The sequence below is a fragment of the Rhodoferax sp. GW821-FHT07F03 genome (assembly GCF_059418745.1).
The window spans coordinates 55,388-168,589 of record NZ_JBWKQM010000003.1; the positions used below are offsets into that span (position 1 = coordinate 55,388).

Below are 113,202 nucleotides of genomic sequence, written 5' to 3' on the forward strand. Positions count from 1 at the left end.
GATACCGAGGCGTGTTCGCGGTTGGGGCGCAGCGGGCCTATGGCGGGGAACAGTGCGCGTACGGTGGCCTCGAAGCCGGGCAACTGGCCGATGGCACGTTCGTTTTCCACGCACGAAACCACGGCTTCGACGGCGGTGTGGCGGCTCCAGAGATTGGGGCCACGCAGGGCCCGAATGCGTGAGACTTCCATCAGTCGGTCTTTCTATCTTCTTGTTCGGTACGGTAGGGCGCTGCTGTGGGCACGGCGGGGAGTACGGTGCGCGCGGTAGGCAGGTCCAGCTCAAATGTTTTCAGGCCGGCGACGATCAGGTCGGGCGAGATGTCCATGGCCCAGGCGGCGGCAATCGCGGCCAGGATGGGTTCCAGCGGCACCTCGCGCTGCCAGACGGCAGACAGGATGTCCAGGCTCACCAATGGTGCTTCGGAGCTGCCGGTGGCCAGCATGATGTAGCCCTTGTTGACCACCACGGCACGGCCTTCGGTGGCGCGGTGGGCTACGGTGGCTTCCAACTGCGGGTCCAGGCCATACAGGATGGAGCTGCCGTCACAGAGTTCGGCCATCTGGGCCACGCGCGCGTTGGCCGCATTCAGCACCGCCACGCCTTCGGGCAAGACGACGTCTACCTGGGTACGCAGCACTTTGTAGAGCTGGTCTTCCTCGGTGATGTCGAATTCAGCCAGCTTGTCTGCACCGCCCATGTCGGTGACGATGCCCACGGCACAGCGGTCGTAGGCCAGGCCGTCGCGCAGGATGCTGGCCGCGCCGTTTTCAATCACCGCGGCTTCCATGGAGCGGTTGATCAGCAGGCGGTGCGATGGTGCCCAGTGGGCGCAGTCGGTGGATTCAATGCGGCGGGTGTCCAGAAACAGGCCGTCGCGGCAAGCCAGGCCCACGCGCAGGCCGCTCAGGTGCAGCAGCCAGGCGACCAGGCGAGAAATGGTGTGTGTGGCCTGGGTGCCGGCTACGCCGACCACCGGGATGCGGCCGGTTTCGTGCTCGGAGAACAGGTGGTCCACGATGGCTCGGCCCACGGGGCGGGGGGCGCCCTCGGCCGGTTTCAGGTGCATCAGCAGGCCGGGGCCGGCATTCACTTCGACGATGGCGCCGCCTTGGGCGCTCAGCGGCTTGGAAATGTCCTCGGCCACCACGTCCACACCAGCAATGTCCAGGCCCACGATACGAGCCGCCAGCGAAACGATGTGGTCCACCTCGGGGTGCATCTGGTCGGTGCAGTCGATCGCCACGTTGCCGTTGCGCTGGATCAGCACCTGGCGGCCAGCGGCGGGTACCGAGTCGGGCGTCAGGCCCTGGCGCTGCAGGTCCAGCAGCACGGCTTCGTCGCCACGGGTGTCGATCAGGCCCAATGGTGCGTCTTCGTGGGTGCCCCGGCGCGGGTCGGTGTTGATATGGGTATCAACCAGCTCCACCACGGTGGAGTGGCCGTTGCCGGTAACCCAGGCCACCGAGCCGCGTGCGGCGGCGACCACGCGGCCACCGACCACCAGCAGGCGGTGCTCGTTGCCGCGCACAAAGCGCTCTACCAGCACTTCGCTACCGTGCTTTTCGGCCACCAGGTAGGCGGCTTCGATGTCGGCCTGGTTGCTCAGGTCCAGGGTGACGCCGCGGCCATGGTTGCCGTCGGATGGCTTCACCACCACGGGCAGTCCGATGTCTTGCGCGGCTTCCCAGGCGGCGGCCGGGCTGTCCACGGCTACTCCCTCGGGCACGGGCACACCGCAGGACTGCAGCAGGGTCTTGGTCAGGTCTTTGTCATGCGCGATGCCTTCGGCGATGGCGCTGGTGAATTCGGTCTCTGCCGTCCAGATACGGCGTTGGCGGGCACCATGGCCGAGTTGCACCAGGTTGCCGTCATTCAGGCGGATGTGCGGAATGCCCCGGTCGGTGGCGGCGGCCACGATGCAGGCGGTGCTGGGGCCCAGGTAGCAGTCATCCACCTCGGCGCGCACGGCGGCCACGGCGGCGGCTACGTCAAACGGAACATCGTTGATGGCCGACATCAGCAGCCGGTGGCCTTGGGCCAGGGCGGTACGGGCAACCTGCTCGTCACGCGCCCGGAACACCATGCGGTAGACGCCGCGCTGGGAGGTGCTGCGGGTTTGGCCAAAGCCGGTGGGCATGCCCGCCAGGTTCAGCAACTCGATCACTGCGTGCTCCAGGATATGGCCGGCCCAGGTGCCTTCCACCAGACGTTGCAGGAAGCCACCGCGTTCGCCAACGCCGCAGTGGTGTTCCACCAGGGCGGGCAGCATGGCGACCAGGCGGTCGGTAAAACCTGGCAGGAGATTGGAGGGGTAGTCTTCGAGTTCCCCCAGGTCTAGCCAGACTTCGAGAGCCGGTCGGTAGGTCCAGATGTTGGGGCCGCGCAGGTAGTTGATGCGCAGAAGTTGGATATCGTCCTTGGGGCTCATGTTCTTCGGGGGGGTTGTGGCCGGGCACCCCGGCTGCGGGTGGCTATTGTGCACTTTGCTATATGGTAGTGAGAAATGAAGGCGCCATCGGCGAGAATCTGAGGCCCCGCTGAGGCGCTGGCCCATCTGGCACCAGGTAAGAGATCGCGGGGTCAAAAAAATGCAAGAACACCATACAGTCGATATTTCCCTTGGGCTGCAAAAGCAGCTCCTTGCCCACGAGAACGTCGTAGCCAGCCTGTCCGTTGACCTGGATACCCAGCTGCGCTTTGTGCCCGGCCTGCTGGCCTTGACCAACCAGCGCCTGCTGGCCTGCCAGGATGGCGTGTGGACCAGCTGGCCGCTGGCTTCAGATCTGGCCCTGCGCCATTTCGACCATGCTGGCGTGGGTACGCTGGAGTTGCACAACAGCCACACCCGTTTGGCCAGCTGGCGCTACACCTTGGCTGCCGACCCGCAGGCGCTGCGCCTGCTCAAGCTGTTCGAGCTACGCTTGGTACCAATCGACCCGCTGGCGGTGGCCGACGACCCTGGCCTGTGCCCCACCTGCCATTCCCCGTTGCCGCCCGATAGCGACGAGTGCAGCGTCTGCCAGCGTGAGCTGCATACGCCGCCATCGACTTGGGTGCTGCTGCGCCTGTGGCGCTTTGCCAAGCCTTACCGCAAGCAGCTGGCGGCCGGCTTCGGTCTGACGCTGGCGTCCACCGCAGCATCCATGATCCCGCCCTACCTGGCGATACCCTTGATGGACGAGATACTGATCCCGTTCCAGAACGGCCAGACCATTGAACCGCATAAGGTGGTGGTGTACCTGGGCGGGCTGCTGGGCGCCGCCTTGCTGGGCTGGGGGCTGAACTGGGCGCGTACCTATATCTTGTCGCTGGTGTCGGAGCGCATTGGCGCCGACCTGCGTACCGCCACCTTTGACCACCTGCTGCAGCTGTCGCTGGACTACTTTGGTGGCAAACGCACTGGCGACCTGATGTCGCGCATCGGCTCGGAAACCGACCGCATCTGCGTCTTTTTGTCGTTACATGCGCTGGATTTCGCCACCGACGTGCTGATGATCTCCATGACGGCGGTGATCCTGTTCTACCAAAACCCGCTGCTGGCGCTGGTGACACTGATCCCCTTGCCCTTCATCGCATGGATGATCCATATCGTGCGTGACAGGCTGCGCACCGGCTTCGAGAAGATCGACCGGGTCTGGTCTGAAGTGACCAATGTCCTGGCTGACACCATCCCCGGCATCCGCGTGGTCAAGGCATTTGCCCAGGAAAAGCGCGAAGCTCAGCGTTTCCGCTCGGCAAACAAGCACAACCTGGAAGCCAATGACAGGTTGAACAAGGTCTGGTCGCTGTTTTCGCCCACGGTGTCGCTGTTGACCGAGGTCGGCCTGCTGGTGGTCTGGGCCTTCGGTATCTGGCTGGTTTCCAAGCAGCAGATCACCGTGGGGGTGTTGACCGCGTTCGTGGCCTATATCGGCCGCTTCTACACCCGGCTGGACTCGATGAGCCGCATTGTGTCGGTCACGCAGAAGGCGGCGGCTGGCGCCAAGCGCATTTTTGACATCCTGGACCATGTATCGAATGTGCCGGAACCCACCCAACCCGTGGTGGTCGGCTCGGGCATGCCCGGCGCGGTGCAGGTGCGCGGCCAGATCGAGATGAAAGGCATTGGCTTCCGCTACGGCAACCGCTCGGTCATCCGTGACATGGATCTGGTGATACGTCCGGGTGAAATGATCGGCCTGGTCGGCCACAGCGGCTCGGGCAAAAGCACCCTGGTGAACCTGATCTGCCGTTTTTACGACGTAACCGACGGTTCCATCCAGGTGGACGGCACCGATATCCGCCGTTTTGCCGTGGCCGACTACCGCCGCCACATCGGCCTGGTGCTGCAAGAGCCCTTTCTGTTCTTTGGCACGATTGCCGAGAACATCGCCTACGGCCGGCCAGACGCCAGCCGCACCGAGATCGTGGCGGCCGCGCGCGCCGCGCATGCGCACGAGTTCATCCTGCGCCTGCCCCAGGGCTATGACTCGCTGGTGGGCGAGCGTGGCCAGGGCCTGTCGGGCGGGGAGCGCCAGCGCATTTCCATCGCCCGGGCCTTGCTGATCGACCCGCGCATCCTGATCCTGGACGAGGCCACCTCCTCGGTGGATACCGAGACCGAGAACGAGATCCAGAAGGCGCTGGACAACCTGGTGCAGGGCCGCACCACCATCGCCATCGCCCACCGCTTGTCCACCTTGCGCAAGGCAGACCGCCTGGTGGTGATGGACCGCGGTCGGGTGGTCGAGGTCGGCCCGCATGAGGAATTGATGGAGCGCCAGGGGGCGTACTGGCGCCTCTACCAGGCCCAGTTGCGCCGCACTGAAGCCGAAGACGAGGGTTTAAGTTTGTCCGCCTCCATGCCGATAGCCCATTCGGCCCACCCTGCAGGTAATCCATGATGGCTGTGTTGACCCCTGATTTCCAACTGGAACGTGACGCTTTTGGGCGTCTGGTGCTGGTGCTTGCCAGCGGTGAGCGCCACGAGGGTGTGCTGCCGGTACGGGCATTTCCCATTACGTCGCCTGAAGAGGGCTTGTCCCTGGTTGGCACCGAAGGCCGCGAGCTGGTGTGGGTAGCGCAAACCAGCAGCCTGCCGCCAGCGGTGTGGGCGCTGTTGTCTGAAGAATTGGCCAACCGCGAGTTTGTGCCCGAGATCCGGCGGCTAAAGACCGTGTCCACCTTTTCCACCCCCAGCGTGTGGACGGTGGAGACCGATCGGGGTGACACCGAGTTCGTGCTCAAGACCGAGGAAGACATCCGCCGTCTGGGCCGGACCGGCCTGCTGATCGCTGGCGGGGCGGGCGTGCAGTTCCGCGTGCGCGACATGCTGACCCTGGACCGGGCCTCGCGCCGCCTGCTGGAGCGCTTCCTTTGAAAACTTGAGGGCCGGGAAAATGTTTCTTTGTAAAGATTTTTATCTTTTTTAAGAAATAGCCCTAAATAAGCCTCCATTTCTGCCGTTAACCAAGATACGTGGTGTGGAAAAAGTATTCCATCGCCCTCTAACCTGGTGAACGCTATGCAACTGCCCTCTGTTGAACGAACCGCTAGCTGGCCGCCGACTGCCGCCGGTACGCATTCGGGCATCGGTGCGGCGGCCCCCAAGGCCGAGTCCGCATTGATTCAGGAAGCGACCGCCAAGGTAGAGGCGGCGTCCAAGCCCGAACCTTCCACGAAAGTGGATATCTCCACCACCCAGCAAGAGATTGCCGCGCTGGAGGCTGCGGCACGCTTGCGAGCGTCCATCCAGCCTGCTGCCAAGGAAAAAGCCGACGAAGCCGGTGGTATCAAAGCAGTGGCTGGTGTGGCCAATACCGCGGTTGGCGCGGCAAATGCTGCAGCTTCGGTAGCCGCTGTCGAGACCAAGAAGACACAAGACCCGGTTCAAAGCGCAGCACCCGAAGATACCGCCAAGACCGCCAAACTTGTCGATGCCGGCAAGGAGCCAGGCCCGAACCAGCCCACGACGACTGAAAACGAGCCGTCCAAAGACTGGACCACCACGCCCCAGGCCTCCGATAAAAAGGTGGAAAACCCGCCGCCCGAACCCCTGTCAAAGAAGTTGCTGGACTTTTTGCAGGCTCTGTGGCGCGCCGGTGGCAATGCGGTGGACGTGACCAACCAGGCGACCAACCAGGTTTTGAATTCTGAAAAGCAATCCGAAGGGCCGCTAACCTACTCCGACCCCACCATCGTGAAAAAGACCAGCAGCAGCGTTTAAATCGTCAAGGTATTTTTAAAGGGCCCCGACGGGGCCCTTGTTGTTTCAGCCCTGGCTTTGCACCAAGTGGTAGCGAGCCGCAGCGCCTTCGGCCTGTGGCTCCAGCGTCCAGCGCGTGCTGTGGAAGGCGCCGATGGCGGGTCTGTGAGCTATTGAAATAATAGCGCCTTGCGCCTGTTGTACCTGCGCTAGCAGCCGTTTGTATATGGCTTCTTCGGTCGGGGCGTCGAGTGCGCTGGTGGCTTCGTCGGCATAAATCCAGCGGGGTTTCTTCAGCAGAACGCGTGCAATTGCCAGCCGCTGCTGCTCGCCACCCGAGAGTTTTTGGCTCCAGGCGGCTTCCACGTCCAGCTGTTCACCCAGGTCAGGCAGCAAGGCATCTGCCAACGCTTGGCGCAGCTGTGCGTCGTCGTATTGGTCGGCTGCCGAGGGGTAGGCCAGGGCATCGCGCAGCTTGCCGTCCGGGAAATAGGGCCGCTGGGGGATGAACATCGCATCTTGCGGCTGCGCGACATGTCCGCTGGAAAATGGCCAAATGCCCGCCAGCGCACGGAATAGCGTGGACTTGCCGCTGCCCGACGGGCCGTTGAGCAGAATGCTGTCGCCAGGCGCTGCATGCAGGTTTTGCCCTTGCAACAAGACTTGTCCGTTCGGCAGGCGCAGGGTCAGCGCATGGACCTCCAGCGTATCAGGTGCTGCAGAATTGATAGCTGCTTGCGCAGACTCTACCTGCGCCAGAGCTTGAATTTGCTCTTCAAACGAGGTCAAACGGTCGGTGGTGGCGCGCCAGGCGGCCAAGCTGCTGTAGTTGTCGACAAACCAGCTCAACGAGTCTTGCACCCGGCCAAAGGCGGATGAAATCTGCATCAGCTGGCCCAGCTGGATGGCGCCACTGAAAAAGCGCGGTGCCGCCACGATGAAGGGAAAGACCACCGCCGCCTGGCCGAAAAAGCTATTGAACCAGATCAGGCTTTTCTGCGCCTTCAGCAGCTTCAGGTAGTTGGCCAGCACGGCCTTGAAGCGCAGGTCCAAATGGGCTTTTTCGGCAGCCTCACCACGGTCCAGTGCGATCGATTCGCTGTATTCACGCACCCGCACCATGTGGTGGCGGAAGTCGGCCTCGACTTTTTGCTGCTGGAAGTTCAGCTTGATCTGCGGGCGGCCAATCCAGTAGGTGATGACGCTGCCGGCCAGGCAGTACAGCACGGCCATCCAGACCATGAAGCCGGGGATAAAGTATTCGCTGCCGCCCAGGCGGAACGAGAAGTTGCCTGACAAGCCCCACAGAATGCCGACAAAGCTGACCAGGGTGACCAGCGCGTTCAGCACGCCCATGCACAGGTCGATGGTCAGGCTGGTGAACTGGTTCAGGTCCTGCTGGATACGCTGGTCGGGGTTGTCCGGGGTGGCGAGTGCATCGGTCTTGGCAAAGCGGGCCAGTTCCATCTTGTAGAACGACTGGTTGCTGAGCCAGCGGGCCAGGTAGTGCTCGGTCATCCAGGCGCGCCAGCGCATTTCCAACAGCTGGGTCAGGTAGAACTTGTAGACCGCCAGGATGATCAGCGCGAAGGCGATGTAGGTGAAGCGGCCCAGTTGCTGCCAGAACACGGCAGCGTTCTTGTTTTGCAGCGCGTCGTAGAACACCTGGTTCCATTCATTCAGCAGCACCAGCAGGTAAACGCCCAGCAGGTTCAGCGCCACGATGGCGGCCAGCAGGGCGCGGGCTTTCCATTTTTCCTCGGATTTGAAGTACGGAATCGACAAAGCCCAGACTTTGACGGTCTGGGCTTTCAGATTGGAAAAGCGCGAAGCAAGACTCATGGGTGTGTGACGTAGGTAGAGTGGACAAGCCCGCAGATGGACTGCTGCGGCGCGGATTAGTTCGCGGGCTTAATGCGATGGGTTAGATACGCCGCTGCTCACATGGCCGGCCGGTACGTGCTGCGCGGCGGAAGTGACATGGCCGGTCTGGTCGTCGAAGAAGAAGTCGGGTTCGAATTCGCGCAGGAACGGGCCTTTCTCCAGCCCGCCCAGGAACATCACCTCGTCCACCGCAATATTCCAGCGCATCAGGGTCAGGATGGCGCGCTCATGCGCCGGTGCGCTGCGGGCCGTGACCAGGGCCGTGCGTATGCGCATATTCGGGGTGCTGGCCTTTTGCAGGCGGTGCAGCGCGGCCAGAAGTGGCTTGAACGGGCCGTCGGGCAGCGGTATGGAGGCATGTTCGACCTCGTGCTGCTGGAAGGCGGGCAGGCCATCGGACTGGTAGATGCGCTCGGCCTCATCGCTGAACAGCACGGCGTCACCGTCGAAGGCGATGCGCACTTCATGCGGGTTGCTGTCGCCGGCCTGGGCCGATTCGGTCAACACCCGTGCTGCGGGAAAGCCCAGGTTCAGCGCCTCGCGCACGTCTTTTTCATTGGCCGACAGGAACAGGTGCGCGCCCAGCGCCCGCAGGTAGCCGAAGGGCGCGCGGCCCTGGGTGAACACACCGCGCTCCAGCTGCAAATTGCTGGCCTGGCTGGAGCGGAAGATACGCATGCCGCTGACCGGGTCGTTGCGCGACAGTATCACCACCTCGACCCGCTTCACGCCATCGGCGTTGAAGGCCAGCAGCTTTTTTACCAGCGAAAACGCCACACCCGGCTTGGCGGTGATGTCCAGCCGCTCGTACTGCAGCTGCATATAGGCTTTGTCGTCGCCCGCGTCGAACAGGCGGTTTTCTTCTTCCAGGTTGAAGAGGGCGCGCGATGAAATCGCCACCACCAATTTGTCGTCAAGGGTCAGAGCCATAAGCGTTCTCGTTAAGCCAGTGCGTATGTTGCCAGGTTCCCCCGGACATCCAAACGAGCCTGTCTCACTCCAGAAATACCGCGGAGCCGGCTTCGCCGGGCCGCTGGTATTGCCCCCTGCAAGGGGGAGGAGGCCACACGCAGTGGGCAAGCCTGGGGGGGGGTCACTATTTCGCGAACTGGTTAAGTTGGATGATGGGCATGAGTACAGCCAGCACGATCAGCATCACCACCAGGCCCATGGCCACGATCAGCAGTGGCTCCAGGATGGTGGCCAGGGCCATGGCGCGGCGCTGTACCTCGGTGCCCAGCTGGCGGGCGGCGCGCTGCAGCATCAGCGGCAGCTGGCCGGTCTGCTCGCCCAGGCGGGCGAACATGGCCAGCAGGCCGGGGAAGCGTTTCTTCTGCGCCAGGGCCGATGCCAGCGGCGCACCTTCGCGCACCAGCACCAGCGCGTCTAGTGCATCGGCGCGCATGGCGGTGTTGTTCAGGGTTTCGGCGGCGGCCTGCAGGGCTTTCAGAATGGGTACGCCGGCTGCGGCCAACATCGCCAAGGTGCTGGCAAAGCGCGCCGCGTTGTAGCCGCGTGCCAGTGTGCCCACCAGCGGCAACTTCAAAAAGGCGGCGTCGAATTTTTGACGAATCAGGGCATTGGCGTAGGCGATACGTGCGCCGATAGCTGCAAAAATAATAGCAATCAACATGGCCCAACCGTAGTTGCGCACCACGTCGCTGATGGCCAGCATGGCCACCGTCAAAAACGGCAGCGCACGCTTGCTGCCGGCAAACACGTTGGCCACCTGCGGCACCACATAGCCGACCAGGAACAGCACGATGGCAATCGCCACCAGGGTCACGATGGCCGGATAGAGTGCTGCGCCGATCAGCTTGGACTGCAGCGCCTGGCGTTCTTCCAGGTCGGTGGCCAGGCTTTCCAGCACCCCGCCCAGCGCACCGCTTTGCTCGCCTGCGCCGATCACGGCGGTGTAGATGCCGGAGAACTCGCGCGGATGCTGGCCCAGCGCCTTGGCAAAGCTGGCGCCGGCATTCACCTCGGCACGCAAGGATGCCAGCAGATTGCGCTGGCGCTCGTCCTCGGCCTCGTCGGTCAGTGCGGTCAGTGCCCGCTCCAGCGGCAGGCCGCTGGACACCAGGCCGGCGACCTGCCGGGTCCAGATGGCCAGGCCGGAGGCATTGAAGACTTTGGTCTCGAACAGCGTGGTGCGCAGGCCGATGCCGGCCGATGCATTGCCGCTACTGGCGTTGACGGGGGTTACCGCCAGCGGCACCAGCGCCTGGGCGCGCAGCAAGGCTCGCGCGGCTTTGGCCGTGTCGGCCTCCATTACCCCTTTGCGGGACTGGCCCTGGGCGTCTACGGCTTCGAAGGAATAGGCGGGCATGGGGTGGGCTTAGGCTTGCAGCATTCGGCGCGACAGCAGGTTGCGCAGATCGCGTCTGCCGTCTGCAATCACATAGACAAACACAATGTCAGCAGACACTTTGTAGATGATGCGGTAGGGTTTGAAATAGGTTTCGCGGTATTCACGGTTGCCTAAGGCCAGCAACTCTTTGGGAAAGGCACCACGTTCGGGGAATGTCTGCAAGGAGGTCAGAACTCCTTCAATTTGCTCCAGAACGTGCAGGGCTTTGAGCGGAGCATCGTGTTGCGCGATGAAGTCCACCAGTTCATTCAAATCCGTCTGCGCGTTCTCGGTCAGCTCCACCCGATAGGTCTGCGTCATGGGGTTTTGGACGATAGGCGTTGGCGTATATCGCCGATGGCTTTGGCGGCTGGTACGGTGCGGCCTTGCTCAATTTGCTGGTTGCCTAGTGCCAGTATTTTAAGCAGGGCCAGGGTTTGCTGGTCTTGTTCGTAGCTGGCAATGTCTTGTAACACGGCCGTGGCTTCGCCATTTTGGGTGATGACCATAGGCTCGCGCTGCTCTGCCAGATCACGCAGCACCTGGGCGGCATTGGCTTTGAGATAGCTGATTGGTTTGATGTGGGAGGCGGTAAGCATGGGCTGAATATAGTCTTTATTTAGTCCCGCGTCACGCGCAGCAGCTCTTCGCGCGAGGTCACACCGGCCAGCACCAGGCGTTCGCCGTCTTCGCGCATCAGTAGCATGCCGGCGGCGCGCGCGGCGGTGCGGATGTCGGCTTCGGCGGCGCGGTTGTGGATTTGGGCGCGGATGGCGTCGTCGGTGACCAGCAGCTCGAAGATGCCGGTGCGGCCGTGGTAGCCGGTGTGGCTGCAGGCTTCACAGTTCTTGCCGTGGCACACGGGGCACATCTTACGCACCAGGCGCTGGGCCAATACGCCCAGCAACGAACTGCTCAGCAGGAACGGCTCCACGCCCATATCGATCAGCCGGTTGACCGCGCTGGCGGCGTCGTTGGTGTGCAGCGTGGCCAGCACGAGGTGGCCGGTCAGGGACGCCTGGATGGCGATCTGCGCGGTCTCGAAGTCGCGGATTTCACCGATCATGATCACGTCCGGGTCTTGCCGCAGGATGGCGCGCAGCGCCTTGGCAAACGTCAGGTCGATCTTGGCGTTGACCTGGGTCTGGCCGACGCCGGGCAGCTCGTATTCGATCGGGTCTTCCACCGTCATGATGTTGCTGCTGCCGGCGTCCAGGCGGCTCAGGGCGGCGTACAGCGTAGTGGTCTTGCCCGAGCCGGTGGGGCCGGTCACCAGAATGATGCCGTGCGGCTGGTTGATCAGGTTTTGCAGCTTGTCCAGCACGTCGCCCTGCATGCCCACCGATTCCAGCGTCAGCTTGGCGCCGCTCTTGTCCAGCAGGCGCAGCACGGCACGTTCGCCATGGGCGCTGGGCAGGGTGCTGACCCGCACGTCCACCGCGCGGGTGCCGATGCGCAAGGAAATGCGGCCGTCCTGCGGCAGGCGTTTTTCGGAAATGTCCAGATCCGCCATGATCTTCAGGCGCGAGATCAGTGCCGCGTGCAGGGCGCGATTGGGCTGCACTACCTCGCGCAGCGTACCGTCCACGCGGAAGCGCACGCTGGAATGGCGCTCATACGGCTCGATATGGATGTCGCTGGCACCGTCGCGTGCGGCCTGGGTCAGCAGCGCGTTGAGCATGCGGATGATGGGTGCGTCGTCGCTCATCTCCAGCAAGTCTTCGACGGCCGGCAGCTCTTGCATCATGCGCGATAGGTCGGCATCGCTTTCGACTTCACTGACCACCGACGCCGCACTGGACTCGCCCTGGGCGTAGGCCGCGCTGATGCGCTGGGCCAGGGCCTCGGCGCTGAGGGTTTCGATCTGGCGCACCGGGTATTTGCGCATCACCTCGCTCAGGGCCGATGGCGTGGACGCCGGGTGCAGCCAGAGCGTGTATTCACCCAGGTTTTCTTCCAGCAGCAGTTGCTGGGCGCGGGCAAAGGCGTAGGGCAGGGGGTGGCGCATCGCTTACGGGGTAGTCGTGGTGTTCGTCGATGCTGGCGCAGCCAGAGATGGCATGGCCAGGGGCAGCGTGGTCAGAGGCTTGGGCACGTCCACTTTTTTGTCGGAGGCCGGCAGGACGGGGATCACCGAGGCATCCGGCACGGCGGACAGGCCGACGCGTGGCACCGGGTTCACGTCCTGCTGCTGGCCGCGCATCAGGTCGTAGCGGTCCACCGCCAACGCATCACTGGTGCCGGCGTCACGTACCACGATGGGCCGTAGGAACACCATCAGATTGGTCTTGTTGCGGGTACGGGTTTCGCTTTTGAAGAAGTTGCCCAGGAAGGGCAGATCGCCCAACCCGGGCACCTTCTCTACGTTGCCCGAATAGTCGTCTTGCAGCAGGCCGCCCAGCACGACGATGGAGCCGTCGTCTACCAGCACATTCGATTCGATGGAGCGTTTGTTGGTGGTGGGGCCATTGGTGTTGCTCTTGGTGGAGGCATCCACGCTGGAGACTTCCTGGTAGATGGCCATCTTCACCGTGCCGTTCTCATTGATCTGTGGGCGTACGCGCAGGGTCAGGCCCACGTCTTTGCGTTCAACGGTCTGGAAGGGGTTGGACGTGCCGGTGGCACTGTTGGTGGTGTAGGTGCCGGTGACGAAGGGCACGTTCTGGCCGATGACGATCTTGGCCTCTTCGTTGTCCAGCGTCAGCAGGTTGGGGGTGGACAGCACGTTGCCGGTGCCGGTCTGGTCCATCAGCCGGGCCAGTGCACCCAGCACATAGGTGCCCCCGATCTTGGTGGCCACGCCCAGGTTCAGTCCCGGGCTGAGGGTAGTACTGGTGCTGCCAGTGGCGATGCTGGTGGCCAGCGTGGCCAGGTTGCTGCTACCGGAGCCGAAGTTGGTGCCCAGGCCCACGCTGCCCAGCACGCCCTGCCACTGGATGCCGAATTCGGCAGCTTTGTTGCTGCTGACCTCGACGATCAGACTCTCCACCAACACCTGGGCGCGCCGGCCGTCGAGCTTGTCGATGACAGCACGGAGCTGGCGGTACTGCGGCTCGGGCGCGGTGATGATCAGCGAGTTGGTCGACGGATCGGCCTGTATCTGGCCGCCGGTGGACGGCTGGTTGCTGGTGGTGCCGCTCAAGGTGCCGCTGCTGCCCGTGCTGCTGGAGTTGGACGAACTGCTGCTTGAGCTGCTATTGCTACTGCTGCCGGAGCTGGTGGGGCTGAGCCCGCTGGACATGCTGGAGCTGTTGCCCGAACTGCCGCTGCCGGAGCTGCTGGAACTACCGCGCGCCTCGCCGCTCATGGCGGCGCGCAGGGTGACGGCCAGCTTGGTGGCGTCGGCATTCTTCAGATAGACCACATAGATGTTGCCGGCCTCGCCGTTGCCGGTGTTGACCGTGGGCTGGTCCAGCTTGGCGATCAGCGAGCGGACCAGGGACACCCGTGCCGGATTCGCTGCGCGCAGGATGATCGCATTGCTGCGCGGCTCGGCCAGCAGCGTGGTTTTGAACGAGCTGTCTGTCTGCCCGGCGGCGGGGGCTGCGCCGGTGGTGCTGCCGGACTCGACCAGCTTGGTCACCAGCGGCACCAGGTCGCTGGCGATGGCGTATTTCAGCGGGATGATTTCCACGTCCGACGCGTTGGACACATCCATGGCCGCCACGATGCGGCCGATGCGGCGTAGGTTGTCGGCATAGTCGGTGATTACCAGCGAGTTGTTGCCGGGGTTCAGGTTGATGGTGTTGTTCGGGCTGATCAGCGGGCGCAGCACTGGCACAAGGTTGGCGGCGTTTTCGTAGTTCAGCTTGAAGATCTGCGTCACGATCTGGCTGCCCACGGCGGCATTGTTTTCGCCAATGGTCACCGGGCCAGGCTGCAGCTTGGCATCGGCCTCGGGCACGATCTTGTCCAGCCCGCTGGACTCGACCACGGTAAAGCCCTGCAGGCGCAGCGCCGCCAGGAACTGGCTGTAGGCCACGGTGGGGTTGACCGGGTGGTCGGTGCTCAGCGTCATGGTGCCCTTGACGCGCGGGTCCACCACCACGTTGCGGCCGGTGATCACGGCCATGGTGCGGGCCACCGATTCAATCTCCGCGTTGGCAAAGTTCAGCGTGATGGGTTCGCCGCGCTTGGCCGTGCTGGCCTTGTCGCTTGCTGGCCCCTGGGCCAGTGCGTTTATAGAAAAAAGGCCGTTGGCGCAGGTGAATCCTGCGGTGATAGCTATTGAAATAATAGCTTTAGGAAAGCGCGAAGACAGCGTGGGTGTGCGGGCTGGGGTCATTCCATTAACCTACTTTGATGATGGCACGCGCGCCGTCGCGCCGACCGATGATGTTGAGAAGATTGGACAAAGCGTCGATACGATCCGGGGCGGCGGTGGCCACCCCGTCGAAATGCAGGCGGGTGCCGACCCACTGGCCGCTGCCGGTCAGTTGCAGGCTGCCCTTCAGGGTTTCCAGCTGCAAGGTGTTCGGATTGCCGCCGGCCAGTGTGACCCGGTAGCTGCCCATGGGCTTGAGGGTGGACAGGCGCGAGGCGATGTCGATAGCCTCCAGCTGGGCCCGGCCGCTGAGTTGCATGCGCCCGCTGTTCAGGTCCACGACCAGGCCCTGGGTGGCCAGCGTTAGCGTGCCCTCGGGCTGCAAGGTATTCCAGGGGGCGCCCAGGCCGGCCAGCCAGGCGGCCGGCCAGTGGGATTGGCTGTCGGCCAGCGTCAGCTCGCCACCGCCCCAGTGCGGCGCGGCCCGCAGCTGCAGCGGCTGGGCCATGCAGCATTCGGCCAGGATGTCGGCGGACACACCGCTGAAGGAGGGGCGCAGGCGCCAACGCAGTCGCTCGGGCAGGGCGGCCTGGTCGCGGCTGTCCTTGCCGCCCGACAGCACCAGTTGGGCCGAACCGTCCCATACCGTGCCCAGCGGGTCTGCCAGTTGCACCTGGCCTTGGCTGGCCTGGTCCAGTGCGGCAGCCAGCCAGCGTGCAGGGGCAAATACCAGCAGGGCCCAGGCCAGGCCCAGGCAGGCGCCCGCCCAGGCCCAGCGCCAGGGCGCGGTGCGAGCGGGGGAAGTTGCAAGTTTCAGAGCCACGTTCTAGCGCTTGGGCAGTGCCAGGACCAGGCTGCCGTCCCAGGCGGGCTGGGGCGCATTGGCTGCGGTGCTGGCGGGGCTGCGTACCAGTTTGGCTTCGGTGGGCAGGGCGCGGGCATTGATGCGTACCTGCGCCAGCCAGCGGGCCAGCGCATCGGCCGGGGTGTTCTTCAGGGTGACGCTGACGCGCTCGCCCAGCACATTGATCTGCGCGGTACCGGACAAATCGGTCTTGGCCGAGGCCTGCACGCTGCGCAGGGCCTCGTCAAAGCCGAGTGCGCTTTGGTTTTTCAGGGCCTGTACTTCGGCCTGCATGCGGTGCATGTTCTGCAGCTGGGCATCAAGTTCGCGGTGCTGCACATCGGCAGCACGCAGGGTTTGCAGGGCGGGGCTCAGGGCCAGCCACCACAGTAGGGCCAGGCCGACCAGGGCTACTGCCGCCAGCACGCTGCGGCGTTCGCGCGGCGCCAGGGCGGCCCAGTGGGGTTGCAACTGCAGCAGGAAGGACGGAGTCTTCATGGTGTGGCTCCGTTGGCGGTTTGCAGTACCAGCAAGTTGCCTTCGCTGCGCAGGCTGTAGCCGCTGCTGCGCAGGCTGGCGATAGCGTCGGGGCCGGGTGCCGGGTCCAGGCCCTTGAGCCGGATTTCGCCGGGGCTGAAGTCCAGCTGGCTGGCAGAAGTTTGCGGCGGCAACACCGCACCGAGCGCGCTGAGCATGGGCTCCAGGTCACGTGCCGAGGTGGCCCCTACGCTTTGGCGCAGCAGGTCCAACTCGCGCGCCATTTGCACCGGTGCATTCACGACCAGCTTTACCTGGGGGAAGGTTTGCGTCAGGCTGTCGCGGATGGCCTTGCGCTTGGCTTCCAGGCTATTGCTTTCCTTCCACGCCCAGGCGTTCAGGCCGATCAGCTGGGCCAGCAGCAGCAAGCCCACACCCCAGCGCGCGGGGCGCCAGGCGGGGGCTTGCAGTATGCGTTCGGCGTGGCCGGCCAGGGTCTTCCAGGCGCGGCTGCTGCCGGAGTTGGTGAGGTCAAATTGCGCCAGGTCCCAGCGGCCATGGGCCGAGGCCAGCCAGCGTTCGGCGCTGTGCTGCAGGGTGACGGGGCGCTGCGCCAGCTCTTCGGCCATGCTGGCGACGGCGGGCTCGGCGACGATCTCCAGCGTATCGGCTGCGCCACCCAGGGCCATGGTCAGCGTGGCGTGGTTCAGCGGCAGCAGGTGGATGCCCTGGGGGCCGGCGTGGACGATCTGCGCAGCCTCGGGCGTGCCCAGGATGTACACCCTGTCGCTGCCCTCGGGCAGGGGACTGAATTCGGGCACGATGCGCGCCACCGCGCGCTGGCTGGCCTCCAGCACCGCCAGGGCGCTGCGTAGCCAGGCGCGGTTGCAGGCGGCAACCCAGACCGGGCCTTCGCTGGGCGCATCGGGTTGGACGGCGAAGTGCAGCTCGGATGGCTCTTCCAGCAGGCGTTCTTCCAGCAGGCCTTCCAGTAGGGCGCGCAGGCGGGGCGTGTCGGCTGCACGGCCCAGAGCGCTGCGCTGCAGGCTGCCCTTGGGCAGCTCGACGCGGTGCCAGGACAGGGCTTGCGCGGGCACCACGGCCACCAGTTCGGTGGCGGTGGCCACGGGCAGCAGGGCGGCGGGGGCGCGGTCGTGCGATCCCACGCTGTGGCCGTCCGGCGTCAGCACGTAGTCCAGCGGGCCTGCGCTGCCGGTAGATTCAAGAGGGAGTAGAACGATCAGGGTACTCATGGGCGTGACAACGTGGAACAACTTGCATGCGCTGGGGCGCCCTGCGTACGGCAGACGAAACTCAGGCCGGCCATTGTATGTAGAGACTGTGACGGTCCCCGCTGGCAAAGACCCTGCTTCACAGCGGAGCCTTGCCGGACGGATCGGCCACCGCACGCTCGCGCCACAGGGTGCTGACATTGATGCCGTCACGCTGCACCAGCGAGCGCTCCAGCACCGTAGTGGCGCCCATGCGCAGCCGGCCCAGCACTTCGAAATAGCGGGTGGCCACGCCGTGCTCGGATTCGCTGAAGCTGATGCCCGGCTGGTTCAGCAGGGTGCTGGCATCGGCCGTGCTGCGAAAGTATTTGCTGGCGCGGGCGCTGACCAGCTTCTGCGCATCGGCCATGGACAGATTGGGCACGCTGGCTACCAACACCTCGGCACTGGCGGTGTTCAGGTTGACGGAGGTATGCACGGGCAGTACCGACACATAAGGTCGCAGCGCGGCCACGCTGCTGGGGCTCAGGCCCAGCCAGCCCAGGTCTTCGGCGCGCCGTGGCACCAGCGGGATGCTTGGGTTGTCGCTGTTGGTCTGCGTGCTGTCCAGCGCCAACTGCAGCTGGCTGCTCATCTGCGTCAGCTCCTGGGGCGATAGCTTGAGTTCTTCGAACAGGCGGCCGAAGGCGGCCAGGCTGACTTCGGAAATCTTGTTGTTCTCCACCAGATTCATGATGTTCATGCGTGACTGCATGTCGGTGATTTGCCCGGACAGAAACGCGTCTACCTCCTCGTCGCTACTCATGCCGCCGGTGTTGTTGCGGTCGGCTGCCAGAAAGGTGGACAGGCGCGACTCCTGCAGTGGCACGGCCCAGGGTTCGGCCAGGTGGTCGGCTCCGCCAGAGCGGGCGTCTTCGCGCAGTATCAACCGCGCCCAGTCCAGTGCGCCAGTGAGTATCCAGGCCGACTGCACGCGCTGGCGCTCCGCCGCTTCCACCTCCACGCTGCGCCACTGTTGCCATAGCGAGGCGGCGGCCAGTGTGGCGACCAGGGTGACGGTCAGCATGGCCAGCAGCAAGGCCGCGCCGCGTTGCTGGTGTTTGCTATTTTTTTGAGAGCTACTTGCGCAGGTATTACCTGCGCTGGAAGCCGATTTCTTATAAATACAAGACTGGGGCGTTCTCATGATTTGCCTCCACCTACGGTGGGCCGTATCCAGTCGCGCGTTAGCACACCGCTCAGTGCCTGGCCGGGCGGCAGGGTCAGCACCAGGCGCACGCCATCGGGGATGCTGGAGTCGGTGGATGCTGCGCTGGATGCCGTGCTGCTGGGGGCCGTCGCCGTGGTGGCGCTGCTGGATTGCGGGTTGCTCCAGGCGCCGTCGCGGTAATAGAACACCTGCCAGTCGCTCAGCGGGGTGAGTGCCACCTCGGCGCGGCGCGCCTCGTCACCCGGGTTCTGCGCCCAGAGTGCGGCATTGTTCCAGGCCTGGGTCAGTGCCGCGTTGTTGCGTACCACGGGCGACTGCCAGCGCAGCCACTGGTCGGTGCCGTCCACATTGCGCAGCGACCAGGCCACGACCAGTGGGCCGGCGGCGTTGGGTTCGGTGCTGCGCCGCACCAGGCGCAGGCTGCGGCCATTCCAGTCGATGGTGCTGATGTTGGGCAATTGCAGCAGGGCGTTGAGGTCGGCGCTCCATTGGCTCAGGCCGGCCTGCAGCGTCAGCACCTCGTCGGCGCGTTGCTGGGTGCGGGTTTGCGCCCGGTGCATGCCGTCCAGCCCGCGCCAGCTCAGCACGGCCAGCAGCGCCATGACCATCAGGGCCACCAGCAGTTCGACCAGGGTGAAGCCACGTTGGCGCTGCATCAGAACCGTCCCACGATGGTGGATAGGCGCAGGATGGGCGCGTTGGCGGCAAACACCTGCGCGTCCACCCGGCGAAAGCTGGGGTTGGGCGTGGGCAGCACGCTGAGCCGTACCTGGTAGCTGTGGCCGGCCTGTTCGCAGTTGATGTCGGAGTCGCCCACGCCGGGCATTTGGGTGGACAGGCGCATTTTGATGAGCTCGTTTTCGGCGCATATATGGGCCAGCAGCACATCGGTCTGGCGTGTGGCGTTGGTGGTCAGCGCCTGGGTGGCTTGCAGCCCGGCGATCAGCGCAATCGACACGATGCCCAGCGCAACCAGCACCTCGATCAGGGTGAAGCCACGGACGATGGATAGACGGGTGCGTGCCTTCACGGTGTGACTGGCTGCACGGTGAAGGGGCGCGCGCCATCGGTGGCAATGCGCAGCAGTTCGTTGGGCTGGCTGATGGACTGCAGCACAACTTCCTGGCGGCCAATCACCGGTTCGGGGCCCAGCACGACCGGGCTGGTGTTGCGCGCCACGGTGTCGTTGCCCAGCCAGCGTTCGGGCAGGGTATGGGGCGGCAGACCGTCGAACTGGAAGCCGTCCGGCGTGCTGCTCCAGCGCACCGGCACACCGGTCGCCCGCGACTGGGCCCGCGCCGATTCAAACAGGGCGGCCAGCCGCGCCGCATCGCGCTCCAGCAAGGTCTGGCTGTTGTCGCGCAGGGCAAAAGCCACGCCCGCACTGGCTATGGCGATGATGGCGACGACGACCAGCAGTTCAAGCAGCGTGAAGCCCCTTGGAGAAGAGGCAAGCTGCCTACTGCCAGCTGCCGATATCGGCATTTTTGCCTTCGCCACCTGGTTGGCCGTCGGCGCCGAAGGACATCACATCGATCTCGCCCTGCACGCCGGGGTTCAGGTACTGGTAGGCGCGGCCCCAGGGGTCGTTGGGGAGCTTTTCCACATACGGCTTCCAGTTGGGTGGCACGGGGTTGGTGTTGGGCTTGGCGACCAGGGCTTGCAGGCCTTGCTCGGCGGTGGGGTAGCGTTGGTTGTCCAGCTTGTAGAGCTTCAGTGCCTGCATCAGGTTGTGGACATCGGTCTTGGCGGCGGTGGCGCGGGCGTCGTCTGCGCGGTCCAGCACGTTGGGCACGATCAGCGCGGCCAGCACGCCGATGATGACGAGCACCACCATCAATTCGATCAGGGTGAAGCCGGCATTACGCATATTGCGCACGCGGTGGTAAAGGGGACTGGAGGAACGAATAGGGCTGTGGAGTGTCATGGGCTGCGATGATAATCAATGCATGTTAATCAATGCATCCGATTCTGTAATGGAACGCTGGGCTCCGCGCTTGGTGGCCTTTGTGGTCTGGGCTCTAGCCCTGGCCAGCGTGGCGTACTGGGGCTTGAAGGCCACGGCCGCACCCAGTGGTCCGCAGGCCGCCGTGGCCGGGCCGGGGGCTGTGCCCGTAGACGCGGCGGCGGTGGCGCATGTGCTGGGCAGTGTAGGGCCCATGCCAGTGGCGGCGGTCAACCCGTCCACGCGCTTTGTGCTGTCGGGCGTGATTGCCGAGCCAGGTCGCCAGGGGGCAGCCCTGATCGCCGTGGACGGCAAGGCGCCCAAGCCCTACCGGGTGGGCAGCTTGGTCGATGGGGCTTTGCTGCTGCAGTCGGTGGGCCCGCGCCGCGCGGAGCTGGCACCCAGCATGGACGGGCCGGCCGCTTTTGCGCTGGAATTGCCCGTCAGAAAGTAGTCCATTCGCCGTAGGCGGGTGCTGCCTGCGGCCATTGGTCGGCGCGGTGTAGCGTGCGGATACCGGCGGACAGCAAGTTGCAGGCCCGCGCTACGCCCGCATGGCTGATCCACAGCATGGGCTGCGGCCCCACATCGTCCCAGGCAGCGCCCACCCGCTGCATGAAGCCATGCACCGATTCGCCACCGCCCGGGCGGTAGTGGGCGAAGTCGGCGGTCCAGGTGTCCAGCGCGGATTGACCGATGGCTTCCCAGGTCTGGCCTTCCCATTGGCCAAAATCCATCTCGCGCAGCCGCGCATCAAATTTCAGCGTCAAATCGGGCCGCAGCGAAGACAGTTCCTGCGCAAGCTGCTCGCATCTTTGTAGCGTGGAACTGCAAACAACCATGTCTGCGGGCAGGGTGGCGGCCAGACGGGCGGCAGCGGTCTGTGTCGCCAAGGTGTCAGCTGCCACATCCAGCGCGCCGTAGCAAACGCCAGGCGCCACCAGCGGGCGGGCATGGCGGGCCAGCCAAAGCTTCATGGCAGGGCCATGGCGGCGCCCAGATAGAAGGCAATCTCGCAGACTTGCTGCGTGGCGCCCAGGCAGTCGCCGGTAAAACCTTGTAGCCGCCGGGCGAACAGGCGCTTCATCCATAAAAACGCCAGACTGCTGGCGGTCAGGCTTGCTATTAAAAATGTAGCTCCTTGCGCAAGTAATACCTGCGCTAGCGGCATAAAACACCATAGCAACGCAACGGCCAGCGCCGCCCCGCTGATCTGGTCCGCCAGGGGTTTGCTTTTGGAGGTGGCCGCGTCGCCCACATGGGGTAGCAGGCGCACCAGCAGCAGCGGGCAAAAGCGCGACCAGACATGGCCGCCGAGCAGGGCTGCCAGCAAGGCGTGGGTGCTGTAGCTGCCGAGCAGGGCCAGCAGAGCGACCTTGGACATCAAGGCCAGCACCAGGGCCATGGCGCCGAATGCGCCGACCCGTGAATCCTTCATGATCTCCAGCGCGCGGGCCCGGTCGGCGCTGCCGCCCAGGCCATCTGCCACGTCGGCCAGGCCGTCTTCATGGAAGCCGCCGGTCAGCAGCACCGTGGCCACGGTGCACAGCACGGCCGCCACCAGCGTGCTGCCCGGGCGTTGCTGCAGCAGTGCCATAGAGGCCGCCGCCACGCCGCAGGCCAGGGCCGCCGCCAGCCAGCCCACGCCGGGCAGGTGCGCCGCACTGGCCCGCAGCATGGCCGGGCTGTAACCCACCCAGGCCGCCAGCCGCCCCGTGATGGGGATGCGGGTGAAGAACTGGACGGCCAGCAGGTAGTGGCGGACGAAGGCCAAGCGCGTCAGCTCTGCAAGAACAGGCGGTAGACCGGGTTATTGGTTTCCTCAACGTAGGGGTAGTCCAGCGTGGCCAGGAATTTGTCGAAAGCCTTGGCATCGGTCTTGGGCACTTGCAGGCCGACCAGGATGCGGCCGTAGTCCGCGCCCTGGTTGCGGTAGTGGAACAGGCTGATGTTCCAGCCCGGACGCACCAGGCTCAGGAACTTCATCAGCGCGCCGGGCCGCTCGGGGAACACAAAGCTGAGTAAGCGTTCATCTTGCGCCAGCGCCGACTGGCCACCCACCATGTGGCGGATGTGCTCCTTGGCCAGTTCGTTGTGGGTCAGGTCCAGCGCCTTGAAGCCGTGCTTGCTGAAGTTGCTGGCGATCTTCTGCGATTCGCCCTTGGCCGTGGTGGTCAGGCCGACAAACACATGGGCAGCGTTGCTCTTGGCCGCGTCGCTGATGCGGTAGTTGAACTCGGTCACATTGCGCGGTCCGCCGGGCAGCTGGCCTATGGCTTCGCAGAAGCGCTTGAAGCTGCCGCGTTCTTCGGGGATGGTGACGGCGAACAGGGCTTCACGTTCCTCGCCCACTTCGGCGCGCTCGGCGACAAAGCGCAGTCGGTCGAAGTTCATGTTCGCGCCGCACAGGATGGCGGCGTAGGTTTCGTCTTTTTTCTTGTGCTTGGCCACGTACTGCTTTATGGCGGCCACGGCCATGGCGCCCGAGGGCTCGACAATGCTGCGCGTGTCCACGAACACGTCCTTGATGGCGGCGCAGACGGCGTCGGTGTCTACGGTGATGTACCCATCGACCAGCTCGCTGGCGATTCGAAAACCCTCTTCTCCTACTAGTTTGACGGCTGTGCCATCTGCGAATAGGCCCACATCGGGAAGTGTGATGCGCTTTTTGGCCGTAACTGACTGCAGCATGGCATCTGAGTCGTTCATCTGCACGCCAATCACCTTGATCTCAGGTCGCACGGCCTTGATGTAGTTGGCTACGCCAGAGATCAGGCCGCCGCCGCCAATGGCGACGAAGATGGCGTCCAGCTTTTGCGAGCCCAGGCCTTGTAGCTGGCGCAGAATTTCCATGGCGATCGTGCCCTGGCCGGCGATGACGTCCGGGTCGTCAAATGGGTGCACAAAGGTTAGCCCCTGCTTTTTTTGCAGTTGGAGTGCGTGGTTGTACGAGTCGAAATAGCTTTCGCCATGCAGCACAACTTCGCCACCCAATGTCTGTACTGCATCCACCTTGATTCTTGGCGTCGTCGTGGGCATGACGATGATGGCGCGCACGCCAAGTTTTCGGGCGCTAATGGCCACGCCCTGGGCGTGGTTGCCCGCGGAGGCACAAATTACGCCCTTTTTGAGCTGCTGCGGCGTCAGGTGCGCCATCTTGTTGTAGGCGCCGCGCAGCTTGAAGCTGAACACGGGCTGTGTGTCTTCTCGCTTGAGCAGAACCGTGTTGCCGAGGCGGCGGCTGAGGTTGCGCGCGGGCTCCAGGGCAGATTCGATAGCGACGTCGTAGACGCGGGCGGTCAGAATCTTTTTCAGATAGTCGGCGGGGGTCAGCGGCTTGGCCGCTTTGGTTGGTTTCTGGGCCTTGGGGGCTTTGGCGGGTGCGGTCGTCATGGGTTCTCCTGGGAGGGAGATCATAAGGGGCCGGCCTGTATGCGCTTGCGTGGCCTGCTAAGGGCATAAAAAAAGCCCCAAGTCTTGCGACTCGGGGCTTAAATCCACCTTTTCAGAGGGTGGAGGAGACAAACGGTGCACACGGGTTAAATGTGTGCGATGGATTTATTGTAGTCGTTTTCCCTAGGTCTTGCTGCGTTGCAGCATCCATGTGTTGCTTAAATCGTGAATTAATCCGCGCTGCTAGGCAAAATCGGTCTTGTTCTCATAATTGGGCTTTGCCTCAGAAAGATACGCAGCATGGAATGCACAGTCAGTTGGACCGGCGCAGCGGGTACCCGCTCCGGCATGGGTTTTGTGGCCGAGACCGGCAGTGGCCACACTTTGACCATGGATGGAGCGCCTGACAGCGCCAAACCCGAGAATGGCGGCCAGAACCTGGCGCCCCGCCCCATGGAAACTTTGCTGGCCGGTACCGGCGGCTGTACTGCCTACGATGTGGTGCTGATTCTGAAGCGTGGCCGCCATGATGTGCGCGGCTGCTCGGTCAAGCTGTCTGCCGACCGCGCCGAGGTCGACCCAAAGGTGTTCACCAAGATCAATATGCATTTCACCGTGACTGGCAAAAGCATTCCCGCGGCTGCCGTTGAGCGTGCGATTGCCATGAGCCATGACAAATACTGCTCCGCCACCATCATGCTGGGCAAGACGGCCGAGATCACCACCAGCTTTGACTTGGTCGAAGCTGCCTAAGATTTAAATCCTGTGGGCCACGGTCGTCATGACCTTGGCTGCCATGCGCATCATGGTTTTGATGGGGGCCGGCAAATCGATCGCTCCCTGGATCTTGGCTTCGTGGGCATGGCGCTCTTCGTCATCCTTCATTTGCACCACGATGGCCTTGGATGCATGGTCGTTGCTCGGTAGGCGTTGCAAGTGACTTTGCAGGTGGGCCGACACCTGGTTTTCGGTTTCCACAACAAAGCCCAGGCTCCAGCGGTCACCGCCCAGCTTGCCAGCCGCCAGCCCCAGGCCGAAGGCACCGGCGTACCACAGTGGATTCAACATGCTGGGCCGGCCTCCTAGCTCGTCCAGCCGTTGGTGCGTCCAGGCCAGGTGGTCGGTTTCCTCGGCGGCGGCATGTTCAAAATGCGCCCGCAGGGCTGGCGTGGGAGTGACCAGCGACTGGGCCGAGTACAAGGCTTGCGCGCAGACTTCGCCCACGTGGTTGACGCGCATGAGTGCGGCGGCGTGGGTTTTCTCCTCAGCGCTCAGTTCATGCGTGTGTTCCGGCACGGTAGGGCAGGCTCGGCTGCCATGTGGGCGGGTAAAGATGGTACGCAGCGCAGAGTCTGCGACACGGCAGATTTGGTCTAAAGAAGGTGGGGTGGGTAGCGACATGCGGTGCGTGTAGTTGGGCAAACAGGGCTTCACTGTAAATCAGTGCTCCGGCCTCATGCCGCCTGGGGTGCAAGCCCCCGTGGACAGAGGGCTTGTTCTGGCGTCAGAAGCGGTGGCGCAGTGCCAGCGCCAAGCTGTTTGAGTCGGTGCCTGCACTGGCGGTGACGCCCCCCAGAAAGCCGTTGCCGCCCGGTGCCAACTGGGATGCACCGCTGTTGTTGAAGCGCGTCAACACGGCGTTCAGGTCGGTGCGCTTGGACAGTGCATAGGTGTAGGCAGCACCGTAGGAGTCGCGGTCGGCATTGTTGGCTGTCCTGTCGTTCATGGTGTTATAGGCCACGGTGAAGGTGTGCGGGCCGCTGCGGATGCGGTAGCCAATATGCAGCAGGCGCGCGTCTTGTTGCACCGCCCGGATAAAGGCGTTTTGCACATCTGCGGCGCTGCTTGCGCTGGCGCCTTTGGAGACCAGCAAGGCCGCCACGCTGGACAGATCGGCGGGATGGTCGTCCTTGATGGTGGCGTACATGGTGCTCAAGCTGCCGGGACCGATATCTACCGAAGCGCCCAGGATGGCGTTCGTCAGCGCTTTTTCGCCCAGTTCGTTGTTCTGCGTGTTGTAGCCTGCGCCCAGGGAGAAGCCTGTGCCCTTGTAAGTGGCCATGGCGCCCAGGAGCCGGTTTGCCGAGTTGTTGCCCCCCACTTCACCGGCTGCCACCATCAGGCTGGCGCTGAGTCCGCCGGCCTGGACGGCGTATTGCAAGGCATTGCTGGTGCGGATGGTGAACGAAGCGGGAACCGACACCAATTGACCCAGGGCCAGGCTGGATTCACCGTGCATGGAATCAAAAGTCGCCGAAACCACATAGCCAGGGGTGTACTGGCGGCCCGCCATGATCGCGCCCACAGGCGTGACCAGTCCCATGAAGGCCTGGCGGTCAAACAGGTTTTTGTCCGCAGTATTGACGCCGAGCCGCGATCCCAGTGCGCCCGCAACCGCATTCACCAAGGGCTGCGCCGTGGCGGGAAGCCCCATCAGCGTGGCTGTGTTCAAACGGTCTGGTACCTGGGCCCCAGATGCAGGAATATTGGAAACCGCACCGGTATCGATTTCAAACCGGCTTTCCAGTGTAAAGAGGGCGCGCATGCCACCACCCAAGTCTTCGTTGCCTTTCAGACCCCAACGTGATCCTTCCATGATGCCGCTGGCTAGCTGTGTGACCGTGCCTTGCTTCAATCCGGTGACGTGGTTGAGACCCACGTCGGCGATGCCGTAAAGTACGACGCTGCTGGTTGGCGCTTCTTGTGCCGCAGCGACGGTCGCCATGCCCGTGAGCAAGATCGTCGTAGCCAGCAAAGTGCTTTTTTTCACATTGTTCCTCAGTTGCTATTGTTAAAGTGGCCTGGGCTTAGCAGCAGAGCCGGCGCTGCCAGTTCCTGGACGGGGCTCAAAAAAGCCGAGCAAAGTTACACATTCCGTGCGGTACTGACTGGTGTAAATTTTTTATGTAGTTTCGTGACTCTTTGTAATTGGGGTATGCGAAACAGCTTGATTCATGTGGAATATACGGATTGCCAAGTGTGGGTGCTGAAGCCCGAGGTATTCTTGCATGCCCAAAACGTTGTTTTTAGTCAACAAATCATATGTTTATTCTGAAAACGTCACTGCTTTGTCCAAGGTGGTCTGCTTTAATCCCATCAGCTTCTGAAACAAGGAGTGGGGTTGAGGTTACAGCCTGACTGTGAACCCGACATCTTTTAATCTTTGGAGAACCTTTCCATGAAAAAATCCCTGATCGCCCTGGCCGTACTCGCCGCTTCCGGCGCCGCCATGGCTCAGTCCACCGTGACCATGTACGGTATCGTTGATATGTATCTCGGCAGCACCAAGACCGACAACGGCACGACCAGCCTGCGTCAATCCAAGCTGGACAGCGGCCTGGTGAACACCTCGCGTTTTGGCCTGAAGGGCTCTGAAGATCTGGGCAACGGCCTCGCTGCTAACTTCGTGCTGGAACAAGGTATTGCTGCTGATGATGGCACCGCCAAGTCCACGACGTTGCTGTCTGGCAAAGTGACCAACACCGCCTTCTCCCGTCAAGCATGGGTTGGTTTGTCTGGTTCCTTTGGTTCCACCCGCTTCGGCTTGACCCCCACGCCTTTCGATGATGTTAGCGGTCAGTACGATGCAGTGTTTGATTCTGCCTTGTCCCCCATGAACAGCGTGTTTGCCTCTGCAAACAGCTACTTGATCCGTCCAGGCAACACGATTGCCTATTACACGCCTAACTTCAGCGGTTTCAGCGCTTCGGCTAGCTACAGCCTGGGTGAAAACAAGTCCGCTACGGTGAACGCTGGTTCCGTTTATAGCTTGGCTCTGGCCTATGCAAATGGTCCTATCGGCGTGAGCTTGGGCTACCAAAATGAAAAGACCGATAGCACTGTTATCGCTCGCAAGTACACCCGTCTGGGCGGTTCCTATGACTTCGGCGTTGCCAAGGCATATGCCAACTACGGCAAGGCTGAGAACTATGAGTTCTCCGCTAAGACCACCGTTGATGGCGCTAAGGCTACCGATTACCAAATCGGTGTTGATGTTCCCGTTGGTGCTGCTCTGACTTTGTCTGCTAGTTATGCTCAGTCCAAGGACAACGCTACCGCTGGTAATGACAAGCGCAAGGGCTACGGCCTGGGCGCCAAGTACGCTTTGTCCAAGCGTACGGCTCTGTACGGTGGCTATGAATTTGACGATAGCAAAGTTACTGGTGCAGCAACCACCAAGCACGACTTGTTCGCTGTTGGTATTCAGCACCGTTTCTAATCTGATGCTGGCGTAAGCCAGTTCAGGTTTTAAACAAAAAACCCGCTGCAGTTATGCAGCGGGTTTTTTTTATGGTTGTCGGTTTATTCGGGTTGCACGTCTTTGGCCAGCCCCTTCTTGTTCTTCCGCGCATCCTTCTTCGCCTGGCGGGCGGCATCCAAGGCCTGGCCGGCGGTCAGCCATTGGGCGAACTCTTCCGGTGTTTCCAGGGTGATGCGGCCTAGCGTGGCGGTGCGGAATTCGGTGAGCACGATTTCGGCGGCTTTTTGCAGATTGACTTTGCCTTTGCCCAGCAGGCCGCCGCGCTTGCGGGCGATTTCGGTCAGCAGGGCCACGTCGGTCAGGCCCAGGATGGGGTCGAGCTTGTAGCGCTCTTCGACCTGGCCGGCATAGTGTTTTTGCAGGATCAGCAGCAATTCCAGTGCTACCTCTTCTTCGTCAAAGGCATTGCGGCCAATTGAGCCGGCGGCGGCCAGGTGGTAGCCGCTTTGTTCGACGATGATGCGCGGCCACAGCATGCCGGGCGTATCGTAGGCGTAGAAGTCGTCGGCCAGTACGATGCGCTGCTCCAGCTTGGTGATGCCGGCCTCGTCGCCGGTTTTGGCGGCGCGCTTGCCTTTCAAAGTGTTGACCAGGGTGGACTTGCCCACGTTGGGTACGCCGCATATCAGCACCCGCATGGGCTTGACCATGCCGCCGCGTAAGGGCGCCAGCAGCCGGCAGACGGGTATCAGGCGCTGGGCCGGCGCGGTTTCGCTGGCGTCCAGGGCGATGGCACGGGTGCCGGGTAGGGCGTTGTAATGGTCCAGCCACAACGCAGTGCGCACCGGGTCGGCAATGTCTTGCTTGTTCAGCACTTTGAGCGTGGGCGTGTTGCCGATCAGCTCGGCCAGCATGGGATTCGCGCTGGAGCCGGGCAGACGCGCGTCCAGCAACTCGATCACCACATCGGTTTCCTTCAGGCGCTCGGTGATGGCCTTCTTGGTCAGATGCATATGACCGGGGAACCATTGGATGGGCATGTTGTTTTCTTCTTTCTAGGTTTTGGATGCGCCAAAGGACACCAGATCCAGCGGCAGCGCCGTGGTGGACTTGATCTGTTCCATGGAAAAGGCGCTGGACACGCCGCTGAGCGGCATGGTCTGGATGAGTTTTTTGTAGAAGCGATCGTAACCGTCGATATCGGTCGTTACGACTTTGAGCAGATAGTCCACGTCACCGCTCATGCGGTGCAGTTCCAGTACTTCGGGTAACGCGGAGGCGGCGGTCGTGAACTGTTTGACCCATTTTTCATCGTGTTGCTGGATGCGCACGCTGACGAATGCCGTGACGGGCAGGCCTACTTTTTTTCCGTGCACCAGCGCCACGCGGTCGGTGATGTAACCCTCGTCTTCCAGGCGCTTGAGGCGTTTCCAGCAGGGCGTGCTCGACAGGCCCACGCGTTCGGCCAGCGCGGCCACAGACAGATCACCATCCAGTTGCAGGGCACCCAGGATAGCGTAGTCCAAGCGATCTAGTGAATTCATGCTGTTATTTTAAGTTATATGCGTGTTTTATTCTTGATTTTGCGATTTATTGCTCGAATTTGAAATGTATGTTTGGAATCTCGTGGGTAGCATGGCGCTCTTTCAGCTAGCTTACTGACCACCATGCCGACTGATATTTACCTGGACTGCAACGCCACCACTCCCGTGCTTCCCGCTGCCTTGGCCGCTGCGCAACATGCCATGGGCGCGCTGTACGGCAACCCCAGCAGCACCCATGTCAGCGGATTGCAGGCGCGCCAAGTGGTGGATGCGGTGCGAGCCCGCGCCACGCGGGTGTTGGGCGCTGGCGCTGGTGACGTGGTGTTTGTTAGCGGCGCGACCGAAGGCATACAGACGGCGGTGTTGTCGGCCCTGTGTGCCGTGCGCGCGCAGCGAGCCCGGGGGGCGGATGTGGGGCCGCTGCTGCTGTATGGCGCCACCGAGCACAAGGCCGTGCCGGAAAGTCTGGCGCACTGGAACCAGGTCCTGGGTTTGCAAATGGAGTTGCGCGCATTGCCGGTGGACAAGCATGGCCGGCACGATCTGGCAGCCCTACGTGCCTGGGCGCCCCGGGCTGCGCTGGTCTGCACCATGGCCGCCAACAACGAAACCGGCGTGGTGTCCGACCTGGCGGGCATAGAGTCCGTGCTGAACGAGGTTGCGCTACAGGCCTACTGGCTGGTGGATTGCGTGCAGGCTCTGGGCAAACTGCCTTTGCAGCTGGCGCAGACGCGTATCGACTACGCACCTTTTTCCGGCCACAAGCTATATGCCCCCAAGGGTATAGGCCTGCTATACGTGCGTGAAGGTGTGCCGTTCACTCCGCTGATGGCAGGCGGTGGACAGGAGCAAGGCTTGCGCTCTGGTACCGAGAACATGGCGGGCATTGCTGCGCTGGGCGCGGTATTGCAGGCGCTGGAAGAGGGCGGCAGTTTTTGTAGCCCCATGCAGATGCTACAGTTTCGAGAGCTGCTGGCACAGAGCCTGCGTGCGGCGTGGCCCGATATTGTCTTCAACGCGGTGGAATACGCACTGCCGACCACCTTGAACTTCTCCGTCCCCGGGGTGCCCAGCAGCGTGCTGGTGGATGTGCTGGATGCTGCCGGTGTGCGTGTCAGCGCGGGCAGTGCCTGTTCGGCGAAAAAGGCGGCGCCCAGCTATGTGTTGCAAGCCATGGGCTTGCCGGAATGGCAGGCTGCATCTGCGGTGCGGTTGTCTTTTGGCGCGCTGGCAGACGCAGCATTTATTGACGCTGCTTGCGCGCGCATTGTTCGCTGCGGCGAAGCGCTGCGGCTACAACGCCCGCCGGTGGAAATGTTGGCGGATGAAACCTTGGAGCCGCTGCGTTTGGGCCCCGCGCTTGCGGAAGACCCGGCGTGCAGTTTGCCGCCTGCAGCGCTGGCGGAATTCTGGCGGCAGCATCCGGATGCCTTGCTGGTCGATGTGCGCGAGGCCCATGAACATGCGGCGGACACGCAGTTGCAACGCTTTGGCCGAGCGGCCAGCAATATTCCTTTGGCTGAGCTGACCTCGTCCTTGGCAGTCTGGCTGCGCCAGCCGCGACCGGTGCTGCTGTTTTGCCGTACCGGCCGGCGCAGCAGCCAGGCTTTGCAGCGCCTGCGCCAGCTGGGCTATGCCCAGGCTTGGCAGGTCGCTGGCGGCGTGGTGGCTGCAGCTGGCGATTTGCTCTAATATTTGTAGCTGCTAGCGCAGGTATTACCTGCGCTAGAGGGCTTTAGAACGGATAGAGCTGGCCGTTTGCCATGCGCACCCGTTCGCCGATGCGCAACTGGCCGGGGTTGGGCACGTCGAACTGGCGAATGGCGCCGTTATCGCCCTGCACGGTGACCCGGTAGCTGATGCGCACCTGGGCTGCCTGGTTATTGCTCTCGATCTGGTTGCCGGCAACGGCGCCGCCCACGGCACCCAGCACGGTGGCCAGGTCTTTACCTGAGCCGCCGCCGATCTGGTGGCCCAGGACCGCACCCGCTACGCCGCCGATCACGGCACCGGCGCCACTGGGGCCCTGGCGTTGCTCGGTCTGCATTTGTTCAATATTCGTCACCCGACCCACTTCGGAGCGCGGTACCGGCTGGGCGACCGGGTAGGGCGCGGGCTGCTGCTGCACGGGGTAGGCCACGGGTTGCGCCTGGTGGTAGGGCGCCACCATGCAGGCCGTGAGGCTGCTGGCCAGCACGACAGCGGAAAGAACATAAGCGGCAGAGGCAATGGAGCGCATGGGAACCTTGTGAAAATGAAACATGGTCATCCTAAGACGCGCTCGGTACCTGCATGGTTGACAGCGCGTCAGTGCCATTGGGCCTGGCTTCACCATTTGTCACACAAAACTTGGACAATAGGGTCTTCCCCCGATCCTGTCCGCCCAGCCTGCTTTTTGCCCTGCAGGCTGTACTTTTTTGTGCGCCCCATCGTGAAACTCAAAGACTTCCTCTCCAGCATTCCTTATCTGGCCTGGGTGGTGATCTACACCGCTTTCTGCGCTGGTATTTTTGCTGCCATTCTTGGCGCGGTGACGCCTGAGTTGCGTGAGGAGCTGGACAACTACCAACAGCTGGGCGTGCTGATGATGGTCTGGTCGGCAGGTGGTGTGCTGGGCGCCTTGCAGGGCGGGCGCATGGCCCAGCGCTATGCGCCGCGGCCGCTGTTTTTGTCGTACACCGGCTTGGCCCTGGTCTCAATTTCGTTGATCGTGCTGTCACCCAACTTCACGGTGTTGATGGCCGGCTTCTTTTGCGTGGCACTGTGCGAGACCGCGCTGTTCACCTTGGCCCACAGCATTCTGGCGAATATCCACCCCCAGGCCGAGGTGCGTGCGCGCATGCTGAGCATGGTGGATGTGGCCTTCAGCCTGGGCAACCTGGTGTCGCCCATGGCGGTGATCGGCATCCAGCAGTTCAGCAGCGCCTGGCGCATGCCCTATGCGCTGTACCTGCTGCCGCTGCTGACGGTGCTGTTCGCCTTCTGGCCGCGCCGCCACTTTGAAAACCTGGCACCCGCCCACCACACCGAGGAGCAGGGTTCCTCCATGTCCTCTCCCATGTCCTATCTGGAGCTGCTGCGCCGCCCGGTGGTGTTCTGGGCCGTGGTGGGCGGTGTGCTCAGCGGTTTTCTGGAGTGGGGGCAGAACTTCTGGTACGTGAGCTACGGCATCAACGCCCAGCAGCTCAGCCCCAACGCGGCGCGGGTGGGCCTGCAGTTCTTTGTGGCGGGCATGGTGGGGGCGCGGCTGTGGCAGGCTTTCTGGCATAGCAACTGGCCGCTGCGGCAAAAGCTGTGGCGCCTGAACCTGCTGGCGCTGGTCGGCATGGCGATGAACGTGGTGCTGGCCGGCCAGGGCGGCTGGCTGGCGGCCGGGCTGGGCAACTTCCTGTTCGGCGTGGGTGTGGGCGTGGTGTTCCCGGTGCTGCTGGCCATCATGATCGACGGCATACCGGCACAGGCGTCCAAGCTGTCGGCCCTGCTGATGATTGGCTACAGCGTGGGCTCGCAGCTGGCGGGCCTGCTGGTGGGTAGCTTGTCGGACGTGGTTGGCGTGCGCTGGGCCTATTCCAGCATGCTGCTGGTGGTGCTGGCCTTTACCGCCGTGGTCTGGCGCATCGTGGAGTTTGGCAAGGCGCGCAGCCTAGCGCCGCAAGGCTGAGTCGCTCAGCAATTTATATAGCCAAATTGGGCTCTGGCGCAGGTAATATCTGCGCAAGCAGCTATTAAAAGCGTAGCGTTACGCGGACTCTACCAAAGCCAGGATGGTGTGGACCAGCGCCTGGGCGCGTGGCACCAGCGTGTCCAGGTGGCAGTATTCCGCGTCGGTATGCGCCTTGCCGCCGACCGGGCCCACGCCACACAGGGTGGGTACGCCCAGCGAGCCGGTCAGGCCCGCGTCCGAGCAGCCGCCGGTGGCCTCGCCGGATACCGTGAAGCCGATGAGGGCGGCGCTGTGCTGGTAGCGCTGCATCAGCTCCTGGCTGGAGTGCAGCTCAAACGGCATGGACTCTGAGGTTTGCGTGATGCGCACCTGGGTGCCGGGCACCTGGGGCGGCTGGGCAACCAGGGCCTGGATTTTGGCAAACACCGCTTCGCGTTCCGTCAGGGTGCGAAAGCGCACATCCAGCTTGGCCTGGGCGCTGGGTGCCACGGTGTTGGTGGACATGCCGCCGCTGACCAGGCCCACATTCGTGGTGATGCCGGTGCTGTAGTCGGTGAGTGCGTGCAGCGCGATGACCAGATGGGCCAGCGCAGCGATGGCGCTAGCACCGTCGGCGTGGTTGACCCCGGCATGCGCGGCACGGCCGGTGACGTCGATGACAAAGGTGGCGCCGCCTTTGCGTTCGGTGACCAGGTTGCCGCTGACGCGGCCGGGCTCGGAGTTGAACACGGCATGCGCGCCGCGCGCATGGGCCTCGATGGCGATGCGCCCGTTTTGCGAGCCGATTTCTTCATCCGCCGTGAACAGGCCTCTCAACGGGAAGGGCAGCGGCGGCAGCTTTTGCAGCGCCATCATCACAAAGCACTGCAGCACCAGGCCGGACTTCATATCGGCCACGCCCGGGCCGTAGCCCAGATCGCCCTCCACCCGCCAGGGCCGTTGCGCCACGGTGCCGGTGGGGAATACGGTGTCGCGGTGGCCCATGAGCACGACCGGTGCGGCCGTGGGGTTGGCGCCGGGCAGATGGGCCAGCAACACGTCGCCGTCGGCCATGGCACTGCGGTGCTCGGTGGCCATGCCCGCAGCGTTCAGCCAGCCCGCCATGGTTTGGGCTACGGCATCGGTGCCGGCCTTGTCATAACTGCCGGAGTCGATATTCACCAGCGTGCCCAGTGCTTCCTGCATCGCAGGGCGCTGGTCTGCGAGCCAGGCGACTGCTGCGTTGGTTGTGTTGGTCATTTGCCCGCTCATACGCATTCCTGCATCACGGCAGCGCCTTGTTCGGCCAGGTCCCAGAACAGGCCGGCCATGACCTGCAGCGATTCACGCGTGGTGTCCACCAGGATGTGTTCATTTGGGGCGTGCTGTGAGCAGGCGGGGTAGGAGTGAGGCACCCACAGCGTGGGCAGGCCCAGTGTCTCGGCGAACACGTCATTGGGCAGCGAGCCGCCCAGGTTGGGCAGCAGTGCCGGGCGGTTGCCGGTGCTGCGCTGGATGGAGGCCATGCTCCAGCGCACCCAGGGGTTGTCGGGGTCCAGCCGCGTAGCCGCCATGAAGGCGTCGCCCAGGGTGGCTTCCACATCGTCAAAGCCATGGGCCAGCAGATGTTCCTGGATATGCGTCAGGAAGTGGGCCACATCGCTGCCCACCACAAAACGGATGTGGCAGTGGGCGCGGGCTGTGTGGGGGATGGCGTGTACGGGCATGGCGGGGTTGCCGGTGGTGAAGGCCAGCACTTCCAGGCTGTTCCAGCCGATCACGCGCTCAGTGCTGCTCAGGCCGGGCTCGCCCCAGTGGGGGTCGATCTCGGGGTCGTTCGGGCCACCGCCGACCTCGATGTCTTGCAGCGCTTTTTTCACGCTCTCGGGGATTTCTTTGGGCAGCAGTCCGGGCACCAGGATGCGCCCATGTGCGTCTATCAGGCTGGCAATGGCATGCGCCAGCCGGATGCCGGGGTTGCGCAGCAGGCCGCCCCAGTTACCCGAGTGGTGGCCGCCGTCGCGCAGATTCAGCGACAGGTTGAAGTTGAAGACACCACGCGAGCCCAGGAACAGGGTGGCGCGCGAGGCCGACACGCGGGGTCCGTCGGAGGCGAGAAACAGGTCGGCGGCCAGGGCGTCGCGGTGCAGTTCGCAGACTTCTTTCAGGCCGGGCGAGCCGTCCTCTTCGCCCATTTCCAGAATGATCTTGACGTTGTAGCCCAGGCGCCCGCCGCGCACGGCCAGCACCTGCTCCAGCGCGGTGAGGTTGATGGTGTGCTGGCCCTTGTTGTCCGCCGTGCCACGGCCGTACCAGCGATTGCCGTCCACCACGATCTTCCAGGGGCTCAGGCCCGCGCGCCACTGCGCATCGTAGCCGCGCACCACGTCGCCATGGCCGTAGGTCAGTACGGTGCAGCTGGCGCCCGGCTCGATGCGTTCGGCGAACAGAAAAGGGCTTTTGCCGGGCAAGGGGTTGGCCACGATGCGGCAGCTGAAGCCCATGCTTTCCAGCGTGGGAGTGATCTCCTCTTGCAGATAGGCGTGCAGGATGGGGCCGCTGGCTGCGTCCTGGCTTTCGGTCTTGTAGGCGACGCGGCGTTCCAGCGTTTTCTGGAAATGTCCATCGTCAAAATAGGCGAGCGTTTGTGCCAGGGCTTGGTTGCGACTCATGGGAAATCTTTCTATCGGGTAAGGTCAAATAAGGTCTTAGGCGATGGCTTCGCGGGCGATGTCGGGAATGCCCAGGCCGGGCTCTGGCGTCAGCGCAGATGCCAGCAGCATGCGGGTGTAGGGGTGTTCGGGTCGGCTGAAGATCTGCTCGCGGCTGCCCAGCTCCACGATGGAGCCCTTGTGCATTACGGCCACGCGGTCTACCAGGTGCTCCACCACGCCCAGGTCGTGGCTGATGAAGAAGTAAGTCAAGCCAAACTCGGCTTTCAGGTCCAGCAGCAGATTCAAAATCTGCGCTTGCACCGATACATCCAGCGCCGACGTAGGTTCGTCGCACACCAGAATATCCGGGCGCAACACCAGTGCCCGCGCAATGGCCACCCGCTGGCGCTGGCCACCAGAGAGCTGGTTGGGGTACTGCTTGTGGGTGCGCTCGGGCATGCCCACCAGGTCCAGCATGTCTCGCACCTTGCGCTCCTGCTCCTGCGTGCTGCCTACCTGGTGCAACGCCAGTGGCACGCGCACGATGTCGGCCACGGTGCGGCGCGGGTTGAGCGACGAATACGGGTCCTGGAAGATGGGCTGGATATGGCGGGCCAGGGCGCGGCGCTGGCTGGGGTCGATTTCGCGGCCGTTGACCAGCACGTTGCCCGAGCTGGGCTCCATCAGCCCCAGCAGCATCTTGGCCAAGGTGCTTTTGCCGCAGCCGGATTCACCCACCAGGCCCAGCGTTTCGCCCTTGCGTATGCGCAGCGATACGTTGTTGACGGCCTTGATTTCACCCGGGGCGCTGAACAACCCGCGCTTGAGTTTGAACACGCGGTTTAGTGCGCACAGCTCCAGCGCAATGTCTTCGCTGCCGGTCACGGGCGGTGTTGGTGTCTTGCGCATCATGCAGCCTCTGCCAGTGTGGGGTAGGGCGTGGCTGCAACGCAGCGCACGGCGTGTTGGCCCGGCAGCAGGGCGTAGGGCACGCTGTGGCTGCAGGCGGCTTGGATCTGGGGGCAACGGTTGGCAAAGGCACAGCCTTGCACCTCGCCCACCAGGCTGGGCACCACGCCAGGAATGGCTTGCAGGTGGCTGCCCGGCAGGGTTTTGCCACGCACGGGTATGCAGTTCAATAGGCCGCGTGTGTAGGGGTGGCTGGGATGGGCAAACAGCTCGGCCACGGGTGCTGTCTCTACCACCTCACCGGCGTACATCACCGCCACGCGGTCGGCAATGCGCGCCACCACACCCAGGTCGTGGGTGATAAAGACCACGGCGGTGCCAAACTCTTTTTGCAGCTCGCGTATCAGGCGCAGGATTTGCGCCTGGATGGTCACGTCCAGCGCGGTGGTGGGTTCGTCCGCAATGATCAGGTCGGGCTCGCACATCAAGGCCATGGCAATCACCACGCGCTGGCGCAGCCCGCCGGACAGTTGGTGCGGGTACTGCCGCAAGCGATCGGCTGCCTGCGGCACGCCTGCCCGCTCCAGCAGGTAGACCGCGCGTTCGCGGGCCTGCGCCACGCTGACCTTGCGGTGCGCCCGCAAGGCCTCGCACAACTGGTCGCCCAGTGTGTAGGAGGGGTTGAGCGCGGTCATCGGCTCCTGGAAGATCATGGACATGCGCGCGCCGCGCAATGCGGCTACCTGCCGCTCTGGCAGGGTTTGCAGGTCGATGCCATCGAAGCGGATGTGGTCGGCGCTGCGCTGGGCTTTGCGGGGCAGCAAGCCCATCAGCGCCAGTGAGGTCATGGATTTGCCGCAGCCTGATTCACCCACCAGGCACAGCATTTCACCGCGCTGCACCTGCAGGTCTATGCCACGCACGGCATGCAGCATGCCGTTGGGGGTGGGCAGGTCCACGCGCAGGTTTTTAACGTCTAACAGAGTTTCCATGATGGCTTTCTTCAGTTGCGACCGTCGGGGGCGGTGAGGTCACGCAGGCCGTCGCCCACCAGGTTGATGGCCAGCACCAGCAGCGCCAGCACCACGCCCGGCACCAGAATCACCCAGGGCTGGAAGAACATATAGGCCTTGCCTTCCGCCACCATCAGGCCCCAGGAGGGTGTGGGTGGCTGCACGCCCAGGCCCAGGAACGACAGGGTGGACTCCAGCAGAATCGCGTGCGCCATCTCCAGGGTGGCCACCACGGTAAGCGGCCCCATCAGGTTGGGTAGCAGCTCGCGCAGCAGGATGTAGGGCGTGGAGGCGCCCAATGACTTGGCGGCGGCGATGAATTCGGCATCGCGCAGCTGCTGTGTGGCCGAGCGCGTGACGATGGCAAAGCGGTCCCACAGCAAGAGCCCCAGCAACACGATGACCACCTGCAGCGAGCCGCCCACCAGCGAGGCTGTTGCCAGTGCCACCAGCACCACAGGCATGGCCAGGCGGGTGGTGATGATGTAGCTCACCACCGCATCCACACGGCCACCGAAGTAGCCGGCCAGCACGCCCATGGTGACACCTATCAGCCCCGCCACCAGGGCGGTGACCACTCCGATGGTGAGCGACACCCGCGCGCCGAACAATAGGCGGCTGAGGTAGTCGCGGCCCAGCTTGTCGGTGCCGAGCACATGTTCCCAGCTGCCTTTGGCATGCCAGAACGGCGGTATCAGGCGTTGGCTGACGTCTTGGGCATAGGGGTCGTGCGGGCTGAGCCAGGGGGCAAACAGGGCGGCAATCACCGCCAGGCCCAGCAGGATGCTGCCCAATGTCAGGCTCCGGTGGCCCAGCACGCGCTGCAGGCTGCGCCGCCAAGCGGGTGTGGGCGGCAAGGGCAGCGCCAGTCCCTTGGCGGGAGCGGAAAGGGTGGAGGATGTCATGCTGTGTTCCTCTGGGGGCTAACGGGTACGCATACGGGGATCGAGCGCGGCGTTGAACACGTCGGCCAGAAACGTCAGGCCGATGTAGAACACGGCAATGATCAGCACCACGGCCTGGACCACCGGGTAGTCGTTGCGCGAGATGGAGTCCCAGGCCAGCTGTCCCAGGCCTTGCATGGAGTACACCGACTCGATGACCACCGAGCCACCCAGCATGAAGCCGAGCTCCACCGCCGCCAGGGCCACCACGGGGATGATGGCGTTGCGCAGCGCGTGCTTGAAGATCACGCGTGCCGGGCTCAGGCCCTTGGCGCGTGCGGTGCGGATGTAGTCCGCGCCCAGCACGTCCAGCATGCCGGCGCGGGTCAGGCGCATCAGCGACGGCATGGCGTAGTAGCCCAGCGCGACTGCAGGCAGCACGAAGTGTTGCCAGGTGGTGTTGCCCGCGACCGGCAGCCAGTGCAGACCCACGGCGAACACCAGGATCAGCGTCAGCGCGAACCAGAAGTTCGGCATGGCCTGGCCCACCACGGCCACCATCAGCGCCAGTCGGTCAATCCATGTGTCGCGGTAGACGGCGGCCAGCACACCCAGCGGTATGGCGACGGACACCGCCAGCAGCAAGGCAATGCCGCCCAGTTTCAGGGTGATGGGCAGGCGCTCGCCTATGAGTTCCATCACGGTGTTCTGGAAGAAAAACGAGCGCCCGAAATCCAGGTGCGCCGCCGACCACAGCCAGTCCACAAATTGCAGGGTGATGGGACGGTTGAGTCCATACTGGATGCGGACTTCTTCAATTGCGGCCGAGTTCGCTTCCGGCCCGGCGATGGCGGCTGCCAGGTCGCCCGACAGATGGAGCAGCATGAAGCTGACGACGGCGACCGTCAGCATGACGCTCATGGCCACCAGCAGGCGGCGAAAGATGTATTGCAGCATGGGTATGCCCGATAAGTGTGAATAGAGGCACAAGACCAGGCCCGCCTCGGCGGCGGCATGCCTGGCTACGGCTTATTTCCAGCTGGCCTGGACGAAACGGGGCAGCTCATCCGCTTGGGCGCTGAACTTCAGGTCCTGCGTGAACACATAGTTGGTCGAGTAGGAGAACAGCGGCGCCATATAGGCCTGCTCGCTGATGCGTTGCAGGGCCTGCGCATACTTTTTCTTGCGCTCGACCTTGTCCATGGAGGCATCGGCGGTTTGCAGCAGTGCAATTACTTGCGGGTCTTTGCTGGTGTCGTCCGGGCCGCCTTCAAAGAAGTTGCCGACAAAGGCCGACGCATCGTTGATGGAGAAGGAGCCCCAGGCCTGGAAGGTCAGTGGTGCGCGGCCCGAATACACCTCGGTGCGCAGCACTGGGTATTGCACAAAATGCAGGCGGGCGCGGATGCCAATCTTGCGCAGGTCACCCACCATCGACTCGGCATATTCGCGCTCGCGGTAGGCCCACAGATCGGTATCAAAGCCGTTGGGGTAGCCGGCCGCGGCCAGCAGGGCCTTGGCCTTGGCGGGGTCGTAGCTGTACTTCACCACTTTCTCGGTATCGCAGCCAAACTGGGTGCGGAAGCAGGGCGCAAACACCGGTTGGCTGCCGCCGCGCACCAGGCTGTCGGCCAGACCCTTGCGGTTGATGGCCAGGTTGACCGCTTGGCGCACACGCACATCTTTGAACGGCAGGGCCTCGGGCGTGGTGCCGTTGGCATTCATGGTCAGAAATCCAATGCGCATGGTTTCGCCGCTCAACACCGAGGTATTGGGCATGGACTTGAGCGACTCAGCCTGGTCCGACGGCACCCGCCAGATCCAGTCCACGGCGCCTGTCATCAGCTGCGCGGCACGCGCTTCGGGGTCGCGTATCACCACAAATTTGATGGTGCCTATCTTGGGCTGGCCGAGCGGGCTGTCCTTGAAGTAGCTGGGGTTCTTGACCATGGTGACGCCCTGGCCGGGGACCACGGCGGAAATTTTGTACGGACCGGTACCGATGGGGGCTTTGCTATAGCCCTCCAGGCCCACCTTTTTCATGTAGGCACCGGGGTAGATGGGCGTGGGGCCGGCCAGGTAGTCCAGTGCAGCGGGGAAGGGCGCCTTCAGATTGATGCGCACCTGGTAGTCGCCCAGCTTGTCTACGTTTTTGATCCAGCCGGTGTTTTGGCGGGTGGCGATTTTGGCTTCCGGGGCGGTCACCACATTGAAGGTGTAGGCCACGTCGTCGGCGCTGAATTTATCGCCGTTGTGAAAGGTCACGCCCTGGCGCAGGGTGAGCAAAATCGCCGTGGGTGATTCCCACTTCCACGCGGTGGCCAGCTGGGGCTTGAACTCGCCCGTGGTTGGGTCGCGATAAATCAGTGTGTCCCACGCCATATTGGCCAGCACCACGCCCTCGCGCATATTGTTGTGGTACGGGCTCACGTTTTCAACCTCGTTGTCTGACGCGTAGACCAAGGTATCGTTGGCCTTGCCCGCATGCGCGGCCGTGCTGGCGATGCCGATGGCGAGGGCCAGGCTTGTGTGATGCACCATGGTGGAGATTAACTGCTTCATTTCAAAGTCTTTCTTGGTGGCGTGGGTTGGTTTTCCCATTCTTGTGCAAGAAGCAGACCGCAGGTGCATTCGAATCCTTATAGATTACGTATGATTCCGTTGCCTAAATGGCAATGGACCAATGCGCATGAACCACCCTCCTTTGATCGCCAAGCAGTTGCAAGACACGGCGCTGCGCTATTTCCTGGAGGTGGTGCGCACCGGCTCGATTGCCGAGGCCTCGCAGCGCCTGAACGTGGCCGGCTCGGCCATCAGCCGCCAGATCACCCATCTGGAAGACTTGTTCGGCATCCCCCTGTTTGACCGCCATCCGCGCGGCATGGTGCCCAGCGCTGCGGGCGAGGTGCTGGCCGTGCATGCCCTCAAGCTGGCCCATGACTCGGAGCGCGTGGTGCACGACATACAGGCCTTGCAGGGCATGCAGCGTGGGCGCGTCAGGCTGGTGAGCAACGAGGGCTTTGCAGCGGAATTCATACCCAAGGTGATCAGCGAATTTCTGCTGCAACACCCGGGCATCCAGTTCCACCTGGGGGTGCACCCTCCAAGTGAATGCACGCGCCGCATCCTGCTGGGCGACGCCGACATTGGCATCACCATGAGCCGCCAGGCCGAAAGTGGCATCCGGGTGGAGCATAGGCAACCCTCGCCCGTGATGGCGGCCGTGCGTTTCGGCCATCCGCTGGCGCAGTTCAAAAGCGTCAGTCTGTCGCAGGTACTGGCCTACCCTTTGGTACTGCCAGAGTCCAACACCACGGTGCGCCAGCTGTTCGACCTGGCCTGCAGCCTGCAAGGTTTGCGGGTGGAGCCGGTGGTGACCAGCAGCTACTTCAGCAGCCTGGAGGGCATTTTGCGGCACCATCCGGACAGCGTCACGATCTCGGGGGAGATATCGGTGCGCTACCAGGCGGTCCGCCAGGAGCTGGCCAGCGTGCGCATCCGGGACCGCAGTCTGGACCTGCGTAATGTGGAGGTGCAAACCGCCGTGGGCCACAGCTTGTCACAGGCGGCCCAGGCATTTTTAAAGCACCTGACGCTGGCCCTGGCGGGCTCGCTTCCGCCAGAGTCGGTGTAATAGTATTGGTGATGAAAATGGCCGCTGGCGCAGATATTGTCTGCGCAGGCAGCTATTTAAAGCATAGCAAGCGCTATGTTGGGCATTTGGCACTGGCGTCTGCATCCAGTGCCGCCAGGGCGGCTGCCATGCTTTGCGCGGCGCGGGCGGTCAGGCGTTGTGCACCTTGTGCCAGGGCCTCGGTGCCCAGGCCCACGGGTTCGGACTGGCTCCACTGGCAGGCCAGGTTGCGGGCATCGTCGGATCGGCGGATGGTCCAGCTGAAGCTGGCCTCAATACGGCTGTTTTCCACCGCCTCCCATTGGCGTAGCTGCACGGCCACGCGGTACACCGGCTGGCCGGCCAGGCGCCCGCCGTTGGATACGTCGATGGCGCCCAGCGGCTGGGTGATGCCGGCGGCCAGCGCGTCGCGCAGCTCGGTGTTGAACGGTGCTGACCAGCGGTGTTGGTCCAGTATCTCCAGCTGCCCGCTGGCGGTGCGCACCACCATCTGCGGTCGCGCCAGGCGTTCAGGCAGGGCCAGTGGTTGCAGCTCGACCAGCAGCGGCTTGCTGCTGGTCGAGGTAGGGGCGGGCAGTGTGCCACTCAGGCTGTAATAGTGCACCGGCGGGGCGCTGGCGCAGCCTGCCAGGGTGGCGGATAGCGCGACTGCCATGGCCATCGGGGCCAGCAGGGTGGTCGTCTTCATTTCTTTTCCTCGGATTTGCCACGCAGCAGCGACTCGGGGTGGCGCTCCAGGTAGTCGGTCAGCACCTTCACGGATGCGGCGGCGCGGTTCACCTCGCGCAGGGTCTGGCGCAGGTCTTGTTGCAGTGGCGCGTCGTCGGACAGCGCGCGGTCGGCCGAGCCCAGCGCCTTGTTGGCGGTGGCCAGGGTGCTGCGCACGTCCTTCATGGCGGCGGTGATTTCGGGGGCTACGTCCTGGTTCAGGTTTTTCACCAGTTGCTCGGCATTGCTTAGCGTGCCGTCCAGGCTGGTCAGGGTTTTGTGCAGGTCATTGCTCAGCTGCTCGAAAGGCACTTTGTTGATCTTGGCGACGATTTCCGCGATCTGGGTCTGCAGTTCGTCCAGGCTGTTGGCTTGGGTCGGTAGTTCCACCGTGCCATCCACCACCCGCAGTCTGGCGGGCGCGGCCTTGGGGAAGAAGTCCAGCGCCACATAGACCTGGCCGGTCAGCAGGTTACCGGTACGCAGCTGGGCGCGCAGGCCCTTGTCCACCAGCTCTTGCAGGCGCTTCTCGGAGTCGACCTGGACGTCGCTGCGCAGCCGGTCGGGGTAGACCTCGACCAATACCGGCATGCTGAATTCACGCTGGGCCTTGTTGAACTCCACGCCTATGGATTTGACCTCGCCCAGCACCACACCGCGGAAGTCCACCGTCGCGCCGGGCGCCAGGCCGCGCAAGGACTGGTTGAAATGCAGCAGCACGGTGCGCGCCGGGCCGTCTGGCGCCTTCATGGCGTGGGTTTCGTCCTCGGCCAGAGCGAAGCTGGTGTTCTCGGTGGCCTGTGGGCCGGGCTGGTCGTCCGGCGCCTGCATGGCAATGCCGCCTGTCACCACCGTGGCCAGCGACTGGGTGCGCACCTTGAAGCCGCTGGAGTTGACTTCCACGTCCACGCCGCTGGCATGCCAGAAGCGGGTGTTGGCACCCACAAACTTTTCATACGGCGTGTTCACAAACACCCGCAGCGTCACGCCCTTGCCGTCGGGGTCCAGCGCGTAAGCCGCCACCTGGCCGACCTTGATGCGCCGAAAGTACAGCGGCGAGCCGACGTCCAGCGAGCCGATATTGCTGGCATGCAGCTCGAACTGCCGGCCCGCCGAGTCGCGGGTCACGATGGGTGCCGCTTCCAACCCCGTGAACTTGCTGCTGGTGTCGTCCGAGGCACCCGCATCTGCGCGGATATAGGCACCCGACAGCAGCGTGCCCAGGCCGCTGACGCCGGCCGCGTCCAGGCGCGGGCGTATCACCCAGAACCGGGTGTCGGTGGCGGTGAAGCTCTTGGCTTCCTTTTGCAGCTGCACGGTGACGAGCACGCGCGAGCGGTCTTCGGCCAAGGTGATGGCGGTGACGGCGCCTATGTCCACCTCTTTGTACTTGACCTTGGTTTTGCCAGCCACCAGACCTTCGGCTGTGGCGAAGCTGATCTGGATTTGCGGCCCGCGGCTCAGCACGGTCTTGACCACAAGGGTCAGGCCGACCAGCGCGGCCACGATGGGGATCAGCCAGATCAGCGAGGGTAGCCATTCGCGGCTGCGGCGCACCACGGGCGTGGGCAGGTCGGGCGGGGTGTCAGGACTGGGAGTGTTGGCCATGCGGTGGATTGTCTGCGGGGATTGGTTCTGAAATGTGTACCGTTGGGGCTGGAGCATCCGCGCCGTCCCAGATCAAGCGGGGGTCGAAACTGAGTGCCGCCAGCATGGTCAGCACCACCACGGCGGCGAATGCAGCAATGCCTATGCCCGCGGTGATTTCGGCAAAGCCTTCGATGCGCACCACACCGGCCATCAGCGTCACCACAAACACGTCCAGCATGGACCAGCGGCCTATCAGCTCGACGATGCGGTACAGCTTGGTGCGCTCGCTGCGCCGCCAACTGCTGCGGCGTTGCGCGGTTATGACCAGCAGCAGCAAGGCCGCCAGCTTGAACAGCGGCACGATGAAACTGGCCACGAAGACCACCACCGCCAGGCCCCAGGCGCCGGTAACCCAAAAGTAGATCACGCCGCTGAGGATGGTGTCGGTCTGGGTTTTGATCAGGCTGCTGCTGACCATTACCGGCAGCATATTCGCCGGGATGTACATCACCAGCGCTGCCAGCAGCAGGGCCCAGGTGCGCTGCAGGCTATGGGCTTTGCGCTGGTGCAGGGCGGTGCCGCAGTGGCTGCAGCGGCTGCCGTTGCTGGCGTCCTTCCACACGGTACCGCAATGGTGGCAGGCGGTCAGGCCCAGGCTGCTGCCGGTGGGGGGCGTGCTGGGTGCGCTCATGCGTCCGGCTCCGCCGCTGCGGCAAAGGCCATATGCCAGAGATTGCGCGGCTGGAACGACAGCAGGGCGGTGAGCAGCACGGTCAGCGCCACAAATGCACCCAGGGCCGGGCCGACGATCACCTCGGCAGAGCTGCTGAGCTTGACGATGGCCACCAGCACCCCGAGCATGAACACTTCGACCATGCCCCAGGGCTGCAGCGACTGCAGCACGCGTACCAGCCAGGCAAAGCCCAGCGGCTTGCGCTGGCCCGCCAGCGGCACCAGCACATAAATCAGGATCAGCAATTGCAGCAGCGGAAACACCATGGTGGTGGCCAGCACCAGCAGGGCCACGCTGGTCATGTCTTCGCCGGTGAGCACCATGACCGCACCCAGCAGGGTGGTTTCGCTGTGTTGGCCGGCCAGCACCATTTCGACGATGGGGAATAGATTGGCCACGGCAAACATCAGCAGCCCGGCGATCGCCAGGGGCAGCAGGCGCTGCGACTGGCTGCCGGTGTGGCGGTCCAGCTCGGTGCCGCAGCGCGGGCACTGGGCGATCTGCTGCGGTTGCAGCCGGGGCTGGGGGTACGCAGCATCGCAGCCTTCGCACAGAACTACGTGGGGAACTTCATGCATGGCCTGTACTTTAGTCGGTTTGATTTGGCCCATCGTGAACACGCTCTTAGAGCAATCCAGGTCTTTGTATATAAGCAATCAAGACTTTGCAAACTGCGATGATCGTCTCTTTTGTATTACTCCCACCTTTCTTCACATCATCATGAATACACCTCGTTGCTCTCGCGCTGCAATGGCGTTCGCATTCCGCCCCTCCTTGCTAGCGCTGTTGCTGGCCGGTGCCGGTGCCGGTGGCGTGGCGGCGGCTGCCGATATCCGGGTCCAGTGCTACCAGGATGGCAACGAGTGCGACGTCACCGCTGAACTCATTAAACGCTTTGAAGCGCAGAACCCCGGCACCAAGGTGAACCTGGACAAAGTGCCCTACAAGACCGTGGTGGAGCAGCTGCCGGTACAGCTGGCCACCGGCCAGGGGCCGGATATTGCGCGCGTGGCGGACCTGGGGGGGCTGTCCAAGTACTACCTGGACATCCGCCCCTACGTTAAAGACCCCGCCTACTGGGAGCGCAACTTTGGCCGCACCCTGCCGTGGATGCGGCCTAACGCCAGCGACAAAGGCATTTACGGCATGGTGACGCAGCTCACCGTGACCGGCCCTTTTGTGAACAAGACGCTGTTCGAGCAGGCCAACATCCCGTTGCCTGGCCCCAAGGCCAGTTGGGACGCCTGGGCCGATGCCGCGCGCAAGGTGGCCAAGGCCACAGAAACCCCGGCCGCCATGGCCTGGGACCGCTCTGGCCACCGCTTTGTGGGCGCGGCCATCAGCAATGGCGCCAAGATTTTCGATGCCAAGGGCCAGCTGGCTCTGGACGATGGCTACAAGACCACGGTGCAGAAGTTTGTCGCCTGGCACAAGGACGGCACCATGCCCAAGGAGGTGTGGGGCGGCGCCGGCGGCTCGACCTACCGCGACGCGTTCGAGGAATTCAAGAACGGCCGCATCGTGGTGTACCTGTCGGGCTCCTGGCAGATCCGCCGCATGGAGGCGCAGATCGGCAAGAGTTTTGACTGGGTGGCCGTGCCCAACCCCTGTGGCGTGGCGGCCTGCACCGGCATCCCCGGCGGGCCGGCTTTTGTGGCCATCAAGGGCACCAAGTCGCCCAAGGAAGTGGGCCAGTTCCTGGACTTTCTGGCCCAGGAGGCCAACTACGCCGAGTTCACCACCAAGACCGAGAACATCCCGGCCCACGCTGGCCTGGCCCAAAAAGGTGTGAGCTACACCGCCTCGCCCGCGGTGAAGGCGGCGCTGGGTGTGTTCACCAGCGAGGTGCCCCGCTTGTCCCCAGCCGCCTACCAGTTCCAGGGCTACAAGTACAACCGCGCCATCATGCTGCCCACCGTGACCCGGGTAACCCAGGCCATCGTGGGTGAAATGAGCGTGGACGAGGCCTTGAACAAGATCTCTATCGACATGGCGGAGTCGGTGAAGCAGGCGGAGAAGTAAGTGGCAGTGGTTTGGCTGTCATGCAGTTTGGGGACTGACCCGAACCAGTGTCAGCCAAGCCGCCGGAATGCGCTGATACGATTTCTGTTTTCACACAGCCTCGGCCAGAAGCGGTCACCTAGGAGCTAAGTCAATTGAGCCAACGTATTCTGTTGCTGAGATATCGAATTTCGTTTGTAGCATGCATGCTCGTTGGTGCAGCGCTTGCCTCGACCGTCTCTGTTCTTGCGGTCAAATCAGCTTCGCCAATGAATATTGGCCTTGCGTTCTCCTGTTGGTTGGGCTGCATCTGGTACTTCAAGACTTTTCGTTGGCAGCTCACATCTTCGGGCGTTGCTGAACAGGGTAGAGATCGGTCTCCTGATGCTGTACCGCGCCCCATGTGTTCGGACGTTGCCGAACAGGGTAGAGAGCGGTCTCCCGATACTGTAACGCGGCCCATGTGGCTAGTGTTGTTTGGTGTGCTTTTCGCCACCTATTGGCTTCTGGACGCTATTGGACTTCTCTCAGGAAAGGGCGGCGTTTTTGTCTTTCTGGTATTTGGGTCGACGACATTGCTATTGGTGGCAGCGGCTATCCTGATAGTTCAAAAAAGTTGGTCATCCGCGAAGTCTTCGGAGTAATTTCCCTGGACAAAACATCAACTAGAGCAACTTGTTCTAGTGACTGCTCAGCAGAAACGGAATGTCTGAAAAGGGTCCACTGAAGGCAACCGGCGTGGGGCAGAATGCGGCCAAGAGCAGTCTTTCGGGTCATGGGGCAATTCCCATCCCCGTTGCCGGCAGAACGTATGTCAAGAGGTGAATTTTCATCTAGCACTCTAGTTTTGGGGTTAGAAAATTCGCCTGATGCATTTGCGAGGGCGCCCCTTCATGATGGGCACTTTCAACCTTGGAGCCATCATGACACCATCTGAAAAGCTGTTATCTACATGGTTTGCTGTATCGCGATCAGCCGGAAAGACCCATGAGGCCGATGTTGTCTATCGACAAGCGGCGCGCGGCGCAAATCGAACTTGGCGCGTACAGCTAATGATTGCATTTGCCCGTGCTCGGCTTGAAAGCCGCAACACTTCGATGAGGTGACCCCATCCCCTTGCCGGGTGGCTGTGCATTCGGGCCGCATCGGTGATACTGAGGTTTTTGGGGCAAATATGCCGCTGGCAGAATTTGAGACAGGGGAGATAGGCGGCTACCGCTGCTCGGTATATGGCGAGAAGATTTCACGCCCAGCAACGCGCGAACTCGTAAAAACAGCGTTGGTCGTGTTCACGTCTCTGTTCGCCTCGGCGAGTGCTTGGTCTTGTGATTGCCCGACTCCAGATCTTCTAGCGTCTGTGGTGGGCGTTGTGTACGAGAGAAATGAACTTATCGTGCTTGCCCGTGTGGAAAGCTTTACACCTAGTGATCACGTTACGTTTAAAGTCTTGGAGTCGTTTAAGGGCTCGAAGAAAGGGACAGTCTTCTCAGCCAAACCTGTCACCACCCAGTGCGGTGTCCCCAACTTCAGGATCGGCGAGCAACGAATCGTCCTGGAATCCCAACAAGTCACTCCCTGCAGCACGCAATTTCCCAGCCCCGCATTGGTCGAGGCCTTGCGCACGAAAGTGCCGGTGCGATTCCCTCCCCCGACCACGAATGGCAAGCAACCCCTCGTTCAACAGACGCCACCTGGCGGGCCGCCGCCAGAGCAACTGCCGACATCACATTTTCCAGACTGCAGCAAGGGATGTAATGCAGCTGATTTTGTCCCCAGGCCCATTGGGCGCAGTACTTCTGCCCCAACATCACCAAACGCCAAGTTTGGGACAACGCCATAGTTCATGCGGCTTTGGCTGTTGCCAAAAGTGAAAACGGGTCTGTTGTATCCCGTTAATCCCATCTCGTGCCGGTGAAGGTGGGGTATATACCCCTGCTAGTAAAAACGAAAGACTGCAACGGGCTCATGGCCGTCCTTCGCCAATCTCGAAAGCGGCAATGCAAATTTCGAAAAACTGGTACCGACGTGCGAGCCAAAACTGCGGCTTGTCAGAAGCATCGCCTTCAGGGAGCGCTTAAGCGCCGCAGCACGACATGCGTGGCTTTCTCCGACGCCACGGATTCAACGCATGCGTATCCCAGGCTCCGCAAGTCCAGCCCTGTGAACAGCGCTTCTCCCTGGCCGAGCAGGACCGGCGTTATGGCGATGTGCAGTTCGTCGATCAGGCCCTCACGCAGATACTGACGAATGGTGTCTGGCCCACCGCCGATCCTCACGTCCTTGCCGGCAGCCGCCTCGCGTGCGCGGGTGAGCGCTTCGTGGATACCGCCGGTGACGAAGTGGAAGGTCGTGCCGCCTTCCATCGTGATGGACGCGCGCGCATGGTGGGTCAGGATGAAGACGGGCACGTGGTATGGCGGGCTGTCTCCCCACCAGCCCTTCCAGTCGTTGTCCGGCCAGGCGCCACGGATGGGGCCGAACATATTCCGTCCCAGAATCCAGGCCCCCACGTTTTGAAAGCCACGGGCGGCGAAGTCCTCGTCCACCCCGGTCGTGCCGTCGTCATTGCCGAACAGGGCGCGCTGGAATGTGCGGGTAGGGAGCAGCCACTGGTGCAGTTCGGTTCCGCCCAACCCCAGTGGGTTGTGGATGTCCTGCTGCGGACCAGAGCCGTATCCGTCTAGCGAGATAGTGAAGCCTTCAACACGAACACGTGTCATCGTTTGTCTCCGTTGGGATGCTTGGCATCCATGTGGTTCGATACTACGGCAATCGCCACAAAAGCCAAGACTGCCCCGAAGAAACGCGTCGGCTCCTTTCACATTTGCCAGAGCGCGACGTATAAGAAAAATGGCTCTAGCGCAGATATTAGCTGCGCTGGCAGCTATTAATTAAATAGCATTTGCGATTGCGCGCTTCAACCCGGTGCCGCCAGACGAGCCAGTACAGGGCGGTGGGCATGGGACTCGCCGCCAAGATGAAACTGGCCCACCATGCGTGTCAGCTGGCGGGCCTGCTCTTGCAGGGACTCGGCCGCCGCTGCGGACTGTTCCACCAGCGCGGCGTTTTGCTGCGTCATCTGGTCCAGCTGAGCCACCGCGCCATTGACGAGTTCAATCCCCGCGGATTGCGCGCTGGACGAGGCTGAAATTTCGCCAATCATGTGAGAGACGCGCTGCACGGAATCAACGATGTCCTGCATGGCGTGACCCGCGTCGCCCACCAGAGTGGTGCCCGTTTGCACCTTCTCCACCGAAGCGGCAATGAGCCCCTTGATCTCTTTGGCTGCTTCCGCCGCGCGTCCCGCAAGATTGCGTACCTCGCTGGCGACCACGGCAAATCCCCGCCCTTGTTCGCCAGCGCGGGCCGCCTCCACAGCCGCATTGAGCGCCAGGATATTCGTTTGAAACGCTATGCCGTCAATCACGCTGGTGATGTCGGATATCTTGCGGGAGCTGGCTTGGATGTCGTCCATGGTGGAGACCACACGCAGCACCGCCGACCCGCCCCGAGCAGCCAGCGTAGCCGCGGAGCTTGCCAACTGATTGGCGCTGTGGGCAGCGTCCACGCTCAGGCGTACCGTGTCGGTCAGCTCGGCCATGGACGCGGCGGCATGCTGCAGGTTGCTGGAGGTCTGCTCGGTCCGGATGCTTAAATCCTGGGTGCCGATGGCCACCTCCGAACTTGCGTTTTGAATGGAGTCTGCGGAGTGCGAGATTTCACTCACCAGCGACTTCATGCGGTCTTGCATCAAACGAATGGCCTCCAGCAAGCGCCCCGTTTCGTCTGCGCTGCTGACATCGATGGAGGATGTCAGATCGCATTGGGCAATCCGCTCGGCTACCACTACTGCACGTTGGATAGGCGCTGTCACGCTGAGCGTGATGCGCCAAGAAATCACGCCGCCCAGAGCCAGCGACACCACTACCAGGGCCAGCATGGTGATCAGCGTATGGCGTTGATGGGTTTTTGCCAGACTGGATGCGTCCAGAGAGAGTTGGTCCTGCAAATCCACCAGCAGGGCCACCTTTTGGCGCCACAGCGTTTCTTCTTGCTGCACCGTGCTGGTCAGGGTGGTGACTGCCGCCGTGCTGTCGCCGCTGCTGCCTTGGCTCACGGCCTGGTCGATCAAGGGGAGTGCTTGCTGGCTGATCTGCACAACTTCTTGCAGGGCGGCTTTTTCCTCGTCTGTGGCCATGGCGGCGACCAGGTGTGACTGCGTCTGCTCATAACGCGACTTGGCCTCGGCGACTTGTTTGACTTCGGAGTCGATCTGCTGCATGTCGGTGAACAAGGTGACATTGCGCACGTGCAAGGCTAGGGCGTTGATGTTGTCCATCAAGTCCCGGGCCAGCCGGATCTTGTTGGCGTTCACTTCGGTGATGCGGTCCAGCTGCTGGGCCATGCTCTGCATGCCCAGGCCGCTGACCACCGCGACCGTCAGTAAAAGTGCCAGAACGGCCGCAAAGCCAAGCCCCAGGCGGCGCGCAATCGAGGAATAAGAGGTGTGTGCAGAGGACATCGCGGTGTTTCCTGGTTGGCAGAGCCTAGGGGTTGATCTGTTTGAGGCGGAGTTCCAGGTGGGAGCCGCGTTCAATGGCCGCGTTGATGCGCTGTTGGCGCTCACCGTTGGACTGTGTCTTGTCGTTTTCAATGGCCTGGCGGGTCTTGAACATTTCCAGGTCCGCGATCGGTACCAGTTGCCGGTTGCTGGAGAGCCTGAATCTGGACAAACCATTGACGGCCAGCAGGATCTGCTTCTCCGCAGGGTTGGCGCCAAAGCCGATCACGAATTTCTGGATGGCTTTTTTCAAGTCCGGCGGCAGATGGCTTTTCCAGAGCAGGGGCGACTGCGGTATGAGCGGGGATTCCCAGACAAGCTTCAGCTTGCGCGCCAAGGCTGGAAAGTCGCGTTGGAAAAAGGCCAGCTCCTCGTTGTTGGCCGTGGCTACATCGACCTCCCCTTGGGCCACTTTCTTCAGGTTTTGCTGGTGGCTGCCGACTTCCACGGAGCGGAAGATCGCCTTGGGGTTGTTGATTCCGCTTTTATGGAACGCGAAGTACAGCGGCACCAGATAGCCGGAGGTGCTTTTGGCATCGCCGTCACCGAAGCGCAGGTTTTTGGCCTGCTGCAGCACCTGTTCCAGCGTCTGCACGGGGCTATCGCGTTGCGCCACCAAGATGGACTTGTAGCCAACGCTTTCGTCTTGCGTGACCATTTGGGCAAATATTTCGCCCACACCACTTTCCACGATCTCCAGCGCCGGGAAATTGCCCATCCAGGCAATGTCGATTTCGCCGGCAATGAAGGCCTGGACGATATCGCTCTGGCTTTCGTAAATCTTGAGCTGTATCGCTTGCTGGACAGCCAGGCCCAGTCGCTTCACGAACGGCTCCCAATGCGTTCGCGTTTCGTCCGAGGCCCTGGGCGATATCAGACCAAACACCAGGCCCGTAGAGGGCTTGGACTGCGCCGGTATCGGCAACAGCAGTGCAGAGAAACAGGCGGCCAAAGCCGCGATGGTGCGCCGGCGTGGATAAAGCATGTTCAGCCGATGTGTGCTGGCGCCGTCAGGCGGGTACGACCGAGATGCCGCGGGCGGGCAGGCTCAGGGACACGGCATCGCCCAACTTCCAGTCCGACACGATGTCCGACGAAACCACAAAGATAGGGCCCAGGCCGGTGTCCACCGTCAGCTCGTAGATGCTGCCCAGATAGGCTTTCTTGGCGATCACGCCTGCCAGCCCGCCGTCGCTGGGCAGTCCAACCGTCCAGGCTTCAGGCCGTATGGCGGCTTTGATGGGCCCCGGCTTCACCGGGTGGAGCGCATTCAGGCGCAACGCGCCTACTTGCACGCTGCCATCTGCAAACGCCTGGCCTGGGAACAGCATGGCTTCGCCCATGAAGCCGGCCACGAATTCGCTGCAGGGGCGTTCGTATAGGTCCGAAGGCGTACCCGCCTGCGCCACCAGGCCCTGGTCCATGACGATGATCTGGTCGCTGACCGCCAGGGCCTCGCTCTGGTCGTGCGTCACATAGGCCACGGTCAGGCCCAGGCGCTGCTGCAGTCCGCGGATTTCTTCCCGCATGGAGCGCCGCAGCCGTGCATCCAGATTGGACAAGGGCTCGTCAAACAGCAGCACCGAGGGCTCGAGCACCAGGGCCCGGGCTACCGCCACCCGTTGCTGTTGCCCACCCGACAGCTCGCTGGGCAGGCGGTCGTCGTAGCCATTGAGCCCCACGGCGGACATGGCTGCGTGGGCACGCTCCAGAATTTCGGCGGGTTTGATGCCGCTGACGCTCAGGCCGTAGCCCACGTTCTCCAGCACGCTCATGTGGGGGAACAGCGCATAGCTCTGGAACACCATGCTGACATTGCGCTCGGCCGGGCCGAGGTGGGTTACATCGCGGCCATCGATGAAGATCTGGCCGGAGCTGGGCGTTTCCAGGCCGGCGATCATGCGCAGCGTGGTGGTTTTGCCGCAGCCGGAGGGGCCCAGTATCGTGGTCAACGTGCCCTTGGGTACCGTGAAGCTGATGCCTTTGACGACCAGTGGCGAGCGCTCGCCGCCATAGCGTTTGCCTACGTTCTTGAATTCAATGCCTGCTTGGGTCATGGGTAAATTTCCTGGATTCGGATGTGTCAATGGGATGGGAGGGCGGTGCCGATGGACTACTTGTTGGCGCCGACGGTGCGGCGGCCGAGCTTGCGTTCACCGACAAAAAACTGGATCAAGGCCGTGACCAGGGACATCAGCAGAATCAGCACCGTGCAGTAGGCCAGCGCGACCCCGTAGTCGCCATTGCCAACCCGGCCGATGATGTAGGTGGTGGCCAGTTCGTACTCGGCCGTCACCAGGAAGATCACCGCCGACACGGTGGTCATGGAGCGCACAAAGCTGTAGACCAGCGCGGCCACCAGGGCCGGCTTCAGCAGCGGCAGCACCACCCTGCGCAGGGTCGTCATGCTGCTGGCGCGCAGCATCACCGAGGCTTCGTCCAGCGACTTGTCCAGCTGCTTGAAGGACGCGGTGCCAGCCCGCACACCCACCGGCAGGTTGCGGAACACAAAGCACAGTACGATCACCAGGCCGGTGCCGGTGAGCTCGACCGGCGGCACGTTGAAGGCCAGGATGTAGCTGACGCCCAGCACCGTGCCGGGGATCGCAAAGGTCAGCAGTGCAGAGAACTCAAACAATCCCTTGCCCCGGAACTCGGTGCGGGCCAGCAGCCAGGCAATCAGCAAGCCAATGCTGGCGCAGATCGGCGCCGCGATGGCCGCCAGCGTGATGGTGGTGAACAGCGAACTCCAGGCCGTGCCGGCCCAGACCAGGCCATGTTCGCCCATCTGCACATCGAATGCGGTCTTGAAATGCATCAGGGTCAGGCTGTAGTCGCGCCCCCAGATCTTGACGAAGCCGCCCGCAAAGGCGAACAGATACACCACCACCGTGAAGGCCAGCCAGGGGCCGGCCACCCAGGTGCAGACGCGGCGCACCAGGGTGGGCAACTCCATGGGCACGCCCGCATCGCCCTTGCCAGACACCGTGGTGAAGCTGGTGCTGCCCAGAATGCGCCGCTGGACGAAGAACACGGTCAATGCAAACACCGTCAGCACCAGTGCCAGTGCGGCTGCCATGCCCTGGTCCAATGAGGCGCCGACGATGGCAAAGAAGATGTCGGTGGACAGCACCGCATAGTCGCCGCCCAGCAGGATGGGGTTGCCGAAGTCGGCAATGCTTTCAATGAAGCCCACCAGAAAGGCATTCGCCAGGCCCGGCGCCAGCAGCGGCAGGGTCACGGTGGTGAAGGTCTTCATGCGGCTGGCCCGCAGTGTTTGCGCGGCTTCTTCCAGCGACGGGCTGATGCCTTGCACCACGCCGCGCATGATCATGTAGGCAATCGGGGTGAAGGCGAACAACTGGGCCAGCCACACGCCAAACACACCGTAGAACCAGCGCGAAGGCACAACGCCCATCGACCATTCCAGCAACTGGTTGACGATGCCCGCACGGCCAAACAGCAGTATCAGACCCAGGCCGACCACAAAGGGAGGCGTGATGATGGGCAGCATGGCCAGAGCGCCTAGCGGTTTCTGGATGCGCTTGTCGGTGCCGCGCTCGGAGATCAGCGCAATCATGGTGCCCAGCGCCGTAGTGCCGGCTGCCGTCAGCAAAGCCAGATACAAGGTGTTCCAGGCCACGCCGCAATGGCTGCTGCTGTGCAGGCAGGCCAGGCCCCATACACGTTCGGTGCCGATGCGGTCCCATACGGCCGCCAAGGCAAAGTTGCCCTCTTCGGTATAAAAGGCCGCGGCCAGCGACTTGGCTACAGGAAACACCACGAACAAGCACAACAGTGCGGTGCAGCCCACCACCGTGGCAGCTACAAACACATCGCCACGGAAATAGCCCAGGCGTGCAATGCCCGAGCCCAGCAACATCACCAGGCAGACCAAGACCAGGAACGCGCCCCAGCCCATACCAAACTGCCCTTGCGGCAAGCTGCCCAGCGCACCATTCAGCCACTCAAACGACCAGCCCACGGCACCGATGGTGAAGCCGCTGATGCCCAGCCCCAGCAGGCCGACCAGGGCACCGGCAATCAGTACGCCACCCTGGCGCCGGCTTGCGGGCAGCACGGCGCCGATGCCGGCGATCAGCAGGCCGACAAAGCCGGTCCAGAGCCAGGCGCGGCCATGGATGGCGGCCTGCGTCACACCGTTGGCGCTGACCTGTTCGGAGAAGAGCCCGGGCAGGGCCGAGAGCAGTGATCCGCTTTGCAAGAAGTACCACGGCAAGACTAGGTAGGCGGCAAGGCCTATGAGCACCCAGGCGTATATCGCACGCTGGGTTCGTTCTGTAAATTGGACTGGCATAGAGGGAGATCTGTGGAGATGGATGGGCTGCGCTACAGGGCGGTATCGGCGGCCCCCGGGTGGGGCTCGCCGATACGGGCTTACTTGGCCTGGTTGAAGACCTTGCGCTCCCAGTTCAGGATCAACTGGCGCCGCACTGCCGCCTGGCCGTACTTGGCGTAGTCGTAGTCAATCAGCTTGATCTTCTTGAAATCGGGGATGCGCGGGTCGGGTGGCGTGCTCTTGTTGGACGGCAGCTGGAACTGCTTGGAAGCCACGCCGAATTGCTGCGCGCCCGGCGTCAAGGCCCACTCGTAGAGCTTCTTGGCGTTGTCCAGATTGCGCGCGCCCTTGATCAAGGACATGGAGCCGATCTCGGCCCCCGTGCCGTCCGCTGGTGTGATGGCCTCGACCGGGAAGCCCTGGGCCTTTTCGCCAGGGGCATCGTGCACAAAGCTGATGGATACGGCGGCTTCGCCACGTGCAACAGCCTTGATCGGCCCTACGCCGGAGCGCGGATAGGTGCTGACGTTCTTGTGCAGCGCCGCCAGGTATTCAAAAGCCTTGTCTTCACCCATGAGTTGCACCAGGGTGGCAATCATGGTGTAGGCCGTGCCACTGGCGCGCGGGTCGGACACCTGGATTTCACCCTTGTACTCGGGCTTCAGCAGATCGGCCCATACCTTGGGGATGGGCAGTTTTTTCTTGGCCAGCAGCTCGGTGTTGTAGGCAAAGCCCAAGGGGCCGGAGTACACACCCACGGTCTTGTAGCCGGCCTGCTCAGCCTGCTTTTGCGCCCAGGTATGGAGCTGGGGCAGGGAGGCGGATTTGTATTCCAGGGTGAGGTTCTGCTCTGCGGCCAACAAATGCGGGTCGCCGGTGCCGCCAAACCACAGATCGGTTTTCGGGTTGGCACGTTCTGCCGTGATCTGGGCCAGAGCCTCACCCGAGCCCTTGAGCGTCATATTGACTTTGATACCGCTGGTTTTGCCGAAGGTGATCTGGATCAGATTGCACCAGTCTGCCTGGGCCGAGCAAATGACATTGACTTCACCGCCATCGGCAAAGGCTGGCATGCCCAAGGCCAGCAGCAAGGGTGCAATCAAGAACTTGTTTTTTTTCATGTGGATCTCCTGGTATGTGGACCTCCTGGGTCCGATTGAAAACATTGAAATAGCCAAGACGGCGGGGCCCATGGCCCCCACGTCAGGGATCGTTGGTGGCATCCTGGCCCGAGGGTATGACCACACTGACGCCTTGGGTGTCCAGACGCACGCTGACGGGCGAGTCCACCTGGCGCGGCTGTACCTCGCCCTGCACCAGCACCAGCAACGTGCCCAAGGCGGTGAGTACCTGGTATTCGGTATTGCGGCCCAGAAAGGCACGCGACAGCACCCTGCCGGCCAGGCCGGTGCCGCTGGCGGGCTCCAGCCGCCAGGCGTGTGGCCGCACGACCAGGCGCACCTTGCCTTGGCGCCGCGTCAGGCCCGAGCCCACGCGCAACGGGCCCAGATGCACCGTGCCGATGGCGTCGGCCTCGGCATCGAACAGCACGGCATCGCCCATGAAGCCCGCCACGAATTCGCAGTGCGGTGTCTCGTACACCTGCTGTGGCGTGCCTATCTGCATGATCTGGCCGTCGCGCATGACGACCACCGTATCGCTGACCGCCATGGCTTCGTTGTGGTCGTGGGTGACGTAGACCACCGTCAGCCCCAGGCGCTGCTGCAGCGCTCGGATGTCCTCGCGGATGTGGCGCCGCAAGCCCGCATCCAGGTTGGACAGCGGCTCATCCAGCAATAGCACCTGGGGGCGCAGGGCCAGGGCTCGGGCCAAGGCCACGCGTTGTTGCTGGCCGCCGGACAGCATGCTGGTGTTGCTACCAGCAATGGCTTGCAAACCGACCGCCTCCAGCGCCTCCATGGCATGGTGGTCGCATTCCTGCGTGGGCAGGTTTTGCATGCGCAGCCCATAGCCCACGTTGTCCAGCACATTCAGGTGGGGGAACAAGGCGTAGCTTTGAAACACCATGCTGATCGGGCGCTGTGCCGAGTCCAGTTCGGTCACGTCTACATCGCCTATGTGTATCCGGCCTGTGGTGGGCCGCTCCAGCCCCGCCACCATGCGCAGCAAGGTGGTTTTGCCGCAGCCGGATGGGCCGAGCAATGTGGTCAGCTGGCGCGGAGGGATGCGCAGCTGCACATTGTTCAGTGCCCGCACGCCGTTCGGAAACACCTTGTCCACCGCCTGGAACTGCACCGCGCTAGCCATGCGACAGCTCCTGCGGCCAGCGCACCACGGCGTCCACCCCCACGATGCGGTCGCCTTGCACGCGGTTGAACAAGTCCACCGTGGCATCCATGGACACCGCGATCTGGCGGCAGATCGACAAGCCCAAACCCACGCCGGTGGCGCCGGACGAGGATTGGAAGGGCTCGAACAGGCGGGATTGCACAGCCTCGTCCATGCCGCCACCGTTGTCCCACACCAGCAGCTCGGTGCCGCTGGGCAGCACGCGTATCACCAGCCCCAGTGCACCGCCCTTGGGGGTGTGGTGGATGGCATTCGACAGCAGGTTGCGCACCATTTCGCCCAGTAACCAGGGGTCGGTCAGCAGGCGCACGGGAATCGCCTGCAGCGCGAAGTCCAGCTTCTTGCGGGCCAGCAGCGGGGCAAATTCCAGCACCACGTCGCGGGCCACGGCCATCAGGTCGACTTCGGTCCAGTGGGCGCGGCGCACCAGTTGCTCCACCTTGGCCATGGCCAGCAGCTGGCGTACCAATGCGCTGGACCGGTCCACGGTAGCCAGCATTTTGGGCAGGGTCTCGCGGGTTTCCAGTTGTCCGGACATCACGCCCTGCAGCTGGGTACGCAGTACCGCAAACGGCGTGCGCAGCTGGTGCGAGGCATCGGCCAGAAATTTCTTTTGCTGGTCCAGCGAGGCTTGCTGCTGTTGCATCAGCCCATTGACGGCGGCGGCCAGCTGTTCCAGCTCCATGGGCTGCGTGCCGGACACCTGGCGCAGGTCATCGGCGCGGCGATGGGCCAGGTCTTGCCCTAGCAGCACAGCCGGTCGGAAGGCCTGGTCAACCACCCACCACAGCGCGGCGGCAAACAAGCCGGTTTTCAACGCCCACCATTCCCCGGCAGACAGCCCCAGCGGCCATAGGCTGCTGGCAGCATCCAGGGCCAGCAGCAGGCCGACTGCCCAGACAAATACAAACCAGCGGATGGAGCGGCCTACCAGCCAGGGCCGCCAGGCTGCCAGGCGCCGCCAGAAAGCGGGTGGGCCGGCATTCATGGCGCGTCCTGCTTGTCGGCAAGCGCGTCGTCCATCAGGTAGTAGCCCACGCCGCGCAAGGTGACCAGGCTGGCGCCCGAGCCCTGGATGCGCTTGCGCAGGCGGTGCACCAGCACCTCGATCGCGTCCGAGCCGGCCTGGCCTTCGTCGCCGAACACGGTCTGGTGCAGGTCTTCCTTGGCCACGGCCTGGCCGGGGTGCAGCATCAAGGCCTTGAGCAGGGCTAGCTCGCGCCCCGGCATCTCCAGCGGCAGCGCGCCGCGGAAGACCCGGCCTTTGTCCAGGTCCAGGCGCAAGGCACCGCAGCGGAAATCCTCCACACCCAGGCTGCGGCGCACCAGGGCCTTGAGCCGGGCCACCAGCTCTTCCACGTCGAAGGGTTTGCTCAGGTAGTCGTCGGCACCCGAGTTCAGGCCCAGCACCCGGTCTTCCACCGCGGTGCGGGCGGTCATCACCAGCACCGGCAGGCGCGAGCCTTCGTCGCGCAGGCGCTGCAGCACCTCCAGGCCATCCAGGCCGGGCAAGGTCAAATCCAGCAGGGCCGCATCAAACTGCCGCTGCCGCAGCATCACCAAGGCCTCCAGGCCATCGGCACAGCAAACGACTTGAAAGCCGCGCGCCACCAACATGCGGCTGAGGGCATCCACCAGGTTCAAGTCGTCTTCCACCAACAAAATATTCATGGGTGGATGATGCCTGCCAGCACCTAGGCTTTGTTACAGAGAAAACGCCGACACTTGGTGATAGCTAGCTGAAAGCTTGGCGGGCGCTGCCTCCGGTCGATGGCCGTCCCCTGCGATGAAAATTTAAGCCAAATAGGCCTCTAGCGCAGGTAATACCTGCACAGGCAGCTATTGATTCGGTAGCAAGATATCAGGGCCAGCGTGCGCAGTAACGTGCCCGCTGCGGGTGTACCCAGGTGCGCGACACCTCTTCCACTACCTGGCTGTTCGACCAGGCTTGGCGTTCAATGTAAGTGCAGGGCGCGCCGGCTTCCAGGCCCAGGGCGGCGGGGGCCCAGGCGGGCAGGGCGTCCACCGAGAGTTGGTCTTGCACCCGGGCGATCCAGAAGCCGAGTTGCTCTTTGTAGAACTGGTACAGCGCGTCGCTCAATGCGGGGCTGAGTGCGTGGCGCTGGTCTATCCAGATTTCTTCCAGCGCCACCGGCGTGCCGTTCAGCGCGCGCAGGCGGCGTATGCGCCAGCCGTTGTGCCAGGCCGGTTGCTCGCGTGCGATGAGCGCCGTGGGCAGCGGGGCCGCGTCCACAGCCAGTATCTGCGCCGTGGGCAGGCCGCCGCCTTGCAGTAGTTCCAGCCGGAAGAATTCATAGATGTTCTTCACCCGGCCGGCCCGTGCCCGCACATAGGTGCCCGAGCCTTGGCGCCGCTCCAGCATGCCGCGCTGCTCCAGCTCGGCCACGGCCTTGCGCAGCGTGCCCACCGCCACGCCCAGCGATGCGGCCAGCACCGGCTCGGTGGGGATGCGCTCGCCCGCGCGCCAGTGGCCGGCCAGGATTTCGCGGCCCAGCATCTCGCTGACCTGCAGATAGCGCGGCAGCGGCTGGGACGTAGGCAAAAGGGTTTCCGGGCTGCTGGTGCTCACGTGGAAAAGGCTAAAGTCATATACTATTCATTCATTATGCAGTCCATTTGATGAAGCGCAATACATGGAGGTTCGTATGGCGGTAGTGCCGGTGAAAAGTGAGGCTGTGGACGCAGCCGAGGTATCGTGGTTCGCGCCACTGTGTTCGGACGACTATCGCTACCTGGGCGTACCCGATGGCAGTCTGCGCAGCAGCTGGGAACACACCCGCGACATCCTGCTGACGGCGGACCGCCTGGGCTACCGCAACATCCTCTGCCCCTCGTCCTACCAGGTGGGGCAGGACACGCTGACCTTTGCCTCGGCTGTGGCGCCGATGACGCGCAACATCAACCTGCTGGCCGCCATACGCTGCGGCGAGCTGCACCCGGCCATGCTGGCGCGTACCGTGGCCACGCTGGACCACATGCTCCAGGGCCGGCTGACGCTGAATGTGATCTCCTCCAACTTCCCCGGAGAGGATGCCAGCAACGAGTACCGCTACCAGCGCTCGTGGGAGGTGGTCGAGATTTTGAAGCAGGCCTGGACGCAGGACGAGATCAACTATGAGGGCCAGATCTACCAGCTCAAAGGCCTGTCCTGCGACCCGGTGCGGCCGTACCAGCAAAACGGCGGCCCGCTGCTGTATTTCGGTGGCTATAGCCCGCTGGCGGTGGAGCTGTGCGCCGCGCATTGCGACGTGTACCTGATGTGGCCCGAGCCCGAGGAAATGCTGGCTCAGCGCATGCGTGCCGTGCACGAGCGCGCCCAGCACTACGGCCGCGTGATTGACTACGGCCTGCGCGTGCACATGGTGGTGCGCGACACCGAGCAGGAGGCGCGCGAATACGCGCAAGAGCTGGTGTCCCGCCTGGACGATGAAAAAGGCGCCGAGATCCGCGCCCGCGCGCTGGACGCGAAGAGCTTTGGCGTGTCGCTGCAGGCGCAGAATCGCGAAAAATCCGATGCCGAGGGTTTTGTCGAGCCGCAGCTGTGGACCGGCATTGGCCGGGCCCGCTCCGGCTGCGGCGCGGCGGTGGTCGGCAGTGTGGACCAGGTTCTCAGTAAACTAGAGCGTTACCGCAAGATGGGTATCCGGGCGTTTATTTTCTCGGGCTACCCGCACCAGGACGAATGCGAAATCTTCGGCCAGAAGGTCTTGCCCCACCTGAAAACGCTTTCGCTGCCGCAACACTACGGGCGCATTCCACCATCCACACCGAACACGCCCCTGGGGCTCGGAGAACGTCGTTAATGCAACGCATTGCCTTGGGGGCTTCGGGCCTCGAACTTAGCCGCTTGGTCTATGGCGTATGGCGCCTGGCCGACAGCGCCGATACCTCGGTGCAGGCCACCTTGCGCAAGGTCCACGCCTGCCTGGACCAGGGCATTACCAGCTTTGACCACGCTGACATCTATGGCGACTACCAGTGTGAAGCCCTGTTTGGCGCCGCGCTGAAGACCGCGCCCGAGCTGAAAGTCCGGCTGCAGACCGTGACCAAGTGCGGCATCATGCTGACATCCGCCAAGTACCCGCAGCGCCGGGTGAAGCACTACGACACATCGGCCGCACACATCCGCGCTTCGGTTGAAGCGTCCTTGGGCCACATTGGCGTGGACGTGATCGACCTGCTGTTGCTGCACCGCCCCGACCCCTTCATGGACGCGGCTGAAACCGGCGCCTGCCTGGACCAGCTGGTGCAGTCCGGCAAGGTGCGCGCGGTGGGCGTGTCCAACTTCCAGCCCTGGGACTGCGAGCTGCTGCAGTCGGCCATGCAGACCCCGCTGGCCACAAACCAGATCGAACTCAGCCTGTTGGCACAAAGCCCGTTCACCAACGGCCAGTTGGCCTACCACCAGCAAAGGCAGCAGCCGGTCATGGCCTGGTCGCCGCTGGCGGGTGGTGCCCTGTTTGGTGACGGTGCAGCCGCCCAGCGCGTGCGCCCGCTGCTGCAAAGCCTGGCCAGCCAGTACGGCGTAGGCCTGGACGCGGTGGCCGTGGCCTGGCTGCTGGCCCACCCGGCGCGCATCGTGCCGGTGCTGGGCACCAACGACCTGGGCCGTGTGCAGGCCCTGGGTGATGCGTTCAAGGTCCACATGGACCGCGAGACTTGGTACCAGCTGTACAGCCTGGCCGCCGGTGTGGAGGTGCCATGAAGGCCGCGACCGACCGCGCATTGCGCGATGCATTTGGCTGCTTTGCCACCGGTGTGACCCTGGTCACCACCCACTGGAACGGGCAGGACTGGGGCATGACCTGCAGCTCGTTCAACGCGGTATCGCTGGACCCGGCCCTGGTGCTGTGGAATATCCGGCACAACGCCGCCAGCCACGAGGCTTTTGTGCGCAGCAGCGGCTACACCGTCAGCGTGCTGGGCAGCGAGCACCAGGAATTGGCCCAGGCCTTTGCGCGTGGTACCCAGGCCGAGCGTTTTGCGGCGGGTGAATTTGTGCGGCTGGACAGCCAGCGCCTGAAGCTGGTGCCGGCCCTGGCCTGGTTCGACTGCAAGCTGTACCAGACGGTGCAGGCCGGTGACCACGACATCTTGCTGGGTCAGATCGAGCACTACGGCTCGCGGCCCGGCAAGGGCCTGGTGTTTGAGCGTGGCCAGTTCGCGGTGGACACGCTGGAGACCGGCGCGGCCTCCACCTCGCCTTTTTAATCCAGAGCGCTGATGGCGTAAGGCCCGCTGCGCAGGTCTATGGCCTGCCCGGTGCGCGCCGATTCCTGCGCGGCCAGGCCCATCACCACGGCCTTCAGGCCGTCAGTCAGGCCGACTTCCACCGGGCCTTGGCCGCGTACCGCGCGGTAGAACTTCTCGTGCTGGTAGAAGGTCGATCCGTTGTGGTCGCCGGCCTCCAGCAGGCGCGGGTCGATGGGGATGTCCAGCTCCTGCGGGCCAGGCGTATGGCGCGGGCTGATGACCACCTTGGGCGTGGGCGCTGGGCCTAGCGCGGCGGGCCAGAAGCGTGTGGGGCCGGGCACAAAGCATTCGAGCTTGCCGTCGCGGCCGACCACGCACAGCTCCTCCTGGTAGCGCGAGCCCTCGGCGAACATGCACAGCTCCAGCAGGCCACGCTGGCCGTTGGCAAAGTCCACCGTCACAAAGGCGTTGTCCAGGATGTCGGGCACGCCGTCGGCATACACCTCATCCAGGTGGTTGTGCGCCTGCGAGGCCGAGGCATAGATGCGCACCGGCTCGCTGCGGGTCAGCAGGCGCATCAGGTCGAAGAAATGGCAGCACTTTTCTACCAGCGTGCCGCCGGTGTTCTTGTTGAAGCGGTTCCAGTCGCCCACCTTTTCCAGAAACGGGAAGCGGTGCTCGCGCAGACTGAACAGGGTCACCGGGCCGGTATGCGTTTGCGCATGGGTGTGGGCCAGCGTGGTGGCGATGGGCGGCATGTAGCGGTATTCCATGGCCACCCAGATCGGCGCGGGGTAGCTCTGGCGCAGGGCGTGCAGCGCGGCCACATCGGCCAGGTTGGTACAAACGGGCTTTTCCACCAGCAAGGGTAGGGGGCGGCGCGCGGCAATTGTCTGCAGCTGGCCGGCATGGGTGAAGTTGGGGCTGGTGATGACCAGGCAGTCCAGATCGTCCGACGCCAGCAGGGCGTCCAGCGAATCCACCTGCCGGGCCTGCGGTACCAGGGCGGCGCTGCGCGCGCGCATTGTGGCGTCGGGCTCAAAAATGACGGTCACTACGGCGTTGGGCAGAAGCTGGATATTGCGCAGATGCTCCTGGCCCATCATGCCGCAGCCCAGGAATCCATAGCGTAAAGGTGTGTGCATAAAAGTGAGAATAAAGTGCCTCTGGCGTACATAATACCTGCGCTGGCAGCTATTGAAAAAATAGCAATGCAGGGTGCGAAAACTGGATTGAGGGCGGCTGCAATGTATGCTTGCCAGCAACTTAGTTCACAGCACACGATCTTGAAACTTGAGACCCTTCCCAGCGACTGGCTGCGGCCCGACTGGCCCGCCCCCCGTTCCGTGCACGCGGTGTTCACCAGCCGCGCGGGCGGCGTGTCGGCCGCGCCTTTCGACGCCATGAACCTGGGCGACCACGTGGGCGATGTGTTGGCCGACGTGCAGCGCAACCGGGCCTTGTTGGGTGAGTGGCTACAGGCCGAACCCACGTTCTTGCAGCAGGTGCATGGCCGGGCCGTGGTGCGGCTTCCTGCGAAGGAGCCAGCGCCCATCGTGGCCGACGCTAGCGTGAGCAACCAGCCCGGCCAGGCCTGTACGGTAATGGTGGCCGACTGCCTGCCGGTGCTGTTCACCGACACCCAGGGCCGGGCGGTGGCCGCAGCCCATGCGGGTTGGCGCGGTTTGCTGGGCCAGGACGGGCAGGGCGTGCTGGAGGCGGCTTATGAAGAAATACATGCTCTGGCGCAGGCAGCATCTGCGTCAGGAGCTACAGAAATAATAGCGTGGCTGGGCCCGTGCATTGGCCCGCAGAAGTTTGAAGTGGGACCCGAGGTACCGGCCGCCTTCATGGCCCACCAGCCCGAGGCGGCCGCCTGCTTTGTGCCCCATGGGCCGGGTAAATGGCTGGCAGATCTGCCTGGACTGGCGCGTTTGCGGTTGCAGGCACTGGGTGTGCGCGGCATATATGGCAACGACGGCAGCCCGGCGTGGTGCACTGTTAGCAATTCGTTACGATTTTTCTCCTACCGGCGTAGTCCTATTTGTGGACGAATGGCTGCCAGTATCTGGCTCGGCGATTGACGTCTGCGCAGAGGCTGCCGCCTGCTGCGCAGCCAGCTCCGACGCGGCTTGCGCCTTGATGGCGCGGCGCCTGGCCGGAGCCCCCATTAGGTAAACCACCAAGGCGACCGGCACCGCTCCATAGAGTACAAACGTGAACACGGCACCGAGTACAGTGCCATTAGTATTGGTGGCCTCTGCCACTGCCATCATGAGGGCCACGTAAAGCCAGCCAATCGGAACGATGTACATAAAGATAGTGCTCTGTAGAGGGCGAGTTTTAGCCAATTGTTATTGATCCAATAACAAGCTTTGTGAGGAAGCACTATGCATTCTGAACCGGACTGGGCGCAAGCCGCCCGGCAATTCCAGCAATCCCTGGGCGACGGCTGGACGCGTGCCTGGGCCGATGCGATCAAGCCACTGCAAGGTCTGGACATGGGCCAGGTCAACGGCGCCGCTACCCCCCCCAAGATCGCGTTTTCCCCCGACAAGCTGCAAGAGTTGCAGCAGCAGTATCTACAAGATGCCGCTGCCCTGTGGAACCAGAGCCTGGACGCGGCCTCCATCCGCAAGGACAGGCGTTTTGCCTCCGAGGCCTGGACCGAAAACCCCTTCACCACCTATTCCGCCGCTGCCTATTTGCTGACCAGCCGCACCCTGATGGGTCTGGCCGACGCGGTGGACACCGACGAGAAAACCCGTGCCCGCATCCGTTTCGCGGTCGAGCAGTGGATGGCCGCGTCGGCGCCCAGCAACTTCCTGGCGCTGAATGCCGAAGCCCAGAAGCGCGCGCTGGAAACCCAGGGCGAAAGCATCGCCAAGGGCCTGAAGAACCTGGTGCACGACATGCAGCAGGGCCATGTGTCCATGACCGACGAGAGCCTGTTCGAAGTCGGCAAGAACGTGGCCACCACCGAAGGCGCGGTGGTGTTCGAGAACGAGCTGTTCCAACTGATCGAATACAAGCCGCTGACGGCCAAGGTCTACGAGCGCCCGTTCCTGCTGGTGCCGCCCTGCATCAACAAGTACTACATCCTGGACCTGCAGCCCGAGAACTCGCTGATCCGCTACGCGGTAGAGCAGGGCCACCGCACCTTTGTGGTCAGCTGGCGCAACCCGGATGCGTCCCTGGGCCACAAGACCTGGGACGATTACATCGAAGAAGCTGCTATCAAAGCCATAGCGGTAACCCAAGAAATCACGGGCGCCAAGCAGATCAATGCCCTGGGCTTTTGTGTGGGTGGCACGATTCTCAGCACGGCGCTGGCGGTGCTGGCCGCGCGCGGTGAAAAGCCGGTGGCCAGCCTGACCCTGCTGACCACGCTGCTGGACTTTGCCGACACCGGCATCATCGACATCTTCGTGGACGAGGCCATGGTCAAGTACCGCGAATTGCAACTGGGCAAGGGCGGACTGTTGCCGGGCGGCGACCTGTCCAGCACCTTCAGCTTTCTGCGGCCGAACGACCTGGTGTGGAACTACGTGGTGGGCAACTACCTCAAGGGTGAAACCCCGCCGCCGTTCGACCTGCTGTACTGGAACAGCGACTCCACCAACCTGCCCGGCCCGTTCTATTGCTGGTATCTGCGCAACACCTATCTTGAAAACAAGCTGGTGAAGCCGGGCAAGGCCGTGGTCTGCGGCCAGAAGATCGACCTGGGCAAGCTGGATATGCCGGCCTACATCTACGGCTCGCGTGAAGACCATATCGTGCCGATTGGCGGGGCTTATGCATCCACCCAGGTACTGCCGGGCAAGAAGCGCTTCGTGATGGGGGCTTCCGGCCACATCGCCGGCGTGATCAATCCACCGGCCAAGAAAAAGCGCAGCTACTGGACCAGCGAGTCCAGCCAGTTCCCGGCTAAGCCGGCGGACTGGATCGCCGGTGCCACCGAGCAGCCAGGCAGTTGGTGGACCGACTGGTCGGTCTGGCTCAAGGGCCACGCCGGTAAGCAGGTGGCGGCACCCCCCGCCTATGGCAAAGGCGGGTACAAGGCCACCGAGCCAGCGCCAGGCCGCTACGTGAAAACCCGCGCCTCGTAGTTTTGCGTATGCGGAACTGCCATAAGCAACCTCTACACTGACATTCACCCCGTAACAGATCAATAAACTAGGAGCTCAAAATGGAAGACATCGTCATCGTTTCCGCCGCACGTACGGCTGTTGGCAAGTTTGGCGGCAGCCTTGCCAAAATCCCTGCGACCGAACTGGGCGCGCACGTCATCAAGGAAGTGCTGGCGCGCAGCGGCCTGAGCGCCGAGCAGGTCGGCGAAGTCATCATGGGCCAGGTGCTGGCCGCAGGTGCGGGCCAGAACCCGGCCCGCCAGTCCGTCATCAAGGGCGGCTTCAACCAGGGCACGCCTGGCCTGACCATCAACGCCGTGTGCGGCTCCGGCCTGAAGGCCGTGATGCTGGCGGCCCAGGCCGTGGCCTATGGTGATAGCGAGATCGTGATCGCCGGCGGCCAGGAAAACATGAGCGCATCGCCCCACGTGCTGCTGGGCAGCCGCGACGGCCAGCGCATGGGTGACTGGAAGATGACCGACACCATGATCGTCGACGGCCTGTGGGACGTGTACAACCAGTACCACATGGGCATCACCGCCGAAAACGTGGCCAAGAAATACGGCATCAGCCGCGAGATGCAGGATGCCCTGGCCCTGGCCAGCCAGCAAAAGGCTGCCGCCGCCCAGGAAGCTGGCAAGTTCAAGGATGAAATCACCCCTTTCACCATTCCGCAAAAGAAGGGTGACCCCATCGTCTTCGCCAACGATGAATTCATCAACAAGAAGACCAACGCCGAAGCCCTGGCCGGCTTGCGCCCCGCCTTCGACAAGGCCGGTGGCGTGACCGCAGGCAATGCCTCGGGCATCAACGACGGCGCTGCTGCCGTGATGGTGATGACGGCCAAGAAGGCCGCCGCCCTGGGCCTGAAGCCCCTGGGCCGTATCGCCAGCTTCGCCACCAGCGGCCTGGACCCCGCCTACATGGGCATGGGCCCTGTGCCCGCATCGCAAAAAGCCCTGGCCCGCGCTGGCTGGAAAGCGCAGGATCTGGACCTGCTGGAAATCAACGAAGCCTTCGCGGCCCAGGCCTGCGCGGTAAACAACGAAATGGGCTGGGACACCAGCAAGGTCAACGTGAATGGCGGCGCAATTGCCATCGGCCACCCCATCGGCGCGTCCGGCTGCCGCATTCTGGTGACCCTGCTGCACGAGATGGCCCGCCGCGATGCGAAGAAGGGCATTGCATCGCTGTGCATTGGTGGTGGCATGGGAGTTGCACTCACCATCGAACGCTAATTACTAGCGTATTTTTTAACAAGCAAACTATTCACCTCTCGGCATCAGCAAGAACGAAACGATCCCAAAGCATCCGTGGAACTGGCTTTGCCAGGCCACTGGATGCGCCCCCTGCAAGGGGGTTGGCGAAAAGCGCTTGCGCTGTAGCTTGGGGGTGTACCCATAATTCAGGAGATAAAAATGAGTCAAAAAGTAGCGTACGTCACCGGCGGCATGGGTGGCATCGGGACCGCCATCTGCCAACGTCTGCACACCGAGGGCTTCAAGGTCATCGCCGGTTGCGGCCCTACGCGCGACCACGCCAAATGGCTGGCTGAGCAGGCTGCACTGGGCTTCACCTTCTACGCGTCGGTGGGCAATGTAGGTTCGTGGGATTCCACGGTCGAAGCCTTCACCAAGACCAAGGCCGAGCACGGCACTATCGACGTGCTGGTGAACAACGCCGGCATCACCAAGGACCGTATGTTCCTGAAGATGTCGCGTGAAGACTGGGATTCGGTGATCGAAACCAACCTGAACAGCATGTTCAACGTCACCAAACAAGTGGTGGCCGACATGGTGGAAAAGGGCTGGGGCCGCATCATCAACATCTCTTCGGTGAACGGCGAAAAAGGCCAGGCCGGTCAGACCAACTATTCGGCTGCCAAGGCCGGCATGCATGGTTTCTCCATGGCGCTGGCGCAAGAGCTGGCCACCAAGGGCGTGACGGTCAACACCGTCAGCCCTGGCTACATCGGCACCGACATGGTCAACGCCATCCGTGAAGACGTGCTGGCCAAGATCGTGGCTACCGTGCCGGTCAAGCGTCTGGGCAAGCCGGCAGAAATCGCCTCCATCATCGCCTGGCTGGCATCGGAAGAAGGTGGCTACGCTACCGGCGCCGACTTCTCGGTCAATGGCGGCCTGCACATGGGTTAATGGGCTAATACCCGGGTGCTCCAGAAAAGCCCGCTTCGGCGGGCTTTTTTGCGCCCTCATGCCGGGTGCTGGCGGTTGACAATGCCCGGCATGCAGATACCCGCTCTACGCCCGCCCTTACTTTTCTCCGTGTTTCTAGCCATGGCCTTGGCGGCTGTCGCATGCAGCAGCCTGGCCCAAAGCGCGGCCGATGCCGGCCCCGCGGCCGGCCCGGTCTTGGCCAAGCGTTTGCGTGTGGGCCTGGTGCTGGGCGGCGGCGGAGCCCGAGGTGCGGCGCATGTGGGCGTGCTGGAGGTGCTGAACGAGCTGCGGGTGCCGGTGGACTGCATAGCCGGCACCAGCATGGGTGCGCTGGTGGCCGGCGCCTTCGCTGCTGGCCTGCCGCCCGACGCGATGCGGCGCGCCCTGGCCAAGGCCGACTGGAACGACCTGTTCCAGGACGACACGGCCTACCCCGAAACCAATTACCGCAACAAGATGCTGGTGCAACGCTACCTGCCCGGTCTGGAGCTGGGCTTGGGGGCGTCTGGCGTGGTGGCTCCGCCGGGTGTTCTGGCGGGGCAGAAGATCAAGCTGTTCTTCAACCAACTGGTGCGCGCCGACCTGTCGGAGCGCCTGATCGAAAGCCTGCCGCTGCCGGTATCCATCATCGCCACCGACATTGGTACCGGCGAACGCGTGGTGCTGCGCGACGGCAGCCTGACCCAGGCCATGCGCGCCAGCATGTCGGTACCGGCCCTGATGGCGCCAGTGCTCTACCGCGACCGCAAGCTGGTGGACGGCGGTTTGGTGGACAACTTGCCGGTGCGCGAGGTGCGCGCCCTGTGCCACCCCGACGTGGTGATTGCCGTGAACGTGGGTTCACCCCTGCTGGCGCCGGAGCAGATTGGCTCGGCGCTGAGCGTGTCGGCTCAGATGATCAACATCCTGACCGAGCAGAACGTCAGCCAGTCCATGGCCGAACTCACACCGGCCGACATCTATATCCGCCCTGCGCTGGAAGGCATCACCGCTGGCGACTTCGACCGCAATGCCGATGCGGTGGAGCGTGGCTACCAGGCCGCTGCGGCTTTGACGGCCCAGCTGCAGACGCTGTCCATGCAGCCGGATGCCTACGCCGCCTGGGCCCAGGCCTTGGCCGGCGCGCAGCGTAAAACCGCCATCGTCGATGCCATCGACATCGTGGGCCCCAAGCTGACCGATCCGCAAATGGTGGCCCAGCACATCAGCCAGCGCACCGGCAGTTTGCTGGATGCGGATGCGCTGTACCGCGACCTGGAGCGGGTCTATGGCGACGGCTACTACCAGAGCGTGGACTACACCCTGCTGAGCGAGCGTGGCCGCAACATCCTGCGCGTGACCCCGGTGGAAAAGCCCTGGGGCCCAGACTATCTGCGCTTCGCCGTGGTGCTGGAGAGCGACCGCAAGAACGGCTCTGACTTCAGCCTGCGCGCCGCCTACCAGCGCACGGCGCTGAACCGGATGGGCGGGCAGCTGCTGGTGAATGGGCAGATTGGCAGCGAACCCGGCGTGGATGCCGAGTACTACCAGCCGCTGGACCCACGGCAGAACTGGTTCATCGAGCCCAGCGTGCACTACGCCTCGCGTTCGGCCCCGGCCTACCAGGACAACCGCAAGGTGGCGGAATACGACGTCAGCACCGTGCGTCTGGAGCTGGCCGGCGGCGTCAACCTGGGCAGCCTGGGGCAGATGCGCCTGGGCGTGTCCAACACTCTGGGGCGGGCGACATTGCAGACCGGTGTTGCCGTGCTCGCCGACCAGTCGCAGCAAGTGCAGGGCAGCTTTGCCAGCCTGGACCTGGACCAGCTGGACCGGCTGTACTTTCCCACCCACGGCTGGGCGCTGCACAGCCGCTACTTCACCTCTCCCGAGCGCCGTTACGACAAGCTGGACACCCAGCTGCAGGGCAGCTTTTCGCTGGGCAGCTATGTCTTTACCAGTCAGCTCGCCTACACCGGTTCGACCCGGGGTGCGCTGCCGGTGTTCGACGCGGCCTCACTGGGCGGCTTTCTCAAGCTATCGGGCTATGCGCGCGGCCAGTTGTTGGGCGACGATATGCGCTACGGGCGTGTCGGCTTGGAGCGCATTCTGGGCAGCCTGCCTCTGGGCCTGCGCGGCGATATGCGCGCCGGCCTGGCGCTGGAAGCCGCGCGCATGGGCACGCGTTACACCGAAACGCAGCGTACCGGCACGCTGGAGTCGGTCACGGTCTACCTGGGCGGCGAGACACCGCTGGGCCCGGTCTACATCGGCTACGGCCTGGCCAGCGGGCACAGCAGCAATGTGTATCTGTTCCTGGGTGTGCCCTGATGCTATTGATTTGAGAGCTGCTAGCGCAGGTACTATCTGCGCCGGCGGCCTTTTTTATCTGTAAGCTGGTATGGGAGCCGTGCTACAGTAAATCATGCCCTCCCTATCTGCTTTCGCCTTCCGCTTGCGCGCATTGCCGCAACTGGGGCCGCTGCACTCCACCTGAGCACCGCCATGGGTATCAAAAGCCTGGCCCAGGACCTGGGCCTGTCCATTGCCACGGTGTCGCGGGCGCTGAACAACCACCCCGAAGTCAGCGCCCAGACCCGCTTGCGCGTGCAAGTCGCCGCCCAGGCCCGCGCCTATGCGCCCAACCAGTCGGGCCGCAGCCTGCGCAAGGGTCGGCACAACACCATCGGCCTGATGTTGCCGCCCAAAAGCAGCCATGAAAACTACACCTGGTCATTGTTCCTGACCCTGGCCGAAGGCATACAGACCCGCATTGCCTCCGAAGACCTGGAGCTGGTGTTGTTCCAGAACCGTGACGACGCGGACGAGCTGGCGCGCCTCAAGCGCGTGGTCGAGCGGCGCCTGGTGGACGGCCTGGTGCTGGCCGGCACGCGCCGCAAGGACGAGCGCCTGGACTACATCGCTGCGCAAGGCTTCCCGTACGTGGCGCTGGGCCGCAGCAACTCGGGCGGTGAACATGCCTGGATGGACCTGGACTTTGAACTGGGCGTGGCCCAGGTGGTGGGCAGCCTGGTGGCGCGGGGCCACCAGCGCATTGCGCTGTGCACGCCGCAAGACGATGCCATGCAAGGCCATTTGATGCGCAAGGGCTACCGCAGCGCCATGCGCCGCCACGGCCTGGTGGTGGCCAACGGCCTGGTTGGCCGTGAAGAGCTTTCCGAACGCGGTGGCCACCGCGAAATACACCGCCTACTGGCCTTGCCCGAGCCGCCCACCGCCGTGATTCTGCAAAGCGACTGCATGGCCATCGGTGCCTACGGCGGCCTGCACGAGCGCGGCTTGCAGCCGGGCCGGGACATGGCGATTTTTGGCGGTGTGCTGACGGGTGAGCTAGCGCAGTATCTGTCGCCCCGGCTCAGCGGCTTCTCGGTAGACCTGCGCCCCTTGGGTGCGCGCCTAGCCGAGGCGCTGCTGGTGCGCATGGCGGCGGCCGATGCGGATACGCCGGCGGCCGGTTTCCAGCAGCTGTGGCCGCTGAACATCCTGCAGGGCGGCAGCGACGTTGCTGGCTAATACCGTGGCTTAGGCGATGGCAGGGTAGCTGCCGTAGCCTTCGGGCCAGGGCGTCAAGACTTCGAAGCCGGTTTCGGTCACCGCGACCATATGCTCCCACTGGGCGGACAGCGAGTGGTCTTTGGTGACCACCGTCCAGCCGTCGGGCAGCTCCTTGGTTTCGCGCCGCCCGGCGTTGACCATGGGCTCGATGGTGAAGATCATGCCGGCCTCCAGTTTCAGCCCTTCGCCACGCCGGCCGTAGTGCAGCACCTGGGGCGTGTCGTGGTAGATCTGGCCTATGCCATGGCCGCAGTATTCCCGCACCACGCTGAAGTTCTCGCGGTGGGCGACGGTCTGGATCGCATGGCCGACATCGCCCAAGGTGGCGCCGGGCTTGACCTGCAGAATGCCGGCGCGCATGGCCTCATAGGTGGTGTCCACCAGGCGCTTTGCCAGCGGGCTGGGTTCGCCTACAAAGTACATGCGGCTGCAGTCGCCAAACCAGCCGTCCTTGATGATGGCCACGTCGATATTGATGATGTCACCGCGTTTGAGCACCTTGGGCCCAGGGATGCCGTGGCAGATCACGTGGTTGATCGAGGTGCATAGCGTCTTGGGGTAGCCGTGGTAGCCGATGTTGGCGGGTATGGCCTCCAGCACATTCACGATGTATTCATGGCATAGCTTGTCCAGCGCGTCGGTGGTCACGCCGGCCTGCACGTGCTCGCCAATCATGCGCAGCACCTCGGCGGCCAGATGGCCAGCGCGGCGGGCGAGGGCAACTTCCGCTGGCGGGCGGATGGTGACGGTTTCGCCCTTCATGCCTGGGCCTTTCGGGGGAGCTCCATTACCTGCGCATCGGCGCGGATTTCGTCCTGGATCAGCAGCCGGCACAGCTCGCCGTATTTCAGCTCGGGGTTCAGTTCGCCCATCATGCCGATGCGCATCCAGTGTTCCGCCTGCGCGTTGATGGAACGGCCCAAGGCGGCGCTGGCAACCCGCAGGTTGTCGTGCATAGGTTCCGAGATTTTGACGAGGCCCACGTTGCTGTACTCCGATATATGAAACGACTATGTTACGTATATCTCGATAACCTGGCGTAGTGCTGGGGTTTGCTGCCGCGCTGCTTTGCGTGTCGTGCATGGCAGACCAAGGGTTTTCATGGGATTTCCCAGCTTGACGTACTTAGTTCGAGCATTGAATAATATGTTTCCGTAAACGTTTCCGGTGATGCAAGTCAAAGTATTGAAGGAAACAACGGGCGATAAGAACGACGTGGTGCAAGGACGCGGGCGCTGGGCGCCCAGCCGCTGTGCCACCGCAGGCCGGGCAACCCGCCTGGATGTGCCAACTACAAGGAGACAAAACCATGCATCGACGATTTGCCCTGCAATGGGCTACCGCGGCCATAGCCGCACTCAGCATCGGCATCAGCGCCGCCCAGGCCGAGACCCTGAAGATATGGAGCTTTGGCGAGCAGGACAACTACACCGAAGCCATGGTGAAGGAGTTCCAGGCCAAGAACCCGGACCTGACCATCGAGGTGCGCCGCGTCGCGTTCTCTGATGTGAACGACGAGGCCTTGCGCGCCATCCGCTCCGGCACCGGGCCGGACATCATGCCCATAGACAACCCGAACGTCGCCTTCTTCGCAGCCAAGAAGGCGCTGCTGGAGCTGGACGACATGGTCAAGCAGTCCAAGGTCATCAACGCCGACAAGATCTTCCCCGGCCCCCGGCTGAACTCCAGCTGGAAGGGCAAGCTGGTCGGCATACCGCGCGGCGCCAACACCATTGCGCTGTACATCAACGACGATATGTTCCGCGAAGCCGGCCTGGACCCCGACAAGCCACCGCGCACCTGGGCCGAGCTGCATGACGCTGCAGCCAAGCTGAACAACCCGGCCAAAAACATCTACGGCTTTGCCTTCTCGGCGCGCGGCAACGAGGAGGGCACCTTCCAGTTCCTGCCCTATATCCAGAGCACCGGCGCCGACTGGGACAAGCTGAACAGCCCCGGCGCCATCCGCGCGGTAGAGTTCTGGCAAAAGCTGCTGGACGAAAAGTTGGCCTCGCGCGACACGCTGAATCGCGGCCAGTCCGACTCCACCGCCACCTTTGTCAACGGCAACGCGGCGATGGTGGTGTCCGGTCCCTGGGAGATTCCGGGCATCGACAAGAACGCCAAGTTCAAGTGGCGCGTGGCCTTGCTGCCGGGCGAGAAGGCCGACAGCCCACGCACCTCCGCCCTGGGCGAGCAAAGCTATGTGATCCCCAAGACGGCGGCCAACCCCAAGGCGGCCTTCCGATTCCTGGAATACGTGATCTCGCAGCAGGGGCGCAACTGGAATGACTTCGGCATCCTGCCCGCCACCTCGGATGCGGTGTCCAAAGACCCGAAATGGCCGCAGGCCTACCAGGCTTTTGCCGAGCAGATGAAGTACGCCCGCCCGCGCGGCCCCAACCCCGAATGGCCGCAGATTTCCAAGGCGATTTCGGGCGCCATGCAACAGGTGTTGACCCACCAGTCCGATGCCAAGACCGCGATGGCGGCGGCCGCCGCCCAGGTGCAGCGTGTCAGCAAAAACTAAGAGCGTGATGGCCCTGCCATTCCTGCGGCCTGGCCGCGGGGATGGCGCCCTGCACCGGACCCCGCGCAGCTACGGCAGCTTCGAGCAATGGCTGCTGGTGCTGGGCCTAGCCTATCTGCTGGTGTTTGCCGGCATTCCACTGTTCTACAACCTGCTGATGTCTTTCCAGGAGGTGGATGCCATGGCGCCGGGTGCTTGGTGGTCGCGGCCCTGGGTGGGGCTGGACAACTACATAGACGTGCTGCAGCGCCCAGAGGCGCGCGGCGTGTGGCTGAACACGGGGCTGTTCATCGCGCTGTCGCTGTTGTTCCAGGTGGTGCTGGGCTTTGGCCTGGCCCTGCTGTTCCAGGAGGCGTTTCTGGGCGCCACGGTGATGCGCGGTCTGTTCCTGGCCGGCTGGATCATGCCCGGCCTGGTGGCCGGCGTGGTCTGGAAGCTGCTGTTCGCGGGCGACTACGGCGTGCTCAACCACGTGCTGCTGCAGCTGGGCCTGGTGCATGAATCCATTTACTGGCTATCGGACGCGCGCTATGCGCTGTACGCCATCATCATCGCCAATGTGTGGCTGGGCGTGCCCTTCAATATGCTGCTGCTGTCGGCCGGGCTGGCGCAGATTCCGCGCGACCTGTACGAGGCCGCCGAGCTGGACGGCGCGAATGCCTGGCAGCGTTTTACCTCCATCACCTTGCCGATGATGGCCTCCACACTGGGCGCGGTGATTGCGCTGGGTGTGATCATGACCATCCAGCAGTTTGACCTGGTGGCGGCCCTGACCCAGGGCGGCCCGGCGAATGCGTCGCAGCTGGCGCAGCACTGGTCGTGGCAGCTGTCGTTCCAGACCTTCGAGGTCGCATCGGGCAGTGCCATTGCTTCGCTGATGCTGGTTGTGGTGGTGGCCACGGCGGTGGTCTATGTACGCGCCACCCGCCGCGAGCGGCTGGTGTAAGAGGTGGCGATGCGACGCAAGCTGCTGTTCTGCCTGGCGCTGGCACTGACCGCGCTGTACCTGTTTCCGCTGTACTGGATGTTCATCACGGCGTTCAAGAGCAACCCCGAGCTGTTCCGCCTGCCGCCGACCTTCTGGCCGGAGGCCGCGCAGTCGAATATTGCCCGCGTGTTCCACGACTACGCCATGGGCCGCAACCTGTGGAATTCGCTGGTGATCGCCAGCGGCGTGACGGCGGCCACGGTGCTGCTGGGCACCGGCGCGGCCTATGCGCTGGCCCAGGCGCGCAGCCGCTGGATAGAGACGGCGCTGTTCAGCGTGCTGGTGCTGCAGGCCCTGCCGCCGGCGCTGATGGTGACGCCCATCTTCGCGGCCTTCCAGGAGCTGGGCCTGCTGGGCTTTCCGCGCCTGTCGGTCACGCTGGCGCAGATCAGCAAGACCCTGCCTTTCTACATGGTGCTGATGCGCTCGGCCTTTGTACAGGTGCCGCGCGAGCTGCGGGAGGCTGCGCTGGTAGACGGCGCCACGCCGCGCCAGGCCTTCATCCACGTGGTGCTGCCGCTGGTACGCAACAGCGTGCTGGTCACCGGCATCCTGGTCTTCTTGCAGACCCTGGGCGAATATGTGTTTTCGCGCTCGCTGATCCTGGACGACAAGTACACCACTACCACCGTGGCGCTGGCGGCTTTTGTGGGTGATACCAAGACCGACTGGGTCGGCATCATGACCTACGCGGCCATCTACACCACGCCGATTCTCATCACCTTCATGCTGCTGCAGCGGCGCATTGTCAGCGGCCTGACGGCTGGCGCACTCAAGTAGGTTCCCCATGAATACCATCGAAATCCAGGGCCTGGTGAAGGCCTTTGGCAGTACCGCCATCCTGCGCGAGATTGACCTCAACATTGCACGCGGCAGCTTTGTGGCGCTGGTGGGGCCCTCGGGCTGCGGCAAGTCCACACTGCTGCGCACCATTGCCGGGCTGGAGGACATTACCGCTGGCACGTTGCGCATCGATGGCGCGGTGGTCAACCACAAGCCACCGCGCGAACGCGACGTGGCTATGGTGTTCCAGTCGTATGCGCTGTACCCGCATATGGACGTGGCGCGCAATATGAGCTATTCGCTGCGCCTGAAAAAGGCCACAGCCGAGACGATAGGCAAGGCCTTGGACGGCGTGGCCAGCACCCTGGGCCTGCAGACCCTGCTGCAGCGCATGCCGCGCGAGCTGTCGGGCGGCCAGCGCCAGCGCGTGGCCATGGGCCGGGCCATCGTGCGTCAGCCCAAGGTGTTTTTGTTTGACGAGCCTCTGTCCAACCTGGACGCGGCCTTGCGCGTGCATATGCGCAGCGAGATCCGCAAGCTGCACCAGCGCCTGCAAGCCACCTCGGTGTATGTGACGCACGACCAGATCGAGGCCATGACCATGGCCGACCAGGTGGTGGTGATGCGCGCCGGCCGTATCGAGCAGGTGGGCACGCCGCTGGAGCTGTATGACAAGCCCAGCAACCGCTTCGTGGCGGGTTTCATTGGCTCACCAGCTATGAACTTTGTAGCGGGTGTAGTGGGCGGAGATGGCCTGCAGGTGGCCATCACCGGCGCCTCGGGCAGCGTGCTGGCGCTGGACCGCAAACGCCCTGCAGGCCGTGCGGTGTGGGTGGGCCTGCGCCCCGAGCATCTGCACATCCAGCAGGGCAGCAGCTTGCTGGGCCGGGTGGATGCGGTGGAGTCCACCGGCAGCATGACCTTCATCACTTTCGACTTGGCAGGTTGCAGCGTCACGCTGGCCCAGACCGGCCGGGTTTCTTTTGTTCCGGGCGACTGGGTGCCGCTGGGTATAGACCCGGCCCAGGTCCATGTTTTTGACCACTCCACCGAAGCCGCGCTGTGACGGCAAGGCCGTATTTCTGAACCAACTTTATGAAGATCAACGACGGTAACTGGCTCATCCGCAAGGGCCTGCAAGTAATGTACCCGGTGCATGTGCACGAGGTGCAGCAGCGCGGCAATGAACTGCTGGTGCACGCTGCGCCCAAGGACGTGTCGCAGCGCGCCTACCAGCTGGACACGGCGCTGTTCACCCTGCGCCTGTTTGCGCCGCGCCCCGGCATCATCGGCGTGCGCATGGAGCACTTCCAGGGCGGAGGCCCGGCCAAGCCGGCATTCACTCTGTATGCCGATCAGGGCAGCGCGGCCAAGGTGGAGATGGGGCCTGAACACGCCACGCTCAGCAGCGGCACGCTGTCGGTCCGCATTCCGCGCAGCGGCCCCTGGGCGCTGGACTTCTTCCACGGCGCGCAGCGCCTGACCGGCAGCGGCCTGCGCAGCGGCGGCCAGGCGCTGGAGGAGGCTACGGGCCGTGTCCACATGTTCGAACGCCTGGACCTGGGTGTGGGCGAAAACATCTACGGCCTGGGCGAGCGCTTCACACCGTTTGTGCGCAATGGCCAGGTGGTGGACATCTGGAACCAGGACGGCGGTACCTGCTCCGAGCAGTCGTACAAGAACATTCCGTTCTACCTCAGCTCGCGCGGCTACGGCGTGTTCGTCAACACGCCGCGCCTGGTGTCTTTCGAAGTGGGTTCGGAGAAGGTCGCCAAGGTGCAGTTCAGCACCGAGGGCGAGGCGCTGGAGTACTTCGTCATCGACGGGCCCGGCCCCAAGGACGTGCTGGACCGCTACACCCAGCTCACCGGCCGCCCGCCGCTGCCGCCGCAGTGGTCGTTTGGCCTGTGGCTGACGACATCCTTCACCACCGACTACAACGAAGAGACCGTCAACCACTTCATCGACGGCATGGCCGAGCGCGGTCTGCCGCTGCACGTGTTCCATTTCGACTGCTTCTGGATGAAGGCCTTCCACTGGTGCGACTTTGCGTGGAACCGCGAGAACTTCCCCGACCCGGTGGGCATGCTGGCCCGGCTGAAGGAGCGCGGTTTGAAGATCTGCCTCTGGATCAACCCCTACATCGCCCAGCCCTCGCCCTTGTTCCAGGAGGGCATGGCCAAAGGCTACCTGCTGCGCCGGCCGGATGGCAGCGTCTGGCAATGGGACCGCTGGCAGCCCGGCCAGGCCCTGGTGGACTTTACTAACCCCGCCGCCTGCGACTGGTATGTCGACCACCTGCGCCGCCTGATCGACATGGGTGTGGACTGCTTCAAGACCGACTTTGGCGAGCGCATCCCTACCGACGTGGTCTACCACGATGGTTCCGACCCGCAGGGCATGCACAACTACTACAGCTTCGTCTACAACCAACTGGTCTACCGCGTGCTGCAAGAGAAGCTGGGCGAGACAGAGGCCGTGCTGTTTGCCCGCGCCGCTACGGTGGGCGGCCAGCAGTTCCCGGTGCACTGGGGCGGCGACTGCAGCTCCAACTACGAGTCCATGGCCGAGAGCTTGCGTGGCGGTTTGTCGCTGGGCTTGTCAGGCTTTGGCTACTGGAGCCATGACATCGGCGGCTTCGAGAACACCGCGCCGGCCGACGTGTACAAGCGCTGGTGCGCATTTGGCCTGTTGTCCAGCCACAGCCGGCTGCACGGCAGCAAGTCCTACCGCGTGCCATGGCTGTTTGACGAAGAGGCGGTGGACGTGCTGCGCCACTTCACGCAGTGGAAGTGCCGCCTCATGCCCTATCTGTGGGACGCCGCCGTGCAGGCCCGCGACCACGGCACGCCCATGGTGCGGCCGCTGCTGCTGGAGTTTCCGCAGGACCTGAACACCCACAGCCTGGACCGCCAGTACCTGCTGGGCAGCCAGCTGCTGGTGGCGCCCGTGCTGCGCAGTGATTCCGAGGTGGACGTGTACCTGCCTGAGGGCCGCTGGACCCACTTGTTCACCGGCGAGGTGGTGGACGGCGGCCGCTGGCGCCATGAGAGGCACGGCATGCTGAGCCTGCCGCTGTACGTACGCCCCGGCAGCCTGCTGGCCCTGGGTGCGCGCAACGACCGGCCCGACTATGACTACCGCGATGGCCTGGAACTGCACCTGTTCGAGCTGGCCGACGGCCAGACCAGCAGCGTGCGGGTGCCCGATGCCCAAGGCAACGCCGCATTGCAGATGTATGTGCGCCGCGACGGCCAGCACCTGCACCTGCGCTGGCAGGGCCAGCTCTGGTCGGCCGTGCTGGTGCTGCGCGGTCTGCATGCCTTGCAGCAGGTGCCGGAGCATCTGCGGGCAGAGGCCAGCGCGCAAGGTCTGCGGGTGCATCTGCCGGAAGACGGGCAGACCCTGGACCTGCGGCTGGCATAGCGCTGATTGCTATTAAATAAGTAGCTTCTTGCGCAGGTATTACCTGCGCTGGCGGCCTATTTCTTATAAATGTCTTGCGCGCGTGCCAGCGCACCCAGCGTGGCCATGGCGGCTTCCATGCGCGCATCCCAGGGGTGGCCGTAGTTCAGCCGTATGCAGTGGCGCAGGCCCTGGCGTGCGGAGAAGATCGGCCCTGGCGCGATGCCTATGCCCTTGGCCAGCGCCTGCTGGTGCAGCGCCAGGGTGTCGAAGCCGGGTGCAAAAGTGAGCCACACAAAATACCCACCGTCCGGCTGCGATAGCTGCACATCCGCGGGGAAGTGGCGGGCTATTGCCGCGACCAGGCTGGCGTGCTGCGACTCCAGCGTGTGGCGCAGCCGGCGCAGGTGCTTGTCGTAGCCGCCGCGCTGCAGATAGTCGGCCAGCGCGGCCTGGGCCGGCAGGCTGGCGCCCAGCGTGGTCATCAGCTTCAGCCGCTGTATGCGCTGGCCGAAGCGGCCGGGTGCCACCCAGCCCACGCGGTAGCCGGGCGCCAGGGTTTTGCTGAACGAGCTGCAGTGCATCACCAGGCCCTGTTGGTCATAGGCCTTGGCGGGCAGCGGTGCCTGGTGGCCGAAGTACAGCTCGCCGTACACATCGTCCTCTATAAGCGGGATCTGGCGGCTGGCCAGCAGCGCCACCAGGCGCTGCTTGTTCGCCGCAGACAGGCTGGCACCGGTGGGATTCTGGAAGCTGGTCATGAACCAGCAGGCCTTCACCGGGTGGCGCTTTAAGGCCTGCTCCAGTGCGTCCAGGTCTAGGCCGTGCTGCGGGTGTACCGGGATTTCTAGCGCGCGCATTTTCAGCCGCTCCAGCGCCTGCAGGCTGGCGTAGAAGCCGGGCGACTCCACCGCCACGAGGTCGCCGGGCTGGGCCACGGCGCTCAGGCATAGGTTCAGCGCCTCCAGCGCGCCGCTGGTCACGATGAGCTCTTCGGCCGGCCGCACCATGCCCAGGGCCAGGTAGCGCTGCGCAATCTGCTGGCGCAGGTGGGCGCTGCCCTGCGGCAGGTGCTGCACGGTTTGCCAGGGTTGCGTCTGGCGGTTGCCGGCGGTCAAGGACTGGGCCAGGCGTTGGAGCGGAAACAGCTCGGGCGAGGGGAAGGCCGAACCCAGCGGCACGATGTCGCGCTGCTGCGCCGCGTCCAACACCGCAAATACCAGCTCGCTGATGTCCACCTTGGCTGCAACCCGCGCGGGCGACGGGACGGTGCGGGCCGTGGGTGCGGGCGGCAGGCTGGTGGCGGCCGTCACAAAGTAGCCGGAGCGCTCACGCGCCCGCACCAGGCCTTTTTCTTCCAGGCGGTAATAGGCCTGGAAGGCGGTAGACGGGCTGATGCCGTGCTGCGCCGTCAGAGTGCGGATGGACGGCATGCGGCTGCCCGGCGCGCGCAGGCCAGAGCGAATGTCGGCGGCCAGCAGCTCGGCCAGCTGTTCGTAACGTTTCATGTTGATTCCAACTGATCCGTAGATTTTTGCATTTTTGGCATCTGGTATGGTTTTTTAAACGCCAACTGCTGCTGTCCCTGGCGTGGCAAGTCCGGCATGATTCCGCCACTGTGAAAACTATTCTGCGCACCCTTGTCTTGCCCTTGCTGTGGGCCGCTGGCACCTGCCTGGCCGCGCCGCCCGTGTTTGAGGACAGCATGGCCCAGCGCACCCTGGCCTGCGTGGCCTGCCATGGCAAAGAGGGCCGGGCAGCCAGCGACGGCTACTACCCGCGCATCGCCGGCAAGCCGGCCGGCTATCTGTACCACCAGCTGCTGAACTTTCGCGACAACCGGCGCCACTACGGCCTGATGACGCAAATGGTGGACCCGCTGAGCGATGCCTATCTGATGGAAATTGCCCAGTACTTTGCAGCCTTGGACTTGCCATACCCCGCGCCCCAGCCCAGCAGTGCCCCTGCTGAGCAACTGCGCCGAGGCCAACAACTAGTCAGTCAAGGCGACCCCGCCCGGCAGATACCCGCCTGTGCCCAATGCCACGGCGCTGCGCTGACCGGCGTGGCGCCCAATATCCCCGGTCTGCTGGGTCTGCCGCGCGACTACCTGAATGCCCAGCTGGGCGCCTGGCGCACCGGCCAGCGCCGCGCCCATGCGCCCGACTGCATGGGCGACGTGGCGCGCAAGCTGCCGCCGGAAGATGTGTCCGCCGTCACCGCCTGGCTGGCCGCGCAGCCGCTGCCCGCCAATACCCACGCGGTGGCCGCTTTGCCTGCACTCTTGCCAGGCGTCAAGACCATCGTTTGCGGAAGTGCACCCGCGCCATGAAGAAGATCACCTTCGGACTGCTGGCTGCCCTGGCTCTGTGCGCCCTGGTGTGGGCCTTGAACGTGCGCGATGAATCTGACGATGCATCCGCCGCACCCACGGTCACGCCCGAGTTGCTGCAGCGTGGCGCCTACCTGGCGCGCCTGAGCAATTGCGCGACCTGCCACACCACGCGTGGCGGCACGCCCTATGCCGGTGGGCGCGGCATAGACACGCCGTTTGGCACGGTCTACAGCAGCAACCTCACGCCGGATGCTGCAACCGGCATAGGCCGCTGGTCGGCTAGCGACTTCTGGCGTGCACTGCACAACGGTCGATCCAAGGACGGGCGGCTGCTGTACCCGGCCTTTCCGTACACCAGCTACACGGCGGTGACACGCGCCGACTCCGACGCGCTGTACACCTATCTGCAGAGTTTGCCGGCCACCGCACAGGCCACCACGCCGCATGCGCTGCGCTGGCCCTTCAGCACCCAGCCAGCGCTGGCGGTGTGGCGGGCGCTGTACTTTCAGCCGGGTGTGCAGCAGCCCGAGCCGCAGCAGTCGGCCGAATGGAACCGGGGTGCCTATCTGGTGCGCGGCCTGGGCCACTGTGGCGCTTGCCACACGGCGCGTAATGCGCTGGGCGCCAGCAGCGGCGAGCTGGACCTGGCCGGCGGCTTGATCCCCATGCAGAATTGGTACGCACCCGCACTGACCTCGGCACATGAGGCCGGCGTGGCTGGCTGGCCGCGCGAAGACGTGGTGCGCCTGCTGCAGACCGGAATGGCCCCGGGCGCACTGGTGCAAGGCCCCATGGCCGAGGTGGTGCTGCAGAGCACGCAGTACTGGTCGGTAGCCGACCTGGGTGCGGTCGCCACCTATTTGCAGGCCCTGCCGCAGACCACGGCCGCGCCGCCACTGCGCGACCTGTCGCCCACCCCTGGCCGCATGCTGGAGCGCGGCGCGCAGCTGTACGACAAGCACTGCGCCCAATGCCATGGTGCGCAAGGCCAGGGTGTGGCCGGCGCGTATCCGGCACTGGCGGGCAACCGCGCTGTCACCATGGCCAGCACGGCGAATCTGGTGCAGACCGTGCTGAACGGCGGCTTTGCCCCCGCCACTGCCGGCAACCCGCGTCCCTTCGGCATGCCGCCCTTTGTGCTGGTGCTGGACGACAGCGACATTGCCGCTGTGCTGACGCATATCCGCAGCGCCTGGGGTAACCAGGCGCAGGGCGTGACCGAACTGGATGTGAACCGCATGCGCGCCAGCCCGGGGCATTGAAGCACTGGGTCCATCCCGCAAATAAGGGATGTTCTTTGCGCTGTGGCGGGTTCACAATGCATGCCCGACACACCCTCTGTCGAGAGGAGCACACCATGGGCATGCTTTGGGTTCGGGGTTACCAGGGGCCGGAGATTCCGGCCTTGCGCAAGGCGCTGGTTGCGGTGTTGGGCAGCGATGCGCTGGCTTTTCCCAGTCTGGCCAAGGGGGCTCCGTCCGACTTGGTGGATGCCGACGTGGAGGCTGCGGCCCGGCGCTGGCAGTCGGGTGTGGGCCTGGTGGCCGATGGTGTGGTGGGGCCGTACTGCCAGCTACAGCTGGGTCTGGCCAAGGCCCCGGCGATGGAGTTGGCACTGACACCGGACGCCGTACGCCAGCTCTTTCCAGCGACCAAGCCCGCCAATATCGCCCGCTACCTGCCCTATGTGGTGGCGGCCTTGGGCGCGCTGGGCCTGACGGACCGGCCCATCATCTGTGCTGCACTGGGCACCATCCGTGCAGAGACCGAGGGCTTTCTGCCGATTTCCGAGTTCGTGTCGCAGTTCAATACCGCGCCCGGCGGCATGCCGTTTGGCCTGTACGACGGACGCAAGGCGCTGGGCAATACCCAGCCCGGCGATGGCGCGCGCTTCAAGGGCCGCGGTTTTGTGCAGCTGACTGGGCGCAGCAATTACCAAAACTACGGCAAGGCCCTGGGCTTTGACTTGGCTGCCAACCCGGACCTGGCGAATGCGTCCGAGGTGGCGGCCCTGTTGCTGGCCCGTTTCATTGCCGACAAGGCCGACGCCATGCGCCAGACCCTGGCCACGGGCGGCTACGCGGTGGCGCGCAAGCTGGTCAACGGCGGAGCGCACGGTCTGGACCGGTTCAAGGATGTGTTCGTGCTGGCCGACAAGGTCTGGCCTGTGGAGGCTGTGGCGGCCAAGGCGGGCGCGCCGGTTAAACGGAGCAAGAGCACCAAGGCCAAGGCAGCACCGGTGCCGCGCCAGCTGACCGTACGCAAGGACCCGCCGGACCTGTGTGACCGACCTTACCAACCGCCGCCGCTGGGCTTGGACGATGCGTACCCCAGCGACGACGCCATACGCCGCTTTTTACCTGCCTACACCCAGGCCGGCCTGATCCTGGACCAGGGCGGCGAGGGCTCCTGCACCGGTTTCGGCCTGGCCTGCGTGGTCAATTATCTGCGCTGGCGCAAGGCCAATAGCCCGGCCCAGATGGCGTCGGTCAGCCCGCGCATGCTGTACAACTTTGCGCGGCGATACGACGAATATGCTGGCGAAAACTATAGCGGCTCCAGCTGCCGCGGCGCGTTGAAGGGCTGGTTCAACCACGGCGTATGCATGGCCGAGGACTGGCCCTACACGCAGGAGCAGCCGCGCTACGGCTATGCGAAGAAGGCGGTGCAGACCACGCTGGGCGTGTACTACCGCATCGACCTGAAGTCCATCACCGACTTGCAGGCGGCGATCCAGGCGGTGGGGGCGGTGTATGTATCGGCTTTCACCCACGAAGGCTGGCACAGCCTGCCGGCACGCAAAAAGAACCCCAAGGGCCATGCCGATATTCCGCTGATTCCGTTCAACGGACGGCCGTCGGAAGACAACGGCCATGCCTTCGCGCTGGTGGGCTTCAACAACCAGGGTTTTGTGGTGCAGAACTCCTGGGGTAAGGGCTGGGGTATGGGCGGCTTCGGGGTGATCGGCTATGCCGACTGGCTGGCCAATGGTATGGATGCCTGGGTGGTGGCCATGGGTGTGCCGGGTGTGGTGGTGGGGCGTGTCAGCGTGGTGGCCTCGCAGGCCAGCGCCGCGGTGGGTGATGCCAATACCAGCCAGTGGTGGAGCGAAGACCAGGCCTACCAGCACAGCGTGGTGCTGGGCAATGATGGCCGCGTCAAGCGCTACCTGACCGAAGACGAACTCAGCCGCACCCTGGGCCACCAGGTATGTGATCTGCCGGACCAATGGTTTCGCAGCCCGGCCAGTGGCGATGTCAAGCGCCTGGTGCTCTACGCCCACGGCGGCCTGAACAGCGAGGGCGACGCTATTCAACGCGCTCGCGCCATGGGGCGGCACTTTGTGGGTAACGGCTGCTACCCGTTGTTTCTGGTGTGGAAGACGGGGCTGCGCGAATCGATTGGCGGCATCGTCAGCGATGCGTTTCACAAGCAGCCCACATTGGCCGGCGGCCTGGCCGAGTGGATTACCGACAAGACCGATCTGGCGATCGAGAAGACCATAGGCCGGCCCCTGGCCCGGCCCATCTGGAGCGAGATGAAGGAAAACGCCGAGCTGGCCTTTGGCGCCGGGCGCGGTGGCGAGTTGCTGATCAAAGCGCTGCAGAAGTTGATGGCCACCTGGGGCGACAAACTGGAGATCCACCTCATGGGTCATTCAGCCGGCTCCATCATCCTGGGCCATATGCTCACGGCCTTGGCCGGCCGAGGCGTGCCCACGCCCGCCATCAGTTCCATCCATCTGTACGCCCCGGCGTGCACCGTGGCCTTTGCCAACAAGCATTACGCCATGGACCCGGCAGTGATGGCCCGGCTGCACCTGAGCGTGTTGTCCGATAGGGTGGAGCGCAACGACAACGTGGCGTCCATCTATCGCAAGTCCCTCTTGTACTTTGTGTCGAACGCGCTGGAGGTGGATTTGCGCACGCCCATCCTGGGCATGGAGAACGTCTACCAGGAGGACTACAACGGCTGGGATGGCAGCGCCAGCACCGGCGATGCGCTCAAGGACTGGCGGCGCGCGGTGGTCCAGGCGGGTCTGCAGCGGGATGGTCGTTTGCAGATACTGGACCGCGACAAGGTCACCACGGCTTTGCAAGCCGACGGCAAGACGCCTTTACAGCAGGTGCCGGCCAGCCATGGCGGCTTTGACAACGATGTGGACGTCGTTGGTCAAACTTTGGGTTTGATACGGCGGGGCCCGCTGTTGCAAGCAGTGGACGATCTGCGCGGCTTTTGACACACAAGGGCGAAGGGTTGGGGCAAAGCTTGTACAGTTCTAAGAACGTTCTTGCAGAACACTGTTTCACGCCGCATATGCCCACCTCTTTGCTCCAAGCCAATGGCCGCGCTTTTGCGCACATCACCCAGTTTCACCCCGAGCTCACGGCCTTGCGCCGCGACCTGCATGCCCACCCCGAGCTGGGTTTTGAAGAGGTCTACACGGCGGCCCGGGTCCAGCAGGCTTTGGAGTTGTGCGGTGTGGACGAGGTGCATACCGGCATAGGCAAGACCGGCGTGGTGGGCGTCATCCACGGGCGCAACGGCAAGGCCGGCAGCGACAAAATTGTGGGCCTGCGGGCCGACATGGACGCGCTGCCCATGACCGAAACGAGCGATCTGGCCTGGAAGTCGGCCAAGACCGGCCTGATGCATGGTTGCGGCCATGACGGCCACACCACCATGCTGGTGGGGGCGGCGCGTTACCTGGCGGAAACGCGCAATTTCGATGGCACGGTGGCGCTGATCTTCCAGCCTGGTGAAGAGGGTTACGCGGGCGCCAAGGCCATGATCCAGGACGGTTTGTTCGACCGCTTCCCGGTCCAGGCGGTATTTGGCATGCACAACTGGCCGCATATGCGACCTGGCTCCATCGGCCTGAATCCGGGCCCGATGATGGCGGCCTCGGACCGGGTGACAATTGAGATCACCGGCCGTGGCGGTCACGGCGCCCATCCCTACCAGAATATCGACCCGGTGCTAGTGGCTGCGCACACCATCACCGCGCTGCAAAGCGTGGTGTCGCGCAATATCCGGGCGATAGACAGTGGCGTGGTCAGCATCTGTGCGGTGCAGGCCGGCGACCTGGGCGCCATGAGCGTGGTGCCTGGCAAGGCCACGCTGGTAGGCACGGTGCGCACCTTCAACCCGGCCGTGCAGGACCTGATAGAGCGGCGCATCACTGAGCTGTGCAGCGCTGTCGCCCTGGGTTTTGGCGCAACCGCCTCGGTGCACTATGAGCGGCTGTACCCGCCCACGGTGAATTCGCGCAGTGAAGCGTTGTTTGCAATGCGGGTTGCCGAGGACTTGGTGGGCGCTGCCCAACTGGTGCGCGATCTGGACCCCAGCATGGGTTCGGAGGATTTCTCGTTCATGCTGCAGGTCAAGCCCGGTGCCTATATGCGCATAGGCCAGGGCACGGAAAACGGGCCGGGTAGCTGCGCGCTACATAACAGCCGCTATGACTTCAACGACGCCATCTTGCCGTTGGGCGGCGCCTTGTACGCCAGCCTGGCCGAGCAGTACATGCCGCTGGCCTGATCTGCCCCCCCCCCATTTTTCGCTAGAGATTGGATAGCTGCCTGCGCAGGCGCAACCTGTACTAGAGGCTCATTTTCTGTGCGTATTTTGGGCGTCGGGCTCAGGCCACGTAGAGGTCGTCAATGTCGGTTTGCGCCGTTTTGCTGCGCCGGGCATTGGCCCTTTGCAACAAGATGGTGATCAGCACCGCTGCGGCGGCGGAGCCGGTTACGACAGGTGAAGTTTTCAGCAGATGGGCCAGGCTGTCCACCGCCTCCACGCTGACTTGCTGCACATGGTCCACCAGCGCGACAACATCACTGGTGTGCACTTGTTGTACGTCTTCCAGCCGTGGCTGTATGTCTTGCCAACCATCGCGAAAGCGTAGCTTGGCGAAGATGCCATTGGCCACTGCTACCAGTGACAGCAAGCCCAGCGGGCGTATCAAGTGTGCCAGCAAGCGGCGCTTTTCAGGTGTGGGTGCAGCCTCGAATACCTGGCCGACGAGCTCGGCGATGACGGCGTCCGAAGCGGCAAGCTGGGCGGCAGTAGTCAGAGCGGTAGGCTCTGTAGCGGATGTCTGTGGATGCATGGTGTTTGTCCCCATATTGGTCACTGTTTTCCTGGTGCGGGCCGCGCTTTTAACGCAGAGCACAAGCAGCACATTCATGTGGCTGTATCACATGGAAAATCGTAATTGGGCGGTATGTCTGCATGATGAACCGGTGGGTTGAGCGCGTAAAGGCGACTTAACCATTTGTTACGAATTAACCCTGTTTTTGCACTGCAACATGAGCCTGTGGGTTGTGCATCGCCATGCTGGTGGCGGTAGATATTCAGCTTCGCAGCGCGTGGCACAGTTGCAGGTTGAATGCGTCGCCTGGCCGTAGCGTCAACGTATAGCCGCGGCAGACCTCACCCAAGATGGCCGTCACCTGGTAGGTGCCGGCGGGAAGGTCCAGCACCAGTTGCGGGCCGGCGTCGGCCACGGTGGCCACCCGCTTGCCTTGCAGGTCGTCTACATGCAGCCGCAGCGTTGGCTTGGTTGGCGCATGGCCTGTGCCCGGCAGGCGCCACCAATCGCGCAGGCGTTGCAAGGCATTGTGGTACTTGTCTGTTGCGGAGTTACAGACGATCAATTGGGCATCGGTGCCAGGGCGGGTGTCCAGGGGGTGCTCGGTGTTCTGCATTACGCTGTGCTTTCAGGTGGTCCGTGGAATGCGGGCGGTGCTAGTCGCGCGACGAGAAGACGCGGATGCGGCTATACACATTGCCCACACCCGCGACCTGGCTGGCGATGGCACGGGCCTTTGCCTCCTGCTGCGGGCGTTGGGTCCAACCATGCAGCGTGACATCGCTGTTGTGCACCGTTGCGCTGAGATCCTTGGCTTCGTTGCCCATCCTGGCGGACAGGGCCGACTCCACGGCGCAGCCCAGTGCTGTGTCGGTGGTGCCTGCGGCTGCAGGCAGGCTGGTCATCAAGAGCAGCGGACCCGCAACGAGGGCGAGCACTGCGATTCGGCGATGGAGTAGGGTGGTCATGGTGGTTCCTTGGCTGCAGTCACAGGTTGAGGTGCTTCTGCAGTTCCATGATCTTCTCGCCACGCCCCTACGACTTGATGACGTGACCCGCTGGCTCTATGACAGATGTAATCTTCACTGTGCTTCATCTGGTGTTTATCTGGGCTTAACCCAGGGCTAACACCTACTTACAGAAGCGATTGCATCTGTCACGCGCAAATGGATGTGCTGTCATGCGTGTGCGAAAGCATGCTTGCACCATGGCGTTGCAGGCACGTTGTTCCAGGGCTGGAATGGCGTGAGACCCGCATAGCTTCCCATCCGTATAAGAGGTAGACCATCATGCAACGCACATTCAATTCCTGGACATCCCGCACACTTTTGGCCGCAGGTTTGCTGTTCGGCGTGGCAGCCGCTCAGGCCGCCACGGGTTTCACGGTGGGCCAGCAGGACGAAACCCAGATCAAGGTCGGCATGGACGCCGCGTCGGTGCAGCAGGCCCTGGGCCAACCCGAACGCGTAATGCGCTATGGCAATGAGCCGGGCCCCACATGGGAGTACCGAGTGCAGGGCTCAAATGCGACCTTGTTTGAGGTGGACTTCAGTGCTGACGGCAAGGTTGCGTCGGTAGACCAACGTGATATCAATTTCAATTCCAACTGAGCCAACTGAGCCAACTGAGCGCTATTCATGAGGGCTTGTCGATCAGCCGGCATGGCTGATCGACAAGCCCTTTTTCGTTAGCGCACCAGCTCCGACAAGGCGCGGGCCAGATCGGCGCGTTGCAGCGGTTTGGTCAACAGCCGGGATACACCGGCCTCGGTGGCTCTCTGGGCCAGCAGTGCACCGCCGTAGCCGCTGACCATCAGGATGGGCAGCTGGGGCGCGAATTGGCGCACAGCATCGGTGAGCTGGATGCCGGTCAGCGTTGGCATGACTTCGTCGGTCATCACGGCCGAGAAACGTTCCGGCCCGTCGCGCAGGGCTTGCAGCGCGGCCATCGGGTCGGTAAACCCTACCGTGCGGTAGCCCAGGTTCCCGAGTATTTCTTCGGCCATGGCAACCAGGCCTGGCTCGTCGTCCACCACCAGCAGCGTCTGCCCTGCACCGCAGGGGGCGGACGGCAGTAAGGGCGTGGCGCTGGCCAGCACATCGGTGCATTCCGGAAGGTACAGCGTGAAGCGGGCGCCCTGCAGGGGTTTGCTTTTCACGTCGATAGCACCGTTGAATTCCGCCACGACGCCATGCACCACGGCTAGCCCCAGGCCGGTGCCGGAGTCTGCGCTGCGGGTGGTGAAGAAGGGTTCGAACAGGCGCTCCATCACCTCTGGACTGATGCCCTTACCCTGGTCGGACACCGTCAAAGCCAAGTAGTTGCCAGCAGGCAGCTGGGTATGGGACAGCACCTGGGGCAGAGTGACGGTCTTGCGCACCAGCTGCACACTGACCATGCCGCCGTGGGGCATGGCCTGGATGGCGTTGGTGCACAGGTTCATCACGGCCTCGAAGGCCTGGGTCGGGTCACCGCGCAGCAGGGCACCATGTGCCTCCAGGCCGCGCTGCAGCACAACGCCCGGGCGCAGCGTAGCGGCCAGCAGGGTCAGCACTTCTTCAATGATGGGTTCGAGTTCGAACACGGTGGAGGTGCAGCCGCCCCCGCGACCAAATGACAGGATGCGTTCTACCAGCGACTTGCCGCGCAAAGCGGCTTGCAACACCTTGTCGATGTGACGGGCCTGGGCGCTGCCGGGCGCGGCCGCGTCCTGCGCCATTTCGCCGAAGCCGACAATGGCCGCCAGCGCATTGTTGAAGTCGTGCGCTACGCTGCCGGCCATCACGCCTAGCGACTCCAGCTTGCTGGCACGCGACACCTGGGCCTGCAAAGCCTGCTGGGCGGCAATGCGGCGTTGGTCGGCGCGCTCCACCAGAAACACCGCGATGCCCATGATGGCAAGCAGCAGCACAATACTGGCCAGGGTGATTTTCACGGTGTCGCGCCATGGGGCCAATATGACGTCCAGATCCCGGGTGATAACCACGTCCAGCCCATAGTTGGGCAGGCGCCGCAAGGCCACCAGATACTTGCGCCCGTCCGGGAATTCGTGGACGGCTGTGCGTTGGTGGTTGGCCAGGCGCTGGGCAATCTCTTGCTCACTCAATGACGATTGCCGTACATAGGATGCAGCCAGCAGCACGCCATCCTGGCGGAACACGGACATATGGGCGTCTGGCGCCTGGGACGCCACGGTGAAAGCGCCCAGCAGGGCATTCGATGGCAGGGCTGCATAAATCCAGCCATGGTGCTGCGGAGTGGTGAACTGCGCGGCCAGCGTGACGGCCGTGGTGGTGCGGTTCTGCTCGGGATGAGAGCGGCCGATTGCGGTCGTCTCGGTATCCAGTTTGTTCAAGGGCGGAGAAAAATCGGGCTGCTCCGGCAGCGGCATATCGGTGGACGCCGCCAGCACCCGTCCATCGTGGCTGACCAGCCAGAGCGAGCGCACCATGGTCATTAGCTCGGTGCGGGTGCGCAGCGCCTCTTCGGCATCGGCGCCGGTAAGCGGTATGCGGTTGTAGCGCAATTCGTCCTGCATGGCATGCATGCCGCTTTGGATGCCTTGCAGCGTGCGGTGCATTTCGTCGCTCAGGGCTAGCGACAAGGTGTTCAACTCCCGCGTCTGGCTGTCTATGGTTTCGCTGCGCAAATGCCATAGCGCGACGCCCGCCACCAGTAGTAGCGGCAAGCCCAGGCCCAGTGCCCAGGCCCAGATACGCGGCGCTATGGCTTTGCGGGTGGTGTCGGTCTCTTGCATCTGATGGAAACTCCTGTGGGCGGTGCTGGCCATAATCCCGGATACTCTGTAAAGATTTCCATCTACTGATTTATGCAAACATCGACTGCCCCGCACATTCTAGTGATCGACGACGATCCCAACATCCGTGAGCTGGTGGTGGAATACCTGGGGGACAACGATTTGCGCGTCAGTGCCGGTGCCTCGGGTCGGGAGCTGTTCGAGATGGTGGACCGCGAAGCCATCGACCTGGTGCTGCTGGACCTGAAGCTGCCAGGCGAAGACGGCATGCAGCTGGCCCGCACCCTGCGCGAGCGCGCCACCATTCCCATCATCCTGCTGACCGGCCGCGCCGAGGAGGCCGACCGCGTCATGGGGCTGGAGCTGGGGGCCGACGACTACGTGACCAAGCCCTTCAGCCCGCGCGAGCTGCTGGCGCGGGTGCGTGCGGTGCTGCGCCGCTACCAGGTGCAAGCCACTTTGCCGGAACGCGACAACAGCCGCCGCGCATTCCGCTTTGCCGGCTGGGAGCTGAACCTGCGCACCCGGCGCCTGGTGGCACCGGGCGGGGATTCGGTGGAGCTGTCGAATGGCGAATTCAGCCTGCTGTCCGCGCTGTGCCGTGCACCGCAACGTGTGCTGTCGCGCGACCAACTGCTGTCCATGTCGCGCCTGCACGAGGCCGAGGTGTATGACCGGACCATCGATGTGCAAATCCGCCGCCTGCGCATCAAGGTGGAGCTGGACGCCGCCAACCCGCAGCTCATCGTGACGGAGCGGGGTGCGGGCTATCTGCTGGCCAGCGAGGTCGAGACCCTGTACTGAAGCCGCTGTGCTGCCGGGGAAGGTGTTACAGGGTGTATTAGTTTGCTACCTGTAACGGGTAATTCTTGGTGCTATTTGCTATTGAATAGATAGCTGTATGTGCAGGAATTTATTGCGTTAGTGCTTGTTTTTGTGCTTGGTGTTTCAGGCTGTTGGATGCGATGGGGTAGGCGGCGGCTAAGGGTTACTATCTAGTGCTTGCCAGCTTTACTTTACACAGTGCAGAGAGCATCGCCATACCCATGAATACTTCTACACGTACCGTTTCCATCGAACGTACCGAGCGCCCCTGGGGCTGGTATGAAAACATGCACGAGGCTCCTGGCCACAAGGTCAAACGCATTGGCGTGCACCCCGGCCAGCAGCTGAGCCTGCAAAAGCACCATCAGCGCGCCGAGCACTGGGTGGTGGTGGTGGGTACCGCCATCGTCACGGTGGGCGACAAGGTGGTCGAGTTGCAGCCTGGCCAGCATGTGGACATTGCCATCGGTGAAGTGCACCGCCTGGCGAACAAGACCACAGGCCCGGTGGAAATCATGGAAGTGCAGTACGGCAGCTACCTGGGTGAGGACGACATCGTGCGCTTGCAGGACGATTACGGAAGGGACTAGGCTCACCCCCAGGCTGCGCGCACTTCGTGTCGCTACGCCAACCCCCTTGCAGGGGGCGAACCCAGCGGCCCGGCGAAGCCGGTTCCGCGGGTTCTCTGGAGGGGGCTTCGCTGCGCTTGCCTTGAGAATGCAGGGTTAAGTTAACGGCGTTCAGCCAGCGGCCGCAGGTTTTTCAGCATGTCCTGCACCATCGCATCCAGATCGTATTCCGCCTTCCAACTCCAGTCGCTACGTGCGGCCTGGTCGTTGATGGAACGCGGCCAGCTGTCGGCTATCGCTTGGCGGTAGTCGGGTACGCAGTCCAGGCTGAAGCCGGGCACGTAGCGGGCAATCGCCTCGGCGATCTGGGCGGGGGTGAAGCTGATGCCGCCCAGGTTGTAGGAGCCGCGCTCACGTATTTTTTCCGCCGGAGCTTCCATCAGTTCCAGCGTGGCGCGGATGGCGTCGGGCATGTACATCATGGGCAGGGCGGTGTCGGCGGCCAGGAAGCTGGTGTAGCGACCGTGCTTCAAAGCAGCGTGGAAGATCTCCACCGCATAGTCGGTGGTGCCGCCGCCTGGTGCGGTCTTCCAGCTGATCAGGCCCGGGTAGCGCAGGCTGCGCACGTCCACACCGTGGTTGCGGTAGTACCAGTTGCACCAGCCTTCACCTGCCAGCTTGGAGATGCCGTAGACCGTGCTCGGGTCCATCACCGTGTGCTGTGGCGTGTTGTCACGCGGGGTGCTGGGGCCGAAAGCGGCGATCGAGCTGGGCCAGAACACCTTGTGCAGCTTGTGCGTGCGCGCCAGCTCCAGCACGTTCAGCAGGCTTTTCATGTTCAGGTCCCAGGCCCATTGGGGGTGCTGCTCACCGCGTGCCGACAGGGCGGCGGCCAGCAGGTAGACCTGGGTGATGTGGTTGCGCTCCACCACTTCGGTGAGGGCGCCGTTCTCGGTGGCGTCCAGCGTTTCGTGGTGTACGCTGGGCAGGCGGCCCAGTGGTGCCAGATCGCTGGTCACCACGGCCTCCTTGCCGTGGCGTTGCACCAGAGCCTGGGCCAGTTCGGTGCCGATTTGTCCGTTGGCGCCGACGATGAGAATCCGGGTATCCATCAAGTTCCTTTTATTGAATCAGAGTTAATTCGCGCCCGGCCTGGATGAAGGCTGCTACGGCGCGTTCCAGGTCGGCCCGGGTGTGTGCCGCACTGAGCTGTACGCGAATGCGCGCCTGCTCCCGGGGGACCACGGGAAAGAAAAAGCCCACCACGTACACGCCTAGCTCCAGCAGCCGCGCGGCCAGCTTTTGCGCCACCACGGCGTCATAGACCATGATGGGCACGATGGGGTGTTCACCTGGCTTGATGTCGAACCCGGCCTGGGCTATTGCGCTGCGGAAGTAGGCGGTATTGTCAGCCAGGGTGTCACGCAAATCGGTGGAGGCCTCGAGTAAATCCAGCACCGCGATCGATGCGCCCACGATGCTGGGCGCCACGGTGTTGGAGAACAGATACGGCCGCGAGCGCTGGCGCAGCAGCTCAATGACTTCGCGCCGCGCGCTGGTGAAGCCGCCGGAGGCTCCGCCCAGCGCCTTGCCCAGGGTGCCGGTAATGATGTCCACTTTACCGAACACGCCGCGGTACTCGTGCGTGCCCCGTCCGGTTGCGCCGATGAAGCCGCTGGCATGGCATTCGTCCACGCCCAGCAGCGCACCGTACTGGTCACACAGTTTTCGCATCACATTCAGCTGGGCGATGGTGCCGTCCATGGAAAACACTCCGTCGGTGAACACCAGCACATGCCGCGCGCCGTCGGCGCGGGCTTGCTGCAGCTGCAGCTCCAGGTCGGCCATATCGTTGTGCGCATAGCGGTAGCGCTTGGCCTTGCACAGGCGGATGCCGTCGATGATGGAGGCGTGGTTCAGCGCGTCGCTGATGATGGCGTCCTGCTCGCCCAGCAGGGGTTCGAACAGGCCGCCGTTGGCGTCAAAGGCCGCCGCGTAGAGGATGGTGTCCTCGGTGCCCAGGAATTTGGACAGCCGCGCTTCCAGCGTCTTGTGCAGGTCTTGCGTGCCGCAGATGAAGCGCACCGAGCTCAGGCCGTAACCCCGGTTTTGCAGCGCCTCTGCCGCCGCGGCCACCACCGCCGGGTGGCTGGACAGGCCCAGATAGTTGTTGGCACACAGGTTCAGCACCTCGCGCGCGGAGCCATCGGCCGCGAGGGTTTTCACGCGCGCGCCCTGGGCGCTGGCGATGACCCGCTCGGACTTGTATAAACCGGCAGCACGGATGCCGTCCAGCTCTTGTTGCAGATGGGCATAAAACGGGGCGGTGGTGGTGCTCATGGCGATCCTTCCGGGTGGGTAGGGTGTGTGTCGGGCACAATGGTGTGTGCAGTAAATTGAAATTGTGCTGTATATCGAACAAAAAATCAATATAGTGGATTAATCTTCTTCCAAAACCATGGTGCAACGTTCTTCCAAAACCACCCCGGCACCGGCAGTTGCGGCCAGCGCCGAGCCGCCCCGCGTAGGCGAGACCCTGGCCGCGCTGCGCCAGGCCCAGGCCTTGTCGCTGGATGCCTTGTCGCGCAAGGCCGGGGTGTCCAAGTCCATGCTGTCGCAAATCGAGCGCGCCCAGGCCAACCCCACGGTGGCCGTGGTCTGGCGCCTGGCGAATGCGCTGGGCGTGCCCCTGGGCGACTTGCTGGGGGCCGCGCCGCCTCCGCCCGAGCCGGCCATCACCGTGGTGCCGGCGCATGCCACGCCATCGCTGCGCAATCCGGATGGGGCGTGTGAGCTGCGCATCCTGGGTCCTATCGAGTTGGCAGGCCAGTTTGAGTGGTATGCGCTGTCTTTACAAGCCGGGGGCGTGTTGGAGTCGCAGGCGCACGAGGCTGGCACGCGCGAGCATCTCACCGTGCTGACGGGGGCTTTGGAGGTCGTGTCGGGCGACGAGCGCCAGCGCCTGAAGCCTGGGGAAACCGCCCGCTATGCGGTGGACCGGCCGCATGCCATCCGCAACCTGGGCAAGGGCGAGGCCACCGCCTGGCTGGTGGTGGTGCATGCCGGATAAGCTATTAAAAGAGTAGCTGCTTGCGCATGTAATACCTGCGCTGGAGGCTATTTTTATGCATAAGGCCGTGCTGCCTAAACGCCCAGTTCCTTGAAAACTTCCTTGGCGGTGCGGAAGCTGTCTATGGCCGCAGGCGCACCGCAGTAGACGGCGGTTTGCAGAAACACCTCCTTGATCTCGTCCTTGCTGACGCCATTGGTCAGCGCGCCGCGCAGGTGCAGCTTGAGCTCGTGCGGGCGGTTCAGCGCGGTCAGCATGGCCAGGTTCAGCAGGCTGCGGGTCTTGCGGTCCAGGCCCGGGCGGTTCCAGATGTCGCCCCAGGCGTACTGGGTGACCAGCTCCTGCATGTCGCGGTTGAAGTCGTCGGCGTTCTGGATGGCGGCGTCCACATACTCGGCGCCCAGCACCTCGCGGCGGGTTTTCAGACCTTGGTCAAACAGCTCTTGGTTCATGGGGGCTCCCGTCATAGAAGGATGCACTACTCTACGCGATGTGTTGCTGCAGCCCCTCGACTAGCGCGTCGAAGGTGACGCGGCAACGCGGGCTGTGGCGCAGGTTCTCGTGCATGGTGATCCAGGTCTCCAGCGGCAGGCTGGCTTGCTTGGGCAATAGCCGCACCAGCTCTGGCTTGCGCCGCGCCAGTGCCACTTGGCAGATGCCGATGCCGGCGCCGGCCTGGATCAGTGCCCAGTGCGCCAGATCGCTGTCGCTGCGCAGCGCGAAGTTGTCGCGCTGGAATACGCCTTGCAAGGACTTGCCGACGCTGCGGATGAATGGGGTTTCGGTGTCGAAGCCGATCAGCGCGTGCTGCGCTAGCTCGGGCAGGCTGTGCGGAGTGCCGTGCTGCTCCAGGTAGCTTTGGTGGGCGTGCAGGCCTAGCTCGACCTCGCCGATGCGGCGCGCCACCAGCAGCTCTTGCTGGGGCCGCAGCATGCGCACGGCGATGTCGGCCTCGCGGTGCAGCAGGTCTTGGACTCGGTTGCTCAGCAGCAGCTCGATCTTCAGCCCGGGGTACTGTGCGCGCAGGCGGGTCAGGATGGGCGGCAGCACCTCCACACCGATGATCTCGCTGGCCGTGACGCGCACCGTGCCGCGCACGCCTGCACCCTGGCTGGCCGCGGTGCGCTGCAGGGCGGCCGCCGTGCTGGCCATGGCTTCGGCGTCGCTGCGCAAGGCCAGCGCGGCCTCGGTGGGCAGCAGGCCGGCCTGCGAGCGGGTGAACAAGGGCAGCTTCAAGGCCTTTTCCAGCGCGGCGATGTGCCGACCCACCGTCGGCTGGGCCACGCCCAGCGCACGGGCGGCGCCGGACAGCGAGCCTTCCTGCAATACGCCTAAAAACGAGCGGTAGAGTTCCCAGCCAATATCGGTTGCCATGCATAAATGTATAGCCGCTGGTATGTGTTAGGCAATTCCATTTGAATGCCGCTGCTTCCAGAATCGCCCCATCCCTACTTTTTTGGAGCATCTAATGGATAACAAGCAGACGGTTTTGGTCCTCGGCGCAACCGGTGGCATCGGCGGCGAAATGGCCCGCCAATTGCGCGACGCCGGCTGGACGGTACGCGCCATGCAGCGCAGCGTGCCGGCGGCCGGCGAGACAAAGGACGGCATCCACTGGCTGCGTGGCGACGCCATGCAGCAGGCCGATGTGCTGGCCGCGGCCCAGGGCTGCAGCGTCATCGTGCATGCGGTGAATCCACCCGGCTACCGCCGTTGGGTCGAACTGGTGCTGCCCATGCTGGACAACACCATCGCCGCAGCCAAGGCTGAGCGCGCCACCATCGTGCTGCCCGGCACGGTCTACAACTACGGGCCGGATACGTTTCCGCTGCTGGCCGAGACCGCACCCCAGCAGCCGCTGACGCGCAAGGGCGCGATCCGGGTGGCGCTGGAGCAGCGCTTGCAGGCCGCCAGCCAGCAGGGTGCGCGGGTGCTGGTCGTGCGGGCCGGCGACTTCTTTGGTCCGCAGGCCGGTAACAACTGGTTTGCCCAGGGGCTGGTCAAGCCGGGGCGGGCGGTGCGCAGCGTCAGCAACCCAGGCCGCGTCGGCGTGGGCCACCAGTGGGCGTATCTGCCGGATGTGGCCCGCACCATGGTTGCCTTGCTGGCACGGCGAGACAGCCTGGACGCGTTTGCCAGCTTCCATTTCGGCGGCCACTGGGATGCAGATGGCAGCCAGATGGCCCAGGTGATTTGTCGTGTGGTGGCCCGGCGCAGTGGTGCCACTCCCCGTGTGGCGGCTTTCCCGTGGTGGTTGATGCGGCTGGCCGCCCCCTTCGTGGTGACGCTGCGCGAGTTGCAAGAGATGCGCTACCTGTGGCAGCAGCCTGTGCGCTTGGACAATGCCAAGCTGGTGGCGGCGCTGGGGCGCGAGCCGCATACCGCGCTGGACGCGGCGGTGGAGGCCACCTTGGAGGGCTTGGGCTGTCTGCCAGCGCCGCAGGTTCAGCCAGGTTTGCTATTGAATCAGTAGCTGCTCGCGCAGGTAGATTCTGCGCTAGAGCCTGATTTCCTATAAATTTCTGAAAGGCTAGGTATAGCGTTTGTTGCGCAGATTGTTCTTGATCTCCTGCAGCTTGGGCTGCAGGTGCTCGCTGCCTATGCGCAGGGCGACGCAGGTGGCCAGGATGTCGATGATCATCAGGTGCAGCAGGCGTGACACCATGGGGCTGTAGCGCTCGAAGCCTTCGGGGTGGTTGGCGGCCAGGTGCACGTGGCCGGCCGATGCCAGCGGCGAGCCGCTGGTAGTGATGACGATGGTGGTGGCGCCGTTCTTGCGCGCGATGTCGCAGGCGTCCATCAGGTCGCGGGTGCGGCCCGAGTTGGAGATGATCACCACGCAGTCGCCCGTGCCCAGCATGGACGCGCTCATCACCTGCATATGGCCGTCGCTGTAGGCGATGGCGTTCACGCCCAGGCGGAAGAACTTGTGCTGCGCGTCCTGCGCCACGATGCCAGAGTTGCCCGCGCCGTAGAACTCTATGCGCCTACCGGTTTGGTAGGTGGCGGCCAGGATCTCGGCGGCCTTTTCCAATGCGCTGGTACTGGCTTCGTTGCGGTACTTCAGAAAGGCGGCGACGGTGTTGTCGATGACCTTGACCATCACGTCGCTGGTCTTGTCGTCTGTGTCCACGCTGCGGTGGATGAAGGGCACGCCTTCGCTTACGCTGCCGGCCAGCTTCAGCTTGAAGTCGCTGAGCCCGTCATAGCCCATGCTGCGGCAAAACCGCACCACGGTGGGCTTGCTGACGTGCGCCCGATCGGACAGCTCGCTTACCGGCAGGTTGGCGAATGCGCGTGGGTCGGTCAGCACCAGCTTGCCCACGCGCTGCTCGGCGGGGGCAAGAGAGGACAACGAGGCTCTGATTCTGTCTAGCATAGGTTGGCGGTCGGGGCGGACCTTAGGTGAGATACCGTGGAACCGGCTTTGCCGGACCACTGGTATCGCCCCCTGTAGGGGGTTGGCGAAAGCGACTTGCGTCCTCGGCCCTTTGGGCCGATTCCAGGGGAGTGCGCGAAGCCTGGGGGGGAATCACGATTCTTCGCTCCAGCAGAAGCCGTCGCGTGCGATCATGGCGCTGGAGGCGCTGGGGCCCCAGGTGCCGGCGTTGTAGGGGCGCGGGCCGGCGGCGTCGTTCTTCCAGTGTTCGATGATGGGCTCGACCCAGCGCCAGGCTTCTTCCTGCTCGTCGCTGCGGACGAACAGGTTCAGGCGGCCATCCAGCACGTCCAGCAGCAGGCGTTCGTAGGCGCCCACGCGCTCCGAGCCGAAACGTTTGTCAAAGTCCAGGTCCAGCTGTACCGGCGCCAGCGACTGGCTGGCGGCGCGGCTGCGGTTGCCCTGGGCCTGAGCCAGCAGGTGCAGCTCCAGCCCGTCCTTGGGTTGCAGATTGATCACCAGGCGGTTGGCGGCGCCCACCGGGGCGTTGAAGATCGGGTGCGGCGTGGGCTGGAAGTTGACCACGATGTGCGCATCACGGCCATGCAGGCGCTTGCCGGTGCGGATATAGAAGGGCACGCCGGCCCAGCGCCAGTTGGCGATCTCGGTGCGCAGGGCGACAAAGGTTTCGGTCTGGCTGTCGGGGCTGACGCCGACTTCTTCGCGGTAGCCCGGCACGTTCATGCCGCCTGCCGAGCCCGCGGCATATTGGCCGCGGATGACATGTTGCGACAGGGTTTCGGGCGTCCAGGGCTTGAGCGAGCGCAGCACCTTGAGCTTTTCATCACGGATGGCGTCGGCACCAGAGTTGATGGGCGGCTCCATGCCGATCGCGCACAGCAGCTGCAGCGCGTGGTTTTGCACCATGTCGCGCAGGGCGCCGGTGTTCTCGTAGAAGGCGCCGCGCTTTTCCACGCCCAGGTCTTCGGCAATGGTGATCTGGATGTTGGCGATGTGCGCGCGCTTCCACAGCGGTTCGAACAAGGCATTGCCAAAACGCATGGCAAACAGGTTCTGCACCGAAGGTTTGCCCAGGTAGTGGTCGATGCGGAAAACCTGGTTTTCCTTGAAGCAGCGGCCCACGGTTTCGTTGATGGCGCGGTTCGAGGCCAGGTCGTGGCCCAGCGGCTTTTCCAGCACGATGCGGGTCTTGTCGCTGTTCAGCCCGGCGGCGGCCAGTTGTTCGCAGACGGTGGTGAACAAGGCTGGCGCGGTCGCGACATACATCACCACCGAGTCGGCATTGCGGTCATGCAGCACTTGGGCCAGGGTGGCGTAGTCGTTGGGCTTGGACAGATCCATGCGCTGGAATTCCAGCAGCGCGGCAAAGCGGTCGAACTCCTCGGCGTTCGGGCGCTTGGCGCCTTCCACGCTATTGAAACGGGACTGGATCAGCTCGCGGTACTGGGCGTGGCTCAAGTCGTCGCGGCCTACGCCAATGATGCGGCCGCCTTCGGGCAGGGTGCCGTGGCGGAAGGACTGGAACAGGGCGGGCATCAGTTTGCGCCAGGCAAGGTCGCCGGTGCCGCCAAAAAGGACTAGGTCAAAGCTCATGGGGTTGCATCCAAAATGATTTCCGCAATGTAACTTAGTTTCATGTTTCTGCAAATGCGGCGCTGAAAAATACTTTTACTGGTGTTGCAGCTTGGTACTTTCCCGGTTGTGCAGCAGATAAACTGGGGTCTAAGCTGGGTTGGTAACCTTGTTACTCCGCCTGGGGCTGTACTTGCCGACCTTGTGGGTAAGGTTTCGTAACCTAAAAGATGCCCCTGGTGGGAGCTAGGGACGGTTTTGTTTGTACCATTCGTCTGTTGGCGTCGGCTGCGGCGCCCGCTGGTTCAGCGAATAGAGCCTGTTATCCGCAGGCATTGGCAATCGACGCGCATGCCTGGCCGGTACGCGTGCATTTCACCTTTAACGGCAACACACTCCTATGTCCCAACTCGATTCCCTCAAGCAGTTCACCACCGTGGTGGCCGATACCGGCGACTTCAAGCAGCTCGGCGTATTCCTGCCTACCGACGCCACCACCAACCCATCGCTGATCCTCAAGGCAGTGCAAAAGGCCGACTACCAGCCGCTGCTGGCCGAGGCCGTGGCCAAGTACCGTGGCCGCCCGCTGGACGAGATCACCGACCGCCTGATCGTGCGCTTTGGCTGCGAAATTCTGTCCATCGTGCCTGGCCGCGTGTCTACCGAAGTCGATGCGCGCCTGAGCTTCGATACGGCCGCCACCGTGGCCCGCGGCAAGCGCCTGATCGAGATGTATGCGTCCGAGGGCATTGCCAAGGAACGTATCCTGATCAAGGTCGCGTCCACCTGGGAGGGCATCCAGGCCGCAGCCGAGCTGGAAAAAGCCGGTATCCGCACCAACCTCACGCTGCTGTTCAGCTTTGCCCAGGCCGTGGCCTGCGGCCAGGCCAAGGTGCAGCTGATCTCTCCCTTTGTCGGTCGCATTTACGACTGGTACAAGAAGACAGCTGGCGCGGCCTGGGTGGAGGCCGACAACGCTGAGGCCAAAGACCCTGGTGTGATCTCGGTGCGCAATATCTACAACTACTACAAGCACTTCGGTATCAAAACCGAGGTCATGGGTGCGAGCTTCCGCAACGTCGGCCAGATTACGGCGCTGGCCGGTTGCGACCTGCTGACCATCAGCCCAGACCTGCTGGCCCAACTGGCCCAGGCAGATGCGCCGTTGAGCCGCGCGCTGGACGTCAAAGCCGCCCAGGCTATGGAACTGCAGGAAGTTAAGCTGGACGAGGCGGCTTTCCGTTTCGCCCTGAACCAGGACGCCATGGCTACCGAAAAGCTGGCCGAAGGTATCCGCGGTTTTGTGGCCGACGCCATCAAGCTTGACCAACTGCTGCAAGCCGCTTGAGCCTAGAAAGCCCCTGACATGGACGCATTGAACCGCCCCCGTTGTGACGCCGTGCCCGCCTGGACCCAGCTCCAGGCCCAGTTTGAAAAGTCTGGTGCCGCGCTGGACCTGCGCCAGGCATTTGCCGCCGACCCGCAACGCTTCGAGGCATTCAGCCAGGACGCGCCCTATGTGTTTGCGGATCTGTCGAAGAACCGCATCGACGCCGTGACGGAGAACCTGCTGTTCAACCTGGCTCGCCAGTGCGGGGTGGAGCAGTACCGCGACGCCATGTTTGCGGGCGAAAAGATCAACACCACCGAAGGCCGGGCGGTGATGCATTTTTTATTAAGAAAAAGTGCTCTGGCGCAGGGGGAATCTGCGTCAGCTGCTATCAAAAATGAACTAGCCGAGGTGCATGCCACGCTGGATGCTATGCTGGGCTTTGCCGAAAAAGTGCGGGCCGACACGGCCATCACCGACGTGGTCAACATCGGCATTGGCGGCTCCGACCTGGGCCCGCTGATGGCCACGCTGGCACTGGATGCGTTTGCCACGCCGACCAAGCGCATGCATTTTGTGTCCAACGTGGATGGCCACGAACTGGCCGCGCTGCTGCCCCGTTTGAAGGTGGAGAGCACGCTGTTTCTCATCGCCTCCAAGACCTTCACCACCACCGAGACCATGACCAACGCCCGTTCGGCCAAGGCCTGGTTCGAGGCGCAGGGCGGGACCGACACGGCGCGCCACTTCGCAGCGTTGACCACCAATGTGACGGCGGCCAACAGCTTTGGCATCAGCACCACCTTTGGCTTCTGGGACTGGGTGGGCGGCCGCTATTCCATGTGGTCGGCGATCGGACTGCCGATCGCCATCGCCATTGGTGCGGGCAATTTCCGCGACTTTCTGGCCGGTGCACAGGCCATGGACGAACATTTCCGCACCGCCCCCATGGAGCAAAACCTACCCATACGCCTGGGTTTGCTGGACGTGTGGTATCGCAACTTTCACGGCTTTACCAGCCGCAGTATCGCGCCGTACCATAGTGCGCTGCGCCGTCTGCCGGCCTATCTGCAGCAGCTGGAGATGGAGAGCAACGGCAAGCAGGTTGACCAGCAGGGCCGCAAGCTGCCGTTCGATACCTGCCCAGTGCTGTGGGGCGAGCCTGGCACCAATGGTCAGCATGCTTACTTCCAGATGTTGCACCAGGGCACGGATGTGGTGCCGGTCGAATTTGTCGCCGTGAAAAAACCGCGCCACAGCCTGCCGGGCCACCACAGCACCTTGCTTGCCAATGTGGTTGCGCAGGCACAGGCCTTGATGGTGGGCAAGGAAGATGCCGGCGGCCACCGCAACTTCCCGGGCAACCGGCCCAGCACCTTCTTGCTGCTGGACGACCTGACCCCGGCCAGCTTTGGCGCGCTGATTGTGCTGCAGGAGCATCGTGTGTTCGTCAGCGGCGCGCTGTGGGGCATCAACAGTTTCGACCAGTGGGGCGTGGAGCTGGGCAAGGTGCTTGCCAAGGACATCGAGCCCCGGCTGCAGTCGGGCGACGTGGCGGGGCTGGACAGCTCTACCGCCGGTTTGCTGAACCGGCTGCGCTGAATCTCTTTCCCGGTTACAGCGCGGCGCAGAGCTGCTGGAACCGGGCTTCCAGATTGCGGGTGAACAGTGCAGTGTCGAACAGCACGCCGTGTTCGCGCTCGCCTTGCAAATGCGTGCGCAGGGCGGCGCAGGCCTCGGGACTTTTGGCCAGCGCGACCGCCTTTTCTTCGTAATCCTGCAGGTTGTAAGTGACCAACTGTTCCAGCTTGGCGGCGGTCAGTAGTGCGCCAGCCATGCGCGAGGCAAAGGCGCGGCCGCAGTAGGTCAGCACTGGCAGGCCCATCCACAGCGCGTCATTGGCCGTAGTGCCAGCGTTGAACGGAAAGGTGTCTAAAAACAGATCCGCCACGGTGTAGCGTGCCAGGTAGTTTTCGGGGGAGACGCGGGGGGCAAAGTACAGCCGGTCCGGCGCGATGCCCCGGGCCTGCGCTTCACGCCGTAGATTGGCCTCGGCCCAGGGGTTGTCCGATAGCAGCCACAGCAGGCTGCCGGGCGTGCGCTGCAGGATGCGCATCCAGGTATCGAACACCTCGGGTGTGTATTTGTAATTGTTGTTCAGCGAGCAAAACACAAAGCCCTGTGCGGGCAGGCCGCAGGCCTCGCGGCTGGGCAGCGGGCCGACGCCGCGCTTGCGGTCGCTGACCTGGTAGACGTCCGGCATGTACAGCGGCTTTTCCGAGTAGTACGGGGCGATGTTTTCCGGGATCAGGAAACGGTCGGCAATCACATAGTCTATGGACGGCAGGCCGGTGCTTGCTGGCAAGCCCAGGTAGGTAACTTGTATGGGCGCCGGGCGGTAGGCCAGCATATTGGCCCGTGCGCCGGATGTCTGGCCCTGCAGGTCTACCAGGATGTCGATTTCATGGCTGCGTATCAGCTGGGCAGCGGCTTCGTCGCTGAGCTTGTCTATGCGGATGAAGTGGTCCATGGCGCTGATCACCCGCTGGCGCATGGCCGAGCCGTCTTCTGGGCTCCAGCAGAAGCCATAGACCTCGAAATGGGTGCGGTCGTGCAGCTCGAACAGCTCGGCGGTGAGCAGTGACACGGGGTGCATGCAAAAGTCTGAAGATACGTAGGCAATACGCAGCTTGCCGTGGCCGTAGCGGGTGCTGGGCGCCAGCTTGGGTACGTCGGATATGACCTTTTTGCTGACGAAGCGGCGCGCGGCCTGCAGCTGAACCACCGGGTCGTCGGTCACGCTCAGCATGGCCAGGGTGGAGGTCGATTCCTGCATGAGGGCAGTGCTTATGCCTTTCAGCGGGGCATAGACCGGCCACAGGCATTGCTTCTGGCGTAGATGCACCCAGTGGTGTACTGCGTCTGGCTGGTTCGGGTCGAGCTCCAGGCTGCGCTCCAGGAACTGCATAGCCTCCTGGAATTGCTTCTGGGTGTCCAGCACCCGCCCCAGGTTGTTCAGCGCCATGATGAGGTAGGGACGGTTGTCGGTGGAGCTGGGCGGCACGTTCTGCGCCACCCAGCGCCATTCCAGCAAGGCCTTGTCCACCTGGCCCATGCGCTCCAATAGCATGCCCAGGTTCAAGCGGGGTGGCACGAAGGGTGGGGCGAGTTCAATGGCCCGCTGGTAGGCGGCTTGTGCGCCGGGCAGGTCGTTTTCGTTGGACAGCGACACGCCCAGATTGAAGTTGACTGCATGGGCGTAGGGCGAGTCGTTGCGGCTGAGCCAGGTTTGGTAGAGCACGATGGCAAGGGGTGCGTGTTTCTGTGCCTCCAGCTGCGAGGTGCAATCTATCAGCTCCGGAAACGTCAGTTCACGTTTCCAGGCGCGTAAAACCGCAGACGCAAATTTCTCTTCCATCGTCATTCCATGCAGCCCTCAAATACCAATTAAAAATCATAGTACCTTAGGGGCAAATCGAGACTTGACTCCTGGCAAATGCACCTGTTTTGAGGTTCACTTCGCCCGTAACGACGGCCCAAGCTGCCGTAATAATCTGGAAACTTCCAGCGACTCCCACGCGTATTGCCACCATGTTCAGGGTCACCCTATTGTTTGCTGCCGCACTTTTGGCGGCATGCTCGCAAACGTCGGAATTCCACCGGCCGACCTTGCCCGTGCCCAACGCCTGGCCCGGGGCGACCGGCGATGACAGCCCGCATGCGGCAGCCAAGACGCATTGGCGTGCATTCTTTTCGGACCCCGAGTTACAGGCTCTGATAGAGACGGCGCTACAGAACAACCGCGATTTACGCATTGCTGCCGCGCGAGTGGCAGAAGCCCGCGCGCAGTACGGCGTTGTCAAGGCAGACCAGTTGCCCACGGTGAATTTGCTGGGGTCGGGTAATGACACCCGTACGCCAGCCGAGTTGACCGGTGACGGTGTAAAGGCGAATGGGCGGCGTTTTGACCTGTCTCTGTCCAGCGTGTCTTATGAATTGGACTTTTGGGGGCGGTTGGCGAATCTGTCCGAAGCGGCCCGGACCAGCTATTTGGCCACCGAGGAGGCGCAGCGGGCGGTGCAGCTGTCTTTGATCTCCGATATCGCGACATCGTATTTCATGCTTTTGCATACCAAAGAGTTGATGGAGCTGACGCGCTCTACGCTGGATTTGCGCGAACAATCCCTGGCTTTGATCTCCAAAGGCAAAGACCTGGGGAGTATGGATGACTACGTCTTCCAGCAAGCCGAGGGCGTGGTGCAGACTACGCGTTCCTCATTGGCGGAGATAGAGCACCAGCACACGCTGGCGGCAAACCGCCTGAATCTGCTGTTGGGCAAGGTGGTGGACCCCTTGCCGGAAACGGGGTCGCTGCAAACACAGGGCCTGGACACCGCGCTGGCTCCAGGTTTGCCGGCGGACGTGTTGTTGCTGCGGCCCGACGTGATGTCGGCCGAACAACGGTTGCTGGCGGCCCATGCGAACATCGACGCAGCGAGAGCGGCATTTCTGCCCAAGATTACGCTGACGGCGAGTCTGGGGGTGGCCAGCCAGGGGCTGTTCAGCCTGTTCAGCGGCGGGGCTTGGGCGTTTCAGCCCTTGATGTCGTTGCCCATTTTTGACGGCGGGCGTACGGCTGCAGGCCTGGATATAGCGCAGGCGCGCAAGGTGATTGCGGTGGCGGAGTATGAAAAGACCATACAACAAGCGTTTCGTGAGGTGGCCGATCTGCTATCGGCCCGTGCCGCCCTGTCTCGGCAACTGCAGGCCTCCCTGGCCAATATGAAAGCCCAGAGTCAGAGGCTTCATATCGCTGAAGCCCGCTTCAATGCTGGCGTGGTCGGGTATTTGGAGGTGCTGGATGCGCAACGCGATATTGTCGCGGCGCAGCAGGCGACTGCACTGGTGCGCCGCCAGCAGTTGGAGTCGGCGGCCCAGTTGTACAAAGCCCTGGGCGGTGGAGCTGCGGCATGAGGTTCTCGATCTATTTGCACCCAGGGCGTGGAGGCGTATGGCGCTGAGAAGCCCTGCCTATGAGAAGCGTACTTTCATCAACACGCTCAAGTCTGCACGGTTCGGACTGCGGGAGGCGCAGTACGAAGTAGGACTGATGTATGCCAATGGCATTGGGGTGGAGCAGGATTTTGAGCAGGCCATCCACTGGATCATGCAGTCGTCAGAGCGCGGCTATGCGGCGGCGCAATATCTGCTGGCAACCCGTTATGCCAGCGGAGTGGGTATAGGCCAGGACAACTACAAGGCGGCGGTCTGGTTTCAAAAGGCGGGTGAGCAAGGGCACGCCAAAGCCCTTTACCGCTTGGCCAGACTGTATGCGGCAGGCTCCCAGGAGCTATCGCACCAAAGCATGGCCAGGGCCGCAGAGCAGGGTCTGGCGGAAGCCCAATACGCACTGGGTGTGCAGTTCGCTTCCGGCAGGGGAACCAGGAAAGATGAAAAACAGGCGGCGTACTGGCATGGCCTGGCGGCCGAGCAAGGGCTGGCGTCTGCCCAGTGCGCGCTGGCAGATCTGTTGGCCAGCGCCACGGATGGTTCCCAGGATATGGAGGCGGCGCTGTTTTGGTACCGCCGTGCGGTTCAGCAAAGCTCTCCTGTTGCACAAGTTGCGCTGGAATACTTGGATGCCAATGGCCTGGGCCGTACCAAAACGCGTGGTCGAGGGCGGCCCAAACCTCCTGGGCCGGAGCGCAGGCAAGCGGGCGGCCAGTGGGTAGAGGCGGCGGAGGCTGGCGATGCCAATGTGCAGTACCACCTGGGGCTGATGTATGACCTGGGCCTTGGCATACAGAAAGATCTGGGGCAGGCTGAGGTGTGGTATCTCTCCGCCGCAAGACAGGACGATGTTCGCGCGCAATTGGCGCTGGCTAAGCTGTATGAACACAACGAGGACAAGCAGGCCCTGCCCTGGTACCACAAGGCCGCCGAGCATGGCGATACGGAGGCGCAGTTTGCCCTGGGGCGTCGCTATTCTTCCGGGCAGGACGTAGAACAAGATTTTTTTGCTGGCGTCTCCTGGTACACCCAGGCAGCGCAGGCCGGACACGCACATGCATTGTTGACCTTGGGTAGTTTGTTCAGCAATGGTTTGGAGCATGTGGCTGCCGCCTGTTTTAAGCGGGTTGCGGAGCAAGGCTATGCCGAAGCCCAGTTCCAGCTGGGACAGCAATATGCATCCGGCAAGGGGGTTGAGCAGGATGTGCATAAGGCGTTTTTCTGGTGCAGGCGGTCCGCGGAGCAAGGCCATGCGCAGGCCCAGTGCGCATTGGGCAGCATGTATCTAAAGGGGCTTGGCGCTGAAAAAGACTTTGAACTGGCTTTTTCCTGGTACCAGAAAGCGGCTGAACAGGGGGATGCTAAGGCGCAATGGAATCTGGGTTCCTTGTATGCCAGCGGCGGGGGCGAAGTCAAACGCAACCTGCGGCAAGCTTTTATTTGGTGTCAAAAGGCGGCGGACCAGGGCTTTGCGGCGGCGCAGTCGACCTTGGGTGTGCTGTATGCGTTGACCAAGAAGCCTGAGCAGGCAGTGCTCTGGTGGAGTAAGGCAGCAGAGCAGCAAGATCCCGAAGCCCAGTACAACCTGGCGTTGATGTACAGCAAGGGTGAGGGTGTGGAAAAAAATGCCGAGCAGGCGTTTTACTGGTTGCATGAGGCAGCGCAGCAAGGCGTACCTAGTGCGCAATCTCGGCTGGGGCTTTTGTATGCAATCGGTGAGGGGGTTGCTGCGGACCCGATAGAGGCCCACAAATGGTTCGTGGTCGCGGCGTCTGGTGGGGATGCTGCTGCGCTTGCAAATCAGAAGCGTTCAGAGTCGCAATTGAGTCCGGCCCAGGCTCAAGAAGGCCAACGGCGTGCAAAAGAGCACACAAAACGAGGCATATCAAATTGCATTTCTGTATCGTAAAGTTACATAATGTTGCGAATCGTGAAGTTCGGCGTGAGGCGGGCTCGCCGAGAGGGTAACCACCAAGTTTTTTGTCTTTGGCTGGCTATTTTTATGTTTCCAAAGGTTAAATTTTTTTATTCAACCCGGGCTAAAGTTGCCAGGAAACATGTCGAAAAGAAAAGATATGTGTCAAAGCGCAACTTGTGTTCCATGGCTTTTAGGGCCTGAAAACACCTGGTTGAGTTGCTTGAGAGACGGGGTGGGCGCTTGGTTGGGGTGCCACTCTTCAAAATCATTGTGCTGACATCCCGGTGTCGAAGGGTTGAAAAATGAGTATTGTTACTGGTCTAACCACGGCGCAAATTGCAGCCTTAACGACGTTCCAGATCCAATCGCTGGGAACCAGTGACATCGTTGCGCTAACCACGGCACAAGTCGGAGCCCTTACGACCGACCAGATCGTGGCGTTGAAAACTTCTCAGATTTCGGTGTTGACGACTGCAGATATCGCGGCCTTGACGACGACCCAGGTGGCGGCAATCGAAACGATTGACATCGCTGCTCTGAAGACGTCCCAAATTGCCGCGTTGACTACTGCGGCAGTGGTGGCGCTGACTACCAATCAGATCCAGGCAGTGACCACGGCCAGCATTGCGGCACTGACCACAAGCCAAGTAACGGCGCTGACCACCAACCAGATCGTGGCTTTGACGACTGGCCAAGTGTCTTCCCTGACCACTTCTAGCGTTGCGGCGCTCACGACCAATCAGGTCGTGGCGATCGAAACGGCCGACGTTGCAGTTCTGAAGACGGCTCAGATCGCTGCGTTGAGCACCAACAGCGTTGCTGCGCTGACGACCAACCAGATCCAGGCCGTAGCTACGTCGGGCATAGCCGCCTTGAGTACCGCTCAGGTTGTTGCCTTGACCACCAATCAGGTCGTTGCTTTGACGACTGGCCAAGTATCCTCGTTGACAACGACCGGGGTTGCTGCTCTCACGACGAATCAGATCGTAGCGATAGAGACAGTGGACATTGCTGCTCTGAAGACCAGCCAGATCGCTGCATTGAGCACGAATAGCGTTGCTGCACTGACGACCAATCAAATCCAGGCTGTAAGCACCGCAAGTGTGGCTGCCTTGAGCACGGCGCAGGTGGTTGCATTGACCACCAACCAAGTGGTCGCCTTGACGACAGGTCAAGTAACTTCACTGAGTACAGGGCAAGTTGCGGCTTTGACTACCAACCAGGTTGTAGCCATTGAGACCGTCGATCTTGCTGCGCTCAAGACCAGCCAGATCGTGGCGCTGACGACCGGTCAAGTGTCATCTTTGACGACCAATCAGATCGTAGCGTTGACGACAGGCCAGGTTGCATCATTGACCACCTCGGGTATTGCCGCATTAACGACTAACCAGGTCGCCGCGATTGAAACTGTCGATATTGCTGCATTGGGTACCGGCCAGATCGTAGCCCTGAATACATCGCAAGTTACCGCGCTGACGACCAATCAGATTGTTGCGTTGACGACCAGCCAGGTATCTTCCCTGACGACGTCCAGTGTGGCAGCACTTACCACGAATCAGGTTGTGGCGATTGAGACGGCGGACATTGCTGCACTGAAGACCAGTCAGATCGTTGCGTTGAGCACTAACAGCGTTGCCGCGTTGACGACTAATCAGGTGCAAGCTGTAACTACAGCGGGTGTGGCTGCCTTGAACACGGCACAAGTGGTCGCGTTGACCACTAATCAGATTGTCGCCTTGACTACGGGTCAAGTGTCCTCGTTGACAACAAGCAGTGTTGCCGCGCTGACGACCAACCAAGTGGTTGCGATTGAGACGGTGGATGTGGCTGCGCTAAAAACGAGCCAAATTGCGGCGCTGAGCACCAACAGCATTGCCGCGTTGACCACCAACCAGATCCAGGCCGTGACCACGGCCGGAATCGCTGCTTTGACCACCGGTCAAACGGTGGCGTTGACGACCAACCAAGTAGTCGCTTTGACGACAGCCCAGGTCCCTGCTTTAACCTCTACGAATGTGGCGGTCTTGACTACGTCGCAGGCAGTTGCGATAGAGACAGTGGATGTAGCG

At 63.3% G+C, this 113,202-nt stretch carries 100 protein-coding genes (2 of these 100 only partly in view); 39 read left to right on the forward strand and 61 right to left on the reverse strand.

What is annotated here, in order from left to right; all coding sequences use genetic code 11:
* Together cphA and AC07R0_RS04885 are read right to left on the reverse strand one after the other, a co-directional pair.
* On the reverse strand, nt 1-191 hold the start of the coding sequence (gene cphA, locus AC07R0_RS04880) for a cyanophycin synthetase (RefSeq protein ID WP_495076056.1). It extends 2,377 nt beyond the left edge of the window; 191 of the gene's 2,568 nt are visible here — the first part of the coding sequence; its start codon is at nt 189-191; the stop codon falls past the left edge of the window.
* Nucleotides 191-2,431 carry a cyanophycin synthetase gene (locus AC07R0_RS04885; RefSeq protein WP_495098378.1) on the reverse strand — a complete coding sequence of 747 codons (2,241 nt, stop codon included), beginning with the start codon at nt 2,429-2,431 and terminating at the stop codon, nt 191-193. The genes cphA and AC07R0_RS04885 overlap by 1 nt, the downstream gene beginning before the upstream one ends.
* 160 nt (nt 2,432-2,591) lie before the next feature.
* Here AC07R0_RS04885 and AC07R0_RS04890 point away from each other — a divergent pair, with 160 nt between their 5' ends.
* The 3 genes from AC07R0_RS04890 (at nt 2,592) to AC07R0_RS04900 (ending at nt 6,208) form a co-directional block, all read left to right on the forward strand.
* Nucleotides 2,592-4,886, forward strand: coding sequence for a cyanophycin metabolism-associated ABC transporter (locus AC07R0_RS04890; RefSeq protein ID WP_495104010.1), 2,295 nt, complete (start codon nt 2,592-2,594; stop codon nt 4,884-4,886).
* On the forward strand, nt 4,883-5,362 hold the full coding sequence (locus tag AC07R0_RS04895) for a cyanophycin metabolism-associated DUF1854 family protein (protein WP_495104011.1): 480 nt from the start codon (nt 4,883-4,885) through the stop codon (nt 5,360-5,362). Before AC07R0_RS04890 ends, AC07R0_RS04895 begins: the two co-directional genes overlap by 4 nt.
* A gap of 144 nt (nt 5,363-5,506) precedes the next feature.
* Entirely contained in the window at nt 5,507-6,208 is a 702-nt protein-coding gene (locus AC07R0_RS04900; RefSeq protein WP_495104012.1) for a hypothetical protein, read from the forward strand.
* A gap of 45 nt (nt 6,209-6,253) precedes the next feature.
* Here AC07R0_RS04900 and AC07R0_RS04905 read toward each other — a convergent pair whose 3' ends face one another.
* The 15 genes from AC07R0_RS04905 to gspG all read right to left on the reverse strand — a co-directional run bounded on the left by AC07R0_RS04905 (nt 6,254) and on the right by gspG (nt 20,318).
* The gene (locus AC07R0_RS04905; RefSeq protein WP_495104013.1) at nt 6,254-8,029 is read right to left on the reverse strand and encodes an ABC transporter ATP-binding protein/permease; all 1,776 of its coding nucleotides are present in this window, start codon (nt 8,027-8,029) and stop codon (nt 6,254-6,256) included.
* 69 nt (nt 8,030-8,098) lie between these two features.
* Nucleotides 8,099-9,001 carry a 5'-nucleotidase gene (locus AC07R0_RS04910; RefSeq protein ID WP_495076050.1) on the reverse strand — a complete coding sequence of 301 codons (903 nt, stop codon included), beginning with the start codon at nt 8,999-9,001 and terminating at the stop codon, nt 8,099-8,101.
* Between the two features lie 166 nt (nt 9,002-9,167).
* A complete protein-coding gene (gspF, locus tag AC07R0_RS04915) occupies nt 9,168-10,400 on the reverse strand; it encodes a type II secretion system inner membrane protein GspF (protein ID WP_495104014.1) in 1,233 nt (410 codons plus the stop codon).
* A gap of 9 nt (nt 10,401-10,409) precedes the next feature.
* Nucleotides 10,410-10,742 carry a type II toxin-antitoxin system RelE/ParE family toxin gene (locus tag AC07R0_RS04920; RefSeq protein ID WP_495104015.1) on the reverse strand — a complete coding sequence of 111 codons (333 nt, stop codon included), beginning with the start codon at nt 10,740-10,742 and terminating at the stop codon, nt 10,410-10,412.
* Nucleotides 10,739-11,020 (reverse strand): type II toxin-antitoxin system Phd/YefM family antitoxin, encoded by a 282-nt coding sequence (locus AC07R0_RS04925; protein WP_495098386.1) that lies wholly within the window; start codon nt 11,018-11,020, stop codon nt 10,739-10,741. Before AC07R0_RS04925 ends, AC07R0_RS04920 begins: the two co-directional genes overlap by 4 nt.
* A gap of 20 nt (nt 11,021-11,040) precedes the next feature.
* Complete coding sequence (locus AC07R0_RS04930; RefSeq protein WP_495076047.1) at nt 11,041-12,429, reverse strand: GspE/PulE family protein; 1,389 nt, start codon at nt 12,427-12,429, stop codon at nt 11,041-11,043.
* Between the two features lie 3 nt (nt 12,430-12,432).
* Nucleotides 12,433-14,706 carry a type II secretion system secretin GspD gene (gspD, locus tag AC07R0_RS04935; protein WP_495104016.1) on the reverse strand — a complete coding sequence of 758 codons (2,274 nt, stop codon included), beginning with the start codon at nt 14,704-14,706 and terminating at the stop codon, nt 12,433-12,435.
* 4 nt (nt 14,707-14,710) lie between these two features.
* Nucleotides 14,711-15,508: a type II secretion system protein N gene (gspN, locus tag AC07R0_RS04940; RefSeq protein ID WP_495104017.1), complete on the reverse strand. Its 798-nt coding sequence runs from the start codon at nt 15,506-15,508 to the stop codon at nt 14,711-14,713.
* A 3-nt stretch (nt 15,509-15,511) separates the two neighbouring features.
* Entirely contained in the window at nt 15,512-16,027 is a 516-nt protein-coding gene (locus AC07R0_RS04945; RefSeq protein WP_495104018.1) for a type II secretion system protein M, read from the reverse strand.
* Entirely contained in the window at nt 16,024-17,259 is a 1,236-nt protein-coding gene (gene gspL, locus AC07R0_RS04950; protein ID WP_495104019.1) for a type II secretion system protein GspL, read from the reverse strand. Before gspL ends, AC07R0_RS04945 begins: the two co-directional genes overlap by 4 nt.
* A 118-nt stretch (nt 17,260-17,377) precedes the next feature.
* Nucleotides 17,378-18,424, reverse strand: coding sequence for a type II secretion system minor pseudopilin GspK (gene gspK / locus AC07R0_RS04955; protein ID WP_495104020.1), 1,047 nt, complete (start codon nt 18,422-18,424; stop codon nt 17,378-17,380).
* Nucleotides 18,421-19,104 carry a PulJ/GspJ family protein gene (locus AC07R0_RS04960; RefSeq protein WP_495104021.1) on the reverse strand — a complete coding sequence of 228 codons (684 nt, stop codon included), beginning with the start codon at nt 19,102-19,104 and terminating at the stop codon, nt 18,421-18,423. The genes gspK and AC07R0_RS04960 overlap by 4 nt, the downstream gene beginning before the upstream one ends.
* Nucleotides 19,104-19,478: a type II secretion system minor pseudopilin GspI gene (gspI, locus tag AC07R0_RS04965; protein WP_495104022.1), complete on the reverse strand. Its 375-nt coding sequence runs from the start codon at nt 19,476-19,478 to the stop codon at nt 19,104-19,106. Before gspI ends, AC07R0_RS04960 begins: the two co-directional genes overlap by 1 nt.
* Nucleotides 19,475-19,933 (reverse strand): prepilin-type N-terminal cleavage/methylation domain-containing protein, encoded by a 459-nt coding sequence (locus AC07R0_RS04970; RefSeq protein WP_495104023.1) that lies wholly within the window; start codon nt 19,931-19,933, stop codon nt 19,475-19,477. The genes gspI and AC07R0_RS04970 overlap by 4 nt, the downstream gene beginning before the upstream one ends.
* Entirely contained in the window at nt 19,908-20,318 is a 411-nt protein-coding gene (gspG, locus tag AC07R0_RS04975) for a type II secretion system major pseudopilin GspG (protein ID WP_495104249.1), read from the reverse strand. The genes AC07R0_RS04970 and gspG overlap by 26 nt, the downstream gene beginning before the upstream one ends.
* A gap of 106 nt (nt 20,319-20,424) precedes the next feature.
* Between gspG and AC07R0_RS04980 the strand changes: the two genes are divergently transcribed.
* Entirely contained in the window at nt 20,425-20,847 is a 423-nt protein-coding gene (locus AC07R0_RS04980; RefSeq protein WP_495076037.1) for a type II secretion system protein N, read from the forward strand.
* Here the strand turns inward: AC07R0_RS04980 and AC07R0_RS04985 are convergent.
* From AC07R0_RS04985 to ilvA, 3 genes are read right to left on the reverse strand one after another with little or no spacing between them, the layout of a single operon-like run.
* A complete protein-coding gene (locus AC07R0_RS04985) occupies nt 20,837-21,370 on the reverse strand; it encodes a histidine phosphatase family protein (protein ID WP_495104024.1) in 534 nt (177 codons plus the stop codon). The two genes, AC07R0_RS04980 and AC07R0_RS04985, sit on opposite strands and share 11 nt — an antisense overlap.
* Complete coding sequence (locus tag AC07R0_RS04990) at nt 21,367-22,167, reverse strand: adenosylcobinamide-GDP ribazoletransferase (RefSeq protein ID WP_495104025.1); 801 nt, start codon at nt 22,165-22,167, stop codon at nt 21,367-21,369. The genes AC07R0_RS04985 and AC07R0_RS04990 overlap by 4 nt, the downstream gene beginning before the upstream one ends.
* Before the next feature lie 5 nt (nt 22,168-22,172).
* Nucleotides 22,173-23,786, reverse strand: a complete 1,614-nt coding sequence (gene ilvA, locus AC07R0_RS04995) for a threonine ammonia-lyase, biosynthetic (RefSeq protein ID WP_495076034.1) — start codon at nt 23,784-23,786, stop codon at nt 22,173-22,175.
* A gap of 300 nt (nt 23,787-24,086) precedes the next feature.
* On the opposite strand from ilvA, the gene AC07R0_RS05000 reads away from it, so the two are divergent.
* On the forward strand, nt 24,087-24,539 hold the full coding sequence (locus tag AC07R0_RS05000) for an OsmC family protein (protein ID WP_495076033.1): 453 nt from the start codon (nt 24,087-24,089) through the stop codon (nt 24,537-24,539).
* 3 nt (nt 24,540-24,542) lie between these two features.
* Here AC07R0_RS05000 and coq7 read toward each other — a convergent pair whose 3' ends face one another.
* Both coq7 and AC07R0_RS05010 read right to left on the reverse strand, forming a co-directional pair.
* Nucleotides 24,543-25,187, reverse strand: coding sequence for a 2-polyprenyl-3-methyl-6-methoxy-1,4-benzoquinone monooxygenase (coq7, locus tag AC07R0_RS05005; protein WP_495104026.1), 645 nt, complete (start codon nt 25,185-25,187; stop codon nt 24,543-24,545).
* 103 nt (nt 25,188-25,290) lie between these two features.
* Entirely contained in the window at nt 25,291-26,556 is a 1,266-nt protein-coding gene (locus tag AC07R0_RS05010) for a porin (protein WP_495104027.1), read from the reverse strand.
* A gap of 408 nt (nt 26,557-26,964) precedes the next feature.
* Between AC07R0_RS05010 and AC07R0_RS05015 the strand changes: the two genes are divergently transcribed.
* Nucleotides 26,965-28,005 carry a porin gene (locus AC07R0_RS05015; RefSeq protein WP_495104028.1) on the forward strand — a complete coding sequence of 347 codons (1,041 nt, stop codon included), beginning with the start codon at nt 26,965-26,967 and terminating at the stop codon, nt 28,003-28,005.
* Nucleotides 28,006-28,088: 83 nt separating this feature from the next.
* Here AC07R0_RS05015 and ylqF read toward each other — a convergent pair whose 3' ends face one another.
* Nucleotides 28,089-29,027, reverse strand: coding sequence for a ribosome biogenesis GTPase YlqF (ylqF, locus tag AC07R0_RS05020; protein WP_495104029.1), 939 nt, complete (start codon nt 29,025-29,027; stop codon nt 28,089-28,091).
* Between the two features lie 15 nt (nt 29,028-29,042).
* Nucleotides 29,043-29,531 carry an Lrp/AsnC family transcriptional regulator gene (locus AC07R0_RS05025; protein WP_495076028.1) on the reverse strand — a complete coding sequence of 163 codons (489 nt, stop codon included), beginning with the start codon at nt 29,529-29,531 and terminating at the stop codon, nt 29,043-29,045.
* Nucleotides 29,532-29,654: 123 nt separating this feature from the next.
* Between AC07R0_RS05025 and AC07R0_RS05030 the strand changes: the two genes are divergently transcribed.
* Nucleotides 29,655-31,223, forward strand: coding sequence for an aminotransferase class V-fold PLP-dependent enzyme (locus tag AC07R0_RS05030; protein WP_495104030.1), 1,569 nt, complete (start codon nt 29,655-29,657; stop codon nt 31,221-31,223).
* A gap of 43 nt (nt 31,224-31,266) precedes the next feature.
* On the opposite strand, the gene AC07R0_RS05035 is transcribed toward AC07R0_RS05030, so the two are convergent.
* Complete coding sequence (locus AC07R0_RS05035) at nt 31,267-31,770, reverse strand: outer membrane lipoprotein (RefSeq protein WP_495076026.1); 504 nt, start codon at nt 31,768-31,770, stop codon at nt 31,267-31,269.
* A 192-nt stretch (nt 31,771-31,962) separates the two neighbouring features.
* On the opposite strand from AC07R0_RS05035, the gene AC07R0_RS05040 reads away from it, so the two are divergent.
* A complete protein-coding gene (locus AC07R0_RS05040; protein ID WP_495104031.1) occupies nt 31,963-33,192 on the forward strand; it encodes an MFS transporter in 1,230 nt (409 codons plus the stop codon).
* A 78-nt stretch (nt 33,193-33,270) separates the two neighbouring features.
* Here the strand turns inward: AC07R0_RS05040 and AC07R0_RS05045 are convergent, their stop codons facing one another.
* The 7 genes from AC07R0_RS05045 to AC07R0_RS05075 form a co-directional block, all read right to left on the reverse strand.
* Complete coding sequence (locus AC07R0_RS05045; protein WP_495104032.1) at nt 33,271-34,434, reverse strand: M20 family metallopeptidase; 1,164 nt, start codon at nt 34,432-34,434, stop codon at nt 33,271-33,273.
* An 8-nt stretch (nt 34,435-34,442) separates the two neighbouring features.
* On the reverse strand, nt 34,443-35,846 hold the full coding sequence (locus AC07R0_RS05050) for a M20 family metallopeptidase (RefSeq protein ID WP_495104033.1): 1,404 nt from the start codon (nt 35,844-35,846) through the stop codon (nt 34,443-34,445).
* A gap of 36 nt (nt 35,847-35,882) precedes the next feature.
* Nucleotides 35,883-36,737, reverse strand: coding sequence for an ATP-binding cassette domain-containing protein (locus AC07R0_RS05055; protein WP_495076022.1), 855 nt, complete (start codon nt 36,735-36,737; stop codon nt 35,883-35,885).
* Nucleotides 36,737-37,729, reverse strand: a complete 993-nt coding sequence (locus AC07R0_RS05060) for an ABC transporter ATP-binding protein (RefSeq protein ID WP_495104034.1) — start codon at nt 37,727-37,729, stop codon at nt 36,737-36,739. Before AC07R0_RS05060 ends, AC07R0_RS05055 begins: the two co-directional genes overlap by 1 nt.
* A gap of 11 nt (nt 37,730-37,740) precedes the next feature.
* Nucleotides 37,741-38,655: an ABC transporter permease gene (locus AC07R0_RS05065; RefSeq protein ID WP_495104035.1), complete on the reverse strand. Its 915-nt coding sequence runs from the start codon at nt 38,653-38,655 to the stop codon at nt 37,741-37,743.
* 18 nt (nt 38,656-38,673) lie between these two features.
* Nucleotides 38,674-39,591 (reverse strand): ABC transporter permease, encoded by a 918-nt coding sequence (locus AC07R0_RS05070; RefSeq protein ID WP_495104036.1) that lies wholly within the window; start codon nt 39,589-39,591, stop codon nt 38,674-38,676.
* 72 nt (nt 39,592-39,663) lie between these two features.
* Nucleotides 39,664-41,196, reverse strand: a complete 1,533-nt coding sequence (locus AC07R0_RS05075) for an ABC transporter substrate-binding protein (protein WP_495104037.1) — start codon at nt 41,194-41,196, stop codon at nt 39,664-39,666.
* A 127-nt stretch (nt 41,197-41,323) separates the two neighbouring features.
* Here AC07R0_RS05075 and AC07R0_RS05080 point away from each other — a divergent pair, with 127 nt between their 5' ends.
* Complete coding sequence (locus tag AC07R0_RS05080; RefSeq protein ID WP_495104038.1) at nt 41,324-42,268, forward strand: LysR family transcriptional regulator; 945 nt, start codon at nt 41,324-41,326, stop codon at nt 42,266-42,268.
* A gap of 73 nt (nt 42,269-42,341) precedes the next feature.
* Here AC07R0_RS05080 and AC07R0_RS05085 read toward each other — a convergent pair whose 3' ends face one another.
* From AC07R0_RS05085 to AC07R0_RS05100, 4 genes are read right to left on the reverse strand one after another with little or no spacing between them, the layout of a single operon-like run.
* Nucleotides 42,342-42,956 (reverse strand): PqiC family protein, encoded by a 615-nt coding sequence (locus AC07R0_RS05085; protein WP_495104039.1) that lies wholly within the window; start codon nt 42,954-42,956, stop codon nt 42,342-42,344.
* On the reverse strand, nt 42,953-44,584 hold the full coding sequence (locus AC07R0_RS05090; RefSeq protein WP_495076015.1) for a PqiB family protein: 1,632 nt from the start codon (nt 44,582-44,584) through the stop codon (nt 42,953-42,955). The genes AC07R0_RS05085 and AC07R0_RS05090 overlap by 4 nt, the downstream gene beginning before the upstream one ends.
* Nucleotides 44,562-45,257, reverse strand: a complete 696-nt coding sequence (locus tag AC07R0_RS05095; protein ID WP_495104040.1) for a paraquat-inducible protein A — start codon at nt 45,255-45,257, stop codon at nt 44,562-44,564. The genes AC07R0_RS05090 and AC07R0_RS05095 overlap by 23 nt, the downstream gene beginning before the upstream one ends.
* On the reverse strand, nt 45,254-45,877 hold the full coding sequence (locus AC07R0_RS05100; protein WP_495076013.1) for a paraquat-inducible protein A: 624 nt from the start codon (nt 45,875-45,877) through the stop codon (nt 45,254-45,256). Before AC07R0_RS05100 ends, AC07R0_RS05095 begins: the two co-directional genes overlap by 4 nt.
* A gap of 172 nt (nt 45,878-46,049) precedes the next feature.
* On the opposite strand from AC07R0_RS05100, the gene AC07R0_RS05105 reads away from it, so the two are divergent.
* Both AC07R0_RS05105 and AC07R0_RS05110 read left to right on the forward strand, forming a co-directional pair.
* Nucleotides 46,050-47,321: an ABC transporter substrate-binding protein gene (locus tag AC07R0_RS05105; RefSeq protein WP_495104041.1), complete on the forward strand. Its 1,272-nt coding sequence runs from the start codon at nt 46,050-46,052 to the stop codon at nt 47,319-47,321.
* Nucleotides 47,322-48,223: 902 nt separating this feature from the next.
* Nucleotides 48,224-48,406, forward strand: coding sequence for a hypothetical protein (locus AC07R0_RS05110; protein ID WP_495104042.1), 183 nt, complete (start codon nt 48,224-48,226; stop codon nt 48,404-48,406).
* A 957-nt stretch (nt 48,407-49,363) separates the two neighbouring features.
* Here the strand turns inward: AC07R0_RS05110 and AC07R0_RS05115 are convergent.
* From AC07R0_RS05115 to AC07R0_RS05160, 10 genes are all read right to left on the reverse strand, one after another.
* Nucleotides 49,364-50,020 (reverse strand): dihydrofolate reductase family protein, encoded by a 657-nt coding sequence (locus AC07R0_RS05115; protein WP_495104043.1) that lies wholly within the window; start codon nt 50,018-50,020, stop codon nt 49,364-49,366.
* A 197-nt stretch (nt 50,021-50,217) separates the two neighbouring features.
* Entirely contained in the window at nt 50,218-51,822 is a 1,605-nt protein-coding gene (locus AC07R0_RS05120) for a methyl-accepting chemotaxis protein (protein ID WP_495104044.1), read from the reverse strand.
* Nucleotides 51,823-51,847: 25 nt separating this feature from the next.
* Nucleotides 51,848-52,846, reverse strand: coding sequence for a phosphate/phosphite/phosphonate ABC transporter substrate-binding protein (gene phnD / locus AC07R0_RS05125; protein ID WP_495104045.1), 999 nt, complete (start codon nt 52,844-52,846; stop codon nt 51,848-51,850).
* Nucleotides 52,847-52,871: 25 nt separating this feature from the next.
* Nucleotides 52,872-53,918, reverse strand: a complete 1,047-nt coding sequence (locus AC07R0_RS05130) for an ABC transporter ATP-binding protein (protein WP_495104046.1) — start codon at nt 53,916-53,918, stop codon at nt 52,872-52,874.
* Nucleotides 53,919-53,974: 56 nt separating this feature from the next.
* A complete protein-coding gene (locus tag AC07R0_RS05135; protein WP_495104047.1) occupies nt 53,975-56,179 on the reverse strand; it encodes an ABC transporter permease in 2,205 nt (734 codons plus the stop codon).
* An 80-nt stretch (nt 56,180-56,259) separates the two neighbouring features.
* On the reverse strand, nt 56,260-57,282 hold the full coding sequence (locus AC07R0_RS05140) for an ABC transporter substrate-binding protein (RefSeq protein WP_495104048.1): 1,023 nt from the start codon (nt 57,280-57,282) through the stop codon (nt 56,260-56,262).
* 82 nt (nt 57,283-57,364) lie between these two features.
* The gene (locus AC07R0_RS05145; RefSeq protein WP_495104049.1) at nt 57,365-58,429 is read right to left on the reverse strand and encodes an ABC transporter ATP-binding protein; all 1,065 of its coding nucleotides are present in this window, start codon (nt 58,427-58,429) and stop codon (nt 57,365-57,367) included.
* Nucleotides 58,422-59,459: a sensor histidine kinase gene (locus AC07R0_RS05150; RefSeq protein WP_495104050.1), complete on the reverse strand. Its 1,038-nt coding sequence runs from the start codon at nt 59,457-59,459 to the stop codon at nt 58,422-58,424. The genes AC07R0_RS05145 and AC07R0_RS05150 overlap by 8 nt, the downstream gene beginning before the upstream one ends.
* A complete protein-coding gene (locus AC07R0_RS05155; RefSeq protein ID WP_310376146.1) occupies nt 59,456-60,142 on the reverse strand; it encodes a response regulator transcription factor in 687 nt (228 codons plus the stop codon). Before AC07R0_RS05155 ends, AC07R0_RS05150 begins: the two co-directional genes overlap by 4 nt.
* A 190-nt stretch (nt 60,143-60,332) precedes the next feature.
* Nucleotides 60,333-61,034, reverse strand: coding sequence for a GntR family transcriptional regulator (locus tag AC07R0_RS05160; protein ID WP_495104051.1), 702 nt, complete (start codon nt 61,032-61,034; stop codon nt 60,333-60,335).
* A 91-nt stretch (nt 61,035-61,125) separates the two neighbouring features.
* Between AC07R0_RS05160 and AC07R0_RS05165 the strand changes: the two genes are divergently transcribed.
* From AC07R0_RS05165 to AC07R0_RS05175, 3 genes are read left to right on the forward strand one after another with little or no spacing between them, the layout of a single operon-like run.
* Nucleotides 61,126-62,295, forward strand: a complete 1,170-nt coding sequence (locus AC07R0_RS05165) for an LLM class flavin-dependent oxidoreductase (protein ID WP_495075999.1) — start codon at nt 61,126-61,128, stop codon at nt 62,293-62,295.
* On the forward strand, nt 62,295-63,197 hold the full coding sequence (locus AC07R0_RS05170) for an aldo/keto reductase (protein ID WP_495104052.1): 903 nt from the start codon (nt 62,295-62,297) through the stop codon (nt 63,195-63,197). The genes AC07R0_RS05165 and AC07R0_RS05170 overlap by 1 nt, the downstream gene beginning before the upstream one ends.
* A complete protein-coding gene (locus tag AC07R0_RS05175) occupies nt 63,194-63,703 on the forward strand; it encodes a flavin reductase family protein (protein WP_495075997.1) in 510 nt (169 codons plus the stop codon). The genes AC07R0_RS05170 and AC07R0_RS05175 overlap by 4 nt, the downstream gene beginning before the upstream one ends.
* Here AC07R0_RS05175 and AC07R0_RS05180 read toward each other — a convergent pair.
* Entirely contained in the window at nt 63,700-64,830 is a 1,131-nt protein-coding gene (locus tag AC07R0_RS05180; protein WP_495075996.1) for a Gfo/Idh/MocA family protein, read from the reverse strand. The genes AC07R0_RS05175 and AC07R0_RS05180 overlap by 4 nt on opposite strands.
* A 141-nt stretch (nt 64,831-64,971) precedes the next feature.
* Between AC07R0_RS05180 and pgeF the strand changes: the two genes are divergently transcribed.
* The 6 genes from pgeF (at nt 64,972) to AC07R0_RS05210 (ending at nt 73,505) form a co-directional block, all read left to right on the forward strand.
* Nucleotides 64,972-65,769, forward strand: a complete 798-nt coding sequence (pgeF, locus tag AC07R0_RS05185; protein WP_495075995.1) for a peptidoglycan editing factor PgeF — start codon at nt 64,972-64,974, stop codon at nt 65,767-65,769.
* A gap of 306 nt (nt 65,770-66,075) precedes the next feature.
* The gene (gene phaC / locus AC07R0_RS05190; RefSeq protein ID WP_495104053.1) at nt 66,076-67,794 is read left to right on the forward strand and encodes a class I poly(R)-hydroxyalkanoic acid synthase; all 1,719 of its coding nucleotides are present in this window, start codon (nt 66,076-66,078) and stop codon (nt 67,792-67,794) included.
* A gap of 80 nt (nt 67,795-67,874) precedes the next feature.
* Nucleotides 67,875-69,053 (forward strand): acetyl-CoA C-acetyltransferase, encoded by a 1,179-nt coding sequence (locus AC07R0_RS05195; RefSeq protein WP_495075993.1) that lies wholly within the window; start codon nt 67,875-67,877, stop codon nt 69,051-69,053.
* A 180-nt stretch (nt 69,054-69,233) separates the two neighbouring features.
* A complete protein-coding gene (phbB, locus tag AC07R0_RS05200) occupies nt 69,234-69,971 on the forward strand; it encodes an acetoacetyl-CoA reductase (protein WP_495075992.1) in 738 nt (245 codons plus the stop codon).
* A gap of 129 nt (nt 69,972-70,100) precedes the next feature.
* A complete protein-coding gene (locus tag AC07R0_RS05205) occupies nt 70,101-72,302 on the forward strand; it encodes a patatin-like phospholipase family protein (RefSeq protein ID WP_495104054.1) in 2,202 nt (733 codons plus the stop codon).
* A 174-nt stretch (nt 72,303-72,476) separates the two neighbouring features.
* Entirely contained in the window at nt 72,477-73,505 is a 1,029-nt protein-coding gene (locus AC07R0_RS05210) for a LacI family DNA-binding transcriptional regulator (protein ID WP_495104055.1), read from the forward strand.
* A 9-nt stretch (nt 73,506-73,514) separates the two neighbouring features.
* Here the strand turns inward: AC07R0_RS05210 and map are convergent, their stop codons facing one another.
* A complete protein-coding gene (gene map / locus AC07R0_RS05215; protein WP_495104056.1) occupies nt 73,515-74,309 on the reverse strand; it encodes a type I methionyl aminopeptidase in 795 nt (264 codons plus the stop codon).
* Complete coding sequence (locus AC07R0_RS05220; protein ID WP_495075988.1) at nt 74,306-74,530, reverse strand: ParD-like family protein; 225 nt, start codon at nt 74,528-74,530, stop codon at nt 74,306-74,308. The genes map and AC07R0_RS05220 overlap by 4 nt, the downstream gene beginning before the upstream one ends.
* A 326-nt stretch (nt 74,531-74,856) precedes the next feature.
* On the opposite strand from AC07R0_RS05220, the gene AC07R0_RS05225 reads away from it, so the two are divergent.
* The 5 genes from AC07R0_RS05225 to yicI are packed head-to-tail and all read left to right on the forward strand — an operon-like array spanning nt 74,857 to nt 81,274.
* Entirely contained in the window at nt 74,857-76,077 is a 1,221-nt protein-coding gene (locus AC07R0_RS05225; protein ID WP_495104057.1) for an ABC transporter substrate-binding protein, read from the forward strand.
* Nucleotides 76,078-76,084: 7 nt separating this feature from the next.
* Complete coding sequence (locus tag AC07R0_RS05230) at nt 76,085-77,023, forward strand: carbohydrate ABC transporter permease (RefSeq protein ID WP_495104058.1); 939 nt, start codon at nt 76,085-76,087, stop codon at nt 77,021-77,023.
* A 9-nt stretch (nt 77,024-77,032) separates the two neighbouring features.
* Nucleotides 77,033-77,845, forward strand: a complete 813-nt coding sequence (locus tag AC07R0_RS05235; protein WP_495104059.1) for a carbohydrate ABC transporter permease — start codon at nt 77,033-77,035, stop codon at nt 77,843-77,845.
* 7 nt (nt 77,846-77,852) lie between these two features.
* Nucleotides 77,853-78,914 (forward strand): ABC transporter ATP-binding protein, encoded by a 1,062-nt coding sequence (locus AC07R0_RS05240; protein ID WP_495104060.1) that lies wholly within the window; start codon nt 77,853-77,855, stop codon nt 78,912-78,914.
* Between the two features lie 29 nt (nt 78,915-78,943).
* Entirely contained in the window at nt 78,944-81,274 is a 2,331-nt protein-coding gene (gene yicI / locus AC07R0_RS05245; RefSeq protein ID WP_495104061.1) for an alpha-xylosidase, read from the forward strand.
* Nucleotides 81,275-81,330: 56 nt separating this feature from the next.
* Here the strand turns inward: yicI and AC07R0_RS05250 are convergent, their stop codons facing one another.
* Nucleotides 81,331-82,761 carry an aminotransferase-like domain-containing protein gene (locus AC07R0_RS05250; RefSeq protein WP_495104062.1) on the reverse strand — a complete coding sequence of 477 codons (1,431 nt, stop codon included), beginning with the start codon at nt 82,759-82,761 and terminating at the stop codon, nt 81,331-81,333.
* Between the two features lie 110 nt (nt 82,762-82,871).
* Between AC07R0_RS05250 and AC07R0_RS05255 the strand changes: the two genes are divergently transcribed.
* From AC07R0_RS05255 to AC07R0_RS05270, 4 genes are all read left to right on the forward strand, one after another.
* Nucleotides 82,872-83,585, forward strand: a complete 714-nt coding sequence (locus AC07R0_RS05255) for a c-type cytochrome (RefSeq protein WP_495104063.1) — start codon at nt 82,872-82,874, stop codon at nt 83,583-83,585.
* Nucleotides 83,582-84,850, forward strand: a complete 1,269-nt coding sequence (locus AC07R0_RS05260) for a c-type cytochrome (RefSeq protein ID WP_495104064.1) — start codon at nt 83,582-83,584, stop codon at nt 84,848-84,850. Before AC07R0_RS05255 ends, AC07R0_RS05260 begins: the two co-directional genes overlap by 4 nt.
* Nucleotides 84,851-84,945: 95 nt before the next feature.
* Complete coding sequence (locus AC07R0_RS05265) at nt 84,946-87,828, forward strand: C1 family peptidase (RefSeq protein WP_495104065.1); 2,883 nt, start codon at nt 84,946-84,948, stop codon at nt 87,826-87,828.
* Between the two features lie 77 nt (nt 87,829-87,905).
* Nucleotides 87,906-89,129, forward strand: coding sequence for a M20 aminoacylase family protein (locus AC07R0_RS05270; protein WP_495075978.1), 1,224 nt, complete (start codon nt 87,906-87,908; stop codon nt 89,127-89,129).
* A gap of 100 nt (nt 89,130-89,229) precedes the next feature.
* On the opposite strand, the gene AC07R0_RS05275 is transcribed toward AC07R0_RS05270, so the two are convergent.
* The 3 genes from AC07R0_RS05275 to AC07R0_RS05285 form a co-directional block, all read right to left on the reverse strand.
* Nucleotides 89,230-89,700, reverse strand: a complete 471-nt coding sequence (locus AC07R0_RS05275) for a hypothetical protein (RefSeq protein WP_495104066.1) — start codon at nt 89,698-89,700, stop codon at nt 89,230-89,232.
* A 244-nt stretch (nt 89,701-89,944) separates the two neighbouring features.
* A complete protein-coding gene (locus AC07R0_RS05280; protein WP_495104067.1) occupies nt 89,945-90,298 on the reverse strand; it encodes a hypothetical protein in 354 nt (117 codons plus the stop codon).
* Between the two features lie 40 nt (nt 90,299-90,338).
* Entirely contained in the window at nt 90,339-90,650 is a 312-nt protein-coding gene (locus AC07R0_RS05285) for a BON domain-containing protein (protein WP_495104068.1), read from the reverse strand.
* A 321-nt stretch (nt 90,651-90,971) separates the two neighbouring features.
* Between AC07R0_RS05285 and AC07R0_RS05290 the strand changes: the two genes are divergently transcribed.
* Nucleotides 90,972-91,292 carry a hypothetical protein gene (locus AC07R0_RS05290; RefSeq protein WP_495104069.1) on the forward strand — a complete coding sequence of 107 codons (321 nt, stop codon included), beginning with the start codon at nt 90,972-90,974 and terminating at the stop codon, nt 91,290-91,292.
* 77 nt (nt 91,293-91,369) lie between these two features.
* Here AC07R0_RS05290 and AC07R0_RS05295 read toward each other — a convergent pair whose 3' ends face one another.
* A complete protein-coding gene (locus AC07R0_RS05295) occupies nt 91,370-93,439 on the reverse strand; it encodes an ATP-binding protein (protein WP_495104070.1) in 2,070 nt (689 codons plus the stop codon).
* A 72-nt stretch (nt 93,440-93,511) separates the two neighbouring features.
* Here AC07R0_RS05295 and AC07R0_RS05300 point away from each other — a divergent pair, with 72 nt between their 5' ends.
* Both AC07R0_RS05300 and AC07R0_RS05305 read left to right on the forward strand, forming a co-directional pair.
* Nucleotides 93,512-94,243 carry a response regulator gene (locus AC07R0_RS05300; RefSeq protein WP_495075972.1) on the forward strand — a complete coding sequence of 244 codons (732 nt, stop codon included), beginning with the start codon at nt 93,512-93,514 and terminating at the stop codon, nt 94,241-94,243.
* A 242-nt stretch (nt 94,244-94,485) separates the two neighbouring features.
* Complete coding sequence (locus tag AC07R0_RS05305) at nt 94,486-94,854, forward strand: phosphomannose isomerase type II C-terminal cupin domain (RefSeq protein WP_495104071.1); 369 nt, start codon at nt 94,486-94,488, stop codon at nt 94,852-94,854.
* A 140-nt stretch (nt 94,855-94,994) separates the two neighbouring features.
* Here the strand turns inward: AC07R0_RS05305 and AC07R0_RS05310 are convergent, their stop codons facing one another.
* Nucleotides 94,995-95,945, reverse strand: a complete 951-nt coding sequence (locus AC07R0_RS05310) for an NAD-dependent epimerase/dehydratase family protein (RefSeq protein ID WP_495104072.1) — start codon at nt 95,943-95,945, stop codon at nt 94,995-94,997.
* 10 nt (nt 95,946-95,955) lie between these two features.
* Entirely contained in the window at nt 95,956-97,173 is a 1,218-nt protein-coding gene (kbl, locus tag AC07R0_RS05315) for a glycine C-acetyltransferase (RefSeq protein WP_495104073.1), read from the reverse strand.
* Nucleotides 97,174-97,291: 118 nt separating this feature from the next.
* Between kbl and AC07R0_RS05320 the strand changes: the two genes are divergently transcribed.
* Nucleotides 97,292-97,903 (forward strand): helix-turn-helix domain-containing protein, encoded by a 612-nt coding sequence (locus AC07R0_RS05320; protein ID WP_495075968.1) that lies wholly within the window; start codon nt 97,292-97,294, stop codon nt 97,901-97,903.
* Nucleotides 97,904-97,977: 74 nt separating this feature from the next.
* On the opposite strand, the gene pcaC is transcribed toward AC07R0_RS05320, so the two are convergent.
* Nucleotides 97,978-98,355: a 4-carboxymuconolactone decarboxylase gene (pcaC, locus tag AC07R0_RS05325; protein ID WP_116604149.1), complete on the reverse strand. Its 378-nt coding sequence runs from the start codon at nt 98,353-98,355 to the stop codon at nt 97,978-97,980.
* Between the two features lie 31 nt (nt 98,356-98,386).
* Entirely contained in the window at nt 98,387-99,277 is an 891-nt protein-coding gene (locus AC07R0_RS05330; RefSeq protein WP_495104074.1) for a LysR family transcriptional regulator, read from the reverse strand.
* Between the two features lie 94 nt (nt 99,278-99,371).
* On the opposite strand from AC07R0_RS05330, the gene AC07R0_RS05335 reads away from it, so the two are divergent.
* Nucleotides 99,372-100,376: an NAD-dependent epimerase/dehydratase family protein gene (locus AC07R0_RS05335; RefSeq protein ID WP_495104075.1), complete on the forward strand. Its 1,005-nt coding sequence runs from the start codon at nt 99,372-99,374 to the stop codon at nt 100,374-100,376.
* Between the two features lie 57 nt (nt 100,377-100,433).
* On the opposite strand, the gene AC07R0_RS05340 is transcribed toward AC07R0_RS05335, so the two are convergent.
* Entirely contained in the window at nt 100,434-101,282 is an 849-nt protein-coding gene (locus AC07R0_RS05340; RefSeq protein ID WP_495104076.1) for a MurR/RpiR family transcriptional regulator, read from the reverse strand.
* Nucleotides 101,283-101,435: 153 nt separating this feature from the next.
* Complete coding sequence (zwf, locus tag AC07R0_RS05345; RefSeq protein WP_495097911.1) at nt 101,436-102,896, reverse strand: glucose-6-phosphate dehydrogenase; 1,461 nt, start codon at nt 102,894-102,896, stop codon at nt 101,436-101,438.
* A gap of 379 nt (nt 102,897-103,275) precedes the next feature.
* On the opposite strand from zwf, the gene tal reads away from it, so the two are divergent.
* Both tal and pgi read left to right on the forward strand, forming a co-directional pair.
* Nucleotides 103,276-104,223 carry a transaldolase gene (gene tal / locus AC07R0_RS05350; protein ID WP_495104077.1) on the forward strand — a complete coding sequence of 316 codons (948 nt, stop codon included), beginning with the start codon at nt 103,276-103,278 and terminating at the stop codon, nt 104,221-104,223.
* Between the two features lie 18 nt (nt 104,224-104,241).
* Nucleotides 104,242-105,807, forward strand: coding sequence for a glucose-6-phosphate isomerase (gene pgi / locus AC07R0_RS05355; RefSeq protein ID WP_495104078.1), 1,566 nt, complete (start codon nt 104,242-104,244; stop codon nt 105,805-105,807).
* Between the two features lie 13 nt (nt 105,808-105,820).
* On the opposite strand, the gene AC07R0_RS05360 is transcribed toward pgi, so the two are convergent.
* Nucleotides 105,821-107,623 carry an O-linked N-acetylglucosamine transferase, SPINDLY family protein gene (locus AC07R0_RS05360; protein WP_495104079.1) on the reverse strand — a complete coding sequence of 601 codons (1,803 nt, stop codon included), beginning with the start codon at nt 107,621-107,623 and terminating at the stop codon, nt 105,821-105,823.
* A gap of 173 nt (nt 107,624-107,796) precedes the next feature.
* Between AC07R0_RS05360 and AC07R0_RS05365 the strand changes: the two genes are divergently transcribed.
* The 3 genes from AC07R0_RS05365 to AC07R0_RS05375 all read left to right on the forward strand — a co-directional run.
* Entirely contained in the window at nt 107,797-109,179 is a 1,383-nt protein-coding gene (locus AC07R0_RS05365; RefSeq protein ID WP_495104080.1) for an efflux transporter outer membrane subunit, read from the forward strand.
* Nucleotides 109,180-109,216: 37 nt separating this feature from the next.
* Nucleotides 109,217-111,124 (forward strand): SEL1-like repeat protein, encoded by a 1,908-nt coding sequence (locus AC07R0_RS05370; RefSeq protein ID WP_495104081.1) that lies wholly within the window; start codon nt 109,217-109,219, stop codon nt 111,122-111,124.
* Between the two features lie 311 nt (nt 111,125-111,435).
* The coding region annotated (locus AC07R0_RS05375; RefSeq protein ID WP_495104082.1) for a beta strand repeat-containing protein crosses the window boundary (this coding region is incomplete at its 3' end): on the forward strand, nt 111,436-113,202 show 1,767 of its 2,871 nt. 1,104 nt of the annotated region lie beyond the right edge of the window.

Excerpts from the sequence above, each read along its gene's own strand:
- AC07R0_RS04885 (WP_495098378.1), bottom strand. The coding sequence starts at position 2,431 with ATGAGCCCCAAGGACGATATCCAACTTCTGCGCATCAACTACCTGCGC.
- AC07R0_RS04890 (WP_495104010.1), top strand. The coding sequence starts at position 2,592 with ATGCAAGAACACCATACAGTCGATATTTCCCTTGGGCTGCAAAAGCAG.
- AC07R0_RS04895 (WP_495104011.1), top strand. The coding sequence starts at position 4,883 with ATGATGGCTGTGTTGACCCCTGATTTCCAACTGGAACGTGACGCTTTT.
- AC07R0_RS04900 (WP_495104012.1), top strand. The coding sequence starts at position 5,507 with ATGCAACTGCCCTCTGTTGAACGAACCGCTAGCTGGCCGCCGACTGCC.
- AC07R0_RS04905 (WP_495104013.1), bottom strand. The coding sequence starts at position 8,029 with ATGAGTCTTGCTTCGCGCTTTTCCAATCTGAAAGCCCAGACCGTCAAA.
- AC07R0_RS04910 (WP_495076050.1), bottom strand. The coding sequence starts at position 9,001 with ATGGCTCTGACCCTTGACGACAAATTGGTGGTGGCGATTTCATCGCGC.
- gspF (WP_495104014.1), bottom strand. The coding sequence starts at position 10,400 with ATGCCCGCCTATTCCTTCGAAGCCGTAGACGCCCAGGGCCAGTCCCGC.
- AC07R0_RS04920 (WP_495104015.1), bottom strand. The coding sequence starts at position 10,742 with ATGACGCAGACCTATCGGGTGGAGCTGACCGAGAACGCGCAGACGGAT.
- AC07R0_RS04925 (WP_495098386.1), bottom strand. The coding sequence starts at position 11,020 with ATGCTTACCGCCTCCCACATCAAACCAATCAGCTATCTCAAAGCCAAT.
- AC07R0_RS04930 (WP_495076047.1), bottom strand. The coding sequence starts at position 12,429 with ATGCGCCACCCCCTGCCCTACGCCTTTGCCCGCGCCCAGCAACTGCTG.
- gspD (WP_495104016.1), bottom strand. The coding sequence starts at position 14,706 with ATGACCCCAGCCCGCACACCCACGCTGTCTTCGCGCTTTCCTAAAGCT.
- AC07R0_RS04945 (WP_495104018.1), bottom strand. The coding sequence starts at position 16,027 with ATGAAGACTCCGTCCTTCCTGCTGCAGTTGCAACCCCACTGGGCCGCC.
- gspL (WP_495104019.1), bottom strand. The coding sequence starts at position 17,259 with ATGAGTACCCTGATCGTTCTACTCCCTCTTGAATCTACCGGCAGCGCA.
- gspK (WP_495104020.1), bottom strand. The coding sequence starts at position 18,424 with ATGAGAACGCCCCAGTCTTGTATTTATAAGAAATCGGCTTCCAGCGCA.
- AC07R0_RS04960 (WP_495104021.1), bottom strand. The coding sequence starts at position 19,104 with ATGCAGCGCCAACGTGGCTTCACCCTGGTCGAACTGCTGGTGGCCCTG.
- AC07R0_RS04970 (WP_495104023.1), bottom strand. The coding sequence starts at position 19,933 with ATGCCGATATCGGCAGCTGGCAGTAGGCAGCTTGCCTCTTCTCCAAGG.
- gspG (WP_495104249.1), bottom strand. The coding sequence starts at position 20,318 with ATGCGTAATGCCGGCTTCACCCTGATCGAATTGATGGTGGTGCTCGTC.
- AC07R0_RS04980 (WP_495076037.1), top strand. The coding sequence starts at position 20,425 with ATGGAACGCTGGGCTCCGCGCTTGGTGGCCTTTGTGGTCTGGGCTCTA.
- AC07R0_RS04985 (WP_495104024.1), bottom strand. The coding sequence starts at position 21,370 with ATGAAGCTTTGGCTGGCCCGCCATGCCCGCCCGCTGGTGGCGCCTGGC.
- ilvA (WP_495076034.1), bottom strand. The coding sequence starts at position 23,786 with ATGACGACCGCACCCGCCAAAGCCCCCAAGGCCCAGAAACCAACCAAA.
- AC07R0_RS05000 (WP_495076033.1), top strand. The coding sequence starts at position 24,087 with ATGGAATGCACAGTCAGTTGGACCGGCGCAGCGGGTACCCGCTCCGGC.
- coq7 (WP_495104026.1), bottom strand. The coding sequence starts at position 25,187 with ATGTCGCTACCCACCCCACCTTCTTTAGACCAAATCTGCCGTGTCGCA.
- AC07R0_RS05015 (WP_495104028.1), top strand. The coding sequence starts at position 26,965 with ATGAAAAAATCCCTGATCGCCCTGGCCGTACTCGCCGCTTCCGGCGCC.
- ylqF (WP_495104029.1), bottom strand. The coding sequence starts at position 29,027 with ATGCCCATCCAATGGTTCCCCGGTCATATGCATCTGACCAAGAAGGCC.
- AC07R0_RS05025 (WP_495076028.1), bottom strand. The coding sequence starts at position 29,531 with ATGAATTCACTAGATCGCTTGGACTACGCTATCCTGGGTGCCCTGCAA.
- AC07R0_RS05030 (WP_495104030.1), top strand. The coding sequence starts at position 29,655 with ATGCCGACTGATATTTACCTGGACTGCAACGCCACCACTCCCGTGCTT.
- AC07R0_RS05035 (WP_495076026.1), bottom strand. The coding sequence starts at position 31,770 with ATGCGCTCCATTGCCTCTGCCGCTTATGTTCTTTCCGCTGTCGTGCTG.
- AC07R0_RS05045 (WP_495104032.1), bottom strand. The coding sequence starts at position 34,434 with ATGACCAACACAACCAACGCAGCAGTCGCCTGGCTCGCAGACCAGCGC.
- AC07R0_RS05050 (WP_495104033.1), bottom strand. The coding sequence starts at position 35,846 with ATGAGTCGCAACCAAGCCCTGGCACAAACGCTCGCCTATTTTGACGAT.
- AC07R0_RS05055 (WP_495076022.1), bottom strand. The coding sequence starts at position 36,737 with ATGCGCAAGACACCAACACCGCCCGTGACCGGCAGCGAAGACATTGCG.
- AC07R0_RS05060 (WP_495104034.1), bottom strand. The coding sequence starts at position 37,729 with ATGGAAACTCTGTTAGACGTTAAAAACCTGCGCGTGGACCTGCCCACC.
- AC07R0_RS05065 (WP_495104035.1), bottom strand. The coding sequence starts at position 38,655 with ATGACATCCTCCACCCTTTCCGCTCCCGCCAAGGGACTGGCGCTGCCC.
- AC07R0_RS05070 (WP_495104036.1), bottom strand. The coding sequence starts at position 39,591 with ATGCTGCAATACATCTTTCGCCGCCTGCTGGTGGCCATGAGCGTCATG.
- AC07R0_RS05075 (WP_495104037.1), bottom strand. The coding sequence starts at position 41,196 with ATGAAGCAGTTAATCTCCACCATGGTGCATCACACAAGCCTGGCCCTC.
- AC07R0_RS05080 (WP_495104038.1), top strand. The coding sequence starts at position 41,324 with ATGAACCACCCTCCTTTGATCGCCAAGCAGTTGCAAGACACGGCGCTG.
- AC07R0_RS05085 (WP_495104039.1), bottom strand. The coding sequence starts at position 42,956 with ATGAAGACGACCACCCTGCTGGCCCCGATGGCCATGGCAGTCGCGCTA.
- AC07R0_RS05090 (WP_495076015.1), bottom strand. The coding sequence starts at position 44,584 with ATGGCCAACACTCCCAGTCCTGACACCCCGCCCGACCTGCCCACGCCC.
- AC07R0_RS05095 (WP_495104040.1), bottom strand. The coding sequence starts at position 45,257 with ATGAGCGCACCCAGCACGCCCCCCACCGGCAGCAGCCTGGGCCTGACC.
- AC07R0_RS05100 (WP_495076013.1), bottom strand. The coding sequence starts at position 45,877 with ATGCATGAAGTTCCCCACGTAGTTCTGTGCGAAGGCTGCGATGCTGCG.
- AC07R0_RS05105 (WP_495104041.1), top strand. The coding sequence starts at position 46,050 with ATGGCGTTCGCATTCCGCCCCTCCTTGCTAGCGCTGTTGCTGGCCGGT.
- AC07R0_RS05110 (WP_495104042.1), top strand. The coding sequence starts at position 48,224 with ATGACACCATCTGAAAAGCTGTTATCTACATGGTTTGCTGTATCGCGA.
- AC07R0_RS05115 (WP_495104043.1), bottom strand. The coding sequence starts at position 50,020 with ATGACACGTGTTCGTGTTGAAGGCTTCACTATCTCGCTAGACGGATAC.
- AC07R0_RS05120 (WP_495104044.1), bottom strand. The coding sequence starts at position 51,822 with ATGTCCTCTGCACACACCTCTTATTCCTCGATTGCGCGCCGCCTGGGG.
- phnD (WP_495104045.1), bottom strand. The coding sequence starts at position 52,846 with ATGCTTTATCCACGCCGGCGCACCATCGCGGCTTTGGCCGCCTGTTTC.
- AC07R0_RS05130 (WP_495104046.1), bottom strand. The coding sequence starts at position 53,918 with ATGACCCAAGCAGGCATTGAATTCAAGAACGTAGGCAAACGCTATGGC.
- AC07R0_RS05135 (WP_495104047.1), bottom strand. The coding sequence starts at position 56,179 with ATGCCAGTCCAATTTACAGAACGAACCCAGCGTGCGATATACGCCTGG.
- AC07R0_RS05140 (WP_495104048.1), bottom strand. The coding sequence starts at position 57,282 with ATGAAAAAAAACAAGTTCTTGATTGCACCCTTGCTGCTGGCCTTGGGC.
- AC07R0_RS05145 (WP_495104049.1), bottom strand. The coding sequence starts at position 58,429 with ATGGCTAGCGCGGTGCAGTTCCAGGCGGTGGACAAGGTGTTTCCGAAC.
- AC07R0_RS05150 (WP_495104050.1), bottom strand. The coding sequence starts at position 59,459 with ATGAATGCCGGCCCACCCGCTTTCTGGCGGCGCCTGGCAGCCTGGCGG.
- AC07R0_RS05155 (WP_310376146.1), bottom strand. The coding sequence starts at position 60,142 with ATGAATATTTTGTTGGTGGAAGACGACTTGAACCTGGTGGATGCCCTC.
- AC07R0_RS05165 (WP_495075999.1), top strand. The coding sequence starts at position 61,126 with ATGGAGGTTCGTATGGCGGTAGTGCCGGTGAAAAGTGAGGCTGTGGAC.
- AC07R0_RS05170 (WP_495104052.1), top strand. The coding sequence starts at position 62,295 with ATGCAACGCATTGCCTTGGGGGCTTCGGGCCTCGAACTTAGCCGCTTG.
- AC07R0_RS05175 (WP_495075997.1), top strand. The coding sequence starts at position 63,194 with ATGAAGGCCGCGACCGACCGCGCATTGCGCGATGCATTTGGCTGCTTT.
- AC07R0_RS05180 (WP_495075996.1), bottom strand. The coding sequence starts at position 64,830 with ATGCACACACCTTTACGCTATGGATTCCTGGGCTGCGGCATGATGGGC.
- phaC (WP_495104053.1), top strand. The coding sequence starts at position 66,076 with ATGCATTCTGAACCGGACTGGGCGCAAGCCGCCCGGCAATTCCAGCAA.
- AC07R0_RS05195 (WP_495075993.1), top strand. The coding sequence starts at position 67,875 with ATGGAAGACATCGTCATCGTTTCCGCCGCACGTACGGCTGTTGGCAAG.
- phbB (WP_495075992.1), top strand. The coding sequence starts at position 69,234 with ATGAGTCAAAAAGTAGCGTACGTCACCGGCGGCATGGGTGGCATCGGG.
- AC07R0_RS05210 (WP_495104055.1), top strand. The coding sequence starts at position 72,477 with ATGGGTATCAAAAGCCTGGCCCAGGACCTGGGCCTGTCCATTGCCACG.
- map (WP_495104056.1), bottom strand. The coding sequence starts at position 74,309 with ATGAAGGGCGAAACCGTCACCATCCGCCCGCCAGCGGAAGTTGCCCTC.
- AC07R0_RS05225 (WP_495104057.1), top strand. The coding sequence starts at position 74,857 with ATGCATCGACGATTTGCCCTGCAATGGGCTACCGCGGCCATAGCCGCA.
- AC07R0_RS05230 (WP_495104058.1), top strand. The coding sequence starts at position 76,085 with ATGGCCCTGCCATTCCTGCGGCCTGGCCGCGGGGATGGCGCCCTGCAC.
- AC07R0_RS05235 (WP_495104059.1), top strand. The coding sequence starts at position 77,033 with ATGCGACGCAAGCTGCTGTTCTGCCTGGCGCTGGCACTGACCGCGCTG.
- AC07R0_RS05240 (WP_495104060.1), top strand. The coding sequence starts at position 77,853 with ATGAATACCATCGAAATCCAGGGCCTGGTGAAGGCCTTTGGCAGTACC.
- yicI (WP_495104061.1), top strand. The coding sequence starts at position 78,944 with ATGAAGATCAACGACGGTAACTGGCTCATCCGCAAGGGCCTGCAAGTA.
- AC07R0_RS05250 (WP_495104062.1), bottom strand. The coding sequence starts at position 82,761 with ATGAAACGTTACGAACAGCTGGCCGAGCTGCTGGCCGCCGACATTCGC.
- AC07R0_RS05260 (WP_495104064.1), top strand. The coding sequence starts at position 83,582 with ATGAAGAAGATCACCTTCGGACTGCTGGCTGCCCTGGCTCTGTGCGCC.
- AC07R0_RS05265 (WP_495104065.1), top strand. The coding sequence starts at position 84,946 with ATGGGCATGCTTTGGGTTCGGGGTTACCAGGGGCCGGAGATTCCGGCC.
- AC07R0_RS05270 (WP_495075978.1), top strand. The coding sequence starts at position 87,906 with ATGCCCACCTCTTTGCTCCAAGCCAATGGCCGCGCTTTTGCGCACATC.
- AC07R0_RS05275 (WP_495104066.1), bottom strand. The coding sequence starts at position 89,700 with ATGCATCCACAGACATCCGCTACAGAGCCTACCGCTCTGACTACTGCC.
- AC07R0_RS05280 (WP_495104067.1), bottom strand. The coding sequence starts at position 90,298 with ATGCAGAACACCGAGCACCCCCTGGACACCCGCCCTGGCACCGATGCC.
- AC07R0_RS05285 (WP_495104068.1), bottom strand. The coding sequence starts at position 90,650 with ATGACCACCCTACTCCATCGCCGAATCGCAGTGCTCGCCCTCGTTGCG.
- AC07R0_RS05290 (WP_495104069.1), top strand. The coding sequence starts at position 90,972 with ATGCAACGCACATTCAATTCCTGGACATCCCGCACACTTTTGGCCGCA.
- AC07R0_RS05295 (WP_495104070.1), bottom strand. The coding sequence starts at position 93,439 with ATGCAAGAGACCGACACCACCCGCAAAGCCATAGCGCCGCGTATCTGG.
- AC07R0_RS05300 (WP_495075972.1), top strand. The coding sequence starts at position 93,512 with ATGCAAACATCGACTGCCCCGCACATTCTAGTGATCGACGACGATCCC.
- AC07R0_RS05305 (WP_495104071.1), top strand. The coding sequence starts at position 94,486 with ATGAATACTTCTACACGTACCGTTTCCATCGAACGTACCGAGCGCCCC.
- AC07R0_RS05310 (WP_495104072.1), bottom strand. The coding sequence starts at position 95,945 with ATGGATACCCGGATTCTCATCGTCGGCGCCAACGGACAAATCGGCACC.
- kbl (WP_495104073.1), bottom strand. The coding sequence starts at position 97,173 with ATGAGCACCACCACCGCCCCGTTTTATGCCCATCTGCAACAAGAGCTG.
- AC07R0_RS05320 (WP_495075968.1), top strand. The coding sequence starts at position 97,292 with ATGGTGCAACGTTCTTCCAAAACCACCCCGGCACCGGCAGTTGCGGCC.
- pcaC (WP_116604149.1), bottom strand. The coding sequence starts at position 98,355 with ATGAACCAAGAGCTGTTTGACCAAGGTCTGAAAACCCGCCGCGAGGTG.
- AC07R0_RS05330 (WP_495104074.1), bottom strand. The coding sequence starts at position 99,277 with ATGGCAACCGATATTGGCTGGGAACTCTACCGCTCGTTTTTAGGCGTA.
- AC07R0_RS05335 (WP_495104075.1), top strand. The coding sequence starts at position 99,372 with ATGGATAACAAGCAGACGGTTTTGGTCCTCGGCGCAACCGGTGGCATC.
- AC07R0_RS05340 (WP_495104076.1), bottom strand. The coding sequence starts at position 101,282 with ATGCTAGACAGAATCAGAGCCTCGTTGTCCTCTCTTGCCCCCGCCGAG.
- zwf (WP_495097911.1), bottom strand. The coding sequence starts at position 102,896 with ATGAGCTTTGACCTAGTCCTTTTTGGCGGCACCGGCGACCTTGCCTGG.
- tal (WP_495104077.1), top strand. The coding sequence starts at position 103,276 with ATGTCCCAACTCGATTCCCTCAAGCAGTTCACCACCGTGGTGGCCGAT.
- pgi (WP_495104078.1), top strand. The coding sequence starts at position 104,242 with ATGGACGCATTGAACCGCCCCCGTTGTGACGCCGTGCCCGCCTGGACC.
- AC07R0_RS05360 (WP_495104079.1), bottom strand. The coding sequence starts at position 107,623 with ATGGAAGAGAAATTTGCGTCTGCGGTTTTACGCGCCTGGAAACGTGAA.
- AC07R0_RS05365 (WP_495104080.1), top strand. The coding sequence starts at position 107,797 with ATGTTCAGGGTCACCCTATTGTTTGCTGCCGCACTTTTGGCGGCATGC.
- AC07R0_RS05370 (WP_495104081.1), top strand. The coding sequence starts at position 109,217 with ATGGCGCTGAGAAGCCCTGCCTATGAGAAGCGTACTTTCATCAACACG.